The organism is Mesorhizobium amorphae CCNWGS0123, assembly GCF_001686985.1.
GTDB lineage: Bacteria > Pseudomonadota > Alphaproteobacteria > Rhizobiales > Rhizobiaceae > Mesorhizobium > Mesorhizobium amorphae.
Genome location: NZ_CP015318.1, coordinates 4,787,948 through 4,900,920 on the forward strand (window position 1 = coordinate 4,787,948; position 112,973 = coordinate 4,900,920).

The following is a 112,973-nucleotide window of genomic DNA, read 5'->3' on the forward strand; positions in this document are numbered from 1 at the left end:
CACCTCGCGCGGCGGCGCCGCATCCTCGATCGAAATGGCGTTGACGTTGAGGCCGGCCTTGTAGCCGTCCAGCGTCGTCTGGATGATCTCGCGCACCGATGCGGCAATGCCCTGGCGGTCGTCGCGGAAAATGTCCTGGGCCGGCCGGCGGCCGACGGCCTCGCGCATGGCGCTTTCGGCCACCTGGCGCAGCATGCCGTCCGGATCGGAGACGTCGAACAGATACGCCCTCGGGTCGGAGACCTGATAGGCCACCGAGAACTGCACGTTGACGATGTTCTGGTCACCCGTAAGCATCAGCCCGGACGTGTTGCCACTCGTCGCGCCGCCGCCGCCGATATCGACGAGTTGTTCGGCGATGTTGGCGGTCTCGACCGTTTCGACAGGCCACCAATGGAAATGCAGGCCGGGCTGGGAAAGCTCGGCCTTCGGCTTGCCGAAGCGCAGTTCGACCGCGACCTCATCCGGCTGCACTGTATAGACCGCCTTGAACGCCCACAGCACCACCAGTGCCGCTGCGATCAGCGCGAATACGGCCGGACTGGCGCCGCCGCCGCCCGGCAAGGCCCGCCGCAGCCTGTCCTGGCCGCGCCGGATGATGTCTTCCAGATCGGGAGGTGACCCCTGCGGGCCGCTCGGTCCCTTGGGTCCCTGCCCCCAGGGTCCCTGATTGCCGCCGCCACCCCATGGGCCGCCGCCGCCGCTTTTGTCGTTCCAGGGCATGAATGTCCTTTCGCTTGGAATTCCCTCGGCGCCAGCCTGATGGCGCAAAATCCAATGTTGTTCTTCTATAGGGACGCCAAGCCTCGCTTTCAACGCGATCTGCTGCCCGGCCATCCGTTTTGGGCGGTTCGCGACCCTTTGTCGTCTTCAATGCCTAGTCGCGGCGCCGTTCATAGACCGTATAGCGTGTCGCGTGGCTGTCTTTCTCGCCGGCCGGAATGTCGTCAGCACTGACAATGCGCCATGTCTCGGACACGATCGGCGGGAAATGCGCGTCGCCGTCGACTGAAGCCAGCACATGGGTCACATGCAGGCGGCCGGCCAGCGGCAACGCCTGGGCGTAGATCTCGCCGCCACCGACCACGCAGATCTCGTCGGCGCCGGCCATGCAGCGCCCGCGCAGGGTCGCCAGCTTGATCGCCTCGTCCAGCGAGTTGGCGATTTCGACGCCCTCGGCCCGCCAGGCCTTGTCGCGCGTCACCACGATGTTGAGACGGCCAGGCAACGGCCGGCCGATGCCTTCATAGGTCTTGCGGCCCATGATGATGGGCTTGCCCATCGTGTCGGCCTTGAAGCGCTTGAGATCGGTGGAAAGCCGCCACGGCAGCCCGCCGTCGCGGCCGATCACGCCGTTTTCGGCGATGGCAACGTAGATCGCGATGTCCATCAGCCGCCGTTCCCACTTGCGCCGCCATTGTCGTCCGACGGCTCCAGCAGCAATGTGTCGATGTCATGCTCAGGCATCGGGAAGGCGAAGGCCGGCGCGGCCGAAAGCGCCAGCGCTGCGGTCAGGATAGTGCGGAACATGGCCCCCCTTTGGCGACAATCCAGGGCATGACCCCGGATGCGCCTCACATCTAGCCGTTTCAATGTGGCGTTTCAAAGCCATTCGCGCAGTCGCGGACGCTTGTCCCACGCAGTCTGGACACCGGCGTCCCGATCGGGCAGGACGTCGCCATGCGCAAGCTTCTCGTCATCGGCATCGGCGCCGGCAACCCCGAACACATGACGGTCCAGGCCATCAACGGCCTGAACCGCGCCGAGGTGCTGTTCATTCCCGACAAGGGCGCGAAGAAGAACGATCTCGCCGAACTGCGCCGCCAGATCTGCGACCGCTTCGTCACCAATCCCAATTCGCGCCGGGTGGAGTTCGACGTGCCGGTGCGGGCCGAGCCGTCGCCCTCCTACCGCGCCACCGTCGATGACTGGCACGAAGCGATCGCCGCGATCTACGAGGGCCTGATCCGCGACGAGCTTGCCGAAGACGGCTGCGGCGCCTTCCTGATCTGGGGCGATCCCTCGCTCTACGACAGCGCGCTGCGCATCCTCGAACGCGTTCGCTTGCGGGGCAATGTCGAATTCGCACTCGAGGTCGTTCCCGGCATCACCGCCGTCCAGGCGCTGGCCGCCAGCCACAAAATGGCGCTGAACCGCATTGGCGACCCCGTCCTGATCACCACCGGCCGCCGCCTGACACAGGAAGGCATGCCGGAGAACGCCGGCAGCACGGTGGTCATGCTCGACGGCAAATGCGCCTTCAACACGCTTGATGACAAGAACCTGATCATCCACTGGGGTGCCTATCTCGGCACGCCCGACGAGATCGTCATGTCCGGCCGCCTCGGCGATGTCGGCAAGGAAATCGCCGAAGTCCGGGAAAAGGCACGAATGGACAAGGGCTGGATCATGGACACCTATTTGCTGCGCAAACCCGGCGAGCCGGAGGACAATTAGCGAGGGCCTCCCTTGCGCAGTTCGTGGTCGCGCGCGGGGTAACACGATCGGCGAGATGGGCCGACAACGCGCAAGAGCTAGAAAAAACAGCATTTTATACCAGTTTGATAATCATATCCTTGCCTCGCGGAATGCAGCTTTCCGGCAGATATCACACATATTGACGTTAAATTCACAGAATTGTATGGTCAGTTGTTCTGCTTCGAATCCCGCCGCTATCTGTCCGGCGGTCGCGATCGCAGCCGCGAATCCAGGCGAGGATAATTTCCATGATGTTCAGCGCCACCATCGTTCGGCATCAATTCGCAATGCCTGCCGGCAGGCGCTGACCGAGAAAAATCATGGCCAGCCTGCTTGGGATCGACAACGGCCTGACGGTTACGAAGGCGGTGGTCTTCGACGCCGACGGTTCGCAGCTGTCGGTGGCGCGGCGGCGCGTGCCGCAGTCGATGCCGCAACCGCGCTGGGTCGAGCGCGACATGGCAGGCCTCTGGCAAGCGACCACTGAAGCGGTCGGCGAAGCGATCGCGCTCAGCGGCAGGCCGGCGCGCGACATCAAGGCGGTGGCGGCAACTGCGCATGGCGACGGCCTCTATCTGCTCGACAAGGAGCGCCGGCCGCTCGGCCCCGGCATATTGTCGCTCGACAGCCGCGCCGGCGAAATCGTCGATGACTGGGCAAAAGGCCCGGTTTTCTCCGAGGCGCTTACCCTCACCGGCCAGGTCCCGCATGCCTCCGCCCCTTCGGCGCTGCTCGCCTGGCTGAAAAAGCACGCGCCGGAGCGTTTCGACCGCATCGGCCATATCGTCGGCTGCAAGGACTGGCTGCGCTTCTGCCTGACCGGCACTGTTGCCACCGACCTGACCGAGGCGAGCACCTCCTTCACTGATGTGCGCACGCAAAACTACGTGCCCGAGGCGATGCGCGTCTTCGGCCTGGACGAGCTGTTCGCGGCCTTGCCGCCGGCTCTGCATCCGGCCGACATCGCCGGCTACGTCACCGCCGAGGCGTCAGCACTGACCGGGCTCGCCGAAGGCACGCCGGTCGCCTGCGGCCTGCATGACGTCACGGCCTCGGCGCTCGGCATTGGCGGCCATGAGGACGGCGTGGTCAGCATCGTTGCCGGCACCTATTCGATCAACGAAGTGGTTTCCAGCGAACCGCGCGTCGACCAGCGCTGGTTCTGCCGCAACGCCATCGATCCCGGGCGTTGGAACAACATGTCGATCTCGCCGGCCTCGACGGCCAATTACGACTGGTTCCTCGACACGCTCTGCCGCGCCGAGCAGGAAGAAGCCAGACGGACCGGTGGCTCCATCCACGAAAGGCTGGCGGCGGAAATCGATGCGGCGCTGAACAAGCCGTCAACCCTGCTCTTCCACCCCTATCTGTTCGGCTCGCCCTACGGCAATGCCGCCAGCGCCAGCTTCGTTGGCCTGCGCGGCTGGCACGACCGCGGCGACATGCTGAAGGCGGTGCTGGAAGGCATCGTCTTCAACCACCGCACCCACGTGGAAGCCCTGCGCGACGGCTTTGCCGTCCGCGAGGTGCGGCTGACCGGCGGCGGCTCGCGCAATCCGGCCCTCGCGCAGATGTTCGCCGACGTGCTCAAGGTTCCGGTCAGCGTGACCTCGACCGATGAGGCGGCGGCCTTCGGCGCCGCACTTTGCGCCGGTGCGGCGGTCGGCCTGTTCGCCTCGCCGCAGGAGGGCGCTCGCGCGACCTGCACGGTGAGCCGGCAGTATCAGCCGGACCCGGGGCGCAGCGCCGTTTTCGACGAGCGGTATTCTCTTTATGGCCGCATCGCCGAGCAGCTCAGGCCGAAATGGGCGGAGATCGAAAGCCTTGCGGGGCAAAGCATGGGGGGCACGGAATGATCAAGGCCGACGAACGGCGCGAAGAGATCGCCGAATACGTCATCAAGCTCGGCCAGGTGCGTATCGACGATCTCGTCGAGCATTTCGGCGTGTCGCGCATGACGATCCACCGCCACATCGACCAACTGGCGCATCAGGGCGTGCTCAGAAAGCTGCATGGCGCGGTCACCGTGCAGCCGTCCGGCCTCTACGAGAGCGCCTTCCGCTACCGGGTGACGGTGGGCCGGGCCGAAAAGGACGCGCTTGCCCGCGCCGCGATGGACTATGTCGAACCCGGGCAGGCGGTGATCCTGGACGATTCCACCACGGCAAACGCCGTCGCGCCGCTGCTGCTCGAGGTCAAGCCGCTGACCGTCATCACCAACAGCGTCTCGACCGCGGCACTCCTGACCAATGTCGACGACATCGACTTCATCTGCCTCGGCGGCCAGTACCATCGCACCTACAACGCCTATATCGGCATCGTCTGCGAGAATGCGATTTCGCGGCTGCGCGCTAACCTTCTGATCTGCTCGGCGTCGGCGATCAGCGGCACCACGGCTTTCATCCAGGATCAGCATGTCGTGCGGGTCAAGCAGGCGATGATGGCCGCTGCGATCAAGCGCGTGCTGCTTGTCGACCATTCCAAGTTCGACAAGGTCGCCCTGCATGTGCTGGACGAGCTGACCAGCTTCGAGGCGGTGCTGGTCACCGACGGCATCAGCGACAAGCATGCGCAACAGCTTGAGCAGGCCGGCGTCAGACTGCGCATCGTCAAGACAAAGACGCCATGAAGCAGCCCGACGAAACCCGGGAGGACACGCTGGCCGGCAAGGCCGGCGATGTCGATGTCGTCATTCTCGGTGCCGGCATCAACGGCGCCGGCCTGTTCCGCGATCTCTGCGCTCAAGGGATAAATTGCTTTGTCGTCGACAAGGCGGATTTTGGCTCGGGCACCAGCGCCGCGCCCTCGCGCCTGATCCATGGCGGGCTGAAATATCTGGAGACCGGCGAGTTCGGGCTGGTGGCGCAGTCGACGCTGGAGCGCAACCTGCTGCTCAAGAACGCGCCGCACTATGTCAGCCCGCTGCCGACAGTCATCCCGATCTTTTCCTGGGGCAAGGGCATGTGGGCGGCGCTGCGCACGCTGCTCGGCTCGACCAGCGCGCCGCGCAGCCGAGGCGCCATCCTCATCAAGATCGGCCTGATGATCTACGATTTCTACGGCTCGCGGCACCGGGTGATGCCGCGCCACAGGCTGGTCGGGCGAAGCAAGGCGTTGCGCGACATGCCGGCCCTGACCGGATCGATCGTCGCCACCGGCACCTATTACGACGCCAAGATCAGCCACCCCGAACGGCTGGTGGTCGAGCTGGTCGCCGACGGGCTGGAGGCCAATGCCGGCTCCGGCGCGGCCAACTACACGTCGCTGATCTCCGCCTCGAACGGGGTGCTGACGTTCAAACGGGAAAATGGCGGCGCCTTTTCGCTGCGGCCGAAGCTGGTCGTCAATGCCGCCGGCCCATGGATCGACCATGTCAACGCCGCGCTCGGCGCGCCGTCGAAAATGATCGGCGGGACCAAGGGCTCGCACATCCTCCTGAAGCACGACGCGCTGGTGCGAAGCCTGGCCGGGCGCATGCTCTATTTCGAGGCCGACGACGGCCGCATCTGTCTCGTCTACGACTATCTCGGCAAGGCTCTTGTCGGTTCGACGGACCTTCCGGCAGACAACCCAGACACCGTCCGCTGCGAGCCCGAGGAAATCGACTATCTGCTCGAAAGCGTGCGCACCCTTTTACCGGGCATGAAGTTCGAACGCGACCAGATCGTCTATGCCTATAGCGGCATCAGGCCTCTGCCCTCATCCGACGCCTTGGTCCCCGGCCTGATCAGCCGGGATCATTCGGCGCCTGTCGCCGAGCCGGATCCCTCACGGCCCTTCCCGATCATCTCGCTGATCGGCGGCAAATGGACGACGTTTCGCGGCTTCGCCGAGGAAGTCGCCGACACCGTGCTCGATCGGCTCGGCAGCAAGCGCAAGGCGAGCACGCAATCGATGCCGATCGGTGGCGGCAAGGGTTTTCCGATGGACGCAGCCGCGCGCGCAACCTGGCTGGCTGATGCCGCATCGGCCAGCGGCATCGACGTGGCTCGCCTCGACCAGTTGCTGTCGCGCTACGGAGCCAGCGCTTCGCTGATTGCGCGCCACCGGAGCGCATCCGGCAATGAAGACCGCTTGCCGGATTCGAACGACTACAGCCTGTCCGAGATCGACTACATCGTCCGCAACGAATTCGTCGAACATCTCGCCGACATCGTCATGCGGCGCACGACCCTGGCAATCAGCGGCTCCCTGACGACAAGCGAGCTGCAGCAGATCGCCTCGGTTGCCGGCCAGGCGCTCGGCTGGAGTCCGCAGCGCATGGATGAGGAGATCGACGCCGTCGTCGCTCAGCTCAGCGGCAGCAATTTGATGCGACTGCAACCCGACCGCCACGCGCGAGGCGTGGGCGGCCGCGCCAAACAGGCCTGAGGTCGATATGGCCTCATCACGACCACAGAGCGCGCAGCATCACAACACTGGTGAGATATTATCACGCCTTATAAAAAATGAACAAAAACAAAATGTTAAATTGGATTGCAATCAAAGATTGCTCACGCATATGTTACAATATGAGGAAAGTATCACAGTCATTGACGGTAATTTAACATCACGGTATGGTCGATTGCGTATTGGGAGCGCAACGCGGGAGGTTTTTGATGTGCAAGCGGGCTGCCCGCACAGCGGCGCCTCGCGCCACCGCAACGAAATGCCATCCCTGATCGCCGCGACAGAACGGGTCGTCACATCATGAGTTCGCAGCCTGCCACCCCAACGATGAACCGGCGACCGGCCTCGAATGTTCGCTGGATTGCGCTTGCGGCCGGGGTGCTGGTCGTGCTCGCCGCGATGATCCTCGACACCAAGGTGGTCACGATCGGCTCGGACGAAGACACCCGCAAGGCCGCCTTTTCGCCGGAGGCGTTCGGCAAGGCTGAATTCCCGAACGTCCAAGCCGCCGTCGAGCAGCGCGCCGTCGATGCCCCCACGCTCGCTTCGGCCATCGCCAAGGACAAGGCGGCGGCGGAGAAGCAGTATGGCGTGCCTGCCAATGTCGGCACTGAATTCTCGGTCAAATTCTCAGGCGTCGTCGGCGAGGGAAAGTCCGGCATCTACACAGTCAAGATCGCCGACGTGCCCGACACCCTGATCGTTCGCGTCCAGACCGGGCCGGCGATCAACGGCACCGACCTGCGCGATGCCACCGGCGCCATCACATTCGGCCAGTTCGTCAACCAGATCGAGTATCAGAACGCGGGCTCGGCCCTGAACAACGAGATGAAGAAGCAGGTTCTGTCGACCATCGACAACACCAAGCTCAGCGGCAAGACGATCTCGGTCGTCGGCGTCTTCAAGCTGATCAATCCCAAGGGCTGGCTGGTCACGCCCGTGAAGCTGAGCGTCCAATGAATGCGGCGCCCGAATTCGAGCCTGCGGCCGGCGACACCGTGCTCGCGGCCCGCAACATCGTAAAGACCTATGGCGGCACGCATGCCCTGAAAGGGGTCAATTTCGACATCCATCGCGGTAAGGTAACGACACTGTTCGGCGAAAACGGCGCCGGCAAATCGACATTGATGAAGATCCTGTCCGGTGTGACCACGCCGACATCGGGAAGCATCGAACTCGACGGCCAGCCCGTCACCTTCTCCTCGTCTTCCGATGCCCGCGACCGCGGCATCTCGATCATCCATCAGGAGCTCAGCCTCGCCCCCAATCTGAGCGTGCGCGACAACATCTTCATGGGCCGGGAAATACCCGGCGCGACCGGCGTCGATTTCGCCGAGGAGGCCCGCCAGACACGACTGCTGATGGCAGACCTCGAGGAAGACATCGACCCGATGACGCTGGTACAGGACCTGCGCCTGGGGCAGCAACAGATCGTCGAGATCGCCCGCGCGCTCTCGGTCGACTCCCGCATCCTGATCATGGACGAGCCGACCTCGGCGCTGAGCGCGACCGAGGTGGAGGTGCTGTTCAAGGTGATCCGCGACCTGACGGCCCGTGGCGTCTCGATCGTCTACATCTCGCACCACCTCGAAGAGGCGCTGCAAATCACCGACCATGCCGTGGTGCTCAGGGACGGCGCGATCACCGCGACCGCCAATGCCAGGCACATCAATCTCGAATGGATCGTCCGCAACATGGTGGGCGAGAATTTCGACCTCGGCACGCCACCCACCGGCCATGCCTTCGGCGAGATTGCCTTGTCGGTCGACGAGGTCAGCGTCGCCGATGTCACGAGTTCGGAGCGCCTGGTCGTCGACAGGCTGTCGCTCGACGTCCGCAGCGGCGAGATCGTCTGCATCTACGGGCTGATGGGCGCCGGACGCACGGAACTGCTCGAATGCATTGCCGGGCGCCTGTCGGCCGCCGGCGGGCGCATCCTGCTTGAAGGCAAAGACATCTCCCGCCTCAGCATTGCCGAGCGCATCGCAAGGGGCCTCGTGCTGGTGCCCGAGGACCGCCAGCGCGATGGCCTTGTCCAGACGATGTCGGTCGGTGCGAACCTGTCGCTCGCCAGCATCGGCGCCTTCGTCAAGGGGATGTTCTTGTCCCGCTCGCAGGAGCGCTCTCTGGTCGATGGGTCCATCCGCGACGTGCGCGTCAAGACCGCGGGCGGCGGCGCGCCGATCGGATCGCTGTCCGGCGGCAACCAGCAGAAGGTCGTCATCGGCAAGATGCTGACCACCAGCCCAAAGGTCATGCTGCTGGACGAACCCAGCCGCGGCATCGACATCGGCGCCAAGGCGGAAGTGTTCCGGCTGCTCAGCGAGCGCGCGGCAAATGGTCTCGCCGTGGTGTTCTCGACCTCGGAAGTCACCGAGTGCCTGAGCATCGCGCACCGCATCATCGTCATGCGTCGCGGCAGGATCTCGGCCGAATTCGGCGCCGATGCCACGAAGGAGGAGATCATGGCCGCTTCCGGCGAAGCCGTGCTCTCCAACCACGAAGAACACAGGAGCCATTACCGTGACCGACGCTAGCCCCGATCGCAGCCGCTCCCATCCGAGGGCATCGGGCGACGGTTTCAGCTTGGCCAAGCTGCTGCTGGAGGGCCGCGCCTTCTTCGCGCTGATCGCCATCATCATCGTCTTCTCGCTGCTGTCTCCCTATTACTTCTCGGTCGCCAATTTCCTGACCATGGCCTCGCATGTCGCCATCTTCGGCATCCTGGCGGTCGGCATGCTGCTGGTCATCCTCAATGGCGGCATCGACCTCTCGGTCGGTTCCACGCTCGGCTTCTCCGGCGTGATCGCCGGTTTCCTCATGCAGGGCGTGCAGTTGACCGCGCTCGGCGTCATCCTCTACCCGCCGGTCTGGGTCGTCGCGGTGCTGGTCTGCGTGCTCGGCGCACTTGTCGGCCTGGTCAACGGCGTGCTCATCGCCTGGCTGAAGGTGCCGGCCTTCGTCGCCACGCTCGGCATGCTTTATGTGGTGCGCGGCGCGGCACTGCTGATGACCAACGGCCTCACCTACAACGACCTCGGCGGCAAGCCGGAACTCGGCAACACGGGCTTCGAGTGGCTGGGCTTCAACCGTCTGCTCGACATCCCCGTCGGCGTGCTTGTCATGGCGGTCATCGCCCTCATCGGCAGCATCATCCTCAACCGCACCGCTTTCGGCCGCTGGCTCTATGCCTCCGGCGGCAATGAGCGCGCCGCCGAACTCTCCGGCGTGCCGGTCAAGCGAGTGCAAGTCTCGGTCTACATGCTCTCCGGCATCTGCGCCTCGGTGGCGGGCCTCATCCTGTCGTCCGAACTGACCTCGGCCGGACCGACCGCCGGCACCTCATACGAGCTCACCGCCATTGCCGCTGTCGTCATCGGTGGCGCCGCGCTCACCGGCGGCCGCGGCAATATCCGCGGCACCCTGGTCGGCGCCTTCGTCATCGGCTTCCTGTCCGACGGCCTCGTCATCATCGGCGTCTCCGCCTACTGGCAGACAGTGTTCACCGGCGCGGTCATCGTGTTGGCGGTGCTGCTCAACGCCATCCAGTATCGCCGCCGCGTCAAGCTCCCGAGCTCGGCCGGCAGCCCCCCGACTTCTCCACAAAAGGACAAGGCCCAAACGGCCGATCCCGCTCTCGAGAAGACTGCCGGTTGACCGGCACGATTGCCAACCAAAGGAGGAACTCCATGTATCGCAGTGCCAGAATTCTGATGCTCTCGACGTTCGCCCTCGCCGCCCCGATCCTCGCCGGATCGGTAACCGCGGCATCGGCCGAAGGCCTCATCTCGATCATCGTCATCGATCCCGCCAACCCCTACTGGCTCACCGAAGGCAACGTCGCCAAGGCCGAAGCCGAGAAGCTGGGCTACACCGCGACCGTCGGCGCCTCGAAGGCCGACACCAATACCGAGAGCAAGCTGATCGACACCGCGATCACCAACAAATCCGTGGCGATCATCCTCGACCCCGCCGACGCCAGCGGCTCGATCGGCGCGGTGAAGAAGGCGATTGCCGCCAACATCCCGGTCTTCCTGGTCAATGCCGAGATCAACCAGGAGGGTCTGGCCAAGGCGCAGCTCGTCTCGAACAATGCACAGGGCGCGGCGCTCGGCGGCCAGCAATGGGTGACCGACATCGGCGAGAAGGGCAACTATGTCGAACTGCTCGGCGCCCCTTCCGACAACAACGCCGCCACGCGCTCGAACGGCTACGAGACCGTGATCAGCCAGTATCCCGATCTCAAGAAGGTCGGCTCGGAAGTCGCCAACTGGGACCGCACCCAGGGCCATGACAAGATGCAGAGCCTGCTACAGGCCCACCCCGACATCATCGGCGTGACCAGCGGCAATGACGAGATGGCGCTCGGCGCGATCGCAGCGCTGAAGGAAGCCGGAAAGCTGTCGAGCATCAAGGTCGGCGGCTTCGACGGCTCGCCGGACGCCGTCGCCGCCATCAAGGCGGGCGAACTCCAATACACGGTGCTGCAGCCGGTGGCCGTCTACTCGGCCAAGGCCGTGCAGCAGGCAGATTCGTTCATCAAGACCGGCAAGACCGGTGCCGCGACCGAAAAGCAGCTGTTCGACTGCCTGCTCATCACCAAGGACAATGTCGACAAATACACCGCTCCGTTCACCCTTTCGGAGTGATGTCGGACGAGGGGTGCCCTTCGGGTCACCCCTCACCTGCCCCTGCAGGCCATTCAGCCCGCGTCGATTTCCGCCTGCAGCGCCTCCATATGGGTCGCCGCAGCCGACGTCGCCGCCCGCTCTATCGCCCGGAAGCGGCTGACGACCGCCAGGCCCACCGCAGTCAGCTGGGCGCCGCCGCCCTTCCTGCCGCCGGTCTGCGCCGCCACCAGCGGCTTGCCGAACACCCGGTTCATATCCTCGACCAGATCCCAGGCATGCTTGTAGGACATCTCCATGCGGCGCGCCGCTGCCGAGATCGAGCCGAAGGCGGCGATCTGCTCCAGAAGTTCGATCTTGCCGGGCCCGACGCGCCCATCCGGATCGAGGTTTATGCGCAAACTCAACGACGGCATGTCCTGTTCTCCGCTGTCACGTACAGATTAGCCCTTCTGCAGCCACATCGCTATTCCAAAGCAACATAGCGGTATTGTGCTTTGGTCACCCATCGGCCTCGACCGGCAGCCCGGCGCCGGTGGTCGCGCTGTCGAAGCTCACCGTCTTGATCACGGCAAAGACCTTGCCGCCAAGCCTGAGCCGCAGCGTGTGTTTCGACTGCTCGGTGATGCGCGCCAGCACGATTGCGCCATTGCAGTCGATGGCGATTTCCACCGTGGGCCCCATGCCCGGCCTGACGGCCACAATCATTCCCGGCAATATGTTGAGCGCGCTGAGGCCAACCGGCGCCTCGGTGGCAATCATCACGTCGCGGGCACGAATGCGGATGCGGACCGGCGCCCCGACCGGCACCGCCAAACGCGGCACACGGATATCGCCCGCCAAGGAGCCAAGCACGCTCATGCCGAAGGCCTCGTCGTGGTGCAGCACCTTGGTGTCCAGCACCGCGCCGCCCTCGCCGCGCTCTTCGGCGGGCAAAAGGTCGAGCCGCTGCATGATCGCTCCGGTCGCTCCTGAGGCAACGACATGGCCTTGCGCCAGCACCACGACGTCGCTGGCCAGCCGCGCCACCTCAGCGACGGAATGGCTGACATAGACGATCGGGATCTTCGTCTCGTCGCGCAGCCGCTCGATATAGGGCAGGATCTCGGCCTTGCGGGCTTCATCCAGCGAAGCCAGCGGCTCATCCATCAACAGCAGTTTCGGGCTGGCAAGCAACGCCCGGCCGATCGCCACGCGTTGCTTCTCGCCGCCTGAAAGCTTTGCCGGCCGCCGGTCCAGCAGATGGCCGATGCCGAGCAACTCGACGACCGCATCGAAATCCGCATAGCGTTCCGCTGCCGGCGTGAACCAGCGGCCATAGCGAAGGTTGCCGGCGACGCTCATATGCGGGAAGAGCCGCGCATCCTGGAACACCATGCCGATGCGGCGTCTGTGCTTGGGCACGAAGAGACCGGCGTCGGTATCGACCAGCCCGCGTCCATCGACCGCGATCCGGCCCCTGTCGGGGCGGATCAGCCCGGCGATCAGGTTGATCAGCGTCGTCTTGCCCGAGCCCGAAGGCCCGAACAGTGCCGTCAGCCGCCCGGCGCTCTCAAAGCTGGCGTCGACCGCGAAATCGCCGAGCCGATGGCTGATGTCGACCAGGACCGTCATTCGATGTCCATCCGCCGGCCGATGCGCCGCGCCAGCACCTCCGAGGCGACAAGGGCGGCCATCGAGATGACGATCGAAATCAGCGTCAGCCGGAGCGCACCTTCATCGCCGCCCGGCACTTGCGTGAAGGTGTAGATCGCTGAGGGCAGCGTCTGCGTCTCGTTCGGGATGTTGGAGACGAAGGTGATCGTGGCGCCGAATTCGCCCATCGCCTTGGCAAAGGACAGGATGGCGCCGGCGATCAGCCCGGGCAGGATCAGCGGCAGCGTGATGGTGGTGAACACCCAGACCGGATTGGCGCCGAGCGTGCCGGCCGCCGCTTCCATCCTGCGATCGACCGCCTCGACGGACAGCCGGATCGCCCGCACCATCAGGGGAAATCCCATGATGCCGCAGGCCAGTGCTGCGCCCGTCCAGCGAAAGGAAAAGACAATGCCGAAATGCTCGGCCAGGAAGGCGCCGGCCGGACCGCGCCTGCCGAAGGTCAGCAGCAGCAGATAGCCGGTTACCACCGGCGGCAGGATCAGTGGCAGATGCACCAATCCGTTGAGCAAGGTCTTGCCCCAGAACTGGCCGCGCGCCAGCACCAGCGCGATCAATATGCCGGGCGGCAGGCTGGCGATCATCGCCACCGTCGCCACCTTGATCGACAGCCGGACCGCATTCCATTCGTCGGGAGTGAGGTCCAGCAGCCAGTTCATGCCTTGGTGTCGTGCCTAGTTGCTCGGCGCCAGGATAGTGAAACCCTGCGCGTTGAAAAGTTCGGCCGCCTTGGCGGACTCAAGGCATTTCAGGAAGGCCGGTGTGTCCTTGTCCTTCGAATCCGCGGTCTGGGCAACCGGATAGACGATCGGCGGGTGCGAATCCTCCGGGAAGGTGCCGATCACCTTGACGCCCTTTTCGGCATGCGCGTCGGTGGCATAGACGATGCCGAGCGGAGCTTCGCCGGTCGACACCAGCTTGAGTGCCGCGCGCACATTTTCGGCCTGCGCCACCTTGCCTTCGACCGCGGACCAGACGCCGAGCGATTCGAGTGCGGCCTTGCCGTATTTGCCGGCCGGCACCGCCTTGAAATCGCCCATGGCGAGCCTGCCGTCGCCGATCAGCCCGGCGAGATCAAAACCTTTTTCGATCCTGGTCTCGGCCTTGGAATCCTTCGGCGCCACCAGCACGATCTGGTTGCCGAGCAGCTTCACTTCGGTGTCAGGCTTGGTCAGCTTCTTGTCGGAGAGATATTTCATCCAGTCGAGGTCGGCCGAGATGAACACATCGGCCGGCGCGCCCCCCTCGATCTGCTTGGCCAGCGCCGAGCTTGCAGCGTAGGAGATGGTCGCCGCTTCGCCGACATCGGCCTCGCAGGCCTTGTTGACGGCATCGAGCGCGTCCTTGAGGCTGGCAGCGGCAAACACCACCACCTTGTCTTCGGCACGCGCGGTCGGCACTGCTGCCATCAAAATTGCCACCAGCCCGCCGATGACGATCGCCTTCAACCTGAAATCAAGCATGCAAAATTCTCCCAGGGTTTGAAAATCCGTTCGGCTGAAAGCCCGCAATCGATATATCCGGATGAATATAACAAAGAAAGGCCTTTCGCAGGCTGCTGCATTGTATGCCTGGGTTTTCTCGACCTGCGATGACCTTTGCCGGATAGAGCGAAGGAGCCTTCCATGAAGATCAGCGCCCGCAACACACTCAAGGGAACGATCATCGAGATCGTCAAGGGCGCCACCACTTCGCATGTCCGCATCGACATTGGCGGCGCCGTCGTCACCGCGTCGATCACCAACGAGGCGGTGGACGACCTCAAGCTCGAAAGGGGCAAGCAAGCCTATGCCGTGATCAAGGCATCGGATGTCATGGTCGGCATCGACTGATGGATCGTCCGCAAAGCACCAGGCAAAGCCTGGCGCTTCCGATCAGACCGCGATCGGCGCCTTGATCGACGCGTCGGCGAAGTAGTTCTCCAGCCGGAAGTCTTCGAAGCGGAAGGCGAAGAGGTCCTTGATCTCCGGATTGATCCACATCGTCGGCAGCGCCTTGGGCGTGCGCTGCAACTGTTCGCGCGCCTGCTCGAAATGGTTCGAATAGAGATGCGCGTCACCGAGCGTATGGACGAAATCGCCGGGTTTCAGCCCCGTCACCTGCGCCACCATCAGGGTCAGCAGCGCATAGGAGGCGATGTTGAAGGGAACGCCGAGGAAGATGTCGGCCGAACGCTGGTAGAGCTGGCAGGACAGCCTGCCCTCCGAAACGTAGAACTGGAAGAGGCAGTGGCAGGGCGGCAGCGCCATCGCCTCCACCTCGGCCGGGTTCCACGCCGAAACAATCAGCCTGCGCGAATTGGGATTCTTGCGTATCTCCTTCAGAAGGCCAGCAATCTGGTCGATCTCGCCGCCATGCCCGTCCGGCCAGGAGCGCCACTGCTTGCCGTAGACCGGGCCGAGATCGCCATTCTCGTCCGCCCATTCGTCCCAGATGGAGACGCCATTATCGTTGAGGTATTTGATGTTGGTATCGCCGGCCAGGAACCACAGAAGCTCATGGATGATCGACTTCAGATGCAGCTTCTTGGTGGTGGTGACCGGAAAGCCGCGCGACAGGTCGAAGCGCATCTGGTAGCCGAACACCCCGCGCGTACCTGTACCGGTGCGGTCGCCACGATCGACGCCGTTCTCCAGCACATGCTTCAACAGGTCGAGATACTGGCGCATCGGCTTGGCCTCGATTCGGGATTGCCGTGATCATATCCGAATCCGTCAACAGAAGCAGGCGCGAAAATCGCGCCCGCATCTACGTTTGCAGCGAAATCGTCAGAGAGCGCCGAGCTTGCCCAGGTCTTTCGCGACCAGATAGTAGAAGGTCACCCGGCTCTTGGTGTTGTCGGCGGCCATCGCCTTGCAGACCTTCTCGACCGAAGCGCTAGCCTTGCCGTCGTCGCTGACGCCGAGCTTCTTGGCAACCCAGTTCGCCTTGACGCGATCGAGTTCCTTGGGGTCGGTGCAGGACACCAGCGAAGAATCCTTGTTCCGGAGCGCGATACCCAGGTGCTTTACGATCTTGTCGACCGCATCGGCGCTGGCACCGGCGTCGTACTTCTTCACGTCTGCGAGATAGTCGGCCATGAAAAATTCCCCTCGTCGGCGCCACGGATCCGGTCGATGAGGGTTGTGGCGCGCTGACGCAACTTGTGCGCTAGGTAGCAACTCCTCACCGTTGCAAAGCTTCGGTTGAGCGCGCGAGCAAGTCAACCCTCGGCGGTTCATTTTGACATGAGGAGAAAGTCCGATGCGGCCTTTCATTTTCCACGATCGGCCCCTATATTCGTTTTGTCGGCTTGACCGACTATGGCGATAAATGGGCGATGAAATAAGCCGTTCGGACCCGGGGGCGGTACCCGGCGCCTCCACCAAAAACCGCTCTTTCAAAGGAGCGGCTTTTGCTGGGGGCGAAATAGGATCGACGAAGGTGTAAAGATCGTACTTTTGCCCGGCATTGTACCACCGTCATCGGGCTAAACTTATAGTTGCCAACGACAACTATGCGGAAGCTCGTCTCGCTGCTTAATGCAGTGCGAACGCTTCAAATCAAGCCCTAGAGGTTCGCACTTCTAGGCGGGGTTCGGAGGTACCTGGCAACAGAAACCTCCACTTCTCCCTTTCAATGCATGCATTAGCCAAAGCCTGACACGGGTCGGCGTTGCTCGCTTGCCGCTGGGTGAGACACGGTCGCGGCAGGCGCAAAAAAGGCCGGCAAAGACCCGGCCTCTTCGCTTCCATGGATGTCAGTTATTCCGCCGGCGCTTCCACAGCTTCGCGCGAACGGCCGAGCGTCACCTTGGCCAGGCTGAACGAAATCACCGCGCATAGCGTGATGCCTGCCACCATCGGCAGCGGCGTGCCGTCGAAGAACAGGCCGGCGACGCCCATGGCAAGCGCGCCGATGGCGAAGTGCAGCGTGCCCATCAGCGCCGAGGCCGTGCCGGCGATCTCGCCGTGCTCTTCCATCGCCAGCACCGACGTCGTCGGGATGACCAGGCCGAGGAAGCCGTAGCCGACGAACAGCAGCGCCGCCATCACGTCGAGCCGGTCGACACCCGTCGCCATGATGGCGAACAGCACCACCATTGTGGTTGCATAGCCGGTCACCGCGACACGCACGACGCGCCTAAGACCGAACCGCTCGGCCAGCATTCCGGTCAACTGCGACATGCCGATGAAGGCGACCGCGTTGATCGAGAAGAACACGCTGTAGACCGAAGGCGACAGCCCGTAATGGTCGATCAGGATGAAGGACGAGCTCGACAGATAGACGAAGAAGCTCGCAATGCCGAAGCCGGCGATCGCCACCAGGCCAAGGAAATTGCGGTCGCCCATCAGGAACCTGTAGCCGGACAGCGCCGTACCGAATGAGGAGCCGGCGCGTTCCTCCACCGGACGCGTCTCCTTGAGCGAGGTTGCGAGCAGGATCGTGGCGAGCGCTGCCGCACCGGTCACCGTCCAGAACACGGCGCGCCAGCCGAACGTCTCGATGATCTGGCTGCCGGTCAGCGGCGCCAGGATCGGCGACACCGAAAACACCAGCATAAGCAGGGACATCAGCTTGGCGGCTTCATTACCGGTGTGCAGGTCACGCACGATGGCGCGCGGCACGGCCATGCCGGCGCTGGCACCGAGCCCTTGCAGGAAGCGGAAGGCGATCAGCCACTCGATCGAAGGCGCCAGTGCCGAGCCGACGCCGCCAACCATGAACAGTGCCAGACCACCATAGAGCGGCAGCTTGCGCCCGACCATGTCGGAGATCGGCCCGACCAGAATCTGACCAAAACCCATCGACAGGAAGAAGATCAGCAGGCTCATCTGCACGGCCGAGGTACCGGCGTGCAGATCCTCGCCGATCGAAGGCAGCGCAGGAAGATACATGTCGATGGCGAACGGGCCGATGGCGGACAACAGGCCAAGCACGACCGCGATGCGGAGGAATTTGGGACTCATGATAAAGGCTTCTTTCTGGTTGCCGCCGGGAACCCGGCGTCTAACCCCAGGACGTTCCATCCCGTGACATTTCGACACCTCAGAGCGAATTCATTCGTCTCTAGAGCGAACTTGTTCGTCTCTCCGACGCGAAATGTCCTTATGTTATGTCCACAAAATTAGACAGTCTTGTCTAATTCGTCAATCACCGCTATATAGATTTTTATGAAGATCGGCGTTTCTCCTGACACTTTCCCGCCACGTAGCCACGAGGCGAAACGCAATTCGGTTGTCGAGGCTGCTGCCTCGGTCTTTTGCCGCGAGGGCTTTGCCGGCGCCAATATCGACCTGATCGCGGCCGAGGCCGGCGTGTCGCGCCAGACCGTCTACAACCACCATCGCGACAAGGAGAAACTCTTCGTCGCTGTCGTCCGTGACCTCACCGAGCGTTGCAATGCCGGCATATTCGCCACCATCGCCACCTTCCCCGACCAGCCCGTCAACCTCGAAGCCGATCTGATCGGCTTCGCGATGCGCATGAACCGCAACTGCATCTGCAACCGCGACGGCAGGTTCCTGCGCAAGCTGATCCAGACCGAGGGCGAGCGCTATCCCGAACTCTTTGCCGAATGGCGCGAACAGGGGCCGGGCCGAACCTGGTCGGCGCTTGCCGCCCGCTTCGCCCGTCTTGCCTATGCCGGTCACCTCGCGATCGAGGATCCCGACGTGGCGGCACGCCAGTTTCTCGCGCTGATCAACGCCGAGTTGCAGACATCCTTCATGCTCGGCGCAATACCTGAGGACGAAGAGGTGCTTCAGTCCGCCACCAATGGCGTACGCACCTTCCTCAGCGCCTTCGGCAGACAAAAGAGCGCGAGTCACACGGCCAGAAAAAGCGCTCTGGTCAGCGCCTGAGCCGTCAAATCGTCGCCAATAGCCTTCGCTTCGAGGCGCCTGCGATCTATATCCGGTTTACGCCGCGCTCAAGCTTGATTACAGCTAGGCGCACGATTCAACGGAACCCGACCGCCACATGGCCGACGACCACATCCGCTACGACATTCTGGCCCAGGAGGCGTTGCGCGGCGTCATGCGCAAGGTCCTGGCCGAAGTCGCGCGCACCGGCCTTCCCGGCAACCATCATTTCTTCATCACCTTCCTCACCGGCGCGCCGGGCGTGCGCGTGTCTTCGCGGCTGCGCGAGCGCTATCCCGAGCAGATGACCATCGTCATCCAGTTCCAGTACTGGGACCTGAAAGTGACCGACACCGGCTTCGAGGTCGGTCTGTCCTTCTCCGACGTGCCGGAAAAACTCGAGATCCCCTTCTCCGCCGTGCGCGGCTTTTACGATCCCTCCGTCAATTTCGAACTCGAATTCGACGTCAAGACGGATGGCGCGGCAGAGGACGAGCCGGCGGCACCGGCTCCCGAACCGCTCGCCGTTGTCGAGAAGAAGCCCGAGTCGAAGAAGAAGGCTGCAGCCGAGGCCGAGAAGAAGCCTGCCGCGGCCGATGCCGCCGGCAAGGGCGCCGACGTCGTATCCCTCGACGCCTTCCGCAAGAAGTGATCCGAAAGGCGGCGCGACATGGGCGACGTCGTCAATCTCCGCCAGGCCCGCAAGCAAAAGGCGCGGAGCGAGAAAGAACGGCTGGCCGAACAGAACCGGGTGCTGCACGGCCGGTCCAAGGCCGATCGGGACCGTGACCGGCTGACGTCCGACAAGGCCGAGAAATTCATCGCCGGCCATCGCCGCGAGAAGTCCGGCGACCCGGACGCCTAGCGCAAATGAGCCCGGTCGAAAAACGCTCGGTGACGATCCGCGGCCATCGCACCAGCTATTCGCTCGAAAAGCCTTTTTACGATGATCTCGTCGCCATCGCGGCGGCGCGCAAGCTGACGCTGGCTGCGCTGGTCGCCGAAATCGACGAAACCCGCCCCCGCGACGCCAACCTCTCCTCCGCGCTCAGGCTGCATGTGCTGGACTGGGCGAAGCATGGGATGAGCGGTTCGGCTTAGAGCGGTTCAACGAATGATCAAACCTGGAAATTGCTAGCCGCCGTCCAGCGACTTCAGCAGATTGTCGATCGTGAACGGATTGGCCTTGGGCTTCTGTGGCTCTGGGGCAGAACCGTCATTGACGCCGGGCAGTGAGCGGTCGACCTTTGACGCCTGCTCGGCGGCCTTGCGCTTGGCCTCGAGCCTGGCCTTTTCTTCCGACGCGATCCGCGTCGCCTCGTCCGCCTTCCGACGTTCCTGCTCAGCGGCCTGTGCCTTGGCCGCATCGTCGGCCGCCTGTTGCTCCGCCTTGGCCTTCGCTTCAGCATCGGCCTTGGCTTTCGCGTCCGCCTCGGCTTGGGCTTCGGCATCGGCCTTGGCTTTGGCATCCGCTTCGGCTTGCGCCTTGGCGTCAGCCTCCGCCTTGGCTTTTGCCTCGGCTTCGGCCTGGGCTTTTGCCTCGGCATCGGCTTTTGCCTTGGCCTCGGCCTGCAGCCGCGCCTCTTCCTCTTGCCGCCGCAATTCCTCGGCCGCCCTGTCGCGTTCGGTCTGCAGGGCGGCGTAGTAGCGCACCTCGCGCCGCAGCCGCTGCTTCTCCAGCAGCGCCGCCTGCATCGCTTCGACCCGCTGCTGCTCCTTCTCCAGCGCGCGCTGCGTCAGGAATTGCGCCAGCGGTTCGCTGTCGAACTGGCGCTTGGCAGCGCCGAGCGGGCCCTCGACGCTGAAGTTCACCGCCGGGTCGGAGCCGACCAGCGCCTCGTCGCCGGACCGATAGGTGATCGACCCTCTTGCGTCGACGGTGCTCGCGTTCAGGTCCGCAGAGATGTCGGCGGACAGCGTTGCCGCCGGGTTTTCGAGACTGATCGGCGGCGCCCGCAGAATGCCGCCGGCAAGCGTGAAGGCAATGTCGGTGTCACCCGCGGCGAAACTGCCGTCGGCGGCGATCTCAGGCGCGAAGCCGGCGGTCTTGGCCGCATCGATATCGCGCCCGATCGTATCGGCCTTGGCGATGAAGGCGCCGAAGGCATCCGGATTGACGCCGGCGATGGCGAGGCCCTTCAGCGCCGCCGTGCCCGAGCCGGACAGCTCCGCCACCATGGCATCGACCGATTTGCCGCTGGTCGACAGCGTCGTCGAGACATCGCCGCTGCCGCTCAAGCCGGCCCCCGGCAGCACGGCCGAGAGATCCCCGCCGGCAAGTTTCATCTGGCCGGAGAAAAGCCCGGTGCCGTCATTGTTCTTCAGTTCGAACAGGCCGGTCAGCGCGCCGCCGAAGAGCTTGGCCTTGAGGTCGGAAACGCGCATGCCCTCCTGGTCGAGCTTCAGCGACAGCGCTGCGTCATAGGCGGTGGCGAACCGGCCGGCGGCAAGTGCCGCGGTGGTAAGGTCGAGATCGGCGGTGAACGGCAGGTTGGGCTTCTGGCTGAACGGCGTCGTCGGCCAGGGACCTTTGCCGGCAAGGAAGGACTGGTCGCCGAACAGCGCCACCGCCATCGGGTCGAGGTCGAGTTCGTCGAGCGCCAGCGCCCCGGCCAGATGCGGCACACCGTCCTTCACCTCGACATTGACGTCGCCGGAAACCGCCGCTTCGTTGAGGGCGCCGCTGAACTCGTCCAGCACCAGCAGACCACTGCCATAGTCGGCCTGTGACGTGAGCGATGCCGACATGCCGGTGCCCATGCCGGGCAATCCGACGCCGGTCGTCATCAGCCACGGCTCGATGTCGGCGGCGTCGAGGCTGATCTTGCCCTTTGCGGTCGCCCCTTGCGGCGTCTCGGCAACCGTTCCCTCGAACGCCGCCCGGAAATCGTCGCCCGTAAGGGTGAAGCTCGTCGCAAGGCCACCGCCAAACGTGCCTTTCGCCGAGATTTCGGTGGTTGCCTGGCCAAGCATGCCAAGCGGCAGCGCCGGCAAACCATAAAGCGCGAGCAGTGCCGTGGCGTCGGCATTCCTGGCATTGAAGGTCAGCATCACCGGCGCATCGAGAAGCCTGTCGGCCGCCCCCTTGCCGGAAAGCGACGCCGAAAAGGCCGAGCCGCCGGCCTTGCCCTGTGCGCTCACTGCCAGCCCCGTCGTGCCGTCGCCATTGTCGGCGGCACTCGTCACCAGATCGATGCGGGCGTCCTGGAACAGCTCAGGATAGGCGGCTGCACGGGCCGCCAGGCCCTTCAGCACCTCGTTGCCAGGATAGTGCTGCGTGGCGACATCGACCAGCGGCTTCAGATCGACGGCGACCACCGAGGCGTCGAGCTTGCCGGTCGGGCTTGCCGGGAAATCCTTGATCCGGCCGGTGGCGCTGATCGAGGCGCCGGCCAGTCCGCCTACCGACAGTCTATCGATTTCAAGCAGGCCTTGGCGCAGCCTCAGCGCCGTGTCGACCGTGTCGGCGGTCAGGCCGCCGGCGCTGACCGGCCCGGCCTTGATCTGGAAATCGAGATCGCGGTCTGAAAAGCGGTTGGCGCCCTTGTCGCTGACGAAGATCGAGGCGAAGGCCGTCAGCCCGTCGACGTCCAGCTCGCCGCCCTGCAGCCGCATCAGCACCGACGGTCTGGCGTCGTCGGGCTGGCTGGAATCGATACGCCCGGAAAACTTCGCCTTGCCGAGGATCAGTTCGAGATCGCTGAATGCCTGGCGCTTCTCGCTGAGATCGACCTTGGCCTTGAAGCCGGCGGCGGGCAGCCGGCGGATCGCCTCGTCGACATCTTTCGACAGCCAGGCGGCGAAACCGGACGGCTGCGCCACGGCGAGCAGCAGCGAGCCGGTGAAGCCAAAGTGGTCCTGTACGCTGAGCATGCCGTTGGCTTCCAGCGTGGCGCGGCCGGGCAGCGTCGCGGCCAGCGACTTGACTGACCAGCCGCCATCGGTCGGCTCGGCCGACAGGTGCACGTCGCGCACCGTGGTGTCGCCAGCCACTACCGCCGGCAGCTTGACCTCCACGGTGCCTGGTATGGTTGGCTTCGGCATTTGCAGCAGCGCGCGCTCCAGCGCGTCGACCCGCTGCGACAGTGTCAGCCCGGCGCCCGCCGCACCCACGGCCTCGTCGAACTGCACCTGCGCGCCATTGGCTTCGATCGCGAAGCGCGGATCGATCCCGAGATCGACCGAAGCCTTGCCGTCGGCCGTATAGGGATTGTCGAGCGGCCCGGTCTCGAAGCGGAACTCATCGAAGGAAAGTCTGTGGTGATCAAGCGAGAATTTGCCGTTGAGCCGGAAGCCCGGATCCGGCTTGCCGGTCGAGGCCTTCACCGGCTCGCCATCGGTGCCGCGCAGCTCGGCCGAATTCTTGTCGGCGTCATTCTTGCCGGAGCCATTCTTGTCGGAGCCGTTTTTGTCGACGGCCGAGATCTTGAACTGACCCGAATACACCGCCGCACCCTTGACGATGCCGGCATTGCCATCGGCCTCGATGACCAGCGGATAGCCGTCCGGATCGGCCTTGAGCCGAAGCCGCATCTGCCCATTGCCCTCCGCCTTGCCGGTCGACGCGATGACCTCCGTGCGCAGGCCGTCGAAGCGCAGCGAGCCGTCCATCCGCCAAGGCCCGGCGAGCGACTTGGCCGAGATGGTCGAGTTGATCTCGGAAATCAGATGATCGCGCCCGCCGGCGGCATGGCGCAACGCGACCTCTCCCTCGGTCACCGTCAGCTTTTCGATTGAAATCTGGTTGATGTCGAAGGGCGAGGTCGGCCGCATCGCCCAGTCGACCGTGCCGTCGGCGGCGATATCGATCGTCGCCTTCGGCCGCACCAGCCGCATGTCGAAGATCAGCACCTCGCCGCTCAGGAACGGCGCCAGCTCCGCATCCATCGAAAATGTCTCGACGGTCATCGCCGGTTGGCCGCCGGGGCCGCCGGCAACCGCGACATTGGAAAAGGTCACAGAAGGAAACGGCAGCAGCCTCGCCGTGGCGTCACCTTGTACGGTGACCTTGCGGCCGAGAATGGCGCTCGCCTCGCGCTCGAAATCGGCACGGTAGCCTGTCCAGTCGACGAAATGCGGCACCACCAGCGCCGCGCACAGCACCAGCACGAAAAGGCCACCGAAGATCACGAACAGGCGTGCGAGCATCTGCTCCGATTGGGTTGATTGAAAATCAGCCGCACTCTACCCGCATCCGCGTGTCTATAAAGAGGCAATTCGGCAGCGTGCGACAGTCTCCATCAGCACGGTCAATACTGCCCCTGCGTGAAGGCTGGCAGAAAAACTCTGGGTGATGAATTCCAGTGTCGAGTCGTGGAACGTCAGGATGAAATGCCGATAGCCGGAAAACAGTCCCGGCGTGTGGGACGAATGAACCCGATTTGCCTTTTCCAGGGAGCCGATCTACGACGAGTTGAGAACCTCGAATGCGGAATAGGGCTGCAAGCCCAGCCCATAGAGACGGTGCCCGCTGATGGCTTCATCGTTCGGTGGGCCGAATTGAAGTGCCAGATAGGGATCGGCGGTCAGGATCGCGACGGACTGGTTGCCTGTGGTAGCCGAGACCGAGCGCGGATTCGTGCCATCGAACGACGAATCCGGCACGTTGGCGAGATAGGCAATGAGCAGCCTGCCTTCATCCGCGAAGATGTGAGGCAGCGGAGCACCGGCGGACGACGGCGGCACCTCGATCGGCAGCAGTGTCTCGGCCGTCGACATCTAGTGTTCGGTGCCCGGCAATATCTTGCCCGGGTTCATGATGTTAAGCGGATCGAGCGCCTGCTTGATCGTGCGCATGATGTCGACGCCGTGGCCAAGTTCGTGGCGCAGGAAGCCGATCTTGCCTTGCCCGATGCCGTGCTCGCCGGTGCAGGTGCCTTCCATGGCGATCGCCCGCATGTTGAGCCTGGCGACGAATTTTTCCGCCAGCGCGATCTCTTGCGGGTTGTCGACATCCATCAGCACCAGCACATGGAAATTGCCGTCGCCGGCATGGCCGACAATCGGCGCGACCAGCCCCATCTCGGCGATATCGGCCTCGGTCTCGGTGACGCATTCGGCAAAGCGCGAGATCGGCACGCAGACATCGGTCGACAGCCCCTTGGCACCGGGCCGCAGCGTCAGCGACGACCAGTAGGCATCGTGCCTGGCCTTCCAAAGTTTCGTCCGCTCCTCGGCGACGCTGGTCCACAGGAACGGCCCGCCGCCATTCTCCTCGGCGATCATGCCGAAGGTCTCGGCCTGCTCGGCGACGCCCGCGTCGCTGCCGTGGAATTCGACGAACAGGCACGGGCTCTCCGGATAGTCGAGCTTGGAGTAATTTTTCATCGCCCGCATCTGCAGCGCGTTGACCAGCTCGATGCGCGCCACCGGAATGCCCATCTGGATGGTGGCGATCACCGCATTGCAGGCCACCTCCAGGCTGGGAAATGGGCAGACGCCGCCGGAGATCGCCTGCGGGATGCCCTGCAGCTTCAGCGTCAGCGCCGTGATGATGCCAAGCGTGCCCTCCGAGCCGACCAAGAGCCGCGTCAGGTCGTAGCCCGCCGAGCTCTTCTTCGCCCGCTTGCCGGTCGTCACCGCTTCGCCATCGGCCATGACCGCCGTCAGCGACAGCACGTTCTCGCGCATCGTGCCGTAGCGCACGGCGTTGGTTCCGGACGCGCGTGTCGCCGCCATGCCGCCGAGCGAGGCATTGGCGCCGGGGTCGATCGGGAAGAACAGGCCGGTATCGCGCAGATGCCGGTTAAGGTCCTCGCGTGTCACGCCGGGCTCGACCGTGCAATCGAGGTCCTGCGGGTTGACCGAAAGGATGCGGTTCATCCGCGACGTGTCGATGGAAATGCCGCCGCCCGGCGCGTTGGTGTGTCCCTCGAGCGACGAGCCGACGCCGAAGGCGATCACCGGAACGCGGTGCGTGGCGCAGGCGCGCACGATCTCCTGCACTTCGGCCGTCGTCTCGACAAAGGCGACGCCATCGGGTGCCTGCGTCGGGATATAGGTGGTGGTGTGGGCATGCTGGGCGCGGATCGCCTCGCCGGTCTGGAAGCGCTCGCCGAGCGTCTGCTTGAGGATGCCGAGCACGGCGGCGATGCCCTCCTCGTTGCGCTTGACCGGATTGAGGTCGCTCAGAGCCATGAATTCCTCCGCGAATGGACCAGCGGCCACCCTTGTTGTGCAGCTATGGATGCGTAGTCTCACCTGCCACGCCCTGTCCAGCTATCCAGAAGGAAAACAAGATGCCAAACCCCGCCCCGTTCGTATCTCGGGCCATGGATATCGAGAAGGACTGGATCGACTACAACGGCCATCTCAACATGGCCTATTACAACGTGCTGTTCGACCGCTGCTCGGACGACGCCTTCGAGATGATGGGGATGGGGCCGAACTACGCCAAGGAGCGGCGGCTGACCATCTACACGGCCGAAGTCCACGTCTGCTACGTCCAGGAACTGCACCTGGAGCACAAGGTCGTGGTCTCCTTCCAGCTCATCGACCATGACGACAAGCGGCTCCGCGTCTACCAGGAGATCCGCCATGTCGACGGCTGGCTCGCCGCCACCTCCGAATCGCTGTCGCTGCATGTCGACATGTCCGGGCCGAAGGTGGCGCCTTTCCCGGCCGACGTGCTTGCAAAGGTGGAAGCGATGCGATCAGCCCATGCCGCGCTGCCGATGCCCGAACGCGCCGGCCGCTCGATCGGGATTCGCCGCAAGAGCGCTTGAAGCTGCCTGGCGCCCACGTTAACCTTACCGAGGTTTTAACGTGAACAAGCCAATTGAGTCGTTGAACGACTCAGTGAGGCGTTTGAAAACGTACGCATCGGGTTGCGGTACCGGCGGCGGGCAAGGCGGTTCGAGGAACGTGCATGAAAACCGACATCAAGGTCGAAGTGGACAGGCTGGCGGCCGATCCACGCATCACCGACTATGATTTCTGGCGCTCGCTCAAGAACGTCAACAACGAGATCTTTCATATCGCCAACAACAACGAGCCGATCCCCTTCGACATGATCCGCTGGCGCGCCATCCTGAAGCAGGCGCGCATGAAACGCGGTCATGTTTAGCTGCTGCAGGCGTTCATTTCATTCCCTGAAAATCAAGGTTGGCGCTTGAGCGCTCCCAAAGGCGAACGCGCCACCACCGGCGACGACTGGATGATCGCGGTGTTGGTCATCGCGTAGGGGATTATGCGGTCGATCACGCGTTCGAGCTCGGCCACCGAGCCGACATGGGCGAGCGCAATGAAGCAGTCCTCGCCGGTCACCCGGTCGCATTGCGCGATCTCGGGCAGGTCGTCGATGATGTCGGCAACGACAGCCAATTGTCCCGGTACCGGCCTGATTCGCAGCCAGGCGGACAGCTTCATGCCGAGGGCGGCCGGATTGATCCGGACCGTATAGGTCTCGATGACGCCGTTCTCCTGCAGCCGCTTGATGCGCTCGGCCACGCTCGGCGCCGACAGGCCGACGGCACGCGCCAGCTCCGCCGTGCTGGTGCGCGCATCCTTTTCCAGCAGGCGCAGGATCTTCAGGTCCGCAGCGTCGGGTTCGGGATTTTCGTTTCGAAGGCGTTTCAGGGAAAACTCCTTGCGTCCAGAAAGATAGTGATCAAGAAAGTCGATCATCATCCATATAAATCGAGAAATCCACCTGCGATACTGATCGCATGAAAGTTCGAACGCAAGCCCCGGCCACGCACCCTGCCCTCGCCGGCCCTGCCTTCGGCAGGATGGCGGCCTCCATGCCGCCGCATGTCTGGTTCGGCGTCAGCGCGGTGTTCCACTATCTGGGGCCGGCCTTTGCCGTGCTGCTTTTCCCGCATGTCGGCGTGCTCGGCATGGCGTGGCTGCGCATCGCGACCGCGGCCCTCGTCTTTGCGCCGCTGACCCGGCCGTGGTCGGTCTTCGCCCGCGCCGACCGGTCGGCACGGCTGCTGCTTCTGGCTTTCGGCGCCTGCCTGGCGGTGATGAACTGTTCGTTCTACCTGGCACTGGACCGCTTGCCGATTTCGCTGGTGGCGGCGATCGAATTCGTCGGCACCATCGGCGTAGCACTCGTCGGCCTGCGCAGCCCACGCAATGTCGCCGCGCTTGCCGTGGCCGTCATCGGCACTTTGCTTTTGATCGACGTCAAATGGTCGGATGATCCGGTCGGCCTGTTCTGGGCCTTCCTCAACGGCGCGCTGTTCGTCTGCTACATCGTGCTCGGCCACCGCATCGCCGCTTCGGGCGCCGGCGGCGGCATCGCCGCCCTTGGCGCGGCCATGGCGATCGCCTTCCTGATGGTGCTGCCCATCGGCCTCATCGACGCCCTGCCGGCCTTTTCGTCGCCGCCGCTGCTGCTCGCCGCCATCGGCGTCGGCGTCTGCTCGTCGGTCATCCCCTACATCTGCGACCAGCTCGCAATGTCGCGGCTGCCGCGCGCGAGCTTCGCGCTGATGATGTCGTTGCTGCCGGTCACCGCGACGCTGATCGGCGTCGTCGTGCTTCGCCAGATCCCCAGCCTCACCGACTGCCTCGGCATCACTCTTGTGGTCGCCGGCGTCGCCGTGCACAGACCGGCGCCAAAGTGATCCGCCGCGAGGCTACGCCAGTTTCTCCTTCAGGAAAGCTACCGTCCGTCCCCAGGCCAGATCCGCCGCCTTCTTGTCGTAGCGCGCCGCCGAGGTGTCGTTGTTGAAGGCATGATTGACGCCGTCATAGACATAGACCGTGTATTTGACATGGGCCGCATCGAGCGCCTTCTTGTAGGCATCGATACCGGCATCGATGCGCCCGTCCAGCCCCGCATAATGCAGCAGCAGCGCCGCCTTGATCTTCGGCACATCCTCGGCTTTCGGCTGCATGCCGTAATAGGCGACCCCGGCGCTGAGGTCCGGCGAATTGACAGCCAGCGTGTTCACCGTACCACCGCCCCAGCAGAAACCGACGGCGCCAACCTTGCCATTGCCGTCCTTGTCGCCCTTGAGGAACGCGACCGTTGCCACGGCATTGGCTCCTGTCTGCGCCGGATCGAGCTTCGTGAACATGTCGCGCGCCTTGTCCTCGTCGCCTGGCGTTCCGCCGAGCGGCGACAAAAAGTCCGGCGCCAGTGCCACGAACCCCTCCAGCGCCACGCGCCGCGCCACGTCCCTGATATGCGGATTGAGTCCCCTGTTCTCATGCACAACGATGACCGTGCCGAGCTTGCCGGTCTGGTCCGCCGGCTTGACCAGATAACCTTTCATCTCGCCGCCGCTGCCGGGATAGGTGATGTCCTGCCCCTTCACCCGCGGATCGTCATCGGCCACGATCGCCGCCTGGGCGGAATTTGCCGCCAGCAGCGGCACGATCGCGGCGGCCGCGGCGCCCGATCCGGCAAGCCTGGTCAACTGTTCCATGAAACGGCGGCGGTCGAGCGTCAGATGCGTGTATTCGTCATAGGCATCGATCATCGCCTGGGTGATGGCAGGCCTGGCGGTTCCGGGGCCGGTGGCTGATCTTGTCACGGCGTACTCCTCATTTTGGGATGACCTCGCTGCGCAAGATAGGGTCGGGGCCGGCATGGTCCAGTCCCGGATCAGTGAGGTGGTTGTCGCAGTAAACCGCAACGTCAGTTGGGTTGTCCTGAACCAAGGCCCGCAATTCTCCCGTTGCGTCTGCGAAAATCGGTTCCGACTTTCGCAGACGATGCTGTAGGGTGCAGGTGGGGGGAACAGCCGTAGTCTTGCGGCTATGCCGAGCTTGGGTGGGATATGCTGGCAAACAGGGTGGGGAAATGGCGCACGCTTGGGCTGATGGCCCATTTCGCGACCGAACCGCTGACGGCTGCACATAGCGCACATAGCGCCTTCGGCCCTTTCATCCGGATCGACTACCCGCATTCGACCGCGGCAAAGCCGCGCCGCATCTTCATGATCGCCGACGCCGGCCTCTACCGCACCATGCTGTCCGACACCGTGACCTGGCGCAACATCCAGATCAACGGGCGCGGCAAACGCGGACACGCTTCGAACCGGCTCTCCTATGGCATGACGCGGCTGCGCGGTGAACGTCACGAGCACTATCGCAAGCTGTTCGCGCCACCGCTCAAGCGCCCGGCAATCATGCCAATGAGCCCGGAAATGGCGCGCATCGCCGCCGATCAGGTCGCAACCTGGCCGGTCGGCACGCCGTTCGCGCTCACCGAAGCCGCCAAGACGATGGCCAAGCATCTGGCGATCGGCCTGCTGTTCGGCGACGACCACGAACGCGCCATGCCTATCGCCGAGATGATCGCACGCCAGATTCGGGCGAGCTGGATCGTTCCGGGTCCGGCCTTCTTCAGCTGGATCAGGGAAGCCGAGGCGCAGGAACGCGCCATCCTGGCCTGGGCTGAGGAAAAGCGCGGCGACAAGGATGCCCAAGACATCCTGTCCATCCTGGTCAACAACACCGACGAGGCGGGCCGACCGCCTTCCGTGGCGCTGATCGGCGGCATCGTCAGCTTCGTTTTCGGCGCCGCCTACGACACATGCCAGAACGCACTGGCCTGGACGCTGATCCTGCTCACCCAGCACCCCAACGCCATGGCAAGCCTGGTGGCCGAGATAGACGGCGCCCTCGGCGACAGGCCCGCGACGATGGACCGGATCGGGACCCTGCCATTGCTCGATGCAACGATAAAGGAGGCGATGCGGCTTTTCCCGCCGGTGCCGCTGATGATGCGCAAGGCGACCCGGGCAACGATGCTTGGCGGCGAATCGATCGCCATGAACGAAGGCGTGCTAATCAGCGCGCTCACCATCAACCGCGATGCTTCGCTCTATCCGGACCCCGACAGCTTTCATCCGGGGCGCTGGGCCTCGATCAAACCGTCGCCGTTCCAGTACCCCGTCTTCGGCGCCGGCGGCCATATGTGCCCTGGCATCACCTTCGGCCTGCAGATGATGAAGATCGCCCTGGCGACCATCCTGTCGAAGCGCTCGGTGACGCTATCGCCCGCCGCGCGGATCGCTTATCGCACCAGGATAACACTGGCGCCGACTGGCAACATTGACGTGATCATGCGAGAGCGCGGTGAGCCTGTCCGTACGGATCAGGCGCGCGGCCGCTTCCGCCAACTGGTCGCGCTTCCAGCGCTAACATAGGAACCGCCGATGACCGCGCAGCAAAACATGGTCCGCATCTATGACCGGGTCATGAAAAGCAGCAAGCAGCGCCGCTACTATGGCGGAAGCGGCTTCTACAATTTCGGCTATTGGGCGACCGGCGCGGCATCGCAGCGCGAGGCCAGCGAAGCGTTGGTCGACACGCTGCTGGCGCGGCTGCCAGGCAAGGGCGGCGCCATCCTGGACGTCGCCTGCGGGCTTGGCGCCTCGACCAGGCATTTGCTGCTCTCCTATCCGCCGCAGGCGGTCACCGCCATCAACATCTCGGCCGCTCAAGTCGCAACAGCTCGCCAAAATGCTCCCGGCGCGACGGTGCTGCAGATGGATGCAGTCAAGCTCGACTTTGCCGACGAAAGCTTCGACGCGGTGATCTGCGTCGAGGCGGCCTTCCACTTCGACACCCGCGCGGCCTTCCTCGCCGAGGCCCATCGCGTGCTCAAGCCCGGCGGTGCGCTTGTCCTGTCCGACATCCTGTTCCGAAGGTTGTTCGCGTCCGGAGTTTCCGACCGCCTCGGCGTGCCAAAAGCCAATCTCGTCGCCGACATTCCGTCCTACAAGGCGCAGTTCGGCGCCTTGGGTTTCACCGATATCGCCGTCGAGGACGCTACCGATCAGTGCCTCGGCGGCTTCCGCCGCAGCCTCGTCGCATGGCCAGGGTCGGAATACCGCAAAGGTGCGATGAGCTTCACCACCAGTCTTGCCAGCGCCGCTGTCTGCCGCCTCATCGCAGGTTATTTCGGTGCGGTCTCAAAGTCCTATCTGCTGGTTTCGGCACGAAAGCCTTGAGGCGCCGAACCAGGCTTCGGCGGCACGTCAAAAAAACGGCAGGTGCAAACCCTCCTTATCTCAGTCTGAAAATATCGATATTATCGATCATCCGAAGGTATCCTACACTTTCTGGAAACCATGCATCGAGACGCGCAAGCGCCGCCTAATGCAATTAACCACCTATTAGAAGTTGAAACTCAGGGTAGGGTTTGAATATCGGCAACCGCATTTTGGGGGCGGCTTGCCCTTCTCGCCTTTGTCAAAACCCCTGCTTGGACATGGCATGTCGGTCTTTCACGGACGGACGCCGGGCGGCGAATTGATCGGCAGAAGGCCCGGCCCTCCGTCAAGAAGAAGGCGTCACGATCATGATGCGCGTCATCTCCTGTGTGACAATGGAGCACAACCTCTGGCTGGTGCTTGTCGCCGCGCTGGTCTGCAGCGCCGGTTCCTGGGCGACGATCAGACTGTTCCTGCGCGCTCATGAGGCCACCGGCCTGCAGCAGATCGGCTGGCATTTCCTGACCGCGGTCAGCGCCGGGTCGTCGATCTGGTGCACACATTTCGTCGCCATGCTGGCTTACGACCCGGGCGCGCCCATCGCCTTCGATCCGGTGCTGACGATCGCCTCGCTGTTCCTTGCCATGGCTGGCACCGCTGCCGGCTTCATCGCCGCGACCGGCCATGCCCCCCGCATTGCTCCCATCGTCGGCGGCATCATCCTCGGCCTGGCGATCTCAGGCATGCACTATACCGGCATGGCCGCCTATCATGTCGACGGCATTGTCGAGTGGGACACGACCTATGTCGTCGTCTCGGTCGTGCTCTCGGTGTTGTTCTCGTGCCTGGCGATCAACGTCGCCCTGAACGACCGCATATCCGGGCACAAATACCTGGCTGCCGCCATTCTGGTCGCGGCCATCGTCAGCCTCCATTTCACCGCCATGGCGGCAATGCAGGTGACGCCGCTGGCACTGCACGGCGACTACACCAACCCCGCCGCCCTGCGGGCCATGGCGCTTGGTGTCGCCGTCGCCGGGCTTATCGTGATCGGCACCGGCCTCGCGAGCTACCTGATCGACGATCGCACGCGCTCGGAAGCCTTTCGCCGCTTGCACCATCTGGCGATGAACGACACGCTGACCGGCCTGCCAAACAGGGCGAACTTCAACGAGTATCTCGACCGCGAGATCGACCGCGCCAGGGAACTCGGCGGCAAGGTGGCAATTATCGGCATCGACCTCGACCGGTTCAAGGAAATCAACGATCTCTGGGGCCATGGCGCCGGCGATCTGGCCCTGAAAACCCTGGCTGGACGGATGAGCGCGCTGCTGCAGGACGGCGAATTCGTCGCCCGTCTCGGTGGCGACGAGTTTGCCGCCATCAAGCGCATGAAAGGACAGGCCGACCTCCTGGATTTCGTGTCGCGGCTGGAAGCGGCACTCTTTGCGCCGATCCGGATCGACGATTTCGAAGCCGCTGCCGGCGCCAGCCTCGGCGTCGCGATCTATCCCACCGACGCGCACAACCGCGAAACCCTCGTCAACAACGCCGATCTGGCGATGTACCGCGCCAAGGCGAATGTGACGCAGACCGTCTGTTTCTACGAGCAGGCCATGGACGAGGCCGTCCGCGCCAACCGCGCGCTTGCCAACGACCTGCGCGAAGCGGTGGAGAACGGCCAGCTCGACCTGCACTACCAGGTGCAGACCTCGGTCTCGACCGGCGACATCCGCGGCTATGAGGCGCTGCTGCGCTGGAAGCATCCGACGCGCGGCAACATTCCCCCGATCGAATTCATCCCGCTGGCCGAGGAAAACGGCCTGATCCTGCCGCTCGGCGAATGGGTGCTGCGCACCGCCTGCGCCAAGGCTGCCTCGTGGGAGCACCCCTACAAGGTCGCCGTCAACCTCTCCCCGGTGCAGTTCGCCCATGCCGACCTGCCGAAGCTCGTCCACGAGATCCTGCTCGAGACCGGCCTGCGCCCGAACCGGCTCGAGCTGGAAATCACCGAATCCACCATCATTGCCGACAAGAACCGCACCTTGACCATCTTGCGGCGCATCAAGGCGCTGGGCGTCACCATCGCCATCGACGATTTCGGCACCGGCTACTCTTCGCTGGAAACGCTGCGAGCCTTCCCGTTCGACAAGATCAAGCTCGATCGCTCGTTCATGTCCGAGGTCGAGACAAGCCCGCAGGCCAAGGCTATCATCCGCGCCGTGCTGGCGCTTGGCCAGAGCCTCCACATCCCGGTGCTGGCCGAAGGCGTCGAGACGCACAGCCAGCTGTCGATCCTGCGCGCCGAAGGCTGCAACGAGGCGCAAGGCTACCTGCTTGGCCGCCCGGCGCCGTTCGGCGAGATCTTCGCGCTGATGCATGGCCACAACGGCATCGCCGCAACCGCGCTTGCAGCGCCTGCGCAGGCTGTTGCGTAGACGATAGCACGCCAAGATTCAGGTCAGGCTGAGTCGAGAATGGCGGTTTCCGAGAACCGGAGCGGAGCGTACTTAAGTACGTGAGCACCGGAAGCGTAGGAAACCACCGTTCGCAGGCCGGCCTCACCTGAATCTATTTCGGCAGCGTGTAGGCCATCACATAGTCGCCTGGCTTGGTGCCGACCGAGCCGTGGCCGCCGGCAACGATGACCACGAACTGGCGCCCGTCGGCGACCGTATAGGTCATCGGCGTCGACTGGCCGCCGGCCGGCAGTCTGGCTTTCCAGAGCTGCCTGCCCGAAGTCAGATCATAGGCGCGCAGATAGTCGTCGACCGCCGCCCCAAGGAAGGCGACACCGCCGGCGGTGACCATCGGTCCGCCAATGCCGGGCACGCCGACCTTGAACGGCAGCGGCAGCGGCGTCATGTCGTAGACGGTACCGTTGCGGTGCTTGTAGGCGATCTTGCCGGTCCTGAGGTCGACGCCAGCCACATAACCCCAGGGCGGCGCCTGGCAGGGGATGCCGAGCGGCGACAGGAACGGTCCCATCACCACCGCATAGGGCGCGCCTTCGTTGCGGTTGAGCCCTTGCTCGCTGCCGCGCCCTTCATCCGGCGGCGGCACCTGGTCGCGCGGGATGAGCTGCGACTTGAACGCCAGATAGGTCGGCATGCCGAACATCACCTGCCTGACCGGATCGACGGCGACGCCACCCCAGTTGAAAGTACCGAAATTGCCGGGATAGATCAGCGAACCCTGCACGGACGGCGGCGTATAGCGGCCTTCATAGCGCAGGCCTTGCAATTCGATGCGGCACGCCAGCTGGTCGAACATCGTGATGCCCCACATGTCGGCGCCGGTCAGCGGCTTCGGATTGAAGGAGAGATCCGATTCCGGCTGCGTCGGCGAGGTGTGGTCGCCCTCGATCGCGCCGCCCGGCGCCGGCACTTCCTTGACCGGAACGATCGGCTCGCCGCTGCGCCGGTCGAGCACATAGAGGTCGCCCTGCTTGGTCGGCCCGACCAGCGCCGGCACGACGCCGCCAGCGGTGGTGATGTCGACCAGCGTTGGTTGCGCCGGCACGTCCATGTCCCACAGATCGTGGTGCACGGTCTGCCGCACCCAGCGCACTTTTCCGGTGTTGAGATCGAGCGCGGTGATCGAGGAGGAGAATTTCTCGACATTGGCGCTGCGGCCCATGCCGAGCTGGTCCGGCGTCTGGTTGCCGAGCGGCACATAGAGCAGGCCGAGCTTCTCGTCGGCGCTCGGTGTCGACCACATGTTGGGCGAGTTGTTGGTGTAGGTTTGGCCCGCCGGCAACGGCGTCGTCTGGTCGGGATTGCCGGAATCCCAGTTCCACAGCAAGGCGCCGCTGTCGACATCGAAGGCGCGGATGACGCCGGATGGCTCCTCGGTCGAGTAATTGTCGTTGACCGCACCGCCGACGATGATCTTGCCGCCCGATATCAGCGGCGCCGAGGTCGAGTAGTAATAGCCCGACTTCGGATAGGGCATCCCGGTCAGCAGGTTCAGCGTCCCGCCTTCGGCAAAGGACGGGCAGATCTCCCCGTTCGCGGCGTCGAGGGCGATCAGCCGCGCGTCGGAGGTCGGCAGATAGACGCGCGCCGCACACGGCTGCCCGGCGGCGATCTTGGCGTCGGCATAGTAGGACACGCCGCGGCAGGTCTGGTGCTGGCGGTCCTTGTCCAGCTTGATCTTGGGATCGTAGCGCCATTTCTCCTTGCCGGTCGCGGCATCGATGGCGATGGCGAAATTATGCGGCGTGCAGATATAGAGCGCATCGCCGATCTTCAGCGGCGTCACCTGATAGGTCGTCTCGCCGATGTCGTCGGGGCCCTTTATGTCGCCGGTGCGATAGGTCCAGGCCGGCTGCAGATTGGCGACGTTGTCGGTGGTGATCTGGTCGAGCGGCGAGTAGCGCTGGCCATATTGCGTGCGGCCGTAAAAGTGCCATTCGCCTGCAGGCACATTGCCGCCGAGATCGGCCGTCGGCGTCACCTTGTCGGCGCTGAGTTGACCGGCGATGTCCTTGGGATCGGCGGTCATCGAGTAACCGGCCACCGCAAGCGAGGCCAGCACCGCCAGGATGAGCGGCGCCCGCCCGTCGGGACCGGTGAGCCCCCGCCTCGCCCAAGGCGTCAAAAGCCACAGCGCCAGGAGCACGATGACGCCGCCGCGCGGCCCGAGCTCCCACCAGTCGAAGCCGATCTCCCAGACCGCCCAGCACAGCGTGCCGATGACGATCGCCGCGTAGAGCCACAACGCGATGGATTTGCGCCTGTAGAGCAGCCAGCCGGCGAGCAGGAAAGCGAGACCGGTAATGACGTAGTACCAGCTGCCGCCGAGCGACGCCAACCAGATGCCGCCGCCGCCGAGAATCAGACCGATGAGAGCAAGGACCACGGCGGTGAGGATGGTTGCCATAACGACACTCCTTCAGGCGCAGCAGGCGAGCGGCCGAAAACCGCCGTCTCGAAATGGAAACGCAGCCCGCTTTCGATTCTGTTTCATCTCGCCGCCGCAGTTTTCCGCCCGCTCGCGCGAGGTGTCAAATTAGCAGGACAGTATGTTTTGATACCGCGGGCATCGTTCCGGCATGTGCTTAGGCCCTGTTGCTGTTCACGTCGAAATGACCGGGATGCCGGTTGCCATTCTTCTGCCCGTTGTCGGGCGATGCTATGCTTTGCCTATGAAAGCCGATGCCGCCTCGTTGCTCGAACGGGCCCGCCACGCCTATGGACAGCGGGCATGGGCGGATGCATTCGAGCTGCTGCGGGCAACCGACGAGATCACGCCTCTCGTCGCTGAAGACCTCGAACGGCTGCTCTGGACGGCCGGCATGCTGGACCGCGATCAGGACATCTTCGCCGCCGGCGAGCGTCTCTTCAACATGCATATCGAAGCCGGCCGCGACGATCAGGCGGCATATTGGGCGTTCTTCCGTGGCTTCCGGCTTTTGACGTTGGGCGAGGAAGGCCACGCAACTGCCATTATCCAGCAGGCGCAGCGCCTGGCGGATGGCTATGGCCGCGAGTGCGCGGCGCATGGCTATCTGTTGTTGCTGTCGGCACAAAAGGAACTGATGACCGGCAACGACCCGGCGTCGGAGGCGCTGGCAAGACAGGCGCTGGCGATCGGCGAACGCTGCAGCGACATCGACCTGATCGCCTTCGCCAGATGCTATCTCGGCCGCGCGCTGGTGCGGCAGGGCCGGGTCGAGGAAGGCATCGCCTCGCTCGACGAAGCCATGCTGCCGGCTGCCGGCGGCAAGCTGTCACCCGTTGTCACCGGCCTCGTCTACTGCAACCTGATCGCCGCATGCCGGCAAGTCTATGCGTTCGATCGTTCGCGCGAATGGACCGAGGCGCTGTCGAACTGGTGCGGAGCCCAGCCGCAGCTGGTTCAGTTCAACGGCGTCTGTCTGCTGCACCGTGCCGAGATTATGGAGTTGAACGGCGCCTGGCAGGATTCGATTGCCGAGGCGCGGCGTGCCACGCGCCTGCTTGCCCATTCCAGCGGCAACGAAGCGGCAGCTGGCGCGGCCTACCAGGAGGCCGAAATCCATCGGCTGCGTGGCGAGTTCGCCGCCGCCGAGGATCTTTATCGCGCCGCCAGCCGGCTCGGGCTCGAGCCGCAGCCCGGCATGGCGCTGCTGCGCCTCATGCAGGGCCGGGCCGAGCAGGCAGCGGCAACCATTCGCCGCGTGCTTGCCACGACCAAGGCGCCGCTCGGCCGTGCCCGTCTGCTGCCGGCGCTGGTCGAGATCACGATGGCCGCGGGCGCTGCCGACGAAGCGCATGAAGCCTGCGAAGAGTTGGAGATGATCGCCGGCCGCTTCGCCACCGACATCCTGGCCGCAATGGCCGCGCAGGCGAAAGGCCAGATCGAGATGGCTGGAGGTGATGCCGCGGCGGCGCTTGGCCATTTCCGCGCCGCCCTGACGACCTGGCAGCGCGCCGGCGCTCCCTATCTTGAGGCGCGTCTGCGCGTGCTGGCCGGCCAAGCCTGCCGCATGCTTGGCGACGAGGACGGCGCCGAACTGGAATTCGAGGCCGCCAGCTCGATTTTCACCGCGCTGGGCGCGGCACCCGACCTCGCCCGTGTCGATCAGTTGATCCAGCCGGCTTCTACGCCCTCGCATGGCTTGACGCGGCGCGAGATCGAGGTCCTCGGCCTTGTCGCCACAGGCAAGACAAACAGGCTGATCGCCACAGACCTCGGCCTCAGCGAAAAGACCGTCGACCGACATCTCAGCAACATCTTCGACAAGCTGGCGGTCAACTCGCGCGCCGCCGCGACAGCCTACGCCTTCCAGAACGGCCTGCTCTGAAGTCCGAAGGATCGCGTGCACGACGATCCAAGAGATCGCGTGCGCGACGATCCGAGATCGCGCGTGGGGCATGGGGGAAAATCCCCATGCCGCTTCTTTTCCGTCGTGAGGTATCTCCCCGAAGCGCCGCCGCGTCGGATCGCTATTTTCGCTCCATGGCTGACGACAACCGCATGGAGCGATCATGAACCAGATTTCGACACCTCGCCCGACTTCAAGCCCCGTACTGAAACCGCACGGCCGCGTCGGCATCACCCAGACCAGGGCGCGCGCCGGTTCCTTGCTGGAACCGGGAGCAGCGTTCATGCAACTGGAGGCTGGCGCCCTGCAGGCAGCGGGCAGCCAAGTACCATCGGACGAAGAAAGGCGGCCCGCGCTCAGGGAAGAGCATGTCGACGTCGTCGTCATCGGCGCCGGCCAGAACGGCCTGTCCGTCGGCTACCATCTCGCCCGCAAGGGCGTGAAGTTCGTCATCCTGGAGGCACGCGAACGCGTTGGCGACATCTGGCGTTCGCGCTGGGATTCGCTGCGCCTGTTCACGCCGGCACGCTTTGACGCGCTGATCGGCATGCCCTTCCCCGCTGAACGCTATTCCTTCCCGACCAAGGACGACATGGCCGACTATCTGGAAGTCTATGCGAAAAAGTTTTCCCTGCCGGTGCGCACCGGCTTCAAGGTCGACGAGGTGACCCGTTCCGGCGACCGCTACATCGTCTCTGCCGGCCAGACCCGGTACGTCGCCGGGCATGTCGTGGCCGCGGCCTCGAGCTACCAGAAGCCGAAGATCCCGGATTTCGCGGCGTCGCTCGATCCGTCGATCCGGCAATTTCACTCGGGCGTCTACAAGAACCCTGGGCAGCTCAATCCGGGCAGCGTGCTGCTGGTTGGTGCCAGCAATTCCGGTGCGGAAATCGCCATGGATCTCGCGGCTACGCATCAAGTCTGGCTGGCCGGCCGGCATCCCGGCCACATCCCCGTCGCCTACAATGGCTATTTTGCCATGCGTCTAGTGCTGCCGGTCGTCCTCCGCATCGTTTTCCACCGCCTGCTCACGGTCGACACACCGATGGGCCGAAAGGCCAAGCCGCAGCAGCTGTCGCATGGCCTGCCGCTGATCCGGGTCAAGCCGCAAGATCTGGATGCCGCCGGCGTCCGCCGGGTCTCCCGCGTCGCCGGCGTCCGGGACGGCAAGCCGATGCTCGACGACGGCCAGCTTCTCGACGTTTCGAACGTCATCTGGTGCACCGGTTTCCGGGCCGGGCTGGATTGGATCAAGCTGCCGATCTTCGACGACAGCGGCCGGGTGAAGCAGTATCGCGGCGCGGTGGAGGGCGAACCCGGCCTCTATGTCTGCGGCCTGCATTTCCAGCACTCGACCTCGTCCACCATGATCCATGGCGCGGCTCGCGATGCCGGCTATGTGGCGGACAAGATCGGCGAACGGATGCGGGCGGCCGCCCGGTAAGGGCTGACGGACGGGCTTTTGAACGCATAGTCGGGCGCCGGGGCGGCAATATTCGCACGGCGCCCGGCAATTGCGCTGACAAATGAGAACAAAACGGAGACACTTCTGGCCTTTCGCTGCCGAATCACTACATTCGGGGCGATGTCCGGCTTTTCGGAAGACATGCCCTTTTTTGACGAACCGAATGCGCGGCCCGCGGCCCCGTCCGGCATCGCCGCGCGTGCCATGGCTGCCCGCAGCGGTCAGAACAGCGCGCCCGACTATCTGAAAGGGTTGAACCCCGAGCAGCGGCTGGCGGTGGAAACCACCGAAGGCCCGGTCCTGGTGCTGGCTGGCGCCGGCACCGGCAAGACGCGTGTGTTGACCACCCGCATCGCCCACATCCTCGCCACCGGCAAGGCGTTCCCCTCCCAGATCCTCGCCGTCACCTTCACCAACAAGGCCGCGCGCGAGATGAAGCAGCGCATCGGTTTCCTGATCGGCGAAGGCAATGTCGAGGGCATGCCCTGGCTCGGCACCTTCCACTCGATTGGCGTCAAGCTGCTGCGCCGCCATGCCGAACTTGCCGGACTCAAATCCGACTTCACCATCCTCGACACCGACGATGTCGTGCGCCTGATCAAGCAGATCATCCAGGCCGAAGGGCTGGACGACAAGCGCTGGCCGGCCAAGCAGTTCGCCCAGATGATCGACGGCTGGAAGAACAAGGGGCAAGGTCCGGCCGACATCCCTGAGGGCGACGCGCGCAGCTTCGCCAACGGCAAGGGCCGCGAGCTCTACAAGGCCTACCAGGATCGGCTGCAGACGCTGAACGCCTGCGACTTCGGCGACCTGCTCTGCCACCCGATCCGCATCTTCCGCGCCTATCCGGATGTGCTGAAGGAATACCACAGGCGCTTCAAATACATCCTCGTCGACGAATACCAGGACACCAACACCGCCCAATACATGTGGCTGCGGCTCTTGGCGCAGCGGCCGGAAGGCAAGCCAATCTCCCCCCATGTGGGGGAGATGTCCGGCAGGACAGAGGGGGGCGCGAAGGATCGCGGCGCTTCCAATGTTCGTGGCGGAGAGGCTGGCGGGACAGCGCCCCCCTCTGTCGGCTTCGCCGACATCTCCCCCACAAGGGGGGAGATTGGGCGCGCTTCGGCTGAAGCTCGCGCCACCGTCAATATTTGCTGCGTCGGCGACGATGACCAATCCATCTACGGCTGGCGCGGCGCCGAGGTCGACAACATCCTGCGCTTCGACAAGGATTTTCCCGGCGCCACCATCATCCGGCTGGAGCGCAACTACCGCTCGACCGCGCACATCCTCGGCGCCGCCTCACATCTCATCGCCCACAATGAGGGCCGCTTCGGCAAGACGCTGTTCACCGACCGCGACGAGCCCGAGGACGACAAGGTGCATGTCCATGCCGCCTGGGATTCCGAGGAAGAGGCGCGCGCCGTCGGCGAGACCATCGAGGCCTACCAGCGCCCCGACAAGCAAGGGAACCGGCATAATCTCAACGACATGGCGATCCTTGTCCGCGCCTCCTTCCAGATGCGCGAATTCGAGGACCGCTTCGTCACGCTCGGCCTCAATTACCGCGTCATCGGTGGCCCGCGCTTCTACGAACGCCTCGAAATCCGCGACGCCATGGCCTTCTTCCGCGTCGTCGCGCAAGGCGCCGACGACCTCGCCTTCGAGCGCATCGTCAACGTGCCGAAACGTGGCCTTGGCGAGGCCACCATCCGGCAGATCCACGACACGGCGCGGGCGCTTCGCATTCCGATGCTGGAGGCGGCCGCCAAGCTCGCCGAGAGCGACGAGCTGAAGCCAAAGCCACGCGCCGCCTTGCGCGAGGTCGCGGCCAATTTCGAACGCTGGCAGAAGGCGCTGGAAACCACGCCGCACACCGAACTCGCCGAGACCATCCTCGAGGAGAGCGGCTACACCGACATGTGGAAGAACGACCGCTCGGCGGAGGCGCCGGGGCGGCTGGAGAATTTGAAAGAACTGATCCGGTCCATGGAGGAATACGAGTCGCTGCGCTCCTTCCTCGAACATGTCGCGCTGGTCATGGACGCCGAGCAGAATGCCGAGCTCGATGCCGTCAACATCATGACGCTGCATTCGGCCAAGGGCCTCGAATTCGAGACCGTTTTTCTCCCCGGCTGGGAGGAAGGCCTGTTCCCGCATCAGCGCGCGCTGGATGAAGGCGGCCGCTCCGGCCTGGAGGAAGAGCGCCGGCTGGCTTATGTCGGGTTGACCCGCGCCAAGAAGAACCTGCATCTGTGGTTCGTCTCCAACCGCCGCATCCACGGTCTTTGGCAATCGACCATCCCGTCACGCTTCCTCGAGGAACTGCCGGAAGCCCATGTCGACGTCGCCGAAAGCGGCAACTCCTACGGCGGCTACGGCAACAACTATGGCGGCGGCTCATTCGCCTGGGGTCGTGGCGGCCGGCAAAATCCCTACGGCGCCTCGCGCTTCGACAATATTGCCGAGGAAAAATCCTTCTCCAACACCTATGCGACGCCCGGCTGGCAGCGCGCGCAGGCCAACCGCACCGAAGCCACCGACCGCAACTGGGGCTCGCGCTCCGGCCATCAGGTCGAGCGTATCGGCTATGGCGAAACCGACTCCGGCCACGGCGCCGGACGCACCTCGGTCAAGGGCCGCACGATCGACGGCGAGCTGGTCGCCAAATCCGTTGCCGACAAGCCGTCGGCCTTCAGCGTCGGCGACCGCGTCTTCCACCAGAAATTCGGCAATGGCAACATTTCGGCCATCGAAGGCAACAAGCTGACCATCGACTTCGACAAGGCCGGCCAGAAACGCGTGCTGGACGGGTTTGTCGCGGCGGTGTGAGCAGCCTGAAAATACCTGCGTTCACCGATACCGCGCCTGGTTCCATTTATGGCCAAGCAGCGACAGGATGATGATCAGGCCGTTGAAGAACTGCACGTAGAAGCCGCTCAATCCCGCCGCCACGACACCTGTCTGGATGAAAGACACGGTGACCGCCCCGATCGCGCCGCCGACCACGGTGCCGATGCCGCCCCAGGTCGGCGTGCCGCCGACGAACACGGAGGCCAGCACAGGCAGGAGATAGCCGTCACCGGCGGTCGGCCACCAGGTGAAGTTGATCATCACCGAGAAGGTCCCGGCGATCGCAGCCCCAATGCCGACGAAGACGAACACTTTCACCCGCACGCGCTTGACGTCGATGCCCATCTGCTGAGCGCTGTCAGGATTGTCACCGACCACCCTCACCTGCGCGCCGAAGCGGTGGCGGTTGTAGAGCATCGCCGACAGCACGACGAAGCCGATGGCCCAGAAGATCTGCACCGGAATGCCCCACACCTGGCTGGAGAAGATCGTGTAGGCCCGGCTGTCGGCAAGGCCGGTCAGCGCCATCGACTTGCCCTCGTTGATGATCTGGATCAGGCCGCGCAGCAGGAAATTCATGCCGAGCGTGGCGATCAGCGACGACAGCCCGCCATAGACGACCAGCGACCCGACCAGGAAGCCAAGCAGCGTGCCGGTGACGATTGCGGCGGCTATGCCGAGGAACGGATCGTAGCCGGCCTGCACCACCAACGCGAAGACCCAGGAAGCAAAACCCATCGTTGCCGGGAACGACAGGTCGATCTCGCCGCAGGTGACGACGAAGACCAGCGGCACCACCACGAACAGTGCCACCGGCAGCGTGGTCAGCACGGAACTGTAGAGATACCAGGTGGTGAAGACGGTCGGGTTGGCGATCATGAACACCGCCATCATGACGATGAACACGCCGAGCGTGCCGAGCGAAGCGCGGTTGTCGATGACGAAACCGCGCAGCCAGTGGTCGGATGGGTGTTTCCACTCTGTCCGGGCCGGTTCGCCGTGCGTGCCGCCGAGGGGGCTCTGCAGATCGGGTTCCATGGTCTTGCTCATCGCACTCGCTGCTCCGTTTCGCCGGCGTCATGCAGCCCCGCCAGTCCGCCTGGGTGTGCCACGTTTTCCATGAAGTTGATGAGATCCTCGGCCGACTTGACCTCGCTGCGGTCCGCAGTCAGTGCCACCTTGCCGCGATCGAGCACGACGAAACGGTCGGCGATGTCGAAGACATGGTGGATGTTGTGGCCGATGAACAGGATCGAGCGGCCGCTCGCCCGCACCTGGCGCACGAAATGAAACACCTTGGCGGTCTCGGTCAGCGACAGTGCCGTCGTCGGCTCGTCAAGGATGATCAGCTCCGCCTGCTTGTAGATGGCGCGCGCGATCGCCACGCCCTGGCGCTCGCCGCCCGAAAGCTGGCCGACGATCGAGTGTGGCGTGAACACTTTCGAGGTGAAGCCGATCTCGCGCATCAGCCGGGTCGCCTCCTCGATCTCCTTGCCGACCTTGAGCCAGCCCATGAAGCTGGTCAGTTCGCGGCCCATGAAGATGTTGCGCACGATGGTCTGCTGCACGGCCAGCGCCCGGTCCTGGAACACCGTCTCGATGCCGGCGTCGCGTGAGCGCGCGGCACTCCACCCGGTGACCGGCTTGCCGCGAACGAGGATCTCGCCGCTGGTCGGCTTGACCACGCCGGACAGGATCTTGATCAGCGTCGACTTGCCGGCGCCGTTGTCGCCGATGAGGCCGACCACCTCGCCACGGTCGACGCTGAGATTGACCCCGCCAAGCGCATAAACCTGGCCGTAGGATTTGCTGATGTCGCGCAGTTCGATGATGCGTTCGGCCATGGCGGTCCTCGCTTCGTTTTCAGGATGCCGACGGTGCTGCCGGCCGGTTTTCCGGCCGGCAGAGTTTCAAATGGTCAGCGCAGCGCCTGCTTGGCGAGCTCGGAGACGATCTCGTAATTCTGCGGCGTGACGAAGCCGGCTCCGGTGTCGACATTCATCGGCGCCAGGCCCAGCACCACCTGCTGGCAGAGGCTGAGGATCGGCAGGTAACCTTGCAGGAACGGCTGCTGGTCGGCTGTCAGCTGCACCCAGCCGCCCTTGAAGCCCTCGACGATCTGCGGGCTGGTATCGAAGCCGAAGTTGAAGATGTCGCCGGGCTTGCGCCCCGCCGCCTGCATATAGGTGGGAACGTTGCCGAGCATCTGTCCGCCCGGATAGCCGACCGCCTTGACGTCGGGGTGGTTAAGCAGTGCGGCGGTGATCACCGGGATGGCGAGATTGGGGTCGGACGCCCATTCGCCGCTCGGCGGCGACGACAGCTGGATGACCTCGACGCCGGCTTCCTTCAGCGCCGCCACCGTGCCGCGCTCGCGCGCACCGCGGTTCTCGTTCTCGAACGGACCGATCATGATCGCCTTGTCGCCGGCCTTGAGCCCGCCCAGCTTGAACGCCTCGGCGCCGAGCGCGCGGCCCTGCTGTTCCTGCTGCGCGCCGACATAGCCGCCGCCGAACGCCGCCACCACCTTCGGCACCGGTACGTTCTGGTACATCATCTTGATGCCGTCCTTGTGCGCCTGTTCGGCCAGCGGCATGATCGAGGCGTCGCCCGGATGGCCCATCATGGCGATGCCGTTGGGCTTCACGGCGACGGCTTCTCGCAATTGCTGCACCATCTTCTCTACGTCCCACTGGGAGAAGATGTAGTCGACCTTCGGCCCGAGATCGGCCGCCGCCTGCTTGGCGCCATTATAGACGATGGTGCCGAAGGCGTCGCCCTCGGCGCCGCCGACGAAGAAGCGGATATGGACGTCCTTGCACCATTGGGCGTCGAGCGCCTGCGCCGGCAGAGTGGAGATTGCGGCGCACAGTGCCGTGGCCGCCGCCACGACGCTCGAGCGCAGAAGTGTCGTTCTCATCGCGATGCTCATGCACGTTCCTCCCTTTTGGTCCCTCGCAAGCCGAGGGGTTTTCGACGATGGCTTCGGCTTGGCGCCGCAGTTCCTGGCCGGCCGGCTCCTCCCGCCGGGCAATCCTCACATCAGATTTGGCCTCACATCGGATTTGGCAGGTAGCTGACACCTCCCCTGCATTGCTGGAGGTATTCCAGCGCGCGGACTTGGCCCGTGATCTCCAGATCGCCGCGATAGACTGGGTCGTGCCAACCTTCGATGTCGATGGCGCCCTTGTATCCGGCCAGCCGCAATTCGCTGATCACCCGCGTCCAGTCGCTGTCGCCGAAGCCCGGCGTGCGCATTTGAACAAACGGAAGGCGGCCAAACACGCCATGTTCGCGGATCACGTCCCAGCGCACCGTCGCGTCCTTGCCGTGGACGTGGAAGATGCGCGGCGCCCATTTGCGGATCTGCGGCATCGGATCGATCAGATAGACGAGCTGGTGACAGGGCTCCCATTCGAGGCCGAGATTGTCGTCCGGCAATTCGTTGAACATCAGCTCCCAGGCATCCGGATTGTGGGCGATGTTCCAGTCGCCGGCGGCCCAGTTGCCGTCCATGGCGCAATTCTCGAAAGCGATGCGCACGCCCTTGTCGGCGGCGCGCTTGGCCAGCGGCCCCCACACTTCGCGGAAGCGTGGCAGGCTCTCGGGCAGCGGCTTGCCACGAATGCGCCCGGTGAAGCCGCTGACCGTGGAGGCGCCGAACAGATGCGCATGGTCGATGACCGTCTCCCATGCCTTCAGCACGCCGCGGTCGACTTCGCCGCTCTCCAACGGATTGCCGAACACGCCGATCGAAGACACGGTGACGTCGGCATCGCCGATCGCCTCGCGGATCTGGCCGGCCAGCCGTGGCAGATCCTTGCCGCCCAGCGTCTGCCAGAAAAAGGGCTGGATGCTCTCGAAGCCGAGTGGCAGGATCTCTCTGATGTAGGCCGCCGGGTCGTCGAGATTGGCCCGCACCATGGTGCCGATCCGGATGTCGAGAAGCGGGTTTGGCGTCATTGTGCTTCCTTTGAGATCGCCACGCGACGTCCGGTCTCGGCGCTTTCGATGGCGCCGAAGACCATGGCCACGCTCTTGATGTTGTCGTCACCGCGCGTTTCCGGCTGGGTGCCGGTCTCGATGGCGTGCATGAAATCCCGGATGATGCCGAGATGGCCGTCGACGCGGTCGGCGGGGTCGAGCGGCGGCACCTCGACCGGCTCGGTTTTGTCGAAAAGGCCGTCGCGGACCGGCAGCACAAGTTCCGCCGTCAGCGCGTCATGGCCGTCCCAGGCGAGGCTGCCGTGCTCGGCGACGATGCGCCAGCTGCCCTCCCAACTGGTGCGGAAACCGGCAGCGCACCAGGAGCCGGCATAGGTAAAGACCTTGCCGCCGCCGAGATCGAAGACGGCGCTGGCCGACGATCCCTGCCGGTACCAGGAACTGGCCGGCTCCCATTCCTGGCAATAGACGCTGGCCGGCTCGCCGCCGACCATATAGCGGGCGGCGTCGAAGGTGTGGATCGCCATATCGAGCAGCAGGACATGTGCCATCTCCTCGCGAAAACCGCCGAAATGCGGCGCGACGAAGAAGTCGGCATGGATGCTTGTCGCGGCACCAATGGCGCCGGAGTCCAGAAAGCGCCGGATGCGCCTGACATTGGCGACATAGCGGCGGTTCTGCACGACGGCATGAACACGCCCGGCGCGGCGTGCCGCTTCCACGATGGCGCGCGCATTCTCCGGGCTGTCGGCCAACGGCTTTTCCGTCAGCAGGTGGCAATTATGGGCAAAGGCGGAAAGCGCGACGTCGCGCCGGGCAGCAGGGACCACGATGTCGAACACCGCGTCGGGCCTGGTCTGGTCGAGCACCGCGTCGAGGCTGGTTCCAATGACGGCGCCGGTCAGCTCGTATTCGCGCGCCCTCGCCTTCGCCCGCTCGGCGTCAAGGTCGACAAGGCCGACAATGGCGAGCCCATCGATCTGTTTCACGGCATCGAGCCAATGCTTGCTCATCGCGCCACAGCCGACGAGGACGACATTGAACATCCAGCGCTCCTCCTCCCGTCCGGCCCCTCCAGACCGAAGTCACGGCACTCACGGCATCACCGTAAACGTTTTTCCGTAAACGTTTACGACAACACACCCGATAGCGTAGAATGTCAATTGGCCGCTCGTGAAAATCGTCATCAACCGCCTTGGCCTGAGCGGCGGCCAATGCTAGCGAAGGTCGGGGAGAAAGTCTTTTGGCGTCCAGCATCCACGACCTTGCACGTCACCTGAACATTTCGATCGGCACCGTGTCGCGGGCGCTGAACGGCCGCGCCGACGTCAACGCCGACACGCGCAAGCGCGTACTGGAAGCCGCCAGGGAGCTCAACTATTCGCCCAACCAGTCGGGCCGCAGCCTGCGCCAGGGCGCCACCCGTTCAATCGCCTTCATGCTGCAACCGCATCCCGGCGACCAGCAATATGGCGAGCCGTTCTTCATCCCGTTCCTGACCGGGCTGCAGGCGCGGCTCGCCGAGTATGACCTAGATCTGATGGTCGTCATGGGTGAGCCCGGCCAATATCAGCAGGAGAGGCTGCGCCGCGTGGTTGAGACGCGCCGGGCCGACGCGGTCGTGTTGGCCAATACACGGCGGGAAGACGATCGGATCGACTATCTCAGCAAGGCCGGCTTTCCCTTCGCCACGCTTGGCCGAAGTCAATCCGGCGGCGACACCTATCCTTCGCTCGATATCGATTTCGAGAGGGCGGGTGATGAAGCCGTCGACCGGTTGGTGGCGCGCGGCCACCGCCGCATCGCCGCCATCCGCCCGTCGCACGATCTCAATTTCGGCTATCTGTTCCTCGACGGCTACCGCAAGGCCTTGCGTCGCCACGGCATCGAGGTCGACCCCGGCCTGATCGCCGACGGCTTCATCAACGAGGCCGGCGGCTACCAGGTGACGCCGCGCGTGATGCTCTCCAACGACCGGCCGACAGCCATCATCTTCAACAATGACGCGATGGCGCTCGGCGGCTGCAAGGCGCTGGCCGAGATGGGCATCAGGCCCGGTCACGACATCGCGGTGATCGTCATCGTCGACACGCCGCTTTGCCGCTACTTTTCGCCGGCGCTGACCGCCTTCCGTCCGTCGCTGGAGCCCATGGGCCGGCGGCTGGCAGAGATGCTGCTCGCCTCGCTCCCCGCCTTCGCCGGTGAGGAAGGCCCGCACATCATGCACGAGGTCTGGCCGCTGGAGCTGATCGCGCGGGAGAGTGATTGAGCGGGAACGCCTCTTCCTTCTCCCCTTGTTGGAGAAGGTGGATCGGCGCGCAGCGCCGAGACGGATGAGGAGTGCCGGAAGAAACGCAGCGTGAAACATCGAGGGATAATCTTAAGCGCTTAGTTTCTTCAATGCGGCGATCCTGCCAACACCCCTCATCCGACCGAGCTTCGCTCGGCCACCTCCTCCCACAGGGGAGAAGGAAGAAGCCCCTGCCTGTCACGCAAGTATCATGTTCGCGTCCTAGACCGCTTGGCGGAAAGGCGCTGGCGGCAAAGTCGATGCGGCGCCGGCTCCGGGCTGCTTCGTCACAAGGGGAAATCCATGAAACATCTCAACCGAACCGTCGCGCTTGGCGCGGCACTTGCTCTGTTCACCGCCTTGACGCCGGCGCTCGCTGATGGCGTCGCCTATGTCAACAAGGGGCTGGTCGGCGTCGGCCGTATTCCGGCCAATCAGAAGGACAAGTTCGGCGAGACCTTCGGCTCCGGTTCCGGCATGGCGATCGACGTCAAGGGTTGGGCGCGTGACGGCGCCGGCTACAAGGGTTCGCTGTGGCTGCTGCCGGACCGCGGCTACAACGTCGTCGGCACCACCGACTACCGGGCGCGCCTCAACACCATTGCGATCGAGCTTTCCCCGGTAGCGCCGAGTGCCGCTCCCGCCGCCGGCCAGGAACAGTCTGGCGTCAAGGCGACGCTCGCCGACACCATGCTTTTGACCGACGACAAGGGCACTGATGCCACCGGCCTCGACCCGCTCAACGGCGTTCGTCCCGCCGCCGGCGACATGCCGATCCTGCCGCAGGCCGACAATGGCAAGCTGGCGCTCGACAACGAAGCGATCGTGCGCCTGCCCGACGGCTCCATGTTCATCTCCGACGAATATGGCCCGAACATCTACCGCTTCTCGGCCGATGGCCATCTGCTGTCGGCGACGCAGCCGCCGGCAGCACTCGTGCCGATGCGCCATGGGAAGCCGAACTTCGCCTCGGACAATCCAGGCCCTGGTGCCGCCGAGCCCGATCCGAAGGATCCCGAGACCGGCCGCCAGAACAACCAGGGCCTCGAAGGCATGGCGATGACGCCGGACGGCAAGTTCCTGATTGCCGTGCTGCAATCCGCACCCCGCCAGGATGGCGGCGATTCCGGTGCGACGCGCCAGAACACCAGGGCGCTGGTCTATGACGCCTCCGACCTCGCCCACCTCAAGCTGGCGCACGAATACATCGTGCCGCTGCCGGTGTTCAAGGACGCCAAGGACAAGACCAAGGTGGCGGCGCAGAGCGAGATCGTCGCGCTCTCGGACAAGACCTTCCTGATGCTGACCCGCGACAGCGGCAACGGCCAGGGATTGAAGGGCGATGAGTCGCTCTTGCGCAAGATCAATATCGTCGATCTCTCGGCAGCGACCGACATCGCCGGCGGCCCGTTCGACGCCGCCGACAAGCCGGTGGCGCCCAAGGGCGTGCTCGACCCGTCGGTGACGCCGGCCAAGCTGACGCCGTTCATCGACATCAACGACAAGGCCGAGCTTGGCCGCTTCGGCCTGCACAATGGCGCGCCGAACGACAAGAACGACCTCTCGGAGAAGTGGGAGGCGATGTCGCTGGTAAGCGTGCTCGATCCGAAGCTGCCCGACGACTATTTCCTGTTCGTCGCCAACGACAACGACTTCATGACCCAGGACGGCTTCCAGGTCGGCGCGGTCTACAAGGCCGAGGACGGCGCCGATGTCGACACCATGTTCCTGGTCTATCAGGTGACGCTGCCGAAGCTCGTCACGAACTAGCTCCAGACAAGAAGGCGGACGCGTCGAGCGCGTCCGCCTGCAGTCGCTTGTCGACGATCACCGATGCCATAAGGGCGCCTACTTCAAGATCTCGGCGTCCCTTGGCACGCCCGCATCGATAGGCTCGGCGGTCCTGTTCGACACGGCGGTCATCTTCCCGGCGGCCGACAGGTTCGGGCGCACATAGACCTGCGCGACGCCGTTGACCCGGCTGTAGAGGTCGATGATGTCCTGGTTCATGAAGCGCACACAGCCGGACGAAGCGTTCTTGCCAATCGAATCCCACTCCGGCGTGCCGTGCAGCCGGTACATCGTGTCCTTGCCGTCGCGGAACAGATACAGCGCCCGCGCGCCCAGCGGGCTCTGCGGGCCGGGCGGCATGCCGTCCTTGTATTTCGCCAGTTCCGGTCGGCGCTGGATCATTTCCGGCGGCGGCGTCCAGACCGGCCACTTCTTCCGCGCCTGAACCACGGCGCTGCCGGTCCATCCGAACCCGGCCTTGCCCAGGCTGACGCCATAGCGGATGGCCTCGCCGCCGCCGCGCACCAGATAGAGGAAATGCTCGGAGGTATCGACGACGATCGTACCGGCTTTTTCTCCGGTCGGATCGGACACGATCTGGCGTACGAACTTCGGATCGAGCTTGTCTACCGGGATTGCCGGCAGCTGATAGCCCTCGTCGACGCGTGCCGCATACATGCTTGCGGCAGCGCCGAAAGCCGACTCGCTTGGCGGCGGCGGCGCTGCCACTGGCGGCGGCGTCACGACGTCCGTCGTGGTGCATGCCGAAAGAGCCACGGAGGCCGCGCCCAGAGCGGACGCACCGAGAAACGCGCGCCGGTTCAGGCGCTCAAAAAACAGCGGACTATCGGACATGAACCCCCCGGCTTATCATAACATCTAGTAGGATGCGGCCCCACGCCACAAGGACCAGTATCCCATTCCGGGAGCTTTGAGAACATGATTAGATCGAGGCTCGCCAGAAGACCTTAGGCCAACCTTTTCCGGCGCCGCATCGACCTGTCCCGTTGAATCGGCAATCGTCGCGGACCGGCCCCTGATACGCCTTCGCCGAGTTGCCAGCCATGGACGAAAAAATACCCGCGCGCCGGCGCCCGGCCGATCTCACCAGCGGCCCGATCCCGCGCACGCTGCTCTTGTTCGCCCTGCCGGTTCTGGGCTCCAACGTGCTGCAATCGCTCAACGGTTCGATCAACGCCGTCTGGGTCGGCCGCTTCCTCGGCGAGGCAGCTCTTACCGCAACCTCCAATGCCAATCTGGTGCTGTTCCTGATCCTCGGCACGGTGTTCGGCATCGGCATGGCGGCCACCATCCTGGTCGCGCAATCGGTCGGTGCCCGCGACCTGGCCGAGGCGCGGCGCGTCGTCGGCACCAGCGCCACCTTCTTCTTCCTCATCTCGGTGTTGTTGGCGGTCTGCGGCTGGGTCTGGGTCGACGCCATCCTCAACACGTTGGGAACGCCGGCCGACGCCTTGCCGCTCGCCCGTTCCTACCTGCGCATCATCTTCGTCGCCGTGCCGATGATGAACCTCTTGTCCTTCGTCATGACGGTGCTGCGCGGCGCCGGCGATTCGCGCACGCCCTTCTCTTTCATGGCGCTGGCCGTCGTGCTCGACATCGTCCTGAACCCGCTGCTCATCCGCGGCATCGGCCCCTTCCCCGAACTCGGCATTGCCGGGTCGGCGACCGCAACGCTGATCGGCCAGACGGTGAGTGTGATCGCCATCCTCGTCGTGCTCTATGCGCGCAAGCATCCGCTGCGACTGGCCGGCGCCAATCTCGCTCTGCTGCGGCCGGATCCGACGCTGCTCAGGATCGTCGTTTTCAAGGGCGTGCCGATGGGTCTGCAGATGATCGTCATCTCGGCGGCGGCGCTGACGGTGATGGGCATCGTCAATTCCTACGGCTCGCAGGTCGCCGCCGCCTATGGCATCGCCGCGCAGCTCTGGACCTATATCCAGATGCCGGCCTTGGCTATCGGCGCCGCCGTCTCCTCAATGGCGGCCCAAAATGTCGGCGCCGGGCGCTGGGACCGCATCGGCCGTATCGCCGCCTCCGGCGTCGGCTTCAACCTCGTGCTAACCGGCGCGCTGGTCTACCTGCTGTTCCTTTTCGACCGCTCGATCCTCAGCCTGTTCCTCAGCACCGACAGCGCGGCAATCGACATCGCCGCCCACATCAACAATGTCGCGTCGTGGTCCTTCATCCTGTTCGGCGTCACCATCGTGCTGTTCGCCACGGTGCGCGCGACCGGTGCGGTGATGCCGCCGCTGATCATCCTTGTCATCTCGGTGCTGATCGTGCGCACCGGCTTTGCCTACTTCTTCCGCAGCGTGATCGGCGAGGAAGCGCTGTGGTGGAGCTTTCCGGCCGGCTCGATCACCTCGCTGGCGCTCGCCGCCGCCTACTACCGTTTCGGCGGCTGGCGAACCATGCACATGATCGAGAACAGGCCGGCTGCCGGCGAACCGCCGGACACCGGCCTCGGCGTGCCGCGCCAGCGCGCAAACATGGCACCGGAGACGCCGAACGGCTGATGCTCAGCGCGCGTATTTCGCGCCAAACCCGAGCGCCACCAGTGAGAAGATGGTGATCATACCGGCAAAGGCGAGGCTTGCCGTCGTGGCACCTGTCCAGCTCGACAGAAGCCCGATGCCGATGACCGGCAGCGCATTGCCGCAGAAGCAGCAGATGAAGAAGGCCGACACCACTTCGGCGCGGCGGTCGGCGGGCGCGATCTGGTTCACCACTTGCAGGCCGCCGCGATAGCCGAGCGCCGCCGCCACGCCGCAGCAAGCTGTCGCTGCAATCATGATGGGCATGGATGCGAAGAATTGCGCGGCGACGACCAAGGCGACCGTCGGGATCATCAGCACCAGCGCTGCCAGCATGGTGGCGCGGCTTGAAAACCGCGTCGTTGCCAGGATGGTTGCCGCAGCCACGATCGACAGTTCGAAAAACAGTGCGCCAGCCTCGGCATGGCTGGTCGCATGCAGCTGCTGTGCCAGGATGCTGGGCGCCAGAGCTGCATAGAAGCCAACCAGCGCCATGGCGCCGAAGCCGGTCACCGCGGGTGCCACGAAGCGCGCGCGGATGGCGCCGGGAACGGAGAGGCGTGGCTGCATGGAGACATCGGCAAGTCGTCCGTGACGCGCAACGGTCTCGCGCGTGCGCCAGATCAGCACAGTGACCACGGCGAGCACCCCCAGGTAGACGGCGAATGTCAGCCGCAGCGGCCAGGGCGCGTATTCGGCCAACAATCCCGACACCAGCGCGCCAAGGCCAAGGCCGACGAAATTGGTGCTTGTGGCGATCGTGGCGGCGCGTGATTTGTCGTCGCCGGCAATCAGTTCGGCAAGCCAGGCAGTGCCGGTTCCCGCGCCGATGCCTATGCCGAGGCCGCTCAGTATCCGGGCCACATCGAGCCAGGCGACATTCTCGGCGAGCAGAAACAACGATGCGCTGACCACCGCGATCGCCATCGATGCCAGCGCGGCAGGACGGCGGCCAATGACATCGGACAATCGTCCGAACATCAGCAGTGCTCCGAGATTGCCGACCACATAGACGGCGTAAACCAGCGTCAGCGTGATCTGCGAGAAACCAAAGGCCTGCTTGTAGATGACGTAAAGCGGCGTCAGCACCGTACTGCCGGCGAAGAGCACCGCGATCATGGCGGCGACGGCGGTCATCGCGGCAGTGCCGCCATTGTCTCTCGTCATGGTTTCAGCGTGGGTGGTCATTTCGACCTCTGCTTTGCTTTTGGGGGATACCCGCCTAATGCCCATTTAGGGACGGCCGTTCCCCTTGCCGAATGCTCTCCTGACAATCTTGGCAGCATGGCGGCGTCGCCATGCACGTGGCGGTGGCGGTATCTGGTTCGTGCCGGACAGGCGCTTCGAAAGGCTGGTCGAAAAAAGCAGCCGCTATCTGCGCATCGCCTTCAGCTTTTCGGCGACCGACGCGGCAAGGTCGGCATAGCGCTCTTCCAGCCGTTCGGCCGCCTTGATGATCGGGAAATCATGGCCGAATTTCTCCAGCGCCATGCGCAGTTTCTCAACGAACTCGGCCTGTTTTTCCAGCGCCGAAAACAGCGTCTTCACCTGCGCCTCGCTGATGTCGGGATTGGCAAGCATCTGCGGCACCTCGCGGCCCATCTGGTCGCCGGTGGCGGTCTGCTCCTTCAGGATCTCGATCCAGTCGGTCAATCGGCAAATCCTTCCTCTGTTCGCGCAACATGCGCAGCGCGTGCCAGTATGGTCAACCCGAAGACGTCGAACCGGACTTGCCTCGGGCGCATCGGACGCTAAGTTCGGCGCAACCCCGAACAAGGAAAAAATCATGACCAGCGATGCCGAAATCCAGACCGCTTTGCCCGCCCTCGCCTCCGGCAACGTCGCCGTCATCACCGGCAGCGCCAGTGGCATCGGCCTTGCCGCGGCCAAGCGGCTGGCAGCCATGGGCATGAAGATCGTGCTCGCCGACATCGGCGGCGCGCGCCTTGACGCGGCTGCCCGCGCGATCGCCACGATCGCCGGCGAGGATGGCGTGCTCGCCGTCGCCACCGACGTTGCCAAGGCGGACGAGGTCGACCGGCTGGCGCAAAAGGCGCACAGCGCCTTCGGCGGCGTGTCGCTGCTGATGAACAATGCAGGCGTCGGCGACAATCCGGGAAAACCCTGGGAAAACCGCGATGCCTGGAAGCGGCTGCTCGACATCAATTTCTGGGGCGTCGTCCACGGCGTCGAAACCTTCTCGCCGGCCATGCTGGCATCGGGTAAGCCTGGCTTGATCGTCAACACCGGCTCCAAGCAAGGCATCACCACGCCGCCCGGCAATCTCGCCTACAACGTCTCCAAGGCCGGCCTGAAGACGTTCACCGAGGGCCTTGCGCATGCCCTGCGCAACGAGCCGGGCGCCAGGCTCTCGGCCCATCTGCTCATCCCCGGCTTCACCTTTACCGGCCTGACCGAAGGCGCGGTGGAAAAACCGGCCGGCGCCTGGACCGGCGAGCAGGTCATCGATTTCATGCTGGCATCTCTCAAGCGGGGCGACTTCTACATCCTGTGTCCCGACAACGAGGTGGCGCGGCCGACGGATGAAAAGCGCATGGCCTGGGCGATTGGCGACATCATCGAAAACCGCCCTGCTCTGTCGCGCTGGCACCCGGACCACAAGGACGCCTTCGCCTCCTTCATGAACGACTGACGATCACGCGGCCTGGCTCTTGGCGCCGCGCTTCTGGGCCACCGCCTTCCTCGCCGCCATGTCGGCGATCTTTTTGTCATGCCGCTTTGCCGCCTGTTCGCATTTGGCGCGGATCTCCTCGACCTCGGTTTCGGTCAGATGCTCGATACCGATGAAGGTGTTGTGAGCCCGGCCGACCCGGATCAACTCATCGAGCTTGGCCTGGATCGCCGCGCCGTCGCGATTCTGGGTGTTCTGGATCAGGAACACCATCAGGAAGGTGACGATCGTGGTGCCGGTGTTGATGATCAGCTGCCAGGTGTCGGAAAAGCCGAAAATCGGCCCGGTCACCGCCCAGACGACGATGACCAGGCAGCAGGCGGCAAATGTCAGCGGCAGCCCGGCAAGATGCGCGACCGCGTTGGCGATCCGGGTAAAAAGCTTCTCGATCATCCAAGGACCTCGACGATTGAGCGACATGAGTTCGGCTGAAGGTAGAATTCATTGCGCAATCAGAAACCAACGGCAGCCGCTTCCGGTTCCCGGCCGGCGCGATTTCGCTGGCCACAATCGAATGCACGCACAAAGCGTGGCTCCGGGAAAAACCGCCTTATGGGTTTGTTGCCATAGTGCCGATGCAGGTCAAAAGCCTGTTCCTTCCGCCTTGCGGCGGTCTACTCCTGCCCCTTCCGCTGCGCCACCCCCGCATGGCGGAAGGGGTTATTTTCCCAGCATCAAGGCGCGTCGTTTTCCCAGCGGTCGAGGAAGGCTTCGATCGGCAAATCCTGCATGTCAGGCACGGCCCGGGCCAGCCTCTCCGGAGCCCAGTCCCACCACGCCAGGCTTTCGATGCGCGCCGCAATGTCGGCGGCGAAGCGCTGGCGCAGCGGTTTCGCCGGAACGCCGGCGACGATCGCATAGGCCGGCACATCGCGCGTCACCACCGCATTGGCGCCGACAATCGCGCCATTGCCGATCGTCACCCCCGGCATGATCACCGCGCCGTGGCCGATCCAGACATCGTGGCCGATGCTGACCGACTTTGCCTGCCGCCGCTCGCGGAAGCCCGCATCGACGCCCAGCCAGCGGAAATACTCGTTCGGCCGGTAGCTGACCTTGTGCTGCGTCAGCCGCTCGATCGGGTGCTCCAGCGCATTGATCCGGCTGTTGGCGGCGATCGAGCAGAACTTGCCGATCGTCGTGTAGATCGCCTCGGCATGGCGCTCGAAATAAGAGAAGTCGCCGACCGTTACTTCGCGCAGGATCACCCGTTCGCCGATCGAGGCATAGCGACCAAGCTTGCACGCCTTCAATTCCGCGGTCGGATGAATGCGCGGTTCCGGGTCTTTCAGGACAAGATTTTCGGCACGGTCCATGTGGCGGCTTTACCCCCGCGCAATTGCTGCCGCAAGGCGGAAGCAATTGTCGCGCCGCCAAACAGCCCAGAGTCTATTTCGGTTTGCCTTTGGTCCACACCACGTTCTGGCCGTAGAGCGGCACGGTGGTGACGGACATCTTCGCCGAACCATCCTGGACCTGGCGCGAATGCGACAGATAGATCAGCGTCTCGTTGGTCTTGTCGTAGATGCGGTTCACCACCTGCTTCTTCCAGATCAGGCTGATGCCTTGCTTGAAGACTTCCTCGCCGCCTTCGCTCATGTCGATGTCGCCGATGGTGATCGGGCCAGTCTGGCGGCAGGAAATCGAGGAATCCGACGGATCCTCGAACCAGTTGCCCTTCTGCAGGCGGTCGATCACACCGCGATCGAAATAGGAGACGTGGCAGGTGACGCCCTCCACTTTCGGATCCTTGATCGCCTCGACGATGATGTCGTTGCCGAGCCAGTCGACGCCGACCTTGCCCACTTCGTCTGCCGCCGCCACACCGGTGCCGAGGACAAGGCATGCGGCCAGGGCGCCGCCGATCAGTTTTCGCAAATGAGCCTCCTGCGGTTCGCGTTTTGCCGACCTCAGGTGGGACGGGCAGCGGGACTTTGCAAGCAGATCGTGTGTGCGCCGCCTGTCGGTTGCGGCAACGCGACATCTTTGCGTGCGCCACGCCAAACCGGTAAGAGTGTTCACCGAACAAGGGCTTTGCGCGCCCATCCGGCGCGTGCCATGACAATCACGACGGACACCCATTGATGATGCGTTCAATACTGGTCGGCATTCTCGTCCTGATGGCGGCGGGCATCGGCTGGCTCACCTTCGACTGGTATCGCGGCCATTATGGCGGCGAGCCGTTCGGCACGCCGTTCACATTGGTCGACCAAAAGGGCGCCCCGATCACCGAAGCAGCGTTCAGGGGGCGTCCCAGCGTCGTCTTCTTCGGCTTCACCCATTGCCCGGAAGTGTGTCCGACCACCCTCTTCGAACTGGCCGGCTGGCTGAAGACGATGGGCGACAGCGGCAAGAACCTGAATGCCTATTTCGTCACCGTCGACCCCGAGCGTGACACGCCCGCGGTGATGAACACCTATGTCGGCAATTTCTCGGACCGCATCGTCGGGATATCAGGCGATCCGGACAAGGTCCATGCCATGGCCAAGGGCTTCAGCATCTACTGGAAGAAGGTCGACACCGGCGACGGCGACTACACGATGGACCACACCGCCTCGGTGCTGCTGCTGAACGCCAGGGGCGAATTCTCCGGGACCATCGCCTATGGCGAAAGCGCCGACACCGCCATAGCCAAGCTGAAGCGGCTGGCCGCAGGCTGACACCGCTCATGACCCAGACGCGTCTCTACTTTATCGCCCGCAAGATCGAGGCCGAGTGCATCTTCGCGGCGCTCGAAGTCGCCTTCGAAGACGAGGGCCTGCCGATCGCCGTGATCGAGGTCGACGAGGATCGTGACATCCACGAAGTGTCGCTCTATGCCGACGGCGACGTCGATGTGGTCGAGGCAAGGCTGAAAGACACCCTTACCGGGCTCGCGCTGCCAAAACCGATCGAACGCGAAACGCTGCCCGATGTCGACTGGGTGACGCGCTCGCTGGAAGGGCTGAAGCCGGTGCGCGCCGGACGTTTCTTTGTCCATGGCGCGCATGACCGCGACAGCCGCCGCAGCGGCGACCTCGCCATCGAGATCGAGGCCGGCCTTGCCTTCGGCACCGGCCATCACGGCACCACATCCGGCTGCCTGGAAATGCTGGAACAGGTCGTGCGACGCGAGCAGCCACGCAACGCACTCGACCTCGGCACCGGCAGCGCCGTGCTGGCGATCGCGCTGGCAAAACTCGCGCATATTCCGGTGCTGGCGACCGATATCGACCCGGTCGCCGTCAAGGTCGCTGCCGGCAATGCCCGCCTCAACCACGTCAAGGCGCTGGTCGAAGCGGTGACGGCGCCGGGCTTCCACCACCCGATCTTTGCCGCGCGCGCGCCCTTCGATCTCATCGTCGCCAACATATTGGCGCGGCCGCTGATGCGGCTGGCGCCGGAAATGGCCAGGCATATATCGCTGGGCGGCTCGATCGTGCTCTCCGGCATTCTCGACCGCCAGCGCGACGCGGTGGTCTCGGCCTATGTCGGGCAGCAGTTCCGCCATGTCCGGACCTTGCACCGCGAAGGCTGGGTGACGATCCACCTCAAGCGGTAATCCGACCCCGATCCGACCCATCTGGCCCTGCTGAAATCGATTCCGGTTTCCGGGGCTATGCGCTACGGTCGCGGCGAGCATTCGACGGAGACGCCACCATGTTCCAGACCTTTGATTCCGCTGGCGATCCGGCTGTCGGCAAGCCGCGTGTGGCGCTGCTGCGCCAATGGCTGGCGGCCAACGGCCTCGACGGTTTCATTGTGCCTCGCGCCGACGAGCACCAAGGCGAATATGTCGCCGACCGCTCGGCGCGGCTGAAATGGCTGACTGGCTTCAGCGGTTCGGCCGGCGCCGCCGTCGTGCTCGCCGCCCGCGCCTTCATGTTCGTCGACGGGCGCTACACCCTACAGGTGCGCAGCGAGGTCGATCTCGACATTTTTGCGATCGAGAGCCTCGTCGACAACCCGCCGGCCACCTGGATCAAGGACAATCTCGGCAAGGGCGCCAGGCTCGGTTTCGACCCTTGGCTGCACACGCTGAGTGAGGTCAAGGCGCTGCAAACCTCGGCCGAGCAATCCGGCGCGGTACTTGTGCCGCTCGACAGGAACCCGATTGACGTCATCTGGAAGGACCAGCCCGAACCGCCGCGGGCGCCGGTCGAGATCCACCCGATCGGCTTTGCCGGCGAATTGGCCAAGGACAAGCTGGTACGACTGGCGGCTGCGATCGGCAAGGACGGCGCCACGCACGCCGTGCTGACCGACCCGTCCTCGATCGCCTGGGCCTTCAACATCCGCGGCGGCGACGTGCCGCACACGCCACTGGCACTCGGTTTTGCCGTGCTTGCCGCTGACGGCAAGCACCAGCTGTTCATGGACCAACGCAAATTCTCGCGCACCGTCGCGGCCTATCTGACGCAGCTTGCCGAATTGCACGAGCCCGGCGAGTTCGAGGCGGCCATCGCTGCCCTGGCCAAGGGTGGTGCAAAAATCGCGCTCGACCCGGTGTTGGCGGCGGAAAAGCTGAAAATGCTGGTCGAGGACAATGGCGGCACTGTCGTTGCCGCGCCCGACCCGGCCCGCATTCCGCGCGCCACCAAGAACCAGGCCGAGATCAATGGCAGCCGCGCCGCGCATCGTCGCGACGGCGCCGCCATCGCCAAGCTGCTGTGCTGGCTCGACCGGCAAAAACCGGGCTCGCTCGACGAGATCGCGGTCGTCACCAGGCTTGAGGAGACACGCCGGCAGACCGGCGAGGAGACGCAAATGCCGTTGCGCGACGTCTCCTTCGACACCATTTCGGGCGCCGGCCCGAACGGCGCCATCATGCATTACCGCGTGTCGCGCGCCACCAGCCGCAAACTCGCCGATGGCGAGCTGTTCCTGCTCGATTCCGGTGGGCAATATCAGGACGGCACCACCGACATCACCCGCACCGTGCCGATCGGCGCGCCGACAGAGGAGATGCGCGAGCGCTTCACCCTGGTGCTGAAAGGCATGATCGGCATTTCCATGCTGCGCTTTCCCGCTGGCACGCGCGGCTCCGAGATCGACGCTGTGGCGCGCATGGCGCTGTGGAAGCATGGCTGCGACTTCGCCCACGGCACCGGGCATGGCGTCGGCTCTTATCTCGCCGTGCATGAGGGCCCGCAACGCATCGCCCGCACCGGTACCGAGAAGCTGCTCGCCGGCATGATGCTCTCCAACGAGCCCGGCTACTACAAGGAAGGCGCCTACGGTATCCGCATCGAGAACCTCGTGCTGATCACTCCTGCCGAGCAGGTTGAGGGCGGCGACATCGCCGTGCACGATTTCGAGACGCTGACGCTGGCACCGATCGACAAGCGATTGATACGCACCGACCTCTTGACGCGCGACGAGCTGCACTGGCTCGACCAGTACCACGCACGCGTGCTGGCTGAAATCGGCCCGATGCTCGACGGCGAAACGCTGGCCTGGCTGGAGAAGGCGGCGGCACCGCTGCCGCACGACGCAAAGATCTGAGTTTCGGGAACTACCCGACGAACTGCCGCGCCAGGATCAGCACCGCCGTACCGGCCAAGAACATCGCCATCAGGCCGCCGCGCAGCGACGCCAGCGCGGTCACGACTAACGCGGCCCATTCGGCGGGCCCGGCGCTAAGTGCGGCCGGTGCGACCAGCGTCGTCAGCACTGCCGCCGGCACGGCGTTCAGGCCCGCCTCGACGCGCGGATGGATGTTTTCGAAACGCGAGATGACCAGATGCCCGCCGACGCGGGTGAGATAGGTAGCGATCGCGCCGGCGATGATGATCCACAAGGTGGTGCTCATGGCCGTTCCCCCACGCCGCTATGGTGCGGCGGCAGGATGACCGCCAACAGCATGCCGGCGACCGCGCCGATGGAAACGTGCCAAGGCGAACCCACCGTCTTGTAGGCGATGATCGAGGCAACGGCGCTGGCCATGACCACAGGCAGCCAGAGCGGCCGCTTGCGAAAACCAAGCACCAGGCCGAGGAAATAGATCGGCAGCAGGAAATCGATGCCCAGCGCATGCGTGTCGGGAATGAGCTTGCCGAACACCGCGCCGAGCGCGCTTTCGACCACCCAGAACACATAGACCGGCAGGCCAAGCCCCAGATACCAGACAAAGCCAACCGCCTTGCCGGACGCCGCCCTGGCCTCGGCCACGGCGTATTGCGGATCGGTCATGATGAAATAGCCAAGCGCCTGCTGGATCACAGGCCAATGCGAGATGCGTCTGCCAAGGCCGGCGGAATAGAGCACATGGCGGAAGTTCACCGCGAAGATCGACAGCACGATCAACCAGGGCGCGACATGCTGCCCGAACAGTTCGATACCGACCATCTGGCTGGCGCCGCCGAAGACCAGGGCGCTCATCAGGAAGGCCTCGAGCACGGAAAATCCGTTGTCGACGGCTATCGCCCCGAACAGCAAGGCAAACGGCGCCGACGCCACCACGACCGGCATCGAGAGCCGCACGCCGTCCCAGAAATCGCTTTTTGCGCTACCCTCGGAGATCGCTTCCACAGCCATCGGCCACTCCTGCCAGAGGGGTGGTATGTAGGGAGAGCCGGCTTTCTTGTCACACCAATTCGCTTGAGCCAAACGATAAGCGGAAATGATCGCCGGTGGTGTTATCCAGCCTTCCCCTGGATCGCCCTGCCCCAGTCGAGCAGCGGCCTGGCGCGAATGGTGAAATCGACGAGGTCGTCGACCAGGGCCGGCGTATGGATCGTCGCGGGATCGAAATTGTGCCGGACGGCGAAATGCCGGTTGCGGATCGCCTGGGCAAGGTCTGCGTCCGTGACATCCTCGAACCCACGCGGTGCGCGTTTCAGGCAGCCTTCGGTGTCGATCTCGAGACGGTTCTTCTTCAGTGCCGCCACCAAGGCGCGGAATACAGCCGGCTTGGCCGTAATGGCTTTGCGCATCGCCTGGAGCAGCTCCGGGCCGGGCTGCCACCAGGCAACGCCGGCAAAGCAGCGGTCGACCCCTATGTAAACGAAGAACACGCCCTGCTCCATCTTGGTGCCGTCGGGTGACAGGATGGCGGAAAGGTGCTGGTTGTAGGGCCGCTTGTCCTTGGAAAAGCGCACATCGCGGTTGATCCGGAACAGCGATTTCTTGCGGTCGCCGCGCAGGCCGAGGCCCGCCGCCAGGAAGCGTTCGGACAGCGTCTCGACGAGATCGCAGAACGGCTCGTGCAGGTCGCTTTCGTAGAGCGCCCGGTTCTCCTGGAACCATTCCCGGCTCTGGTGGAAATCCAGCGCCTTCAGGAATGGAATGGCCTTCTGCCCGAACCCCTTGAACGCGCCGGCCATCAGCCGCCCCTGCCGATCCGCTGCAGCCAGGTGTCTTCGTCGATCACCTCTATGCCGAGATCGGTGGCAACCTTCAGCTTGGAGCCGGCGCCCGGCCCCGCCACCACCAGGTCGGTCTTCGCGGAAACCGAGCCCGCGACCTTGGCTCCCAGACGTTCGGCCATCGCCTTGGCTTCGGAGCGCGTCACCTTTTCCAGCGTGCCGGTGAACACGATCGTCTTGCCGGCGACCTCGCTGCCGGCCGAGACATCCACGACGTACGGCTTCGGCTTGACCTGCTTGAGCAGCGCATCAAGCACATCGTCATTGCGTTCATTGCCGAAGAAATCGCGAAGCGCGCCGATCACCGTATCGCCAATGCCGTTGATCGATGGGAAGACGCTGTGCGGATCGGCCGCCGCCGCTGTCTCCTTGCCGATGCGGATCAGCTCCTCGATGGTCGAGAAGGTCCGGGCAAGCACGGCGGCCGTCGTATCGCCGATGTGGCGGATGCCCAGCGCGAAGATGAAACGGTCGAGTTCCGGTTCGCGGCGGGAGTCGATGGCTGCAAAAAGCTTGTCGAGACCTTCATAGTTGCGGTCCTCGACACTGCGCACGTTCTTGCGCGTCTTGCCCGATGCAGCCTCGCGCTGCCTGGCCTGCTCCTCACGCCGCTCGGCCAGCGCCTTGGTGACGGCGGGACGACGATCCTTGAGCGTGAAGATATCGGCGGCTGTTTTGATCAATCCCGCATTGAAGAAAGTGTCGATGTTCTCGGCGCCCAGCCCTTCTATGTCCAGGGCGCCGCGTGACACGAAGTGGCGCAATCCTTCCACCGCTTGCGCGGCGCAGATCAACTCGCCGGTGCAGCGCCGGCGGGAATCCTCCTTGCCGGTCTTCTCGTTGATCTCGCGCGTCGCGGGCGAGCCGCAGATCGGACAGCTATGCGGGAATTCGTACGGCGCGGCATCGGACGGACGCTTGTCGATGACGACACTCACGATCTGCGGAATGACGTCCCCCGCCCGCTGGATCACCACCGTGTCGCCGATGCGTATGTCGATGCCGTCGCGGATCGGCTGGCCGGTGCTGTCCAGACCCTTGATGTAGTCCTCATTGTGAAGCGTGACGTTCTCGACCACCACGCCGCCGACCGTGACGGGGGCAAGCCGTGCAACCGGCGCCAGCGTGCCGGTGCGGCCGACCTGGATGTCGATCTTCTGCACTGTCGTCATCGCCTGTTCGGCCGGAAACTTGTGAGCGACGGCCCAGCGCGGTTCGCCGGTGACGAAGCCCCATCTGCGCTGCAGCTCCAGCTGGTCAACCTTGTAGACGACGCCGTCTATGTCATAGCCGAGCGAGGAGCGCTGCTCCTCGATCAAATGGTAGTGCGCGACCAGTTCCTCTACCGATTTCGCCCGCACCATCAGCGGACTGATCTTGAAGCCCCAATCAGCGAACTTTTGCACCGATTCATACTGGGTCGGAGCGGGATCCTCCGACGTATAACCCCAGGCGTAGGCGAAGAATTTGAGGTTGCGGCTGGCGGTGACCGATGGATCCTTCTGGCGCAGCGACCCGGCCGCCGTGTTGCGCGGATTGACATAGTCCTGACCGCCGGCTGCAGCCGAGCGTTGCTTCAGCGCCTCGAATTCCGCGTAGGTCATGTAGACCTCGCCACGTATTTCGATCGTCTCAGGCCAGCCTGAGCCCTTCAGCGTCTTCGGGATGTCAGCGATCGTCTTGAGATTGGCGGTGATGTCCTCGCCGACGGCGCCGTCGCCGCGCGTTGCACCCTGCACGAACACGCCGCCTTCATAACGCAGCGAAGCCGACAGCCCGTCGATCTTCGGCTCAGCCGTGAAGGCGATGTCCAGATCCTTGTCGCGGTCGAAGAACCGACGGCCGCGTTCGATGAAGTCGGTGACGTCCTCGTCTGTGTACGCCTTGGCGAGGCTGAGCATCGGCACCGCATGGCGCACCTTGGCAAAGCCTTCCGCCGGCGGCGCGCCGACCCGACGCGACGGCGAATCCTCGCGGACCAGACCGGGGAACCGTTCCTCGATGGCAAGGTTGCGCCGCGCCAGCGCGTCATATTCCGCGTCCGAGATCGTCGGCGCATCCTCGGTATGGTAGCGCCGGTCGTGCTCGGCAATCTCTGCCGCCAGCCGCTCCAGCTCGCTGGCTGCCTCGCTTTCGCTGAGCGAATCGACAGGTTTTTCCGACATGCTTTTCTTCCCTGAACGTGGCGCGACACAATAGAACAGGATTCTCTCATGAGGGAGAGACCTGGCACGGGAAAATCATTCCTGAACAGCGGGATGGAGCCATATCCTGACTCTGTCCGAAAGACCGGGCTTTCAGCTCCGGATGGCGTGTGGCTAAGCCGCGGCCGTATTCTCGCGCAGCAGCCGTTCAGCCGCGGCGCGCGCCTCGTCGGTGATGGTGGCGCCGGCCAGCATGCGCGCGATCTCCTCCTGGCGCGCCGCCCGGTCCATCTCGGCGATGCCGGTGGCGACCTTGTCGGTGCCGCCGGATTTGGAGATCAGGAAATGCGTCGCCGCGCGCGCCGCCACCTGCGGCGCATGCGTCACCGAAAGCACTTGAACGCGCATCGACAGCCGCGCCAGCCGCTGGCCGATGGCGTCCGCCACCGCGCCGCCAACCCCGGTGTCGATCTCGTCGAAGACCAGCGTCGGTGCCGAGCCGCGGTCCGCCAGCGCCACTTTCAGTGCCAGCAGGAAACGCGAAAGCTCGCCGCCGGAAGCAACCTTCATCATCGGCCCCGGCCTCGTGCCGGGATTGGTGCGCACCCAGAACTCGACCTGGTCGATGCCCTCTTCCATCCGGCTTTCGGCGTCGCTGGTCATCGAAACGATGAACTCGGCCCGTTCGAGCTTCAGCGCCGGCAATTCGGCCATCACGGCTCTGGTGAGCCCTATCGCCGCGGCATGGCGAAGCGACGACAGCTGTGCGGCGGAAATATCGTAGGCCTCGCGCGCGGCGGCGGCCTGCTTCTCCAGTCCGTGCAGGCGCTCTTCACCAGCATCGAGATCGGCGAGGTCGGCGGCCATCGTGTCGCGCAGTTGCGCCAGATCGTCGACCGCCACGCTGTGCTTGCGCGAGGCGGCGCGCAGCGCAAACAGCCGCTCTTCCGCTTTCTCCAGCCGCTGCGGGTCATATTCGGTGGCGCGAAGTGCTGCCTCGACACCCGACTGCGCTGCGTCAAGCGACAGCATTGCCTCGTCGAGCGACTTGACCACATCGTCGAGCAGACCGGGCGCTTCCGTCACCTTGCGCTGCAGCCGCCGCAAAAGGCTGGCCAGTTGCGGCAAGGGCGAGGATGGCCCCGACAGCACGTCCTGCGCATCATGGATTTCCGAGGCGATCTTCTCCGCCCGCATCATCGTGGCGCGCAGCTCCGCCAACTGCGACTCTTCGCCGGGCTGGGGATCGAGCTTGGCCAGTTCCGCGACCGAGGCGCGCAGATAGTCTGCCTCTCTCGCCGCCGCCTCGACCTTGGCGCGGTGTTTGGCAAAGTCCTGCTCGCAGCTTCGCCAGTAGCGCCACGCCTCGCCTGTCGCGCGCGCGGCGCCTAGATGGCCGCCGAAACTGTCGAGCAAGTCGCGATGCGCGCCCGGATCGACCAGCGCCCGCTCGTCGTGCTGGCCGTGGATCTCGACCAGCGCATGGCCGATATCGCGCATCAGGGTGACGCTGGACGGTTGGTCGTTGACGAAGACGCGCGTACGGCCATCGGCCGTCTGCACCCGGCGCAGGATGATGTCGCCGTCGTCCTCGATGGCGTTTTCGGCGAGCAGCGCCCGGGCCGGATGATTGCGCGGCACGTCGAACACCGCGATGACTTGGCCCTGTGCCGCGCCGTGGCGGACCAGCGAAGCGTCGCCGCGGGCGCCGAGCGCCAGCGACAACGCGTCAAGCAGGATGGATTTTCCGGCGCCAGTTTCGCCCGTCAGCACGGAGAGGCCGGGCAAGAAGTCGATGTCCAGCTTCTCGATCAGAACGATATCGCGGATCGACAGCCTGGAAAGCATCAGGCGCCGGTGATCAGCTTCCCGGCCTTGGAGATCCACGACCCGGCATTCTCACGCGGCTGAAGCCCGTTGCTCTGCAGGAGCTTGTAGGAATCCTTGTACCACTGGCTGTCGGGATAGTTGGTGCCGAGCACTGCCGCCGCGGTCTGCGCTTCCGACGTCAGCCCCATCGCATAGTAGCTCTCGGTCAGGCGGGCCAACGCTTCCTCGACATGGCGGGTGTTGGAATAGTTCTCGACCACATTGCGGAACCGCTTGACGGCGGCGATGTATTCGCGGCGCTCGAGATAGTAGCGGCCGATCTGCATCTCCTTGCCGGCCAGCTGGTCGGTGGCGAAGCGGATCTTCTCCTTGGCGTCGTCGACATATTCGGACGTCGGCCAGCGCGTCACCAGATCCTGCATGGTCTGCACGGTCTGGCGTGCTTCCTTCTGGTCCTGGGTGACGTCCTTGATCTGCCGGTAGTAGCTCAGGCCGATGATGTACTGCGCGTAAGCCGCATCGTCGGTCGACGGATAAAGCGTCAGATAGCGCTTGGCCGAGCCGATCGCCTCGTCATAGTGGCCTGCGCGGTAATCGGCAAAGGCGCCCATCACCATCGATTTGCGGGCGAATTCCGAATAGGGATGCTGGCGGTCGACGGCGTCGAACTTCTTGCTCGCCTCGTCCAGACGGCCGGCGTTCAGATTGGCCAGGCCCTGATTGTACAGAACGTCGGCCGGTTCGGTCTGGTCGACATAGGTCGACAGGTCGACGTCTTTCTCGGACGACATGCAGGCCGACAGGAAGAGCGATGGGACAACCACCGAAAGCGCCAGGAAAACAGCCCTATGCGGCGCTTTCGATTGACCAACTCGCTTGAAGAACATGATTGGATTCCGCCCTTTCGGCGTCATTTCAGTCGTCATTTCGGGTCTGGGGCAGCAGCCATAAACCATAACCGCCTTGCCCGGCAACGCTATCTCCGGCCAATCGCACATTTTTGTGGCGGTTTGGCGGTAGGCCCGTGACCGTATGATTTCACCAACCCGTGATGCATCCATGCAACACAGCCCGGCGGCCAGCAAGCCAGAAAATCGTTAAGAATCAGATCATCCAGGGCGCATAGACGGGCGCGCTGACGGCGCTCATCTCAGCGCTCCGACCGCGTTCGCGGCGTGTCGTTTCGACGATCTCGAATGCCGAACGGTCGGACAAAAGCCGCCGCAACGCCGCCGCATTCATCCTGTGGCCGCCGCGATAGGAGCGGAAGCAGCCGATGAAGCGGGCGCCGGCCAGTGCCAGGTCGCCCATTGCGTCCAGCGTCTTGTGGCGCGCGAACTCATTGGGATAGCGCAAGCCGCCCATGTTGATGACGCGGTTGTCGTCGCCGATCACCAGCGAGTTTTCCAGCGACGAGCCGAGCGCGTAGCCGGCCGCCCACAGCCGTTCGACATCCTTCATGAAACCGAAGGTGCGGGCGCGCGCGATGTCGCGGCGGAAAATGTCGGCATTAATGTCGGACGCGAACAGCTGACGGCCGATCGCCGGGCTTTCGAAATCGATCTCGATCTCGAAGCGGGTGCCGTCATAGGGCCGGAATTCCGCCCAGGACGCGCCGTTCTCGATGCGAACCGGCTTGACCACCCTTATGTAGCGGCGCTTGACCGGCAGCGTCTCGACGCCGGCCTGGTCGAAGGCTTCCACGAACGCGATCGCGCTGCCGTCCAGGATCGGGACTTCGGGGCCGTCGATCTCGATGATGAGATTGTCGAGGCCAAGGCCGAAGACCGTGGCCATCAGGTGCTCGACGGTGCCGATGTGCTCGCCCGCCGGATCGCCCAGCATGGTGCAGAGGTCGGTCGCGCCGACTTCGGAGACAAGGGCGCGGAACTCGCGGCTCTCGCCGCCATTTGTAAGCTGGAAAAGGATGCCGGTGTCGGCGTCCGCGGGCAGGAATTGAACGGTAACGGGCTTGCCGCTGTGAACGCCGGTGCCAGTCAGCGTCGCACGCGATTTAAGTGTCGTCTGATAGTCTTGCAAGACAAACCCCATAAGCCCAAACTGCCATCGTCCGCTTCATCAGCCCTGAGGGCGCGCGGCTCTTGAAGTGATCGGCAGGCAGGGCCAACTCCCCGAATCCCGGCAAACCGAAGGTAATCCGGGCGAAGATAGTGGTCCGGGTGGGAGACTCCAAATCACGGTTTCTTTCCTGCTGTAACCGCGACCTGGAGCGAGACACCTCTCGTAACACTCTGTTTTACAACTTCTTTTTGCGTTAACAGGCAAACAATCGCTTGTCTGCCTGTTAACGATTGTTACGGACCGTTAACAGGTCAGTTGGCCTGGCGGCGCAGGAAAGCCGGAATCTCCAGCTGGTCGTCTTCCTGCACAGCCCGGCTCTGCGGCGTCAGCCGGCCCTGCTCGTCCAGCTGCCCGCGACGCGGCGCGTAGAGCTGCGGATCCTGGCTGGCAAGACGGCGCACTTCCGGTGCCGCCTGGCGCAGTTTGGGTTCGCGCGGCTGCGCCGGCTGCAACCGTGCAGGCTCTTCCTCACGACGCGTCAGCCCATTGGTCAGGCGCTTGAGCAGGCCCATCGGGCCGCCGCTCTCATGGTGGTCGGCCGGGCGGCTCTTGGCTTCCACTTCCGCCTTCACCACCGGCGGAAAATCCTCGACGCGCGGCATACGCTGCGGTGCGGCGGCGACCGGCTGCGGCATTTCCCGCAGCGGTGCGGGCTGCACGACCTGCTGCTGAACCACCGGCTGCGGCTGGGCAGGCGGCGCCTGGAAGATCTTGCTCTGCGGGCGGAACTCTTCCGCGTGGGCAGCCGGACGCGGCTGCGCCATGGCGGCCGCATTGGCCTCGGCAAGCTGGATGGCCTCGGCCACCGGATCCACCGCGCGCGGCTCGTAGGCCGCCTGCTGGACAGGTGCCGGACGGCTTTCCGCGATCGCGGCTGCCGGGCGGCTGACCGGCTTCTGCGGCGCGGCGCGGATCGAGATCGGTGCCGCGGCGATTTCAGCCGCGGACTTGTCGATGCCGGTTGCCACCACCGAGACGCGGATCACGCCTTCGAGCTCTTCGTCGAACGTGGCGCCCAGGATGATGTTGGCGTCCTGGTCGACCTCTTCGCGGATACGGGTCGCGGCCTCATCAACCTCGAACAGCGTCAGGTCGCGGCCGCCGGTGATCGAGATCAGCAGGCCCTTGGCGCCCTTCATCGAGGTCTCGTCGAGCAGCGGGTTGGCGATCGCTGCCTCGGCGGCGGCCATGGCGCGGCCCTCGCCCGAAGCTTCGCCCGTGCCCATCATTGCCTTGCCCATCTCGCGCATCACCGAACGGACGTCAGCGAAGTCGAGATTGATCAGGCCTTCCTTGACCATCAGGTCGGTGATGCAGGCGACGCCGGAGTAGAGCACCTGGTCGGCCATGGCGAAGGCATCGGCGAAGGTGGTCTTGTCATTGGCCAGCCGGAACAGGTTCTGGTTGGGGATGACGATCAGCGTATCGACGCATTTCTGCAGTTCCTCGATGCCCAGGTCGGCCGTCTTCATGCGGCGCTGGCCTTCGAAATGGAACGGCTTGGTGACGACGCCGACGGTGAGGATCCCCTTCTCACGCGCGGCCCGCGCCACCACCGGCGCAGCACCCGTGCCGGTGCCGCCGCCCATGCCGGCGGTGACGAAGCACATATGGGTGTTGGAGAGATGATCGATGATCTCGTCGATGCATTCCTCAGCCGCCGCGCGTCCGACTTCCGGCTGCGATCCGGCACCGAGCCCCTCGGTGACATGCGCACCGAGCTGGATCAGCCGCTCAGCCTTCGACATGGTCAGTGCCTGGGCGTCGGTGTTGGCCACCACGAATTCGACACCGCGCAAGCCGGCGGTGATCATGTTGTTGACGGCATTGCCGCCGCCGCCGCCGACACCGAACACGGTGATGCGTGGCTTCAGCTCGGTGATGTCCGGCTTTTGCAGATTGATCGTCATTGTCTCCGTCCTTTGCCTTTCCCGCCGCTTCGCCGCTGCGGCCGCCTATGGGGCTGTCCCCGTCAATTTTAGAAACTGTCTCTCAACCACTGACTCATGCGATGCAGTTTTCCACCCGTTCCGGTCATCCTGAGACCGGAAATTCCTTTCGCAGGATGGCTCTCGAAGTTCGCCATCTGCGGATAGATCAGCAGCCCGACCGGGGTCGAGAATGCCGGCCCCTTGGCCGCTTCCGGCAGGCCCGCCACGCCGAGCGGGCGGCCGATGCGCACATTGCGCCCGAGAATGCGGCGCGCCGCTTCCGGCAGGCCGGAAAGCTGGCTGGCGCCGCCGGTGAGCACGACACGCTTGCCGACGGCGTTGCCGTAGCCGGACTTGTTCAGCCGGTCGCGCAAAAGCTCGAGCGTTTCGTCGATGCGGGCGCGGATGATGCGCGTCATCATCGAGCGCGGCACCTGCAGCGGCATCTCGCCCTCTTCGCCGATCGGCTGGATCGAAACCAGGTCGCGGTCGTCGGCGCTGCCGGGCAGCGCCGAGCCATGCATCACCTTGAGCCGCTCGGCCGCGTCGAGCGAGGTCGACAGGCCCTTGGCCATATCCAGCGTCACATGGTTGCCGCCGATGGCGATGGCGTCGCCATGGACGAACTTGCCTTCCGAGAACACCGAGATCGTCGTCGTGCCGCCGCCCATGTCGATGCAGGCCGCGCCCATTTCGAGCTCGTCGTCGACCAGGGCGGCAAGCCCGCTGGCATAGGGCGTCGCCACCATGCGCTCGACCGACAGATGCGAGCGGTTGATGCAGAGCTCCAGATTGCGCAGCGGCGCCGCATCGCCGGTCAGCACATGCATGTCGACACCGAGCGATTCACCGACCATGCCGCGCGGATCGCGCACGCCGCGCTCGGAATCCAGCGAGAAGCCGACGGGAAGCGAATGGATCACCTCGCGTTCGGTCTTGAGCGCCTGCTTGGCGCCGGCGGCCAGCACCCGCTTGATGTCGGCCTCGTCGGCCTGATGGCCGCCAAGGTTGATGGTGGCCGAGTAGGCTTCGCTCTTCAGCCGGCCGGCCGTCATGTTGACGATCAGCGAATCCACCGTCAGCCCCGCCATGCGCTCGGCTGCGTCGACGGCGAGGCGGATGGCATGCTCGGCGCGGTCGAGATCGACGACGACGCCCGACTTCACGCCTTGCGATTTCTGGTGGCCGATGCCGATCACCTGGATGCGATGCGAGCGTCCGCGCAACAGCTTGCCGTCGTCGCGCGGCTTCAGCTTCGCCACCACGCAGCAAACCTTGCTCGAACCGACATCCAGCACCGTCAATGTGCCGGAGCGGCGCGAGGAGGCATCATTGTTGCCGCCGAGCCAGCTCATATCTTCGTCTCCGGCTTGTGCTTCGGCTTCTGCGGCTTTTCGTTCAGCGCCGCCTCGCGCTGCGTCGCCGCTTCCGGCGTCAACTGCACGACGAGACGGTCGGACAGGCGCATGTCGACGGCGGCGATGTCGCGCGTCAAAAGCCCGTTGTCGTGATCCATCCTGACCAGGTCGGCGATCGCCTGATCCTCGCCATCCTCCGGCAGCTTGATCGTGATGCCGTTCTCGAGCTTCAGGTCCCAGCGCCGTTCGCCAATGCGGATATAGCCTTTGACCCGCGCCGCCAGCTCCGGATATTTCTTGATCTTGGCCAGGAAATCCGGGGCCTTGGCCGGCGCGCCGGTGCCGATGATCAGCGGCAGCAAAGCCTGCTTGCCACCAGAGAACGGCGCGATCACCTCGCCGGACCGCTCGATCACCGAAAGTGTATTGCCCTGCTGCCAGAGCGCGAAAGGCTCACGTTCCTCGATGCGCACTTCCAGCGTATGCGGATAGACCTTGCGCACCGCGGCGACCTCGACCCAGGGCAGCGTCGCGATCCGCTCGCGCGCAGCTTCGGCGTCGAAGCCGATCAGCGAGGTCCAGCCGTCGAGCTGAAGCCGGTCCAGTATGTCGATCTCTGAGGTTTCGCGATTACCGACCACCTTGATCTGGTCGACGGCGAAGCCCGTGCGGGCAGTGATGCCCTGGACGATGCTGTCCGTGTAGCCGCCAAGATAGGCGCCATAGGCGCTGCTCGATCCGATGAGGACCGCCGACAGGATGGCGGCGCAGAAAGGCGGCGCAGTGAACTCACCCTCGCCCAGGCGCGCAAGCACGCGCACCGGCCGGCGAAGCAGCCGCGGCAGCACGAAATGGTCGAAAGACAGCGGCACGCCGAACAGCGTCGGCCCAGCCGCGCCCATCCCCTTGCCCTGGCCCCATTTCAACGCAGACACGAAGCGTCCTCCACCATCCAACTCAACAAATCGCCGAACGAATGTCCCGCATGCGCGGCGATTTCGGGCACCAGAGACGTCGGCGTCATGCCCGGCTGGGTGTTGACCTCGAGCCAGACAACCTCGCCGTTCTCGGAGTGACGGTCGTCGTAACGGAAGTCCGACCGGGAGACGCCCCGGCAACCGATAGCTTGGTGAGCCTTGAGCGCCAGTGTCTGTATTTTTTGGTAAATATTCGGTGAAATTTTAGCAGGGGTTTCGTGTTTTGATCCGCCCGCGACGTATTTTGAATCATAGTCGTAGAAGGAATGGCCGGTCGGGATGATCTCGCAGACACCGAGCGCCACGTCACCCATCACCGCGCAGGTCAGCTCGCGCCCATGCACGTACCGCTCGACCATGACGGTATCGCCGTATTTCCATTCCGACGAGCCGATGACCTGCGGCGGATGCGACTGCCCCTCATGCACGATGACCACGCCGAAGCTCGATCCTTCGTTGACCGGCTTGACCACATAGGGCGGCTTCATCGGATGCTTGCTCTGGATGGCGAAGCGGTTGGTCACCTTCGATTCCGCCACCGGAACGCCGACCGCCTTGACGACCTTCTTGGCCAGCTCCTTGTTCATGGCAAGCGCCGAGGCGAGCACGCCGGAATGGGTGTAGGGAATGGCCAGATATTCGAGGATGCCCTGGATGGTGCCATCCTCGCCGAATGGACCATGCAGCGCGTTGAAGACGACGTCAGGCTTGAGCTCGGCAAGCACGGCGCCGACATCGCGCGCAACATCGACGCGGGTGACCTGGCAGCCTTCCTTCTCAAGCGCATCGGCACACGCTTTCCCCGAGGACAGAGACACGGGCCGCTCCGACGAGAATCCACCCAGGAGGACGGCCACATGCTTGCTTTTCATTTTCCCGTCATCCCCTCTCACGGCGGGTCCGCAACCAATGTTTCCGCAACATTGAGTCCGAGTCTCCCGGCAGGTTGCCCCCCAGACGGAAAACGCGGGTGACGCGTCGAACGACTCAAATCAGGAAACGCTTTAGGGCAGAGAATCAGAGAGTTGATTCGCTGGCAAGTGCTTATGAATCCGACAGATTCACTTTCCGCGAAAACAGCTACGAAAACTGTGTTGTGAGTCTTTGGAGCAACGGTCGCGCGGGTATTTCGGGTCCATGAAGTTAATGCATCACATGAACTTCAGCGCACGCTAATACGCCTTAAAGCAGCTGCCCGAGAAATTCCTGCACGGCATGGCCCTGCCGGAAATCGCCGAGGCGCTTGATTTCCCATTGCAGCCGGATGCCTGAATGTTCAAGCACCCGTGCCCGCACCGTCTCGCCGAGATATTCGAGGTCGTAGCCGGTCGCGGTTCCCGTGTTGATCATGAAGTTGCAGTGCATCGGCGACATCTGCGCGCCGCCGATCATCAGCCCGCGGCAGCCGGCCTTGTCGATCTCCCTCCAGGCCGAAGTGCCCTCCGGATTCTTGAAGGTCGAGCCGCCGGTCTTCTCGCGGATCGGCTGCACCGTCTCGCGATGGTTCTGCACGGCATCCATCGCTGCCTTGATCTCAGCCTGGTCCTGCAAGGTTCCTTCGAAAGTCGCCGAAGTGAAGATCAGCCCTGAAGGCGCCGACGAATGGCGGTAGGCATAGCCCATATCGGCATTGCTCAGCGTATGGACATTGCCCTTGCGGTCGAGCGCCCGCACCTCGACGACGCGCTCGCGTGTCTCGACGCCATTGGCGCCTGCGTTCATCCTGAGCGCACCGCCTACGGCGCCCGGAATGCCGTGGTAGAAATGAAAGCCGCCAATGCCCGCCTCGTAGGCGACGGCGGCGACCCGCTTGTCCGGCGTCGCCGCACCCGCCTTGATAGAGGTTGGCCCGATGACTTCAGCCTCGCCGAAGCCTTTCGCCGAAAGACGGACGACGAAGCCGGCAATGCCGCCGTCGCGCACCAGGAGGTTCGAACCGACGCCGACCACCATCAGCGGTACGTCTTCGGGAACCGCCCGCAGGAATTCAGCGAGATCCTCCTCGTCGGCCGGCTGGAACAGGGCTTCAGCAAGCCCGCCGGCGCGGAACCAGGTGATCTTGTCCATTTCGGCATTGGGCGTGATGCGGCCGCGCAGGCCGGCAATCCGGTCGCCAAGCTTGTCGATCAACGCCTGGCCGCGCATCATGAGATTGTCCCGCCAAGTTCCTTGGGCAACGTATAGGCCCATTGCGTGATGTTGCCGGCGCCGAGGAAGACGACGAAGTCACCCGGCTTGGCCAGATCGCGGATGACAGGCGCAATCGCGGCAGGGCCCTCGATGTAGCGCGCGTCGCGATGGCCGCCGGCGCGAATGCGCGACACCAGTGCGTCCGACGTCACGCCGTCGATCGGCTCCTCGCCCGCCGCATAGACGGGCGCCACCATGACCGTATCGGCATCGTTGAAGCAGACCGAGAATTCGTTGAACAGATCGTGCAGCCGGGTGAAGCGATGTGGCTGCGCAATGGCGATGACGCGGCCAGCGGTGGCGCTGCGTGCGGCCTTCAGCACCGCGGTGATCTCGACCGGGTGGTGGCCGTAGTCGTCGAATATGTCGACGCCATTCCACGAGCCGGTATGGGTGAAGCGCCGCTTGACGCCGGCGAAGGACGACAGACCCTTCTTGATCGCCTCGGCCGACAGGCCGAGCTCATGCGCGACCGCGATCGCCGCCGTCGCGTTGGAAACATTGTGACGGCCGGGCATCGGCAGGCGCAGGCCCGATATCGTCATCTGGCCGCGGCCTTTGCGGTCGCGGATCACCACGTCGAACTCCGATATGGCGCCGGCCATGCGGTGGTTGGTGAAGCGAACGTCGGCCTGTGCGTTCTCGCCATAGGTGATGACACGCCGGTCCTCGATGCTGCCGACCAGCGCCTGCACTTCCGGATGGTCGGTGCACATCACGCCGAAGCCGTAGAACGGCACGTTCTCGACGAACTGGCGAAACGCCTCGCGCACCTTGTCGAAACTGCCATAGTGGTCGAGATGTTCGGGATCGATATTGGTGACGACGGCTATCTCGGCCGGCAGCTTCAGGAAGGTGCCGTCGCTCTCATCGGCCTCGACCACCATCCATTCGCCGTCACCCATGCGGGCGTTGGTGCCATAGGCGTTGATGATGCCGCCATTGATCACTGTCGGGTCGAGGCCTCCGGCTTCGAGCAGCGTCGCCACCATCGAGGTCGTCGTCGTCTTGCCGTGGGTGCCGCCGATCGCCACCGCCTGGCGGAAGCGCATCAGTTCGGCCAGCATCTCGGCCCGCCGCACGACAGGCAGCAGCTTCTCGCGCGCCGCCTTCAGCTCCGGGTTGGATTTCTTGATCGCGGTCGAAACGACCACCACTTCGGCGTCTCCGAGGTTTTCTTCCCTGTGGCCGACGAAGCACTCGATGCCCTTGTCGCGCAGCCGCTGCACATTGGCGCTGTCTGCCTGATCGGAGCCCTGCACCCTGTAGCCGAGATTGTGCAGCACCTCGGCGATGCCGCTCATGCCGATGCCGCCAATGCCGATGAAATGCACAAGGCCGATCGTCTGCGGCATCTTCATGCGTGCGTCTCCTTCCTGAAATCCGAAACGGTTTTCCTGGACGCAATAGCCTCTGTCAGATCGGCGAGCAACCGCGCCGCGTCCGGTTTTCCGGCCGATCTGGCGGCCGCGGCCATGGCCGTCAGCCTGTCGGGGTCGTCCATCAACCCGCCGATCAATGCCGCGATGCGCTCGGGCGAAAGCGTGGATTGAGCATGCACCTCGGCCCCGCCCGCTGCGGCGAGCGCCGCGGCATTGGCCGCCTGGTCGTGGTCGAGCGCGTGCGGATAGGGCACCAGCAACGCCGGCCTGCCGATGACGGCGATTTCCGAGACCGTGGAGGCCCCCGAGCGTGACATCACCAGATGTGCCGCCGCCATCCGCACCGCCATGTCGGTGAAGAAGGGCAAGACCTGTGCGTCGACGCCGAGAGCGGCGTAGGCCGACTTGACCCGCGCCACGTCCTCCGCGCGCGCTTGCTGGGTTATCGTCAGGCGTTTGCGCTGAGGCTCCGTCAGCAACGCGATGGCCGCCGGCACCGCATCGGAGAAGAACTGCGCGCCTTGGCTGCCGCCGAACACCAGCAGCCGGAACGGCTGGTCCTCTGTCGAGGCCGCGTAGGGCGTCTTTGCCGCCTCCAGCACTTGCGGCCTGACCGGGTTGCCAGTGGTCACCGTCTTGGCGCCCGCTGCACTTTCATCCTCGGGCAGGAAGCCGCCGGCGATGGCGTCGACACGGGCTGCCAGCGCCCGGTTGGCGCGGCCCATCACCGCGTTCTGCTCGTGGATCAGCGTCGGAACCTTGCGCCTGGTCGCCGCATAGAGCGGCGGCAGCGTCGGATAGCCGCCGAAGCCGACGACAACTTCCGGCTTGAACCGGGCGATGATGCCGGAAGCCTGGCGCACCCCGCGCCAGATCTTCCAGAAGGCGCCGAGAACCGCGACGGGATTCTTCGATCCCAGGGTCGCCGATTGGATCGGATGGACGGCGCCTGGAAAATGGCTGGAAAAGCGCTCGACACGGTGGTCGGTGGCCAGATGCACCGCCCAGCCGCGCTCGCTCAACTCATGCGCCAACGCCTCGGCCGGGAACAGATGTCCGCCCGTGCCGCCAGCCGCCAGAAGAATCACACCCCTCGACATCTCACTCCGCCGGCATGGCGCGCTGCGACAAGGCAAAGCCCATCTGCTTGCGCTTTTCCGGCCGCTTGCGTGTCAGCGCCAGCACCATGCCCATCGAGATGGCGATGGCGATCTGCGAGGAGCCGCCATAGGAGATGAACGGCAGCGTCATGCCCTTGGCCGGCATCAACTGCAGGTTGACGCACATGTTGATGACCGACTGCAGGCCGAACACCGTGACCAGCCCGCCGACGGCATAGCGCGTGAAATCGTCCTGTTCCTTCATCGCGGTGTTGAGGCCGCGCAGCACGATGAAGGCGAAGATCGACATGATGAAGAAGCACATGATCAGCCCGAACTCCTCGCCGGCGACCGAAAAGACGAAGTCGGCATGGCTGTCGGGAATGACCCGCTTGACCGTGCCCTCGCCCGGGCCGACGCCGAACCAGCCGCCATTGATCAGCGCCTCGCGCCCCATATCGACCTGGAACGTATCGCCCTCGCCGGTCAAAAATTTGTCGATGCGGGCGGCGACGTGCGGAAATACGGTATAGGCGGCGAACAGGCCGCTGGCGCCGGTAACGCCAAGCGCAATGATCCACAGCCATGGCAGGCCTGCCATGAAGAACATGACGCCCCAGGTGCCCGTCACCAGCATGGTCTGACCGAGATCCGGCTGGGCGACCAGCAGCGAGACGACCAGGATCAGCAGCAGCATGGCAAACAGATTGCCGGGAATATCGGGCTGGCGCTTGTGTTCGGCGAACAGCCAGGCACAGACGATGACGAAGGCCGGCTTCAGGAATTCCGACGGCTGGATCGACAGCCCGGCAAGCGATATCCAGCGCCGGGCTCCCTTCACCTCGACGCCGATGTAGAGCACCACCACCATCAGCACGAGCATGATGCACAGCATCGCCAGCGCCACGCGCCGGATCTGCCGCGATTCCAGGAAGGAGACTGCCAGCATCACGCCCAGCGCCGGCACGGTGAAGATGATTTGCCTGGTGGCGAAGTGGAAGCTGTCGAGGCCGATGCGTTCGGCCACCGCCGGGCTCGCCGCGAAGGACAGCACGATGCCCAGCCCCATCAGCGACAGGAATGCCGCCAGGAACCAGCGATCGATCGTCCACCACCAGGTCGCAACCGGACTTTTGTCGAGACGGCTTTGCATTATCGTGGCCCTCCGATGGGTTTCACACCATCTATACCGCTCGCAGCTTGCCTGAAGGCTTCGCCGCGCACTTCGAAATTCTTGAACTGGTCGAAACTGGCGCAGGCCGGCGACAAAAGCACCACCGCCTCACCGCCATCGTCCTTCGCGGCATCATTGGCCGCATGCGCGACCGCGGCCGCCAGCGTGCCCGAGATCTCATAGGGCACGGCCTCGCCGAGCGTCGCTGAGAAGCCCGGCGCCGCTTCGCCGATCAGATAGGCCTTGGCGATGCGCGGAAAGAAACCGCGCAGCGGCTCAATGCCGCCTTCCTTGGGCAGCCCGCCGGCAATCCAGTAGATGCGTGAAAAGCTCGACAGCGCCGGTGCGGCCGCGTCGGCATTGGTCGCCTTGGAATCGTTGATGAACAGCACATGGTCCTTGCGGCCGACCTGTTCCATGCGATGCGCCAGCCCGGGAAAGCTCTCCAGCCCGGCCTGGATCTCGCCCAACTCAAGCCCGACCTTCAGGCAGGCTGCGACCGCGGCAAGCGCATTCTGCGCATTATGCTGGCCGCGCAGCGAGCCGATGCCGTCGAGAAAGGCGACGCGACTATAGCGGCCATTCGCAGCTTCCATCAGATTGCCGCCGTCGGCGAAATAGCCGTCGGTCAGAGGCAAGCGCTTCGAAATGCGGATGACCTGCCTGCCCGCCCGTTCCAGCCGGTCGGCGATCTGGACGCACCAGGAATCGTCGACGCCGACGATCGCGGTCTCGCTGCCGGCCACCAGCCGCTCCTTGATCGAAGCGTAGTGCTGCATGGTGCCGTGCCGGTCGAGATGGTCGGGCGTCAAATTGAGCAGGATACCTGCGGTCGGATTGATCGAGGGCGCAAGGTCGATCTGGTAGGACGAGCATTCCACAACATAGTGGCGCCCGGCCTGAGGCGGATCGAGCGTCATGATGGCGCGGCCGATATTGCCGCCCATCTGCGTATCCCGTCCGGCCGATTTCAGGATATGCGCCGTCAGCGCCGTCGTCGTCGACTTGCCGTTGGTGCCGGTGATGGCAATGAAAGGTGCCTCGGGCGCACGAAAGATCCGCTCGCGGCAGAACAACTCGATGTCGCCGATCACCTCGACGCCTGAGCCGCGCGCGAGCTCCACGGTCCAGTGCGGCTTCGGATGCGTCAGCGGCACCCCGGGCGACAGCACGAAGGCCGAGAACCCGGCCCAGTCGGCGCCGCGCAGGTCGCCGGTCGCAATGCCGACTGCAGCCGCCTTGGCGACGCTGTCCGGATTGTCGTCCCATGCGAGGATGTCGGCCCCGCCGGCGATCAGTGCATGCGCGGTGGCGATCCCAGAGCCGCCGAGCCCGAAGAGCGAGACACGCTTGCCTGCGAAGGATGAGGCGGGGATCAAGCGGCGTCCTATCTGAGCTTGAGGGTCGACAGGCCGACCAGCGCCAGGATCACCGCGATGATCCAGAAGCGGATCACCACCTGGCTTTCGGTCCAGCCGAGCTTTTCGAAATGATGGTGGATCGGCGCCATCAGGAACACCCGCTTGCCGGTCATCTTGAAGTAACCGACCTGGATGATGACCGACAGGATCTCCACCACGAACAGACCGCCGACGATGACCAGGACGATCTCGTGCTTGGTCGCCACCGCGACGGTGCCGATCAGGCCGCCCATCGCCAGCGAGCCGGTGTCGCCCATGAAGATCGCCGCGGGCGGCGCGTTGAACCACAGGAAGCCGAGGCCGGCGCCAATGACCGCGCCAAGCACGACGGCCAGTTCGCCGGTGCCGGGGACGAAGTGGATCTGCAGATATTCGGCGAACACTGCATTGCCCGAGAGATAGGCGATGACGCCGAAGGAGGCCGCCGCGATCATGATCGGGACGATCGCCAGTCCGTCGAGACCGTCGGTCAGGTTCACCGCATTGCCGGCGCCGACGATGACGAAACAGGAGAACGGCACGAAGAACCAGCCGAGATTGACGATGAATTCCTTGGCGAAGGGGAAGGTCAGCGACGACGAGAACGGCGCCTGGCCGTTGTGCATGATCACCCAGGCGGCGATGCCGGCGATGACGAATTCGAGCGCCAGTCTTGCCTTGCCGGAAAAGCCCAGATGCGACTGCTTGGTCACCTTCAGATAGTCGTCGTAGAAGCCGATCGAGCCGAAGCCGAGCGTGACCAGCATCACCACCCAGACATAGATGCTGGAAAGGTTCGCCCACAAGAGCGACGAGCCTATGATGCCGCAAAGGATCATCAGCCCGCCCATGGTCGGCGTGCCGGCCTTCTTGAAATGCGTCTGCGGCCCGTCGGCGCGGATCGGCTGGCCCTTGCCCTGCCGAAGGCGCAGTGAATTGATGATCGTTGGCCCGAAGATGAAGACGATCAGCGCCGAGGTGATCAGCGCCCCGCCGGTGCGGAAGGTGATGTAGCGGAAGACGTTGAAGACCGAGATCTTGTCCGCGAAATCGACGAGCAGTGTGAACATGAAACTCCGTCCCCCGGGCCGGTCTTAGGTCTGTTCAATGGATGTGGCTTGCGCCGGAAATTTGCCGAGCAATGCCTCGACCAGCTTTGAAAAACCGATGCCTTTCGACGATTTGACCATCACCACGTCGCCAGGCTTCAACGCCGACAGCAGAAGCGGCTTCAACTCTTCGGCGCCGGCGCGATACTCCGTATCGATCTCGTCGGGCAAGATGTCCGCCAATGCCCGCATTTCAGGGCCGCCGAGAAAGACCGTGCGCGTTTCAGTGCCGACGATGAGATCGGCAAGGGCTGCGTGCAGCTTCTCCGAATGGTCGCCGAGTTCGAGCATGTCGCCGAGCACGGCGATGCGCCTGCCCTCGCCCGACACAGGCGTTGCGTTGAGCAGCGCCATAGCCGCCTGCATCGAGGCCGGATTGGCGTTGTAGCTCTCGTCGATCAGCGTGATCTGCCCTTTCGGATGGCGCAGCACATGGCGCTTGCCGCGGCCGCGCTCCGCCGAGAGGTTGGCCAGCGCCGAGGCCACCGTGCCGATATCGGCACCAACCAGTTGCGCCGCGCCCAGCACGGCCAGCGCATTCTGCACCATGTGGCGGCCGGGCGCGCCGACGCGGGCGGCGACGTCCTGCCCGCCGATCCTGGCAGTGATCATGGAATGGCCGGCATGCAGCTCGCATTTGACCAGCTTGAAGGTCGAGCGGGCATTTTCGCCGAAGCCGAAGACATGCTCGACACCGGCCGCTCTGGCGATCTTGTCCAGCAGTTTCCAGCGCCCGTCGTCGCGGTTGAGCAGGGCGGCACCGTCAGGTTCCAGCCCCTCGAATATCTCGGCCTTGGCCTTGGCGATTTCGTCGAGATTCTTGAAGAAGCCGAGATGCGCCGCCGCGATCAGCGTGACGATGGCGACATGCGGGCGGACCATCTTGACCAGCGGCCGGATTTCATCCGGATGGTTCATGCCGATCTCGAACACCGCGTAGTCGCAATCGGCGGGCATCCGCGCCAGCGTCAGCGGCACGCCCCAATGGTTGTTGAACGACTGCGCCGAGGCATGCACCTTGCCGACAGCAGACAGCACGTGGCGTAGCGCTTCCTTGGTGGTCGTCTTGCCGGCCGAGCCGGTCACCGCGATGATCCTGGCATTGGAGCGCGCGCGTGCCGCGACACCGAGCTTTTCCAGCGCGGCAAGCACGTCCTGGACCACGATCATCGGCGCCGTCAGCCGCCCCAGCGACGGCAGCTTGCCCTCGGCGACGACCAACACCCCGGCGCCGGCCTTGACGGCGGCTGTCGCGAAATCATGGCCATCCATCACCTCGCCCTTGATGGCGAAGAAGGCGTCACCCGGCTGCAGGCTGCGGCTGTCGATCGAAATGCCGGAAATACCCTCCGGCATCGGGCCGATCGGCCGCCCGCCCATGGCGTCGACCAGCGCTTCGGAGGTCCACAGGGCACTCATGCAGCCCGCTCCCCGAGCGCTGCACGAACTTCCTCGTGGTCGGAGAAATGCAATGTCTCAGCGCCGATGGTCTGGCCTTCCTCGTGGCCCTTGCCGGCCACGATCAGCGTATCGCCGGCGTGAAGCATGGCCACCGCCTCGTGGATCGCCTTGCGCCGGTCGCCGATCTCGATGGCGCCGGGCGCAGCGGCGAGGATCGCAGCGCGGATCGTTTCCGGCACTTCCGAACGCGGATTGTCATCGGTGACGATGACGACATCGGCGAGCCGCGTCGCAATCTCGCCCATGATCGGCCGCTTGCCTCGGTCGCGATCGCCGCCGCAGCCGAACACCACAATGACGCGGCCAGTGGTGAATGGCCGCACGGAAGCGAGCACGTTTTCCAGCGCGTCCGGCTTGTGCGCATAGTCGACATAGACAGGCGCACCATTGCCGGTGGTACCGACGAGGTCGAGTCGACCCGGTGCGCCTTTCAATTTTTCCAATGCAATCAGGGCCTTGGCGGCCGGGGTTCCAGTGGAAATGGCCAAACCCGCCGAAACCAGCGCGTTCGCGATCTGGAAATCGCCGGCCAGCGGCAGGTCGATTTCGTGCAGCACGCCGTCGGCCTCGACTTCGGCGCGCTGGCGATGGCGCTCATGCTCGACCCGCTTCAGCCTGAGGAAATCGCCGTGGCGACCGACCGTCAGCACGGTCAACCCTGCTGCCTTGGCCGCTTTGATCGTCGGCTCCGACCACGGGTCGTCGGCGAAGATGACCGCCGGCGCGCCCTTGGGCAGCAGCGTGTCGAACAGGCGCAATTTCGCCTGGTGGTACTCCTCGACGGTCGGGTGATAGTCCATGTGGTCGCGGCCGAGATTGGTGAAACCGCCGGCGGTGAGTTTCACACCATCCAGCCGCCGCTGGTCGAGGCCATGGCTGGAGGCTTCCATCGACGCGTGGGTGACGCCGGCATCGGCAAGTTCGCGCAAAAGCTGGTGCAGCGCCACCGGGTCGGGCGTGGTGAGCGAGCCATACTCGTTGCGGCCGGGCGCCACCACGCCGGTGGTGCCGATCGAAGCGGCGGCATGGCCGGCCTGCTCCCATATCTGCCGCGTGAAGGCGGCGACCGACGTCTTGCCGCTGGTGCCCGTCACCGCCACCATTGTCTCCGGCTGCCTGCCGAAGAAGCGGGCAGCACTCAGTGCCAGCGCCAGGCGCGGGTCGCCGACGGCAAGCACCGGGACCGACAACCCGGCAATGGCGCTGGATTTGCCCGCCACGATCACTGCTGCGCCGCGCTTCGCAGCATCCTCGGCATAGGTCACACCGTCCGCCTTGGTACCAGTGAGCGCGAAAAAGACGACGCCGGGTTTTACCTGGCGGGAATCCGAGGAAATCCCGGTCACCTCCAGGTCGAGGGAAGCTGTTCCCTCGACAGGCAGGATACCGGCTAGGTCTTTCAGCTGCATCGAAACCCGTTCATCGCAACAAAATAGCGCGCAGTTGCCGGCGCGCCCCAAGAATCACTGATAGGAAACCAGCGTTGCACCATTTTCATGGCTGAAATCTGGCTTCACGCCAAGCATTGAAGCCGCGCGCCGGATGATATTGCCCGCCATGACGCCCGCATTCGAGGCCGCCGTAGCGCCCATGCCGGGCTTTTCCGGCTTCGGTTCGTCGGCGATCGTCAGCACGATGTACTGCGGGTCGTCCATCGGGAAAGCAGCGACGAAGGCATTGAAATTCTTGTCCTTCGAGTAGCGGCCATTGACGACCTTTTCAGCCGTTCCGGTCTTGCCGCCGACGCGATAGCCCGGAACCCTGGCACTCTTGCCCGAGCCTTTCTCGGCGTTGAGCGCATAGAGATAGCGCATGCCCTCGACGGTCTTTTCGTTGACCACTTTCTTGGCCACCGCCATCGCTTCCTCCTGCGTGCGAGGCAGGAATGTCGGCTCGATAAGGTAGCCGCCATTCATCAGCGCGGCGCAGCCGACGGCGGTCTGCAGCGGTGTCGTCGACACACCGTGGCCGAAGGCGATGGTGATCGAATTGACCTGTTTCCACACCTTGGGCTCGGTCGGGCGCGCGACCTCGGGCAATTCCGTCTGCATCTTCTCGAGAATGCCCAGCCGATGCAGGAATTCGCGATGCCCTTCGATGCCCACCGCTTCGGCCTCCTTGGCCGAGCCGATATTGGAGGAATAAATGAACACCTCAGGCACCGACAGCACGCGGCCCTTGCCGTGGAAGTCGTGAATGGTCTGATGGCCGATCCTGATCGGGCGCGAGGCGTCGAACCGGCTCTCCAGGGTCACCTTGCCTGAATCCAGCGCCATGGCGGTGGTGAAGCTCTTGAACGTCGAACCCATTTCGTAGAGGCCCGCTGACATGCGATTCAAGCGGTCCTTGTCCTGGGCATTGTAGGGATTGTTGGGGTCGAAATCCGGCACCGACGCCATCGCCAGCACTTCGCCGGTCTTGACGTTGAGCACGACGGCGCCGGCGGCGATGGCGTGGAAGCGTTCCATGCCGGTGGCCACCTCGTCGCGCACGATGTGCTGGACGCGCAGGTCGATCGAGAGCTGCACCGGCTTGAGGTCCCTGGCCACTGCCAGGCCCGACGCCTGAAGGTCGGTCAGACCCTGCTCGTCGACATATTTCTCCATGCCGGAAATGCCCTGGTTGTCGATATTGGTGAGACCGACAATGTAGGACGAGGTCTCGCCGGCCGGATAGAAGCGGCGTTTTTCGGTACGGAAGCCAAAGCCGGGGATGCCGAGCTGCATGATGTCGGCCTGCTGCTTCGGTGTCAGCTGCCGCTGCAGCCAGACGAATCCGGCGCCGCTCTTCAGCTTGTGATAGGTCTGTTCGTAGTCGATCTCGGGAAGCACCGTCGACAGCTTCTCGATTGCCTCGTCGGCGTCGACGATGCGGCGTGGCTCGGCAAACAGCGAGGCAGTCTTGATGTCGGTCGCCAGCACCTCGCCGTTGCGATCGACGATATCGGGCCGCGACGCGGTCACCCGGCTCTGCGGCCCGCCCGACATGTCGGGATTCTGGAAGCCGAGATAGACCAGCCTGCCGGCGATGGCCGAATAGATGCCGAAGAACACCGCCATCGTCATCACGATGCGCGTCCTGGCCTTGCCGCCGGTCGCCTTGCGGGCGCCATCGACGACGATCGAGCCGTCTTCGCCGGGCCTGGCGCTGCGCTTCAGCAGGCTGCCGATCTTTGGAAGTTTGCCCATTGCTGGAAGTCTGGCGATCATTGGACGATGCCTCCGGTCACCACGGGATCCTTGCCGTCCGAGGGCCCTTTGCCGGAATTGTCGGCGATGCCGCCCAGCCGTTGCGACGACAGATCCTCTATGTTGAGCGGTTTTGCCGGAAGATCGTCGAGGCCGACGATCTGGCGCGCATTTACCGGCTCGAGTCCCAGCTGCGACTTGTAGATTTCGGCCAGCTTCTGCAGGCGCGACGGCTGAGTGAGCAGGCTCCAGTCCGCCTTCAGAAGGTCGATCGTGTCCTCCTCATAGTGGATCTGCGCCTGGATCTTCTGCACCGCCGCCAATTGTTCCTCGGCCTCGCGCTTGGTCTTGTAGGTCAGGGCGGCCGCCGAGACCATGACCGCGATAAGGACTATGTCGCTGGTACGAAACACGTGCTCACCTCTCTCCCGGCAGGTCGATGCCGGGAAGCTTTGGAAGGCCGAAAATCGAAAAGTCGCTGCTACGCGCCGGCGCCTCGGCGCGGGTTGCCGCGCGCAGCCTGGCCGAACGTGCTCGCGGGTTGGCCGCGATCTCGGCATCGCCCGCCGTCACGCCGCTGCCGGCCTTGCGAAAAGTCGCCATCCGCGCCTGCGCCTCGGGCAAGTGGCGCGAGCCGCTCGCCGCATCCGAGCGGTCGGCGATGAAGCGCTTGACGATGCGGTCCTCCAGCGAATGGAACGTCACCACCGCCAGCCGCCCACCGGGCTTAAGCGCACGCTCGGCCGCAAACAGCGCCTTGGCCAGTTCGCCAAGCTCGTCATTGACGAAGATGCGCAGCGCCTGGAAGACGCGCGTCGCCGGATGGATCTTGTCCTTCGGGGCGCGGCCAATATGCGTCTCGATGGCGTCGGCGAGGTCGAGCGTGCGCTCGAACGGCCGCTTTTCGCGGCGGCTCTCGATCATGCGGGCGATGCGGCCGGCATGACGCTCCTCGCCCAGAAAGCCGAAGATGCGCGCAAGATCACCGGCCTTGAAACTGTTGACGACGTCGGCCGCGCTCAAGCCAGCCTGCGCCATGCGCATGTCGAGCGGCCCATCGTTGCGGAACGAGAAGCCGCGTTCGGCCTGGTCGAGCTGCATGGAGGAGACACCGATGTCGAGCACAACGCCGTCGGCGCTTTCGACATGGTCGTCCAACGTCGAGAACGGCGCCTGCACCAGCCGCAGCCTGCCACCCGATTGCTGTTCGAGAACACGACCAGCCGCGATGGCATCGGGATCGCGGTCGATGGCCACGACCGAAGCACCGGTCGCAAGAATGGCTTTGGTGTAGCCGCCGGCGCCGAACGTGCCGTCGACGACTACGTCGCCGGCTTTGGGTGAAAGCGCCTCCAGCACTTCGGCGAGGAGGACCGGAATGTGACGGACTGGTCCGCCAACGGCGTGAAGATCATCGCCGTCGCCCACCATCATTCCGGTCGCTCCCCAGGCTTCGTCCCCAGCCGAAGCTGCAAAAGCCGGGCGCGCGCCTGCGCTCCATAGGCGGCAAGCCGCCCCGGCTCCCAGATCTGAAAGAAATTGCCGCGGCCGACAAAGGCTACTTCCGCCGAAATGCCGGTATGTTCGCGGATGAAATCGGTCATCGTGATGCGGCCGTCCTGGTCCAATTTCAGGAACGTCCCGTCGCCATGGCAGAAGAACGACATGTCGTCCGCCGTCTGCAGGAAGGGATCTTCCTGCGCGATGCGCTGCTCGTAGCGGTCGAGCAGATCGAGACCGCCGACATCCATCGCCGGGATATCCAGGCCGCGCAGTGCATAGAGGTCCGAATAGCCGCGTTTCTGCACGACCGAGCGGAAATGCGCCGGAACGGAAACCCGTCCCTTCGCATCGATCCTGTTCACCGCGCTTGACAGAAACCGGTCCATTACGCGCTACAGCCGCTTCCGCCGCCGCCCCCCTCTCCATCGTGTCGCCCGCACCGCCGCAGCGCGGTCCCTTCCGAAAATCAGCTCCATCCGCCCGGACAAAAACACGCAAACGTACAGCCACAGCGGCTGCCCGATTGGCGTACGCTTCACCCTGACGCGGAACGAAGGCTTTGGTATTGGAATGGGATATCATGGGGCACTATGGGCGTCAACGGGAACAGGCTTCACAAACGTGCGCGTAACAACCTGGGGACACTGCTATGACGGCACTCCGGTCTTTATCCTCTATTAAGCCTAACGAAGGGTTTAGAACCCCTTGGCCCAACCGGAGGGCGCTTGCTGCAAACCGTTGGCACGCATAGCGTCACCCGGTCTTCTTCCGTCGGCAACAAGGTGTGAGATCGATGTCCGAAACAGCCAGGTCACGCGCCGCGGCACTTGCCCATTTGCGCAACGGCGGGTTCGCTACGGGCGACCCGATCCCCTTGCCGCTGACCATGGCCGCCATCTTTCACACGCCAGGGGATGCGACCGGCCTCAACGAGTATGGCCGCTACAGCAATCCGACTTGGGATGCCGTCGAGCACGCTCTTGGCCATCTGGAAAACGCCCGATGCATCGGCTTCCCGTCCGGAATGGCCGTGATTTCGGCAATTTTTTTCGCGCTTTTGAAGTCCGGCGACCGCGTGCTTTTGCCGTCGGACGGCTATCACGCCACGCGAGCGCTGGCCGAGCGCTTCCTCAAACCATTCGGTGTTGCCTATGATTTGCGGCCGACATCGACCTTTCTCGACGGCGGCTTCGCCGGCTATCGCCTGGCTTTCGTTGAGACCCCTTCGAACCCGCAACTGGATATTTGCGATATCGCCGCTGTCGCCAAGGCCGCCCACGAAGCCGGCGCGATCCTCGTGGCCGACAACACGGCGATGACGCCTTTCGGCCAGCGCCCGCTCGACCTCGGCGCCGACATCGTCGTCTCCGCCGACACCAAGGCGACCAACGGCCATTCCGACGTGCTGTTCGGCCACGTCGCCAGCCGCAGCGACGACATCATCGCTGCCGTGACCGGTTGGCGAGAGATGTCGGGCGCCATCCCTGGACCGTTCGAGGCGTGGCTGGTGCATCGCGGCCTCGAAACGCTAGACGTGCGTTTCGACCGCATGTGTTCTTCGGCGGAGATCGTCGCGCAAAGGCTGAAGGATCATCACGCCGTACACGGGCTGCGTTTTCCTGGGCTGGAAGGCGATCCGTCGCACAATCTGGCCCGCGCCCAGATGGAACGCTTCGGCTTTCTCGTCTCGTTCGAACTGGCCTCGGAAGAGAAAGCCGAGGCATTCATCAACAACTGCCCGCTGATTGAGGCGGCGACCTCCTTCGGCGGTGTCCACACCTCCGCCGAACGGCGCGCCAAACGCGGAGACGCCGTTGCGCCGGGCTTCGTGCGCCTGTCGATTGGCTGCGAACCGGTGGAAGAACTCTGGCAGGCGATCGAGGCATCGCTGGACAGGATCAGCGGCTGACAAGTCCACTACGAGCCGACGTCATCGGCTCCGATGTTGAGCTTGCCATGCAATACGCGGACGATTTGGATCGCATCCTCACCGACCCGATACAACGTAAGGTAATCGCCAACGACGCGCTGGCGGATACCAGGTGCTATGTCGTCGCGTGGCGCCCCTGAGAAGGGATAGGTCGCCAGTTGCTGCCACCGCGCCTCGATGCGATCGAGCAACCGATCGGCTGCAGCCTCGCTGTCGCGTGCAATATGAAGCCAGATCGTGATCAGATCGTCTTCTGCCCGCGCATTCCGGACGATGGGCAGCAAGTTCGTGCTGCGTCGTTGGATTTCAACCGCCTGCGCGCTTCGGCTTTTATTTCATCCATCGACGCGAACCGTCCGGGTCCGCTGTCGATCCCTTCCTGCACCAGCTTGCGCAGTTCCTCGACCGTATGGCCGAGCAGGTCGCGCCGGTCCTTCCATTGCCTGAGCGCATCGCGGATCACTTCGCTCGCCGAGGCATATTCGCCGGCGGCGACCACATCATCGACCGCCGCTGCCAGTTCCGGCGACAGCGTGATGCTGCGTTTGTCGACATGGCCCATGGCATGCTCCCGTATTGCCGAGCAGGCATGGTACGATTTAATCGCACCACTTTCAACCAGACAACATCGACCCCATGCTGAATCGACAGCTGCGCCCGAAGGCGCAAGCTGCCGAAATCAAAAGGATTTCGTTGAAGACCGGCAGAAAATTGCCAGCCGGCCTGTAAGCCGGGTTCTGTATGGCCCTCGCCCCTTGCGGCGCGAGAACGTGGCGGCCATTCATCTTGGGCGCATGTTGCCATGCGCCTCACGCAACCTACCCGGACGGTGAGCCGGAAACAGCCCTCGAGGGTTTCCCCTCGCACCGTCCCTATTCGGTCTTGCTCCCGGTGGGGTTTACCGTGCCGCTCCTGTTGCCAGTCGCGCGGTGGGCTCTTACCCCACCCTTTCACCCTTGCCGCGGATCCCGGTGCCTTGCGGACACCGGATGCCGTGGCGGTTTGCTTTCTGTGGCACTTTCCCTGGGGTCGCCCCCGCCGGCCATTAACCGGCACCGTGTCTCCATGGAGCCCGGACTTTCCTCACCCGCAGCCTTTCGGCTTCGCGGGTGCGGCCGCCCGGCCAGCTGGCAGAGCGTATAAAGGGGTTCACGCCTGAAAACGCAAACGAAAAAAGCAGCTTATGCCTGGACGGTCACGCAGGTGTCCCAAGCGCGGCCATCTGCACCTTCACCTTGCTGCAATAGGCCGCCGACACCGGGTTCATGCGCTTGGCGGCGTGGCCGGCATTGTATTTCAGGATCGTACCGCAGGTCGTACCGCCGCCCAGGCCCCGAGCCATGGCCAGATACTTCATGCCATAACGGATATTGGTGTCGGGATTGAACAGCCCCTTGACCGAACCGGTATAGCCCATCATCCGCGCCGTCGCCGGCTTGATCTGCATCAGGCCGATCTCGCCGGCGCCGCCGACAATGTTCGGCCGGTAGTTGCTCTCGATCTTGATCACGGCCTTGGCCAGCGACACCGGCACGCCTTCGGCCGCCGCATAGCGGGCGATGATCGCCGAATACTGGCCGGCCTCGGCCGGCGCAACTGCCGACACCCCGACATTGTCCGGGCGGATCGATGCCGTCGTCGTCAGGTCGATGCTCTTCCTGTTGCGCTTCACATGCCGTTTGGCTGTGGGCTTTCGGGCCTTCACCGCAGCTACCTTTTCGACCTTCGCAGTGGCCGTCTTCTTGGCTTTTGCTGCCTGAGCCGCTTTCGGCGGGACAGTCTTGGCGGGTACGGCGGAGAATCCCTGATCTGCCCTCTGGCTCAGTGGTGCGCCATTGGCCGCACCGATGGCAAAAGTCATTACGCCGGCAGCAACAGCTGCCGTTAGAACGGTCAATTTCTGCATGGGGTCCTGTTCTGTTTGAACCGCGCGAAGAACTTCACGCAGCTACACCAATCAATATCGGTACATCCGGGAGGATAGAGGTCCGACAATTTGCACGGTTCGCCTTTGAAGGCCGAATTGGCGGCAAAGAAGGCGGTGCAAGTCACTTTGCGTGACAGATTGTAATTTATCGACTCAAAAAGGATTACTTCGACAGGATTGCCTTGGCGGAAGCCAGCAGCCTTTGCAGCGTGCGGATTGTCGAGCCGTCGGCCACGCCGTCAACCAGGCGCGGGCGGAAATGCCGTTGAAAGGCTTCCACCACGATCCCGGTCTGCCGGTCGAACACACCCGATATCTCCACCCCATAGCCATAGACCGCCAGCATCGACTGCAGCGCCTCGACATCCGGGCCTGTATCGCCTGCCTTGACCACAGCACCCCGCCTGACCGGCGCCGCAGGGACGAGGTGGCCGACACCGGCCGCGAACAGGGCATTCCAGGGGAATTTCTCACCCGGATCGATCTTGCGTCCGGGTGCCACGTCGGAATGGGCCAGCACCCTTTGCGCCGGAATAAAATGGCGTTGGACGATCCCCGCGCACAGGCCGATCACGGCATCGATCTGCCGCCTTGGAAAAGCGGGATAGCCGAGCGAATGGCCGGGATTGACGATCTCGATGCCGACCGAACAGGAGTTGATGTCGGTACGTCCGAACCACGAACTCTTACCGGCATGCCAGGCACGATCGCTTTCCCGCACCATCTGGACGACGCGGCCGTCCTCATGGACGAGATAGTGGGCGGAAACCTCGCTCGCCGGATCGCACAGCCATGCCTCGGCACCGGGACCCGTCGCCATGCCGGTATAGTGCAGCACGATCATGTCGGGCTTGAGCGTGTCGCGCCGCGGACCGAAATTCGGCGATACCCTGACCTCGGCGCTCGGCTCGTCGGGCAGGAAACCGCTCATACGTGCCGCAGGCCCCGCTCGATCATCTCATAGGCTGCGTTGATCGCCGCGACCCTGGTCGTGGCGATCTTGATGAATTCCTGCGGCAGTCCGCGTGCGATCAGCCGGTCGGGATGATTGTCGGAAACCAGCTTGCGGTAGCGTTTCCTGATCTCCTCGAACGGTTTTCCGCGCTCGATGCCGAGCACGACATAGGGATCGGCTGCACCGAGATCGACGTGCCGCGCCAGGATACTCTGGTAATGTGCCTCCTCGATCCGGAATATCTCGGCGATGCGATGCAGGAACAGGCCTTCACGTTCGTGGATCATCCCGTCCGCCTTGGCTATGTGGAACAGACCGTCGAGTATGTCTTCAAGCATCAGGCAGTTCGCATGGCCCGAACCGCACAATTGCGCCATGCGCGCGGCATAGATCTCGAACCCGGCGACGTCCCGCTTGGCCAGGTCGTAAAGGCGCGCCACGTGGCGCGTCTCTTTCGCCGGAACCTCGAATATTTCCTGGAAGGCGCGCACCTCGTTCTGGGTGACGATGCCGTCGGCTTTGGCCATCTTGGCCGACAACGCGATCATCGCCACCGAAAAAGCGACACGGCGCCGCAGATCCGGGTCGCCCGAGAAAACGGTCCGCACGGCCTCCACGACATCGGCGACGCCTGACGACGCTGAAGAGGAAACACGTGTGATGAAGTCGCCGAGGCGGTCCCAAATCGACATAAGGGCTTCTTAGTGCGAACCGCCCACCGCTATCAAGCGAAGACAGTGCCGCAGGCCCGATCGATTTGAGACGCCTGACGAAGCGCCCAACCCTTGACTATGCGACCGGACGCTACCGCGCTCGGTCGCATTTACTGTTGTTCTGCAGGAAAAGGCCGGCTTGATGCCGGCCTTTTCCGTTCATCTCATGCTACTGCGCGGGCGCAGCAGGTGCTGCCGGAGCCGGTTCGGCAGGCTTCGTAGCGTCAGGAGCTGCCGGGGCGGCAGGCTGCATCGGCTCTTCGGCTGCCGGCGGGTTTGTGCTCTGTGTGGTGGTGTTGTCTGTGCCGCTGTCGCTGCACGCTGCCACCCCGAGCAGGGCAAGCGCCGAAAGCGACGCAAGAATGAGCTTTTTCATCACATCTCTCCTTCAACAAACGCTCACGTTCCTGTGAGCGCTCGAAGAGAAAATGCATCAGCTGGCCATGAGTTTCGTAACGTTGCGTTTCCGCATGTAACATCTTCAGATAGCTTAGTGATTGCCGTCCGACGAATGGCGAACTAACAGATAAAACAAGAGAAATGCCGGGAGCTGTGATGACCGAGAAATGGGACTTCTGGATCGATCGCGGCGGCACTTTCACCGATGTCATCGGCCGTGACCCTCAAGGCGGGCTGCATCCCAGAAAACTCCTGTCGGAAAACCCCGAAGCCTATGCCGATGCAGCCATCCAGGGCATTCGCGACCTGCTCGGGCTGAGATCCGGTGCACCTGTACCGTCGGGGCTGGTCGGCGACATCAAGATGGGCACCACCGTCGCCACCAATGCGCTTCTGGAGCGCAAGGGCGACCGTGTTCTGCTGCTCATCACCAAGGGCTTTCGCGACGCGCTGAGGATCGCCTATCAGGCGCGGCCGGACATCTTCGCCAAGGAGATCATCCTGCCCGAACAGCTCTACGAGCGGGTCATCGAGATCGAAGAGCGCGTGCGTGCCGATGGCCGCGTCGAACGCCTGCTCGATATTGCTGCTTGCCGCCCGGCCATCGAGCAGGCGAAGGCCGATGGCATCGACGCGGTTGCCATCGTCTTCATGCATGCCTGGAAATATCCCGACCACGAGAAGGCGGTGGCAAAAGTCTGCCGCAAGCTCGGCTTCGGCCAGGTCTCCGTCAGCCACGAAGTCTCGCCGCTGATCAAGCTGGTCGGCCGCGGCGACACCACCGTCGTCGACGCCTATCTCTCGCCGATCCTGTCGAGGTATGTGCAAAGGGTGGCGGGAGAACTCGGCGCTGGCCCCCGCCTCATGTTCATGATGTCGTCCGGCGGCCTTACCGCCGCCGATATGTTCCAGGGCAAGGACGCGCTCCTGTCCGGTCCGGCCGGCGGCGTCGTCGGCATGGTCGAAACGGCGAAGCTTGCCGGCTTTGAAAAAGTCATCGGCTTCGACATGGGCGGCACCTCGACTGACGTCGCCCACTATGACGGCGAGTATGAGCGCGCCTTCGACACCGAAGTCGCCGGCGTGCGCATCCGCGCCCCGATGATGCGCATCCATACCGTTGCAGCCGGCGGCGGCTCGATCCTTCATTACGAGACCGGCCGCTTCCGCGCCGGGCCGGATTCGGCCGGCGCCAATCCCGGTCCCGCCGCCTACCGGCGCGGCGGCCCGCTCGCCGTCACCGACGCAAATGTCATGCTCGGCAAGCTGCAACCCGACTTCTTTCCTGCGATCTTCGGACCGGGCCAGGACCAGCCGCTCGATGTCGGGACCGTGCACAAGAAATTCGCGGCGCTCGCCGCCGAAATCGGCGATGGCCGCTCGCCGGAGGCCGTCGCCGAAGGCTTCGTCACCATTGCCGTCGAGAACATGGCCAACGCCATCAAGAAGATTTCCGTTCAACGCGGTTATGATGTCACCGAATATCTGTTGAACTGCTTCGGCGGTGCCGGCGGCCAGCACGCCTGCCTCGTCGCCGATGCGCTCGGCATGGAGGCGGTGCTGATGCATCCCTTCTCCGGACTGCTCTCGGCCTATGGCATCGGCCTGTCGTCGGTCTTTGCCTCTCGCCAGCAGGCGCTGCTGCAGCCCCTGGCGGAAGGATCCCTGCCGGCGATCGACGACCTCATCGCGACATTGCGAAAAGCCGTCATCGAAGAACTCGCCGCGCAAGGCATTGGTGAAGATGCCGTCTCCTCGAAGCCGGTGCTGCAGATCCGCTATGACGGCACCGACACGGCATTGCCGGTGAACTTCGAACACGGCTCGATTGCGCGAGCCAGAAGCGATTTCGAAGCGGCCCACAAGGGTCAGTTCGGTTTCGTCTACGAGGACAAGCCGATGATCGTGGAGTCCGTTGGCGTCGAAGGCACCGACACTGGCGGCGGCGGCCGCGATGAAGGTGAATCTGAAACCGAAGATCTTGTCGTAAGTCCTTCCGAGACTCGCAAAATCTTCGCCGAGGGCGAATGGCGCGACACCGGCGTCTTCCGCCGCGAAGCGTTCAAGCCGGGCAACAGGGTTTCCGGCCCGGCCTTGATCATCGAGCCCAACCAGACCATCGTCGTCGAGCCAGGCTGGCAGGCCGAAATCACCGCCAGGAACCATGTGCTGCTGCGCCGCATCGAGAAAAAGCGCCGCCAGGCGGCGCTCGGCACCGAAGCCGATCCGGTCATGCTGGAGGTCTTCAACAACCTGTTCATGTCGATCGCCGAGCAGATGGGCGTGACGCTGCAGAACACCGCCTATTCCGTCAACATCAAGGAACGGCTGGATTTCTCCTGCGCCGTGTTCGACCGCCATGGTGCGCTGGTCGCCAATGCGCCGCACATGCCGGTGCATCTGGGCTCTATGGACCGCTCGGTCGAGACCATCATCAGGCTGAACTCGGGCGACATCCACCCCGGCGACGTCTTCGCCCTCAACGCGCCCTACAATGGCGGCACGCATCTGCCCGACATCACGGTGGTGACGCCGGTGTTCGACGACGCGAAGAAGGAAATCCTGTTCTGGGCGGCCTCGCGCGGCCACCATGCCGACGTCGGCGGCACCGCTCCCGGCTCGATGACGCCGCTCGCTACGACGGTCGACGAGGAAGGCGTTCTGTTCGACAATTTCCGCATCGTCGATCGCGGAAAATTCCGCGAGACCGAATTGGAAACGCTGCTCACCGACCACCCCTACCCGGCCCGCAATCCGCACCAGAACATCGCCGACCTCAAGGCGCAGATCGCCGCCAATGAAAAGGGTGTGGCCGAATTGCGCAAGATGGTCGCGAATTTCGGCCTCGATGTCGTCGAGGCCTATATGGGTCACGTCCAGGACAATGCCGCCGAGAGCGTGCGCCGCGTGCTGGAGCGCCTGCCCGACAGTTCCGAATGCGAGTATCCGACCGACACCGGCCAGGTCATCAAGGTGAAGATCACGGTCGACCGGCAAAAGCGCGAGGCGACAGTCGATTTCACCGGCACCTCGCCGGTCATGAAGAACAATTTCAACGCACCCGAGCCGGTCGCCCGCGCCGCCGTTCTCTATGCCTTCCGCGTCATGGTCGAGGACATGATCCCGATGAATGCCGGGTGTCTGCGTCCCATCAACATCATTATCCCGGACGGCTGCATGCTCAGACCGTCCTATCCGGCCGCCGTCGTCGCCGGCAATGTCGAAACCTCGCAGCATGTTACCAACGCTCTGTTCGGCGCCATGGGCGCGATGGCCAATGCGCAAGGCACGATGAACAACCTCACCTTCGGCAACAAAAAGTATCAGTATTACGAAACGATCTGCTCGGGCTCGCCGGCTGGCCAGATGAATTCCGGCCGCGGTTTCGCCGGCACGTCGGGCGTCCACACCCATATGACCAACTCGCGCCTCACCGATCCGGAAGTGCTGGAACTGCGCTTTCCCGTCCTGCTCGAGGATTTCCACATCCGCGAGGGTTCCGGCGGCAAGGGCAAATGGGGTGCCGGTGACGGTACCAAGCGCACCATCCGCTTCCTCGAAAGGATGGAATGCGCAATCCTGTCCTCGCACCGCAACCGCCCGCCACAGGGCCTTGGCGGTGGCAGCGACGGCGAAGCCGGCTCGACCAAGGTCCGCCGCAACAGCGGTTCGGTCGAGGAGATGAAGGCCTGCGACCAGACCGTGCTCGACGCTGGCGAGGCTGTCATCCTAACGACACCGACGCCGGGCGGGTTCGGACGAGCCTAAGGGGGCTTCGAGAACTCGCTGCGGCGAGTCAGGTGGCGTGGCTTTTTAAGAACCGGAGCGGAGCGGACATTGAAGTCCGTGAGCACCGGAAGCGCAGAAAGCCGCGTCAGATGACCGCCGCAGTAGAATTGTCGATACCTCTGACTGTCACGGGCCTGTCATGACGCTGGGCTACCCGCTTGCGCCAACGCAAACGGGGAATCACCTTGCCATGACGGACGTTTCCGGAGATCTGGTTTTTCGCCGCGGCAAGGAAGTTGGAAAAGCCGTCTACCAGAACCGCCCGCTGTCGAAGGCCGGCCTTTCCGAGCGGCTTTTCGCTTTCCTCTTCTCCGGCCTCGTCTACCCCCAGATCTGGGAAGATCCCGATGTCGACATGGAGGCCATGCAGCTTGGCCACGGCCATCGCATTGTCACCATCGCGTCCGGCGGCTGCAACATCCTGGCTTACCTTACGCGCTCGCCGGAGCGGATCGATGCCGTCGATCTTAACGCCGCCCACATCGCGCTGAACCGCATGAAGCTCGAGGCTGTCCGGCATTTGCCGTCGCAGGGCGACCTGTTCCGCTTCTTCGGCGCCGCCGACACCCGTCACAATTCGGAAGCCTACGATCGGTTCGTCGCGCCGCATCTCGATCCGGTCAGCCGCCACTACTGGGAGCGCCGCAACTGGCGCGGACGCCGTCGCATTGCCGTCTTCGACCGCAATTTCTACCAGACCGGCCTGCTCGGCCTGTTCATCGCCATGGGTCACCGCGTCGGCAAATTCTTCGGCGTCGACCCTGCCGGCATCATGCAGGCCAGGAACATCAGCGAGCAGCGCCGCTTCTTCAACGAGGAGCTGGCGCCGGTGTTCGAAAAGCCGCTGCTGAAATGGGCGACATCGCGAAAAGCCTCGCTGTTCGGCCTGGGCATTCCGCCGGCGCAATACGATTCGCTGATCACCTCCGGTGACGGCACCATGGCGAGCGTCCTGAAAGCCCGGCTGGAGAAGCTCGCCTGCGACTTTCCGCTGAACACCAACTATTTCGCCTGGCAGGCCTTTGCCCGCCGCTATCCCGAGCCCGGCGAAGCCGCCCTTCCCGCCTATCTCGAAAAGCGCAACTACAAGACCATCCGTGACAATGTCGACCGCGTCGCCATCCATCATGCCAACCTGATCGAGTTCCTTGCCGGCAAGGATGCCGGCACGGTCGACCGCTTCGTGCTGCTCGATGCGCAGGACTGGATGACCGACGACCAGCTCAATGCGCTGTGGGCCGAGATCACCCGCACGGCATCGGCCGGCGCCCGCGTCATATTCCGCACCGCGGCCGAGCCCAGCCTGCTGCCTGGCCGCGTCTCGGTTTCGCTGCTCGACCAGTGGAGCTACGAGGATGAGGCCTCGCGCGAATTCTCGGCGCGCGACCGCTCGGCCATCTATGGTGGCTTCCACCTCTATGTGAAGCGGCCCGCATGAGCACGAGCGAGCTGCCGGCCAGCCATGCCGAACTGATGGACGGCGTCTATCGCTGGCAGCGCCATATCTACGACCTGACCCGAAAATACTACCTGCTCGGCCGCGACCAGATGATCGCCGGGCTGGACGTACCGCCCGGTGGCACCGTGCTCGAACTCGGCTGCGGCACCGGCCGCAACATTGTGCTTGCCGCCCGCCGCTATCCGGATGCGCGCTTCTTCGGCCTCGATATCTCGACCGAGATGCTGGAGACGGCGCGCGCATCCATCGCCCGCGAAGGCCTATCCGACCGCGTCGCACTGGCGCGTGGCGACGCTACCGATTTCGACGCCAACGGGCTGTTCGGCATCGAGAGTTTCGACCGCATCTTCGTGTCCTATTCGCTGTCGATGATCCCCGGTTGGGAGAAGACGGTTTCGGCAGCCCTGGCCGCCCTTGCGCCTGGCGGTTCGCTGCATGTTGTCGATTTCGGTCAGCAGGAAGGCCTGCCGGGCTGGTTCCGGACCTTGCTGCGCGGCTGGCTGAGGAAATTCCACGTCGCTCCGCGTGAATCCCTGCGCGACGTCCTGGAATCGGAGTCCGAACGAACCGGTTCAACCTTTCGTTTTCGCACGCTTTATCGCGGCTATGCATGGCTCGCCGTGATTCGGCAGCCAAAAGGCTAGTGAAGCGCCTTGACCAGCGCCCCCAGCATCGTCTGCGGCCGGTAGCCGAGCTTGGCCGGCGTCAGCCCGAGCCGCACCACCACCACCTGCTCTGACGGAATGATGGCGACCGTCTGCCCGTCATGCCCTTCCATCCAGTAGGTATCCTTGGGTAGGCCCGCCGCGACGCCGGCGCCGGGGTTTTCCTCATCGCCCGGTGCCTCGATCCACACCTGCCCCTTGCCATAGACTTTCGAGGCCGACGCAGGCTCCCGCATCCAGTCGACGAAACCGGCCGGCAGGATCTCATTGCCGTTCCAGACCCCGCCTTGCAGCAGGAACTGCCCGAAGCGTGCCCAATCATGCGCCGTGGCGTAGAGATAGGATGAGCCGACGAAAGTGCCCTGCTCGTCGGTTTCGAGCACGGCGCTGTGCATGCCGAGCGGCTCGAACAGCGCCGTCCGCGGCCAGGTCAGCGCCTTGTCCTTGTCGCCGATGGCGTCCTGCCAGAGGCGCGACAGCATCACAGCCGTGCCACTCGAATAGGAGAACACCTTGCCGACCTCGCCGGTGAGCGGCTTGGATTCGGCGAACCCCGCCATGTCGGGCTCGAGATAGAGCATGCGTGTGACGTCGGCGACGTCGCCATAGTCCTCGTTGAACTCCAGCCCGCTCGACATCGCCATCATGTCGGCAAGGCTGATGGCGGCGCGGCCGTCGGCCTTCCATGGCCCGAACAGCCCCTGATCGGTCACCGCCACCTTACCGTTCTTGACCAGCGTGCCGACGATCGCCGCGTTCACCGTCTTGGTCATCGACCAGCCGAGCAGCGGCGTCTTCTGCGAAAAGCCGTCGCCATAGCGCTCGCCGACAATGCGGCCGTTCTTGACCACCACCACCGCCCGCATGCCGGTGCCCGCCATGGCCGCGTCGTCGAGGATCTTGGCGATCTCCGGTGCCTGCGAGGCGTCGACCCGTTCGCCTTCCGGCCACAGCGCATCCTGCCTGGTGGCGGCGGGCTCGGCATAGGTCACCGTCTGCCTCGCCTTGCCGGTGTTGCCATCCGGAACCGAAGCACAGCCCAGCCCGTCGCGCGCGACGGCGACACTTCTACCGAACACACCGAACAAGCCTGCCGAAACCATCCCGCGTTCCTTGTCGACCGACACCTTCATCAGCCTGAGCAGCGGATGGCCCGGCGCCTGCACGTCGACGGCGAGCACTTCATTGGCGTCGCGCCCGGCAATGAAGATGTTCGAGCAGACGATCTTGGCCGAATAGCCCGAACCGACGCGGATCAATTCCGGCGGCGCGATATAGAGCCAGGCAAACAGCGCGGCTACCGCCAGCACGACCAGGCCAAGCAGCCATTTGACGATCTTGGCGACGATCCGCATCTTTTCCATCCCCCGGTGTTTTCGCGCTCGATTTATGTCATCGATTTGCCGACATTGCTTCGGCAAAATCTCTGTTGTTGTCGAGCGCCGTCAACCTGATATCAACCAAGTTCGGCGATCAGATGAGGAAGGCGTGCGATCCTGTGGGGTGATCGTCCGGCGGGGCCAGATCGAGGGGCACCAGCAGAAACGACCCATCAGCGGCCGGCTGAACCCGGCTCAGGAGTAGAGAGATGCGCCGACTCGCGGCTCTCATCATGCTGACGCTGTTGGGCGCCTGCTCGACCGTGGACGATCTCTCGCCGCTGTCGCCGTCCTCGTCCAGCAACCCGACAATCGCGGTGCGTGCACCGCGTTTCGAGGATTCCAAGCCGCATGAATGGGACAGCGGCGCCCCGTGGAACTATGCGGTCCACGGCACCGATGTCTCCAAATACCAGACATCGGTCGACTGGCCGGCGGCCAAGGCCAGCGGCATCTCCTTCGCCTTCATCAAGGCGACCGAGGGCGGCGACCGCTTCGACGAGTATTTCAACGAACACTGGAGCCGCACCAAAGCCGCTGGAGTTCCGCGAGCCGCCTATCATTTCTTCTATTTCTGCACGCCCGCCGCCACGCAGGCGCGCTGGTTCATCGCCAACGTACCTGTCGACCGCTCGGCCATGCCGCCGGTGCTGGACATGGAATGGAACCCGAAATCGCCGACCTGCAGGCTGCGCCCGAACGCAGCGACGGTGCGCTCGGAGATGACGACCTTCCTCGAAATCGTCGAGCGGCACTACGGCAAGAAGCCGATCATCTACACCTCGGTCGACTTCTTCGACGACAACGGCCTGTCGACCTTCCGCGGCTATCCCTACTGGCTGCGCTCGGTCGCCGGCCATCCACGTCAGAAATACGGCAGCCACCCTTTCACCTTCTGGCAGTACACCGGGACCGGTATCGTTCCCGGCATGACCGGCAAAGCCGACATCAACGTCTTCAACGGCTCCGAGGCCGCCTGGAACAAGTGGCTGCGGCAGAACACCCGTTGACACAGGTTCAACGGCTGCGAGGCCGCCCGGAACAAGCGGCTGCGGCAGAACACCCGTTGACACCGGGGCCCGCGCCTGCTTTTCGACACAGCCGGCGGCGAACATTTGCAATCGCCGATAATCCGGAGCGCCGCGCGTTCGAAATCGGCGCGCAAGTGACGCTCTGGCACCTGGTTTCGGAAGGAAGCTGATGCGGATGCGTTCCAAAGCCCTCGCGGCGCTCATCCTGTTCGCCACGGCGTTGCCGGCGGCAGCGCAGGAATGCGGCGGCGATTTCGAGGTATGGAAGCAGGGCGTGGCGACCGAAGCCAAGGCGGCCGGCGTCGGCACTCACGGCCTTGATGCGCTGGAATCTGCCGGCATCGACGACAAGGTGCTGGCGCGCGATCGTGCCCAGGGTGTGTTTTCCCAGACCTTCATCCAGTTTTCGAACCGCATGATCTCGGCCTATCGGCTGAAGCAAGGCGACGCCAACCTCAAGAAATACGCCGACGTGTTTGCCCGCGCCGACCAGCAGTTCGGCGTCCAGGCACCGGTCATCGCCGCCTTCTGGGCGCTGGAGACCGATTTCGGCGCAGTACAGGGCGACTTCCACACGCTGAGCGCGCTGGTCACGCTCGCGCATGATTGCCGCCGGCCGGAGCTTTTCCGGCCCCAGCTGGTGCCGTTGCTGACGCTGATCGACCGCGGGGTCGTGCCGGCCGACGTCACCGGCGCCTGGGCCGGCGAGATCGGCCAGACGCAGATCCTGCCTTCCGACTATCTCACGCGTGGCGTCGATGGCGACGGCGACGGCATCGTCGACCTGCGCGGCAGCGTGCCGGACGTGATCATGACCACGGCCAACAAGATCCTGTCGCGCGGCTGGAAACGCGACCAGCCCTGGATCGAGGAAGTGCGCGTGCCCGACGACATGCCGTGGGACCAGACCGGCCGCACCAACAAGCTGCCGCTATCGCAATGGGCTCAGTGGGGCGTCACCAACCCGAACGGCACACCGCTAATCGACAACGGCCTGAAGGCAGGGCTGGCCCTGCCTATGGGCCGCAAGGGGCCGGCCTTCCTCGCCTACGACAATTTCGACGTCTATCTCGAATGGAACCAGTCCTTCACCTATGCGCTGACCGCCGCAAACCTCGCGGCACGGCTGGCCGGGGCAAAGCAATTCGACCCGCGCACCCCTGAATCCGGTCTCAGCGGCGACCAGATGAAGGCGCTGCAGACCAAGCTCGAGGCCAGAGGCTATGACGTCGGCACGGTCGACGGCATCCTGGGCACGAACACCCGCGAAGCCATCCGCAAGGAACAGATGCGCCTCGGGCTTCCGGTCGACGGCTGGCCGACGCCGGATCTGCTGGCGAGGCTGTAGAAATTGGCGCGACGCATTGTAGGATCAGTGCATGAGCCACTACGATCCAAGGAACACCTACACGCCAAGCCTCACCCCGCCACAGCCGTGGGCTGGCATCGAGGCTTTCTACGTCTCGTTGACCAAAGATGCGTTCGACCAGCAACCCATGGTCGAACTCATTCGGCATATCCGGTCCGCCTACGCAGAAAACAGATTCCACGCATTCACCTCGATGCACACGCTGGTCGTCAGCGTCAACAATCCGATCGAATTCAATCGCGATAACCTGCGAATTGACTACCACTTCAGCGATGCAAATTGGGAATTCAACTACCTGTCAAACCCCTTCAAGCCGGCTGAATTCATCCGGCGCTATTCGGCGTCGCTCGGGATCGAGAAATTCGACAATTTTGTAAAGATGATCGGCTGGTAACAACTCTAGTTGCGACTAATCCGCCATCGTCTCCAGGCTGGCAAACCCTTCCGGCGCATCGCCTTCGTCGAACGGCGTCGTCACCTCGACGAAGGTGTCGGGGTAGAAGCCGTTGAAGCGGGTCCTCAGCGACAGCGAATAGGCGCCGATATGGCCGATCTCGATCCAGTCGCCGGTGTCGACCGTTTCCGGCAGCCAGAACGGTCTGGACAGGATGTCCACGGAATCGCAGGTCGCGCCGCACACCTTGAACGGCACGATGTTCTTTTCCTCGCCATTGCGCGAGCGGATCGCCGGGTCGGGAATGAAGCGCGCCGGCAGCGTGATCTTGCCGGTCCATGAATCCGACAGCGACGCCCAGATGCCGTCGTTGATGTAGAGCCGCTTGCCCTTGCGCAGCAGCACACGCACGATCAGCGACAGGCAGCGCGCCACGATCACCCGGCCGGGCTCCGCCACCAGCGGGATCTGGTCGAACTGATACTCCTTCAGGTCGCCCGACAGCCGCGACATGATTTGGCCGAGCGACGGCATCTCGATCTGTTTGCGGTTGGGATCGTGGCCGTATTCGGCCGGAAAACCGCCGCCGACATCGAGCCCGGCAATGTCGAAAGAGACGCGGTTGCGCACCCAGTCGGCCGAGGCCAGCGCCCGCTCGTAGGTGTCGGGGTCCTCGATCTGGCTGCCGACATGGAAGCAGAGGCCGACCTTGTAGCCGGTGCGGTTGAGCCGTTCGGCAAGTTCCACCGCATAGGCTGGCCCGGCACCGAATTTCTTCGACAGTTCGTAAGCCGCCGACCCCTTCGTCTGCATGCGCACGAACACAGTGATGGCGCCAGGGTCGATGTCGAGTGCCCGCACCACTCGTGTCAGCTTGGTGATCTCGTCTTCATGATCGAGCGAGATGACGCGGATGCCGTATTTCTCCAGCGCCAGCTTGATGTCCGACTGCGCCTTGATCGGATGCATATAGAGCATCTCGGCATCGGGCGAGACGGCGCGTACGGCGGCGAACTCGCCGGGCGAAGCGACATCGAAGGCGGTGACGCCGGCTTCGACCAGCGCCTTCAGCACGATCTGCTCGCCATTGGTCTTGACCGCATAGGCGGTCTTGCCGGGGAACATGCCCATGAACTGTCGGGCGTCGGTCTTCAAAACCTCCGGCCGGAAGCAATAGATCGGATCGTCCGGGCGAAGCGCCAGCGCTGCCTCGCGGGCATTTTCGAATCGCTGCATGGACGAATCCCCTGAACCTTGGCTGCGCACAATTAATCCAAGCTAGCGGCTAAAGAAAACAATTCTGTGTCTCGCACCTCTGGCGGCACGGCGCTACCGGGATTCCGACCGATACTACGCCATCGATAGGGTTTCGGGTGGCCCTTGCCGCGGGAGCGGATATGGCTTGATCACATGCCCGACTTGATCACATGCCCGACCTGATCACATGCGCGACAGGCTTGGCATTCGGCATACTGGAGGACATTCACATGGCGACAACTGCGACTGCCACGGCGCGCGGACCGATGGTGCTCAAGGACTGGGGGCAGCTTCTGCTGCTCGGCGCCATCTGGGGCGGCTCGTTCTTCTTTGCCCGCATCGCCGTGTCGGAATTGGCCCCACTGGTGCTGGTGCTGTTTCGCGTCGCCATTGCGGCTGCAGCACTCCAGCTTTATCTCGGCTGGCGCGGCCCCTCTTTCCGCCTCGCCTTCCCGCACGCCGGCCTCTTCTTCCTGCTGGCGCTTGCCAACAATGTCGTTCCCTTCTCGCTGATCTTCGCCGGCCAGACCGAGCTTGGCGCCGGCCTCGCCTCGGTCCTCAACTCGACGACGCCGTTCTGGACGCTGATCCTCGCCAACGCGCTGACATCAGACGAAAAGCTGTCCTGGAACAAGCTTGCAGGCATTGCGCTCGGCATCGCCGGCACGGCGGTGATGATCGGTCCGGGCCTGCTTGCCGGGCTCGGCGGTCCGGTCTGGGCGAAGTTCGCGCTGATCGGCGCCTCGTTGTCCTATGCCGTCGCGCTGATGATCGCCCGCCGCTTCAAGGGCGTGCCCTCGCCGATCGTCGCCACGGGGCAATTGACGGCCTCGACCGTCATCATGATTCCGGTCGTGCTCATCGCCTATGGTCCCGCCGGCCTGTTCTCCGCTTCGCCGCCGGTCTGGGCGGCAGTGCTGGCGCTGGCGCTGCTTTCCACCGCCTTCGCCTACATCCTCTATTTCAACCTCGTCGCCTCGGCCGGCGCCACCAACGCCTCGCTGGTCACCCTCATCGTACCGGTCAGCGCCTTGCTGCTAGGCTTCCTGTTCCTCGGCGAGCGGCTCGAACTGTTCGAAATGGGCGGCATGACGCTGATCGCCTTCGGGCTGGTGACGATAGATGGACGCCTGTTCGGCAGACGGTAGCGCTGTCATGCCCGCTTTCCGCCACGGGCTCGCCACAATTTATTCACAACCCTTGAGCCGGCTTTTGCCGAAGAGTTTCAATGCCTAACGGCGAAAGCCAGGTCGCAAAACCCACAATCATGTCGCAATGCAGCACGTTTTCCGCTTGCCTGTGGCACAAATGACCCTAGACTCTCGCCATAGCTCTTTAAGAGGAGGCTATGACATGGGACTGACGAGGCCAATCAACGCATTGATGATTTGTGCAGCGTTCGCATTCATCGGCGCCCTTATCATAGGTGTTCTTCCGTAACCGCCAGAGCGGAAGAAAACAGCAGCTGATAGTCAACCATTTTCGAGAGGCCGGGTTTTTACCCGGCCTCTTGCATTTCACGTAGCGACAAAATTCAGGCTGCGGCCGATCCCGCAGCTTCCGCCTCATGCGAGCGGATGCCGATCATGTGGCATATGGCAAACACCAGATCGGCCCGGTTCATGGTGTAGAAGTGGAAATCGCTGACGCCGCGTTCGACCAGGTCGAGCACCTGCTCGGCCGCCACGGCGGACGCCACCAGCGCATGCGTCTGCGGGTCGTTCTGCAGCCCGTCGAAGCGCTCGGCCAGCCATGCCGGCACCAGCGCGCCGCAACGCGCCGAGAAATTGGCGACCTGGGTGAAATTGTGCACCGGCAGAATGCCCGGCACGATCGGGATGTAGATGCCGGCCCGCCGCGCCCGCTCGACATAGCGCTCGTAGAGATCATTGTCGAAGAAGAACTGGGTGATCGCCCGCGTCGCGCCATTGTCTGCCTTGCGCTTCAGCATGTCGAAATCGGTGGCGAAGTCCGGGCTTTCCGGATGCTTTTCCGGATAGGCGGAGACCGAAATGTCGAAATCGCCGGCGCCCTTCAGCGCCCCGACCAGTTCGGCGCCATTGGCGTAGCCGTCGGGATGCGGCCTGTAGGCGGTGCCGACGCCTGCCGCCGGATCGCCGCGCAAGGCGACGAAGCGGGTGACGCCCATATCGGCGAATTCCCTGACAACGGCATCGACCTGATCGCGGGCCGCATCGACGCAGGTCATGTGCGCCGCCGGCGTCAGCGTCGTTTCGTTGAGGATGCGCTTGACCGTGCGCGCGGTGCGCTCACGGGTCGAGCCGCCGGCTCCGTAGGTCACCGAGACGAACTTCGGCTTGAGCGGTTCCAGCCGGGTGACGGTGTCCCACAGCCTGGCCTCCATCTCGTCGGTCTTCGGTGGGAAGAACTCGAACGAAACCCTGACCTTGTCGCCAATATCGGGACGGCGGGAAAAGCGGAACTGGTTCATCAGGCTATTTCCCCCATCGGGTACGCTTGGGTGGGTTGGCTGTCGTTGGACGGATCGGCGATCAGCATGCGGCGGTCGCGGCCGAGCCACAGCTTGACCGTGAGCCTGGCCTCGTTGGCGCCGCGCGGCTCGAACTCCTGGCTGTCCTCGAGCGCGAGCCCTGCCTCGGCGAACCACTCGGCGATCTGCCGGTCGGAAAAGCCGAGCCGGACATGCGCATGCCGGTCGCGCAGGAATTCCAGCGTGTGCGGCGCGAAATCGACAATCACCAGCCTCCCCGCCGGACGCAACAGCCTTGCCGCCTCGCGGATGGCGCGGGCCGGATCGTCGAGATAGTGCAGCACCTGATGGATGGTGACGAGGTCGAAGGCGTCGCGCTCGACCGGCGGCGCGAAGATATCGCCCTGCCGCACCTGCGCATTCGAAACGCCGGCCTTGTCGAGATTGGCGCGCGCCACGGTCAGCATCTCGCGCGACATGTCGATGCCGACGCCGCGCCGGTAAAGCGGCGAAAAGATTTCAAGCAGCCGCCCGGTGCCGGTACCAAGGTCGAGCATCGATTGGAAAGGCCGCTTGCCGACAAGCTTCAGCAGCGCCGCTTCCACGGCGCGATCCGGCACATGCAGCGAACGGATATGATCCCAGCTCGCGGCGTTTTCGGAGAAGTACTCGGCGGCGCGGTCCTGGCGCTTGCGTTTGACCGACGCCAGCCGCTCGAGGTCGCGCTCTACCTGCGGATCGGCGCCGCGGATACCTGAGATCAGCCTGATCACGAAATCACGGGCCGATTCCGTATCCGAGAGCCGGAAGAAGGCCCAGGAGCCCTCCTGGTAACGGCCGATCAGCCCGGCCTCCAAAAGCAGCTTGAGGTGGCGCGACACGCGCGGCTGCGACTGGCCGAGGATTTCGGTAAGATCGGAAACGGTAAGGTCGCCACGCGACAAGAGTGCCAGAATGCGGAGCCGGCTCGATTCGGCCGCCGCCTTCAGAGTATCCACCATTGTGTCGAGCGAGACATGCATGAGCGCTTCTCTTTTGAAAAAGATATAAACATATGTTTATGTCGAATTTGACAACCATGCAAGACCCATGTCGCTTCCGGACAAGAAAATGACGCATGCATGATCCACAGGCGGAAAGCGGTTTTCGGATGAACGAGGCGAAAACCATGTTCGAAACGCGCGCCGGCGAAAGGCTTCTGGAAACTGATCCGGCCGATATGCCGCCGGATGGCCACGTCGTCTTCATCGGCCGCATCGTTTCGCCATGGACGAGCCGGGAGACCTGCCCCAAGAACATGAGGGCCGCGCGGGAGGCAGGCGGCGGTGCCACGCTGCTGGTCGACCCGCCCTATCGCGACGGCTTGGCCGGCCTGGAACGCGCCAGCCACGTCATCATCCTGTCCTGGTTCCATCATGCGCCGCGGAATCTGATTGTTCAGAAACCCCGCCATGCGGCTGAACCGAAAGGCGTTTTCTCGCTGCGCTCGCCTGCTCGGCCGAACCCGGTCGGGTTGCATGTTGCGAAGCTCGTCGGGCTCGACATCGGCAGCGGCCGCATCGAGCTCGACGCCATCGACGTGCTCGACGGCACGCCGGTCATCGACCTGAAACCCTATTTCGCCTCCACCGACGCCTTTGCCGATGCGACCATTGCCGGGCGGGACGAACCATGAAAGCGCCGACCAACCGCCGTCGCGCCATCGCCAAGGCGCTGACCACGCTTTTGCCACTGGCGCCCTATGCCGATATCGAAAAAATCCGTGCCGACGCCGGCAGGGCGCACTTGCACAATCTGCCGCCGTCGATCTCCGTCTGGCTGGCGACCATCGCCCATATCCGTCACGTCCACACCGATTACGAAAAGCTGCTTGCCGAAGGCTATGACCGCGACTCGGCGCGTTTCTTCGTCATCGAACAGACCAACATCGTGCTGACCCGCTGGCGCGCCACGCGCCTGCTCGACTCCGATGAGGAGGAAGAGTAGCGCGAGAAACCGCTACTGCCGGGTCAGGACGGCGACGGCATTGTAGGGCTGGCCGTCTGCCTGCCCGACCCAGACCCAGGACAGGTTTCCCTTGAAAAACCTGACGGTGATCGTGCCGCCATCGACGCACTTGTCCTGGCCATAGGTGATGCTCTCCCGGTATTCCGCCGAGCTGTCGTCCCTGGAAATCTGGGTCAGGGATCCGCCGCAACTGAGCGACGGATAGTCGATCGACGCGCCGCTATCGTTGATGGTCATGGCAATCGACCAGTCGGCGCCGGCGGCTCCGGCCGGGCTTTGATGGCCATTGCCGACCCAGGTGCCGGTCAAGGACGGCGCATTGACCACGCAAGGGACGTTCTGAAAGATCGGCGTCAACTCGCTGCCGGTCTTCTCGCAGCGATATGTCTGGCCGCTTTGACATAGTTCCTCGCCCTCGCGCGTGCATTGGGCGAAGGCTTCGCTGCTGCCGACGAAAACAATCATCGCAAAGATGAGTGCTCCAAGCCCCGTATGCCTGTCCATCTCCCCTCCGGCCTGATAGTCCCGCCGGCAACCGTAAGGGAAAACCAACATTCCACCTAGAACAAAGAGCAGCGCATAGGTGGCTCTATGTAACGCGCTGAGCGACGCTAGCCTGACCATGGATCGAGCCTTGGACAAGGAGAGTTTGCGATGGGCCGAAACATTGCAACGGAGCAGACCATGCCTCTGCCGCCTCTTTCCGAGCGCCACGTAGACCCGCATTCCTATCCAGACGGCGTCGCCTTCTTCGATGGCCAATACCTGCCCATGTCCCAGGCAAAAATCTCGGTGCTGGATTGGGGCTTTCTGCATTCGGATGCCACCTACGACACGGTGCATGTCTGGGACGGCCGTTTTTTCCGGCTCGACCTGCATCTCGACCGCTTCTTCGGCGGCTTGCAAAAGCTGCGCATGGCGATCCCGCTCGACCGCGACGGCGTCGCCGAGATCCTGCACAATTGCGTGGCGCTGTCAGGCCACCGCGCCGCCTATGTCGAGATGCTGTGCACGCGCGGCGCTTCGCCGACCTTCAGCCGCGACCCGCGCCAGGCGATCAATCGCTTCATGGCCTTCGCCGTGCCTTTCGGATCGGTCGCCAATGCCGAGCAGTTGCGGCGTGGCCTCAATGTCGCGGTCAGCGACAAGGTCCGCATCCCGCCGGCCTCAATCGACCCGTCGATCAAGAACTACCACTGGCTCGACCTGGTGCGCGGCCTCTACGACGCCTATGACCGCGGCGCCGAGACGGCGCTCATCCTCGATTTCAACGGCAATGTCGCCGAAGGTCCGGGCTTCAACGTCTTTTGCGTGAAAGACGGCAAATTGTCGACGCCGGCCATTGGCGTCCTGCCAGGCATCACGCGGCGCACCGTCTTCGATCTCTGCTCCGAGGCGGGGCTGTCTGCAACAGCGGCCGACGTCAGCGTCGCAGCGCTGAAGGCAGCCGATGAAGTCTTCATCACCTCGACCGCCGGCGGCATCATGCCGGTGACGGTGATCGACGGCATTCCGGTCGCCGACGGCAAGGTCGGCGCCATCACCAGCCGGCTGATGGCGCTCTATTGGCAAAGGCACGAGGACCCAGCCTGGTCGAGCCCGGTGTCCTACACTTAGGCGCGGTAGATCCACTGCTCGGGCACGCGCACCGATATCTCCTCGCCGGCAACAATCGTGCCGGGCTTTTCGACCCAGGCGACGAGGCCGCGCAGCCGCTTCGCCGCTTTCGGAAAGGCCAGTGCGCCGGCCTCGTGGTCGGCCATCCCGGCATGTTCGGCGACTGAGCGCCCGGCGATGCGGCATGGTCCGTTCTGCGCATCGACCTTGATGGTGACGCCGCCCTTGAAGAACAAGAGCGTACCCGACGGCAGCATGGAAAGCTGCGGCACGCCCTCGATCACCAGATTGGCGCCGATCCATTCCGGCTTGACCTCATTGAGGCCCATCCGCTCGGCCACGATGGCGAGTTCGTCTGCCGCCACGATCGACAATTGCCGCTCGTTGCGCATCTCGGTGCCGCGCGGATACCAGGGCTCGCGCCCGCCGGAGCGCCGCGTGGCGCCGGCATGGAAATCACCGTCGATGCCGTCGAAGCCGAGCCGCAATTCCTCCACCGGCCGCGTTTCGAAGTGATCGAACGGCGCGACGTAGAGCGCCGCCACTTTCGCCGCGAGCTTTCGCGCCGGCAGGATTTCGACCGGATTTTCGGTCTCGGCAAAGAGATCCGCCATGGCTTCATTCCTTCTGCAAGACGAACCGCAGTTAGCCCGCGGCCATGGACCGGGTCCAGTCCAAAGCGCTGATGATCCGATCGAGCCGGTTGATGGGATGCTTCACCGATCACGATCTTCTTACCGCCGATCGCGCATCCTCTGGCCGGGCGCCGTATTGCCGCCGTGCTGCCTCGACTTGATACTGGCGTCAGGAGGAGACGCGTCATCATGCATCCCGCAGCCGCAATCGCCGCGCTCTGGCAGATCTGGGTCGTCTCCTGGCTCGCGGCCGCCCTCTGGGCCGATCCCGTGCAAAAACGCGCCGGCTTCCAGGCTGAATTTCGCTATCGCGCCCTGTGGATGGTCGGTGTGATCCTGCTGTTCGTTCCGGCGCACGGCCATGTCGGCCGGTTGCGGCTCTGGATGCCGAACCTCACCGAGGCCTGGATCTGCGTCGCCCTGATCGCAATTGGCCTCATCTTCTCCTGGTGGGCGCGTCTGCACCTTGGCCGGCTGTGGTCGGGTACCATCACCGCCAAAGCGGGACACCACGTGGTCGACACC

The 112,973-nt window shown here is 64.1% G+C and carries 102 protein-coding genes and 2 other RNA genes (1 of these 104 cut by a window edge); 41 read left to right on the plus strand and 63 right to left on the minus strand.

The window, feature by feature from the left end; all coding sequences use genetic code 11:
- From hflK to A6B35_RS35710, 3 genes are all read right to left on the minus strand, one after another.
- Positions 1 to 723, minus strand: the 5' portion of a protein-coding gene (gene hflK, locus A6B35_RS22665) for an FtsH protease activity modulator HflK (RefSeq protein ID WP_006204935.1). 396 nt of this gene lie to the left of the window's left edge; only the first 723 of its 1,119 coding nucleotides appear in the window; it begins with the start codon at positions 721 to 723; its stop codon lies beyond the left edge, outside the window.
- Positions 724 to 877: 154 nt separating this feature from the next.
- Positions 878 to 1,390: a dihydrofolate reductase gene (locus A6B35_RS22670; protein ID WP_006204934.1), complete on the minus strand. Its 513-nt coding sequence runs from the start codon at positions 1,388 to 1,390 to the stop codon at positions 878 to 880.
- Positions 1,390 to 1,530 (minus strand): hypothetical protein, encoded by a 141-nt coding sequence (locus A6B35_RS35710; protein ID WP_006204933.1) that lies wholly within the window; start codon positions 1,528 to 1,530, stop codon positions 1,390 to 1,392. Before A6B35_RS35710 ends, A6B35_RS22670 begins: the two co-directional genes overlap by 1 nt.
- A gap of 150 nt (positions 1,531 to 1,680) precedes the next feature.
- Here A6B35_RS35710 and cobF point away from each other — a divergent pair, with 150 nt between their 5' ends.
- From cobF to A6B35_RS22710, 8 genes are all read left to right on the plus strand, one after another.
- Complete coding sequence (gene cobF / locus A6B35_RS22675; RefSeq protein ID WP_006204932.1) at positions 1,681 to 2,457, plus strand: precorrin-6A synthase (deacetylating); 777 nt, start codon at positions 1,681 to 1,683, stop codon at positions 2,455 to 2,457.
- A 341-nt stretch (positions 2,458 to 2,798) separates the two neighbouring features.
- Complete coding sequence (locus A6B35_RS22680) at positions 2,799 to 4,334, plus strand: FGGY-family carbohydrate kinase (RefSeq protein WP_006204931.1); 1,536 nt, start codon at positions 2,799 to 2,801, stop codon at positions 4,332 to 4,334.
- Positions 4,331 to 5,107 carry a DeoR/GlpR family DNA-binding transcription regulator gene (locus A6B35_RS22685; RefSeq protein ID WP_006204930.1) on the plus strand — a complete coding sequence of 259 codons (777 nt, stop codon included), beginning with the start codon at positions 4,331 to 4,333 and terminating at the stop codon, positions 5,105 to 5,107. Before A6B35_RS22680 ends, A6B35_RS22685 begins: the two co-directional genes overlap by 4 nt.
- Positions 5,104 to 6,849 carry a glycerol-3-phosphate dehydrogenase/oxidase gene (locus A6B35_RS22690; RefSeq protein ID WP_006204929.1) on the plus strand — a complete coding sequence of 582 codons (1,746 nt, stop codon included), beginning with the start codon at positions 5,104 to 5,106 and terminating at the stop codon, positions 6,847 to 6,849. The genes A6B35_RS22685 and A6B35_RS22690 overlap by 4 nt, the downstream gene beginning before the upstream one ends.
- 318 nt (positions 6,850 to 7,167) lie before the next feature.
- Positions 7,168 to 7,827: a DUF2291 family protein gene (locus A6B35_RS22695; RefSeq protein WP_040583590.1), complete on the plus strand. Its 660-nt coding sequence runs from the start codon at positions 7,168 to 7,170 to the stop codon at positions 7,825 to 7,827.
- On the plus strand, positions 7,824 to 9,404 hold the full coding sequence (locus tag A6B35_RS22700) for a sugar ABC transporter ATP-binding protein (protein WP_006204927.1): 1,581 nt from the start codon (positions 7,824 to 7,826) through the stop codon (positions 9,402 to 9,404). Before A6B35_RS22695 ends, A6B35_RS22700 begins: the two co-directional genes overlap by 4 nt.
- Complete coding sequence (locus A6B35_RS22705; RefSeq protein ID WP_006204926.1) at positions 9,391 to 10,524, plus strand: ABC transporter permease; 1,134 nt, start codon at positions 9,391 to 9,393, stop codon at positions 10,522 to 10,524. The genes A6B35_RS22700 and A6B35_RS22705 overlap by 14 nt, the downstream gene beginning before the upstream one ends.
- A gap of 32 nt (positions 10,525 to 10,556) precedes the next feature.
- Positions 10,557 to 11,516: a D-ribose ABC transporter substrate-binding protein gene (locus A6B35_RS22710; protein WP_006204925.1), complete on the plus strand. Its 960-nt coding sequence runs from the start codon at positions 10,557 to 10,559 to the stop codon at positions 11,514 to 11,516.
- A gap of 53 nt (positions 11,517 to 11,569) precedes the next feature.
- On the opposite strand, the gene A6B35_RS22715 is transcribed toward A6B35_RS22710, so the two are convergent.
- The 4 genes from A6B35_RS22715 to modA form a co-directional block, all read right to left on the minus strand.
- A complete protein-coding gene (locus A6B35_RS22715) occupies positions 11,570 to 11,911 on the minus strand; it encodes a winged helix-turn-helix domain-containing protein (RefSeq protein WP_006204924.1) in 342 nt (113 codons plus the stop codon).
- Between the two features lie 85 nt (positions 11,912 to 11,996).
- Positions 11,997 to 13,109, minus strand: coding sequence for a molybdenum ABC transporter ATP-binding protein (gene modC / locus A6B35_RS22720; RefSeq protein WP_006204923.1), 1,113 nt, complete (start codon positions 13,107 to 13,109; stop codon positions 11,997 to 11,999).
- Positions 13,106 to 13,810: a molybdate ABC transporter permease subunit gene (gene modB / locus A6B35_RS22725; protein ID WP_006204922.1), complete on the minus strand. Its 705-nt coding sequence runs from the start codon at positions 13,808 to 13,810 to the stop codon at positions 13,106 to 13,108. Before modB ends, modC begins: the two co-directional genes overlap by 4 nt.
- Positions 13,811 to 13,825: 15 nt before the next feature.
- Complete coding sequence (gene modA / locus A6B35_RS22730; RefSeq protein WP_006204921.1) at positions 13,826 to 14,614, minus strand: molybdate ABC transporter substrate-binding protein; 789 nt, start codon at positions 14,612 to 14,614, stop codon at positions 13,826 to 13,828.
- A 162-nt stretch (positions 14,615 to 14,776) separates the two neighbouring features.
- Between modA and A6B35_RS22735 the strand changes: the two genes are divergently transcribed.
- Entirely contained in the window at positions 14,777 to 14,983 is a 207-nt protein-coding gene (locus tag A6B35_RS22735) for a TOBE domain-containing protein (RefSeq protein ID WP_006204920.1), read from the plus strand.
- Between the two features lie 42 nt (positions 14,984 to 15,025).
- Here the strand turns inward: A6B35_RS22735 and A6B35_RS22740 are convergent, their stop codons facing one another.
- A complete protein-coding gene (locus A6B35_RS22740) occupies positions 15,026 to 15,820 on the minus strand; it encodes a thymidylate synthase (protein WP_006204919.1) in 795 nt (264 codons plus the stop codon).
- A 99-nt stretch (positions 15,821 to 15,919) separates the two neighbouring features.
- Positions 15,920 to 16,231, minus strand: a complete 312-nt coding sequence (locus A6B35_RS22745) for a DUF2853 family protein (protein WP_006204918.1) — start codon at positions 16,229 to 16,231, stop codon at positions 15,920 to 15,922.
- 167 nt (positions 16,232 to 16,398) lie between these two features.
- Between A6B35_RS22745 and ssrA the strand changes: the two genes are divergently transcribed.
- Positions 16,399 to 16,758, plus strand: a transfer-messenger RNA (tmRNA) gene (gene ssrA / locus A6B35_RS22750).
- Between the two features lie 136 nt (positions 16,759 to 16,894).
- On the opposite strand, the gene A6B35_RS22755 is transcribed toward ssrA, so the two are convergent.
- The gene (locus tag A6B35_RS22755) at positions 16,895 to 18,100 is read right to left on the minus strand and encodes a multidrug effflux MFS transporter (protein WP_006204917.1); all 1,206 of its coding nucleotides are present in this window, start codon (positions 18,098 to 18,100) and stop codon (positions 16,895 to 16,897) included.
- 204 nt (positions 18,101 to 18,304) lie between these two features.
- Here A6B35_RS22755 and A6B35_RS22760 point away from each other — a divergent pair, with 204 nt between their 5' ends.
- From A6B35_RS22760 to A6B35_RS22775, 4 genes are all read left to right on the plus strand, one after another.
- Complete coding sequence (locus tag A6B35_RS22760; protein WP_006204916.1) at positions 18,305 to 18,994, plus strand: TetR/AcrR family transcriptional regulator; 690 nt, start codon at positions 18,305 to 18,307, stop codon at positions 18,992 to 18,994.
- Positions 18,995 to 19,112: 118 nt separating this feature from the next.
- Positions 19,113 to 19,646: an SspB family protein gene (locus A6B35_RS22765; protein ID WP_006204915.1), complete on the plus strand. Its 534-nt coding sequence runs from the start codon at positions 19,113 to 19,115 to the stop codon at positions 19,644 to 19,646.
- An 18-nt stretch (positions 19,647 to 19,664) separates the two neighbouring features.
- A complete protein-coding gene (locus A6B35_RS22770) occupies positions 19,665 to 19,859 on the plus strand; it encodes a DUF4169 family protein (RefSeq protein WP_006204914.1) in 195 nt (64 codons plus the stop codon).
- 5 nt (positions 19,860 to 19,864) lie between these two features.
- Positions 19,865 to 20,095 carry a ribbon-helix-helix domain-containing protein gene (locus tag A6B35_RS22775; RefSeq protein ID WP_006204913.1) on the plus strand — a complete coding sequence of 77 codons (231 nt, stop codon included), beginning with the start codon at positions 19,865 to 19,867 and terminating at the stop codon, positions 20,093 to 20,095.
- A gap of 33 nt (positions 20,096 to 20,128) precedes the next feature.
- Here A6B35_RS22775 and A6B35_RS22780 read toward each other — a convergent pair whose 3' ends face one another.
- From A6B35_RS22780 to A6B35_RS22790, 3 genes are all read right to left on the minus strand, one after another.
- Entirely contained in the window at positions 20,129 to 24,142 is a 4,014-nt protein-coding gene (locus A6B35_RS22780) for an AsmA family protein (protein WP_006204912.1), read from the minus strand.
- A gap of 255 nt (positions 24,143 to 24,397) precedes the next feature.
- Positions 24,398 to 24,712, minus strand: coding sequence for a hypothetical protein (locus A6B35_RS22785; protein ID WP_006204911.1), 315 nt, complete (start codon positions 24,710 to 24,712; stop codon positions 24,398 to 24,400).
- Positions 24,713 to 26,131 carry an FAD-binding oxidoreductase gene (locus A6B35_RS22790; RefSeq protein WP_006204910.1) on the minus strand — a complete coding sequence of 473 codons (1,419 nt, stop codon included), beginning with the start codon at positions 26,129 to 26,131 and terminating at the stop codon, positions 24,713 to 24,715.
- A 101-nt stretch (positions 26,132 to 26,232) separates the two neighbouring features.
- Here A6B35_RS22790 and A6B35_RS22795 point away from each other — a divergent pair, with 101 nt between their 5' ends.
- Positions 26,233 to 26,718, plus strand: a complete 486-nt coding sequence (locus A6B35_RS22795) for a thioesterase family protein (protein WP_040583588.1) — start codon at positions 26,233 to 26,235, stop codon at positions 26,716 to 26,718.
- Between the two features lie 143 nt (positions 26,719 to 26,861).
- On the plus strand, positions 26,862 to 27,059 hold the full coding sequence (locus A6B35_RS22800) for a hypothetical protein (RefSeq protein WP_006204908.1): 198 nt from the start codon (positions 26,862 to 26,864) through the stop codon (positions 27,057 to 27,059).
- Between the two features lie 32 nt (positions 27,060 to 27,091).
- Here the strand turns inward: A6B35_RS22800 and A6B35_RS22805 are convergent, their stop codons facing one another.
- Positions 27,092 to 27,622: an Lrp/AsnC family transcriptional regulator gene (locus tag A6B35_RS22805; protein ID WP_006204907.1), complete on the minus strand. Its 531-nt coding sequence runs from the start codon at positions 27,620 to 27,622 to the stop codon at positions 27,092 to 27,094.
- A gap of 38 nt (positions 27,623 to 27,660) precedes the next feature.
- Here A6B35_RS22805 and A6B35_RS22810 point away from each other — a divergent pair, with 38 nt between their 5' ends.
- Positions 27,661 to 28,566, plus strand: a complete 906-nt coding sequence (locus tag A6B35_RS22810) for an EamA family transporter (protein ID WP_040583586.1) — start codon at positions 27,661 to 27,663, stop codon at positions 28,564 to 28,566.
- A 12-nt stretch (positions 28,567 to 28,578) separates the two neighbouring features.
- On the opposite strand, the gene A6B35_RS22815 is transcribed toward A6B35_RS22810, so the two are convergent.
- Entirely contained in the window at positions 28,579 to 29,427 is an 849-nt protein-coding gene (locus tag A6B35_RS22815) for a dienelactone hydrolase family protein (protein ID WP_050900825.1), read from the minus strand.
- A 300-nt stretch (positions 29,428 to 29,727) separates the two neighbouring features.
- Between A6B35_RS22815 and A6B35_RS22825 the strand changes: the two genes are divergently transcribed.
- The 3 genes from A6B35_RS22825 (at position 29,728) to A6B35_RS22835 (ending at position 34,328) form a co-directional block, all read left to right on the plus strand.
- Positions 29,728 to 31,101: a cytochrome P450 gene (locus A6B35_RS22825; RefSeq protein ID WP_065518259.1), complete on the plus strand. Its 1,374-nt coding sequence runs from the start codon at positions 29,728 to 29,730 to the stop codon at positions 31,099 to 31,101.
- Between the two features lie 9 nt (positions 31,102 to 31,110).
- Positions 31,111 to 31,908 (plus strand): class I SAM-dependent methyltransferase, encoded by a 798-nt coding sequence (locus A6B35_RS22830; protein ID WP_006204903.1) that lies wholly within the window; start codon positions 31,111 to 31,113, stop codon positions 31,906 to 31,908.
- A 350-nt stretch (positions 31,909 to 32,258) separates the two neighbouring features.
- On the plus strand, positions 32,259 to 34,328 hold the full coding sequence (locus tag A6B35_RS22835) for a putative bifunctional diguanylate cyclase/phosphodiesterase (RefSeq protein WP_006204902.1): 2,070 nt from the start codon (positions 32,259 to 32,261) through the stop codon (positions 34,326 to 34,328).
- A gap of 133 nt (positions 34,329 to 34,461) precedes the next feature.
- Here the strand turns inward: A6B35_RS22835 and A6B35_RS22840 are convergent, their stop codons facing one another.
- Positions 34,462 to 36,774, minus strand: a complete 2,313-nt coding sequence (locus A6B35_RS22840; protein WP_006204901.1) for a glucose/quinate/shikimate family membrane-bound PQQ-dependent dehydrogenase — start codon at positions 36,772 to 36,774, stop codon at positions 34,462 to 34,464.
- A gap of 265 nt (positions 36,775 to 37,039) precedes the next feature.
- Between A6B35_RS22840 and A6B35_RS22845 the strand changes: the two genes are divergently transcribed.
- From A6B35_RS22845 to A6B35_RS22855, 3 genes are all read left to right on the plus strand, one after another.
- Positions 37,040 to 38,680, plus strand: a complete 1,641-nt coding sequence (locus tag A6B35_RS22845; RefSeq protein WP_006204900.1) for a helix-turn-helix transcriptional regulator — start codon at positions 37,040 to 37,042, stop codon at positions 38,678 to 38,680.
- Positions 38,681 to 38,864: 184 nt separating this feature from the next.
- Positions 38,865 to 40,145: a flavin-containing monooxygenase gene (locus A6B35_RS22850; protein ID WP_244426038.1), complete on the plus strand. Its 1,281-nt coding sequence runs from the start codon at positions 38,865 to 38,867 to the stop codon at positions 40,143 to 40,145.
- A gap of 141 nt (positions 40,146 to 40,286) precedes the next feature.
- Positions 40,287 to 43,001 (plus strand): ATP-dependent helicase, encoded by a 2,715-nt coding sequence (locus A6B35_RS22855; protein WP_065518260.1) that lies wholly within the window; start codon positions 40,287 to 40,289, stop codon positions 42,999 to 43,001.
- Between the two features lie 21 nt (positions 43,002 to 43,022).
- On the opposite strand, the gene A6B35_RS22860 is transcribed toward A6B35_RS22855, so the two are convergent.
- The 5 genes from A6B35_RS22860 to A6B35_RS22880 form a co-directional block, all read right to left on the minus strand.
- Complete coding sequence (locus A6B35_RS22860) at positions 43,023 to 44,072, minus strand: ABC transporter permease (RefSeq protein WP_006204896.1); 1,050 nt, start codon at positions 44,070 to 44,072, stop codon at positions 43,023 to 43,025.
- Positions 44,069 to 44,866: an ATP-binding cassette domain-containing protein gene (locus A6B35_RS22865; RefSeq protein WP_006204895.1), complete on the minus strand. Its 798-nt coding sequence runs from the start codon at positions 44,864 to 44,866 to the stop codon at positions 44,069 to 44,071. The genes A6B35_RS22860 and A6B35_RS22865 overlap by 4 nt, the downstream gene beginning before the upstream one ends.
- A 74-nt stretch (positions 44,867 to 44,940) precedes the next feature.
- Complete coding sequence (locus A6B35_RS22870; RefSeq protein WP_006204894.1) at positions 44,941 to 45,954, minus strand: substrate-binding domain-containing protein; 1,014 nt, start codon at positions 45,952 to 45,954, stop codon at positions 44,941 to 44,943.
- A 122-nt stretch (positions 45,955 to 46,076) separates the two neighbouring features.
- Positions 46,077 to 46,985 carry a sugar phosphate isomerase/epimerase family protein gene (locus A6B35_RS22875; protein WP_006204893.1) on the minus strand — a complete coding sequence of 303 codons (909 nt, stop codon included), beginning with the start codon at positions 46,983 to 46,985 and terminating at the stop codon, positions 46,077 to 46,079.
- Positions 46,982 to 48,013: a Gfo/Idh/MocA family protein gene (locus A6B35_RS22880; protein WP_006204892.1), complete on the minus strand. Its 1,032-nt coding sequence runs from the start codon at positions 48,011 to 48,013 to the stop codon at positions 46,982 to 46,984. The genes A6B35_RS22875 and A6B35_RS22880 overlap by 4 nt, the downstream gene beginning before the upstream one ends.
- Before the next feature lie 197 nt (positions 48,014 to 48,210).
- On the opposite strand from A6B35_RS22880, the gene A6B35_RS22885 reads away from it, so the two are divergent.
- Together A6B35_RS22885 and A6B35_RS22890 are read left to right on the plus strand one after the other, a co-directional pair.
- On the plus strand, positions 48,211 to 49,236 hold the full coding sequence (locus tag A6B35_RS22885) for a LacI family DNA-binding transcriptional regulator (protein WP_006204891.1): 1,026 nt from the start codon (positions 48,211 to 48,213) through the stop codon (positions 49,234 to 49,236).
- A gap of 324 nt (positions 49,237 to 49,560) precedes the next feature.
- Positions 49,561 to 51,027, plus strand: coding sequence for an esterase-like activity of phytase family protein (locus tag A6B35_RS22890; RefSeq protein ID WP_006204890.1), 1,467 nt, complete (start codon positions 49,561 to 49,563; stop codon positions 51,025 to 51,027).
- Between the two features lie 78 nt (positions 51,028 to 51,105).
- Here A6B35_RS22890 and A6B35_RS22895 read toward each other — a convergent pair whose 3' ends face one another.
- Entirely contained in the window at positions 51,106 to 51,903 is a 798-nt protein-coding gene (locus tag A6B35_RS22895; RefSeq protein ID WP_006204889.1) for a L,D-transpeptidase, read from the minus strand.
- Between the two features lie 209 nt (positions 51,904 to 52,112).
- Here A6B35_RS22895 and A6B35_RS22900 point away from each other — a divergent pair, with 209 nt between their 5' ends.
- Positions 52,113 to 53,585: an MATE family efflux transporter gene (locus tag A6B35_RS22900; protein ID WP_006204888.1), complete on the plus strand. Its 1,473-nt coding sequence runs from the start codon at positions 52,113 to 52,115 to the stop codon at positions 53,583 to 53,585.
- A gap of 3 nt (positions 53,586 to 53,588) precedes the next feature.
- On the opposite strand, the gene A6B35_RS22905 is transcribed toward A6B35_RS22900, so the two are convergent.
- Both A6B35_RS22905 and A6B35_RS22910 read right to left on the minus strand, forming a co-directional pair.
- Entirely contained in the window at positions 53,589 to 54,791 is a 1,203-nt protein-coding gene (locus A6B35_RS22905) for an MFS transporter (RefSeq protein WP_006204887.1), read from the minus strand.
- Positions 54,792 to 54,974: 183 nt separating this feature from the next.
- Positions 54,975 to 55,256, minus strand: coding sequence for a hypothetical protein (locus A6B35_RS22910; protein ID WP_006204886.1), 282 nt, complete (start codon positions 55,254 to 55,256; stop codon positions 54,975 to 54,977).
- A 133-nt stretch (positions 55,257 to 55,389) separates the two neighbouring features.
- On the opposite strand from A6B35_RS22910, the gene A6B35_RS22915 reads away from it, so the two are divergent.
- Positions 55,390 to 56,256, plus strand: coding sequence for an SDR family NAD(P)-dependent oxidoreductase (locus A6B35_RS22915; RefSeq protein WP_006204885.1), 867 nt, complete (start codon positions 55,390 to 55,392; stop codon positions 56,254 to 56,256).
- 3 nt (positions 56,257 to 56,259) lie between these two features.
- On the opposite strand, the gene A6B35_RS22920 is transcribed toward A6B35_RS22915, so the two are convergent.
- From A6B35_RS22920 to A6B35_RS22930, 3 genes are all read right to left on the minus strand, one after another.
- On the minus strand, positions 56,260 to 56,688 hold the full coding sequence (locus A6B35_RS22920; RefSeq protein ID WP_006204884.1) for a low affinity iron permease family protein: 429 nt from the start codon (positions 56,686 to 56,688) through the stop codon (positions 56,260 to 56,262).
- 281 nt (positions 56,689 to 56,969) lie between these two features.
- Positions 56,970 to 57,611, minus strand: coding sequence for a DapH/DapD/GlmU-related protein (locus A6B35_RS22925; RefSeq protein WP_006204883.1), 642 nt, complete (start codon positions 57,609 to 57,611; stop codon positions 56,970 to 56,972).
- Between the two features lie 73 nt (positions 57,612 to 57,684).
- Positions 57,685 to 58,173 carry a CreA family protein gene (locus A6B35_RS22930; protein WP_006204882.1) on the minus strand — a complete coding sequence of 163 codons (489 nt, stop codon included), beginning with the start codon at positions 58,171 to 58,173 and terminating at the stop codon, positions 57,685 to 57,687.
- Between the two features lie 206 nt (positions 58,174 to 58,379).
- Between A6B35_RS22930 and A6B35_RS22935 the strand changes: the two genes are divergently transcribed.
- The 3 genes from A6B35_RS22935 to A6B35_RS22945 all read left to right on the plus strand — a co-directional run bounded on the left by A6B35_RS22935 (position 58,380) and on the right by A6B35_RS22945 (position 61,779).
- Positions 58,380 to 58,955: an SCO family protein gene (locus A6B35_RS22935; protein WP_006204881.1), complete on the plus strand. Its 576-nt coding sequence runs from the start codon at positions 58,380 to 58,382 to the stop codon at positions 58,953 to 58,955.
- Between the two features lie 8 nt (positions 58,956 to 58,963).
- Positions 58,964 to 59,836 (plus strand): 50S ribosomal protein L11 methyltransferase, encoded by an 873-nt coding sequence (locus A6B35_RS22940; RefSeq protein ID WP_006204880.1) that lies wholly within the window; start codon positions 58,964 to 58,966, stop codon positions 59,834 to 59,836.
- Between the two features lie 98 nt (positions 59,837 to 59,934).
- Positions 59,935 to 61,779 (plus strand): aminopeptidase P family protein, encoded by a 1,845-nt coding sequence (locus A6B35_RS22945; protein ID WP_006204879.1) that lies wholly within the window; start codon positions 59,935 to 59,937, stop codon positions 61,777 to 61,779.
- Positions 61,780 to 61,789: 10 nt separating this feature from the next.
- Here the strand turns inward: A6B35_RS22945 and A6B35_RS22950 are convergent, their stop codons facing one another.
- From A6B35_RS22950 to mraZ, 23 genes are all read right to left on the minus strand, one after another.
- Positions 61,790 to 62,086, minus strand: a complete 297-nt coding sequence (locus A6B35_RS22950) for an AzlD family protein (protein ID WP_006204878.1) — start codon at positions 62,084 to 62,086, stop codon at positions 61,790 to 61,792.
- On the minus strand, positions 62,083 to 62,811 hold the full coding sequence (locus A6B35_RS22955) for an AzlC family ABC transporter permease (RefSeq protein WP_006204877.1): 729 nt from the start codon (positions 62,809 to 62,811) through the stop codon (positions 62,083 to 62,085). The genes A6B35_RS22950 and A6B35_RS22955 overlap by 4 nt, the downstream gene beginning before the upstream one ends.
- 101 nt (positions 62,812 to 62,912) lie before the next feature.
- The gene (locus A6B35_RS22960) at positions 62,913 to 63,599 is read right to left on the minus strand and encodes a DUF2461 domain-containing protein (protein ID WP_006204876.1); all 687 of its coding nucleotides are present in this window, start codon (positions 63,597 to 63,599) and stop codon (positions 62,913 to 62,915) included.
- Entirely contained in the window at positions 63,599 to 65,806 is a 2,208-nt protein-coding gene (gene ligA / locus A6B35_RS22965) for an NAD-dependent DNA ligase LigA (protein WP_006204875.1), read from the minus strand. Before ligA ends, A6B35_RS22960 begins: the two co-directional genes overlap by 1 nt.
- Before the next feature lie 153 nt (positions 65,807 to 65,959).
- Positions 65,960 to 67,633: a DNA repair protein RecN gene (gene recN / locus A6B35_RS22970; RefSeq protein WP_006204874.1), complete on the minus strand. Its 1,674-nt coding sequence runs from the start codon at positions 67,631 to 67,633 to the stop codon at positions 65,960 to 65,962.
- A complete protein-coding gene (locus A6B35_RS22975; protein WP_006204873.1) occupies positions 67,633 to 68,502 on the minus strand; it encodes an outer membrane protein assembly factor BamD in 870 nt (289 codons plus the stop codon). The genes recN and A6B35_RS22975 overlap by 1 nt, the downstream gene beginning before the upstream one ends.
- A gap of 217 nt (positions 68,503 to 68,719) precedes the next feature.
- Positions 68,720 to 69,667, minus strand: coding sequence for a UDP-3-O-acyl-N-acetylglucosamine deacetylase (gene lpxC, locus A6B35_RS22980; protein ID WP_006204872.1), 948 nt, complete (start codon positions 69,665 to 69,667; stop codon positions 68,720 to 68,722).
- 281 nt (positions 69,668 to 69,948) lie between these two features.
- Positions 69,949 to 71,607: a cell division protein FtsZ gene (ftsZ, locus tag A6B35_RS22985; RefSeq protein WP_006204871.1), complete on the minus strand. Its 1,659-nt coding sequence runs from the start codon at positions 71,605 to 71,607 to the stop codon at positions 69,949 to 69,951.
- A gap of 68 nt (positions 71,608 to 71,675) precedes the next feature.
- The gene (gene ftsA, locus A6B35_RS22990) at positions 71,676 to 72,983 is read right to left on the minus strand and encodes a cell division protein FtsA (RefSeq protein ID WP_006204870.1); all 1,308 of its coding nucleotides are present in this window, start codon (positions 72,981 to 72,983) and stop codon (positions 71,676 to 71,678) included.
- Positions 72,980 to 73,921, minus strand: coding sequence for a cell division protein FtsQ/DivIB (locus A6B35_RS22995; protein WP_040583583.1), 942 nt, complete (start codon positions 73,919 to 73,921; stop codon positions 72,980 to 72,982). Before A6B35_RS22995 ends, ftsA begins: the two co-directional genes overlap by 4 nt.
- Complete coding sequence (locus A6B35_RS23000; RefSeq protein ID WP_006204868.1) at positions 73,909 to 74,835, minus strand: D-alanine--D-alanine ligase; 927 nt, start codon at positions 74,833 to 74,835, stop codon at positions 73,909 to 73,911. The genes A6B35_RS22995 and A6B35_RS23000 overlap by 13 nt, the downstream gene beginning before the upstream one ends.
- A gap of 310 nt (positions 74,836 to 75,145) precedes the next feature.
- Positions 75,146 to 76,111, minus strand: coding sequence for a UDP-N-acetylmuramate dehydrogenase (gene murB, locus A6B35_RS23005; RefSeq protein WP_040583581.1), 966 nt, complete (start codon positions 76,109 to 76,111; stop codon positions 75,146 to 75,148).
- The gene (gene murC, locus A6B35_RS23010) at positions 76,108 to 77,514 is read right to left on the minus strand and encodes a UDP-N-acetylmuramate--L-alanine ligase (protein WP_006204866.1); all 1,407 of its coding nucleotides are present in this window, start codon (positions 77,512 to 77,514) and stop codon (positions 76,108 to 76,110) included. Before murC ends, murB begins: the two co-directional genes overlap by 4 nt.
- Entirely contained in the window at positions 77,511 to 78,635 is a 1,125-nt protein-coding gene (gene murG, locus A6B35_RS23015; protein ID WP_006204865.1) for an undecaprenyldiphospho-muramoylpentapeptide beta-N-acetylglucosaminyltransferase, read from the minus strand. Before murG ends, murC begins: the two co-directional genes overlap by 4 nt.
- 1 nt (position 78,636) lies before the next feature.
- Entirely contained in the window at positions 78,637 to 79,788 is a 1,152-nt protein-coding gene (gene ftsW, locus A6B35_RS23020; RefSeq protein ID WP_006204864.1) for a putative lipid II flippase FtsW, read from the minus strand.
- Positions 79,788 to 81,188 carry a UDP-N-acetylmuramoyl-L-alanine--D-glutamate ligase gene (gene murD, locus A6B35_RS23025; RefSeq protein ID WP_006204863.1) on the minus strand — a complete coding sequence of 467 codons (1,401 nt, stop codon included), beginning with the start codon at positions 81,186 to 81,188 and terminating at the stop codon, positions 79,788 to 79,790. Before murD ends, ftsW begins: the two co-directional genes overlap by 1 nt.
- 8 nt (positions 81,189 to 81,196) lie before the next feature.
- The gene (mraY, locus tag A6B35_RS23030) at positions 81,197 to 82,279 is read right to left on the minus strand and encodes a phospho-N-acetylmuramoyl-pentapeptide-transferase (RefSeq protein WP_006204862.1); all 1,083 of its coding nucleotides are present in this window, start codon (positions 82,277 to 82,279) and stop codon (positions 81,197 to 81,199) included.
- A 24-nt stretch (positions 82,280 to 82,303) separates the two neighbouring features.
- The gene (locus tag A6B35_RS23035) at positions 82,304 to 83,737 is read right to left on the minus strand and encodes a UDP-N-acetylmuramoylalanyl-D-glutamyl-2,6-diaminopimelate--D-alanyl-D-alanine ligase (protein ID WP_065518261.1); all 1,434 of its coding nucleotides are present in this window, start codon (positions 83,735 to 83,737) and stop codon (positions 82,304 to 82,306) included.
- Positions 83,734 to 85,188, minus strand: coding sequence for a UDP-N-acetylmuramoyl-L-alanyl-D-glutamate--2,6-diaminopimelate ligase (locus A6B35_RS23040; protein ID WP_006204208.1), 1,455 nt, complete (start codon positions 85,186 to 85,188; stop codon positions 83,734 to 83,736). The genes A6B35_RS23035 and A6B35_RS23040 overlap by 4 nt, the downstream gene beginning before the upstream one ends.
- Before the next feature lie 54 nt (positions 85,189 to 85,242).
- Positions 85,243 to 86,988, minus strand: a complete 1,746-nt coding sequence (locus A6B35_RS23045) for a peptidoglycan D,D-transpeptidase FtsI family protein (protein WP_006204207.1) — start codon at positions 86,986 to 86,988, stop codon at positions 85,243 to 85,245.
- A complete protein-coding gene (gene ftsL / locus A6B35_RS23050; protein ID WP_006204206.1) occupies positions 86,985 to 87,380 on the minus strand; it encodes a cell division protein FtsL in 396 nt (131 codons plus the stop codon). The genes A6B35_RS23045 and ftsL overlap by 4 nt, the downstream gene beginning before the upstream one ends.
- Before the next feature lie 4 nt (positions 87,381 to 87,384).
- A complete protein-coding gene (gene rsmH, locus A6B35_RS23055) occupies positions 87,385 to 88,401 on the minus strand; it encodes a 16S rRNA (cytosine(1402)-N(4))-methyltransferase RsmH (protein WP_006204205.1) in 1,017 nt (338 codons plus the stop codon).
- Complete coding sequence (mraZ, locus tag A6B35_RS23060) at positions 88,398 to 88,856, minus strand: division/cell wall cluster transcriptional repressor MraZ (RefSeq protein ID WP_006204204.1); 459 nt, start codon at positions 88,854 to 88,856, stop codon at positions 88,398 to 88,400. Before mraZ ends, rsmH begins: the two co-directional genes overlap by 4 nt.
- A gap of 407 nt (positions 88,857 to 89,263) precedes the next feature.
- Between mraZ and A6B35_RS23065 the strand changes: the two genes are divergently transcribed.
- Positions 89,264 to 90,379 carry a cystathionine gamma-lyase gene (locus tag A6B35_RS23065; protein WP_006204203.1) on the plus strand — a complete coding sequence of 372 codons (1,116 nt, stop codon included), beginning with the start codon at positions 89,264 to 89,266 and terminating at the stop codon, positions 90,377 to 90,379.
- A gap of 8 nt (positions 90,380 to 90,387) precedes the next feature.
- On the opposite strand, the gene A6B35_RS23070 is transcribed toward A6B35_RS23065, so the two are convergent.
- The 7 genes from A6B35_RS23070 to A6B35_RS34645 all read right to left on the minus strand — a co-directional run bounded on the left by A6B35_RS23070 (position 90,388) and on the right by A6B35_RS34645 (position 94,371).
- Entirely contained in the window at positions 90,388 to 90,684 is a 297-nt protein-coding gene (locus tag A6B35_RS23070) for a type II toxin-antitoxin system RelE/ParE family toxin (protein ID WP_006204202.1), read from the minus strand.
- Positions 90,642 to 90,962 carry a type II toxin-antitoxin system ParD family antitoxin gene (locus A6B35_RS23075; RefSeq protein WP_006204201.1) on the minus strand — a complete coding sequence of 107 codons (321 nt, stop codon included), beginning with the start codon at positions 90,960 to 90,962 and terminating at the stop codon, positions 90,642 to 90,644. Before A6B35_RS23075 ends, A6B35_RS23070 begins: the two co-directional genes overlap by 43 nt.
- A 148-nt stretch (positions 90,963 to 91,110) precedes the next feature.
- Positions 91,111 to 91,531: RNase P RNA component class A (gene rnpB, locus A6B35_RS23080), an RNA gene on the minus strand.
- Positions 91,532 to 91,595: 64 nt separating this feature from the next.
- Positions 91,596 to 92,306, minus strand: a complete 711-nt coding sequence (locus tag A6B35_RS23085; RefSeq protein WP_040583363.1) for a lytic transglycosylase domain-containing protein — start codon at positions 92,304 to 92,306, stop codon at positions 91,596 to 91,598.
- A 184-nt stretch (positions 92,307 to 92,490) separates the two neighbouring features.
- Positions 92,491 to 93,258, minus strand: a complete 768-nt coding sequence (locus A6B35_RS23090) for an N-acetylmuramoyl-L-alanine amidase (RefSeq protein ID WP_006204198.1) — start codon at positions 93,256 to 93,258, stop codon at positions 92,491 to 92,493.
- Entirely contained in the window at positions 93,255 to 93,974 is a 720-nt protein-coding gene (locus A6B35_RS23095; RefSeq protein ID WP_006204197.1) for a J domain-containing protein, read from the minus strand. The genes A6B35_RS23090 and A6B35_RS23095 overlap by 4 nt, the downstream gene beginning before the upstream one ends.
- A 190-nt stretch (positions 93,975 to 94,164) precedes the next feature.
- Positions 94,165 to 94,371, minus strand: coding sequence for a hypothetical protein (locus A6B35_RS34645; protein WP_006204196.1), 207 nt, complete (start codon positions 94,369 to 94,371; stop codon positions 94,165 to 94,167).
- Positions 94,372 to 94,550: 179 nt separating this feature from the next.
- Between A6B35_RS34645 and A6B35_RS23100 the strand changes: the two genes are divergently transcribed.
- The 3 genes from A6B35_RS23100 (at position 94,551) to A6B35_RS23110 (ending at position 100,286) form a co-directional block, all read left to right on the plus strand.
- A complete protein-coding gene (locus tag A6B35_RS23100) occupies positions 94,551 to 98,162 on the plus strand; it encodes a hydantoinase B/oxoprolinase family protein (protein WP_006204195.1) in 3,612 nt (1,203 codons plus the stop codon).
- A 160-nt stretch (positions 98,163 to 98,322) separates the two neighbouring features.
- Positions 98,323 to 99,621, plus strand: a complete 1,299-nt coding sequence (locus A6B35_RS23105) for a BtaA family protein (RefSeq protein WP_040583362.1) — start codon at positions 98,323 to 98,325, stop codon at positions 99,619 to 99,621.
- Entirely contained in the window at positions 99,618 to 100,286 is a 669-nt protein-coding gene (locus A6B35_RS23110) for a class I SAM-dependent methyltransferase (protein ID WP_006204193.1), read from the plus strand. The genes A6B35_RS23105 and A6B35_RS23110 overlap by 4 nt, the downstream gene beginning before the upstream one ends.
- On the opposite strand, the gene A6B35_RS23115 is transcribed toward A6B35_RS23110, so the two are convergent.
- On the minus strand, positions 100,283 to 101,662 hold the full coding sequence (locus A6B35_RS23115; RefSeq protein WP_040583368.1) for a serine hydrolase domain-containing protein: 1,380 nt from the start codon (positions 101,660 to 101,662) through the stop codon (positions 100,283 to 100,285). The two genes, A6B35_RS23110 and A6B35_RS23115, sit on opposite strands and share 4 nt — an antisense overlap.
- 233 nt (positions 101,663 to 101,895) lie before the next feature.
- Between A6B35_RS23115 and A6B35_RS23120 the strand changes: the two genes are divergently transcribed.
- The 3 genes from A6B35_RS23120 to A6B35_RS23130 all read left to right on the plus strand — a co-directional run bounded on the left by A6B35_RS23120 (position 101,896) and on the right by A6B35_RS23130 (position 104,480).
- Positions 101,896 to 102,696: a glycoside hydrolase family 25 protein gene (locus tag A6B35_RS23120; RefSeq protein WP_006204191.1), complete on the plus strand. Its 801-nt coding sequence runs from the start codon at positions 101,896 to 101,898 to the stop codon at positions 102,694 to 102,696.
- Between the two features lie 190 nt (positions 102,697 to 102,886).
- A complete protein-coding gene (locus tag A6B35_RS23125) occupies positions 102,887 to 104,065 on the plus strand; it encodes a lytic murein transglycosylase (RefSeq protein ID WP_006204190.1) in 1,179 nt (392 codons plus the stop codon).
- A gap of 31 nt (positions 104,066 to 104,096) precedes the next feature.
- Complete coding sequence (locus A6B35_RS23130) at positions 104,097 to 104,480, plus strand: hypothetical protein (RefSeq protein WP_006204189.1); 384 nt, start codon at positions 104,097 to 104,099, stop codon at positions 104,478 to 104,480.
- A gap of 15 nt (positions 104,481 to 104,495) precedes the next feature.
- Here A6B35_RS23130 and A6B35_RS23135 read toward each other — a convergent pair whose 3' ends face one another.
- Positions 104,496 to 105,716: an alanine racemase gene (locus A6B35_RS23135; protein WP_006204188.1), complete on the minus strand. Its 1,221-nt coding sequence runs from the start codon at positions 105,714 to 105,716 to the stop codon at positions 104,496 to 104,498.
- Between the two features lie 251 nt (positions 105,717 to 105,967).
- Between A6B35_RS23135 and A6B35_RS23140 the strand changes: the two genes are divergently transcribed.
- On the plus strand, positions 105,968 to 106,885 hold the full coding sequence (locus tag A6B35_RS23140; protein ID WP_006204187.1) for a DMT family transporter: 918 nt from the start codon (positions 105,968 to 105,970) through the stop codon (positions 106,883 to 106,885).
- A gap of 386 nt (positions 106,886 to 107,271) precedes the next feature.
- Here A6B35_RS23140 and metF read toward each other — a convergent pair whose 3' ends face one another.
- Both metF and A6B35_RS23150 read right to left on the minus strand, forming a co-directional pair.
- Complete coding sequence (metF, locus tag A6B35_RS23145; protein ID WP_006204186.1) at positions 107,272 to 108,189, minus strand: methylenetetrahydrofolate reductase [NAD(P)H]; 918 nt, start codon at positions 108,187 to 108,189, stop codon at positions 107,272 to 107,274.
- Positions 108,189 to 109,211, minus strand: a complete 1,023-nt coding sequence (locus A6B35_RS23150; RefSeq protein ID WP_006204185.1) for an ArsR/SmtB family transcription factor — start codon at positions 109,209 to 109,211, stop codon at positions 108,189 to 108,191. Before A6B35_RS23150 ends, metF begins: the two co-directional genes overlap by 1 nt.
- A 146-nt stretch (positions 109,212 to 109,357) precedes the next feature.
- Here A6B35_RS23150 and tsaA point away from each other — a divergent pair, with 146 nt between their 5' ends.
- Positions 109,358 to 109,864, plus strand: a complete 507-nt coding sequence (gene tsaA / locus A6B35_RS23155; RefSeq protein WP_050900796.1) for a tRNA (N6-threonylcarbamoyladenosine(37)-N6)-methyltransferase TrmO — start codon at positions 109,358 to 109,360, stop codon at positions 109,862 to 109,864.
- Positions 109,861 to 110,175 (plus strand): DUF2293 domain-containing protein, encoded by a 315-nt coding sequence (locus A6B35_RS23160; protein WP_006204183.1) that lies wholly within the window; start codon positions 109,861 to 109,863, stop codon positions 110,173 to 110,175. Before tsaA ends, A6B35_RS23160 begins: the two co-directional genes overlap by 4 nt.
- A gap of 12 nt (positions 110,176 to 110,187) precedes the next feature.
- Here the strand turns inward: A6B35_RS23160 and A6B35_RS23165 are convergent, their stop codons facing one another.
- Positions 110,188 to 110,700 (minus strand): hypothetical protein, encoded by a 513-nt coding sequence (locus tag A6B35_RS23165; RefSeq protein WP_040583358.1) that lies wholly within the window; start codon positions 110,698 to 110,700, stop codon positions 110,188 to 110,190.
- Between the two features lie 180 nt (positions 110,701 to 110,880).
- Here A6B35_RS23165 and A6B35_RS23170 point away from each other — a divergent pair, with 180 nt between their 5' ends.
- On the plus strand, positions 110,881 to 111,813 hold the full coding sequence (locus A6B35_RS23170; protein WP_244425989.1) for a D-amino acid aminotransferase: 933 nt from the start codon (positions 110,881 to 110,883) through the stop codon (positions 111,811 to 111,813).
- On the opposite strand, the gene A6B35_RS23175 is transcribed toward A6B35_RS23170, so the two are convergent.
- Entirely contained in the window at positions 111,810 to 112,427 is a 618-nt protein-coding gene (locus A6B35_RS23175; protein WP_006204180.1) for an MOSC domain-containing protein, read from the minus strand. The two genes, A6B35_RS23170 and A6B35_RS23175, sit on opposite strands and share 4 nt — an antisense overlap.
- Positions 112,428 to 112,973: the final 546 nt, after the last annotated feature.

What these genes read in the sequence shown, in the direction of transcription:
- A6B35_RS22670 (WP_006204934.1), bottom strand. Translation starts at nt 1,390, where the DNA reads ATGGACATCGCGATCTACGTTGCCATCGCCGAAAACGGCGTGATCGGC.
- A6B35_RS35710 (WP_006204933.1), bottom strand. Translation starts at nt 1,530, where the DNA reads ATGTTCCGCACTATCCTGACCGCAGCGCTGGCGCTTTCGGCCGCGCCG.
- cobF (WP_006204932.1), top strand. Translation starts at nt 1,681, where the DNA reads ATGCGCAAGCTTCTCGTCATCGGCATCGGCGCCGGCAACCCCGAACAC.
- A6B35_RS22680 (WP_006204931.1), top strand. Translation starts at nt 2,799, where the DNA reads ATGGCCAGCCTGCTTGGGATCGACAACGGCCTGACGGTTACGAAGGCG.
- A6B35_RS22685 (WP_006204930.1), top strand. Translation starts at nt 4,331, where the DNA reads ATGATCAAGGCCGACGAACGGCGCGAAGAGATCGCCGAATACGTCATC.
- A6B35_RS22690 (WP_006204929.1), top strand. Translation starts at nt 5,104, where the DNA reads ATGAAGCAGCCCGACGAAACCCGGGAGGACACGCTGGCCGGCAAGGCC.
- A6B35_RS22695 (WP_040583590.1), top strand. Translation starts at nt 7,168, where the DNA reads ATGAGTTCGCAGCCTGCCACCCCAACGATGAACCGGCGACCGGCCTCG.
- A6B35_RS22700 (WP_006204927.1), top strand. Translation starts at nt 7,824, where the DNA reads ATGAATGCGGCGCCCGAATTCGAGCCTGCGGCCGGCGACACCGTGCTC.
- A6B35_RS22710 (WP_006204925.1), top strand. Translation starts at nt 10,557, where the DNA reads ATGTATCGCAGTGCCAGAATTCTGATGCTCTCGACGTTCGCCCTCGCC.
- A6B35_RS22715 (WP_006204924.1), bottom strand. Translation starts at nt 11,911, where the DNA reads ATGCCGTCGTTGAGTTTGCGCATAAACCTCGATCCGGATGGGCGCGTC.
- modC (WP_006204923.1), bottom strand. Translation starts at nt 13,109, where the DNA reads ATGACGGTCCTGGTCGACATCAGCCATCGGCTCGGCGATTTCGCGGTC.
- modB (WP_006204922.1), bottom strand. Translation starts at nt 13,810, where the DNA reads ATGAACTGGCTGCTGGACCTCACTCCCGACGAATGGAATGCGGTCCGG.
- modA (WP_006204921.1), bottom strand. Translation starts at nt 14,614, where the DNA reads ATGCTTGATTTCAGGTTGAAGGCGATCGTCATCGGCGGGCTGGTGGCA.
- A6B35_RS22735 (WP_006204920.1), top strand. Translation starts at nt 14,777, where the DNA reads ATGAAGATCAGCGCCCGCAACACACTCAAGGGAACGATCATCGAGATC.
- A6B35_RS22740 (WP_006204919.1), bottom strand. Translation starts at nt 15,820, where the DNA reads ATGCGCCAGTATCTCGACCTGTTGAAGCATGTGCTGGAGAACGGCGTC.
- A6B35_RS22745 (WP_006204918.1), bottom strand. Translation starts at nt 16,231, where the DNA reads ATGGCCGACTATCTCGCAGACGTGAAGAAGTACGACGCCGGTGCCAGC.
- A6B35_RS22755 (WP_006204917.1), bottom strand. Translation starts at nt 18,100, where the DNA reads ATGAGTCCCAAATTCCTCCGCATCGCGGTCGTGCTTGGCCTGTTGTCC.
- A6B35_RS22760 (WP_006204916.1), top strand. Translation starts at nt 18,305, where the DNA reads ATGAAGATCGGCGTTTCTCCTGACACTTTCCCGCCACGTAGCCACGAG.
- A6B35_RS22765 (WP_006204915.1), top strand. Translation starts at nt 19,113, where the DNA reads ATGGCCGACGACCACATCCGCTACGACATTCTGGCCCAGGAGGCGTTG.
- A6B35_RS22770 (WP_006204914.1), top strand. Translation starts at nt 19,665, where the DNA reads ATGGGCGACGTCGTCAATCTCCGCCAGGCCCGCAAGCAAAAGGCGCGG.
- A6B35_RS22775 (WP_006204913.1), top strand. Translation starts at nt 19,865, where the DNA reads ATGAGCCCGGTCGAAAAACGCTCGGTGACGATCCGCGGCCATCGCACC.
- A6B35_RS22780 (WP_006204912.1), bottom strand. Translation starts at nt 24,142, where the DNA reads ATGCTCGCACGCCTGTTCGTGATCTTCGGTGGCCTTTTCGTGCTGGTG.
- A6B35_RS22785 (WP_006204911.1), bottom strand. Translation starts at nt 24,712, where the DNA reads ATGTCGACGGCCGAGACACTGCTGCCGATCGAGGTGCCGCCGTCGTCC.
- A6B35_RS22790 (WP_006204910.1), bottom strand. Translation starts at nt 26,131, where the DNA reads ATGGCTCTGAGCGACCTCAATCCGGTCAAGCGCAACGAGGAGGGCATC.
- A6B35_RS22795 (WP_040583588.1), top strand. Translation starts at nt 26,233, where the DNA reads ATGCCAAACCCCGCCCCGTTCGTATCTCGGGCCATGGATATCGAGAAG.
- A6B35_RS22800 (WP_006204908.1), top strand. Translation starts at nt 26,862, where the DNA reads ATGAAAACCGACATCAAGGTCGAAGTGGACAGGCTGGCGGCCGATCCA.
- A6B35_RS22805 (WP_006204907.1), bottom strand. Translation starts at nt 27,622, where the DNA reads ATGATGATCGACTTTCTTGATCACTATCTTTCTGGACGCAAGGAGTTT.
- A6B35_RS22810 (WP_040583586.1), top strand. Translation starts at nt 27,661, where the DNA reads ATGAAAGTTCGAACGCAAGCCCCGGCCACGCACCCTGCCCTCGCCGGC.
- A6B35_RS22815 (WP_050900825.1), bottom strand. Translation starts at nt 29,427, where the DNA reads ATGATCGATGCCTATGACGAATACACGCATCTGACGCTCGACCGCCGC.
- A6B35_RS22825 (WP_065518259.1), top strand. Translation starts at nt 29,728, where the DNA reads ATGCTGGCAAACAGGGTGGGGAAATGGCGCACGCTTGGGCTGATGGCC.
- A6B35_RS22830 (WP_006204903.1), top strand. Translation starts at nt 31,111, where the DNA reads ATGACCGCGCAGCAAAACATGGTCCGCATCTATGACCGGGTCATGAAA.
- A6B35_RS22835 (WP_006204902.1), top strand. Translation starts at nt 32,259, where the DNA reads ATGATGCGCGTCATCTCCTGTGTGACAATGGAGCACAACCTCTGGCTG.
- A6B35_RS22840 (WP_006204901.1), bottom strand. Translation starts at nt 36,774, where the DNA reads ATGGCAACCATCCTCACCGCCGTGGTCCTTGCTCTCATCGGTCTGATT.
- A6B35_RS22845 (WP_006204900.1), top strand. Translation starts at nt 37,040, where the DNA reads ATGAAAGCCGATGCCGCCTCGTTGCTCGAACGGGCCCGCCACGCCTAT.
- A6B35_RS22850 (WP_244426038.1), top strand. Translation starts at nt 38,865, where the DNA reads ATGAACCAGATTTCGACACCTCGCCCGACTTCAAGCCCCGTACTGAAA.
- A6B35_RS22855 (WP_065518260.1), top strand. Translation starts at nt 40,287, where the DNA reads ATGTCCGGCTTTTCGGAAGACATGCCCTTTTTTGACGAACCGAATGCG.
- A6B35_RS22860 (WP_006204896.1), bottom strand. Translation starts at nt 44,072, where the DNA reads ATGAGCAAGACCATGGAACCCGATCTGCAGAGCCCCCTCGGCGGCACG.
- A6B35_RS22865 (WP_006204895.1), bottom strand. Translation starts at nt 44,866, where the DNA reads ATGGCCGAACGCATCATCGAACTGCGCGACATCAGCAAATCCTACGGC.
- A6B35_RS22870 (WP_006204894.1), bottom strand. Translation starts at nt 45,954, where the DNA reads ATGAGCATCGCGATGAGAACGACACTTCTGCGCTCGAGCGTCGTGGCG.
- A6B35_RS22875 (WP_006204893.1), bottom strand. Translation starts at nt 46,985, where the DNA reads ATGACGCCAAACCCGCTTCTCGACATCCGGATCGGCACCATGGTGCGG.
- A6B35_RS22880 (WP_006204892.1), bottom strand. Translation starts at nt 48,013, where the DNA reads ATGTTCAATGTCGTCCTCGTCGGCTGTGGCGCGATGAGCAAGCATTGG.
- A6B35_RS22890 (WP_006204890.1), top strand. Translation starts at nt 49,561, where the DNA reads ATGAAACATCTCAACCGAACCGTCGCGCTTGGCGCGGCACTTGCTCTG.
- A6B35_RS22895 (WP_006204889.1), bottom strand. Translation starts at nt 51,903, where the DNA reads ATGTCCGATAGTCCGCTGTTTTTTGAGCGCCTGAACCGGCGCGCGTTT.
- A6B35_RS22900 (WP_006204888.1), top strand. Translation starts at nt 52,113, where the DNA reads ATGGACGAAAAAATACCCGCGCGCCGGCGCCCGGCCGATCTCACCAGC.
- A6B35_RS22905 (WP_006204887.1), bottom strand. Translation starts at nt 54,791, where the DNA reads ATGACCACCCACGCTGAAACCATGACGAGAGACAATGGCGGCACTGCC.
- A6B35_RS22915 (WP_006204885.1), top strand. Translation starts at nt 55,390, where the DNA reads ATGACCAGCGATGCCGAAATCCAGACCGCTTTGCCCGCCCTCGCCTCC.
- A6B35_RS22920 (WP_006204884.1), bottom strand. Translation starts at nt 56,688, where the DNA reads ATGATCGAGAAGCTTTTTACCCGGATCGCCAACGCGGTCGCGCATCTT.
- A6B35_RS22925 (WP_006204883.1), bottom strand. Translation starts at nt 57,611, where the DNA reads ATGGACCGTGCCGAAAATCTTGTCCTGAAAGACCCGGAACCGCGCATT.
- A6B35_RS22935 (WP_006204881.1), top strand. Translation starts at nt 58,380, where the DNA reads ATGATGCGTTCAATACTGGTCGGCATTCTCGTCCTGATGGCGGCGGGC.
- A6B35_RS22940 (WP_006204880.1), top strand. Translation starts at nt 58,964, where the DNA reads ATGACCCAGACGCGTCTCTACTTTATCGCCCGCAAGATCGAGGCCGAG.
- A6B35_RS22945 (WP_006204879.1), top strand. Translation starts at nt 59,935, where the DNA reads ATGTTCCAGACCTTTGATTCCGCTGGCGATCCGGCTGTCGGCAAGCCG.
- A6B35_RS22950 (WP_006204878.1), bottom strand. Translation starts at nt 62,086, where the DNA reads ATGAGCACCACCTTGTGGATCATCATCGCCGGCGCGATCGCTACCTAT.
- A6B35_RS22955 (WP_006204877.1), bottom strand. Translation starts at nt 62,811, where the DNA reads ATGGCTGTGGAAGCGATCTCCGAGGGTAGCGCAAAAAGCGATTTCTGG.
- A6B35_RS22960 (WP_006204876.1), bottom strand. Translation starts at nt 63,599, where the DNA reads ATGGCCGGCGCGTTCAAGGGGTTCGGGCAGAAGGCCATTCCATTCCTG.
- ligA (WP_006204875.1), bottom strand. Translation starts at nt 65,806, where the DNA reads ATGTCGGAAAAACCTGTCGATTCGCTCAGCGAAAGCGAGGCAGCCAGC.
- recN (WP_006204874.1), bottom strand. Translation starts at nt 67,633, where the DNA reads ATGCTTTCCAGGCTGTCGATCCGCGATATCGTTCTGATCGAGAAGCTG.
- A6B35_RS22975 (WP_006204873.1), bottom strand. Translation starts at nt 68,502, where the DNA reads ATGTTCTTCAAGCGAGTTGGTCAATCGAAAGCGCCGCATAGGGCTGTT.
- lpxC (WP_006204872.1), bottom strand. Translation starts at nt 69,667, where the DNA reads ATGGGGTTTGTCTTGCAAGACTATCAGACGACACTTAAATCGCGTGCG.
- ftsZ (WP_006204871.1), bottom strand. Translation starts at nt 71,607, where the DNA reads ATGACGATCAATCTGCAAAAGCCGGACATCACCGAGCTGAAGCCACGC.
- ftsA (WP_006204870.1), bottom strand. Translation starts at nt 72,983, where the DNA reads ATGAGCTGGCTCGGCGGCAACAATGATGCCTCCTCGCGCCGCTCCGGC.
- A6B35_RS23000 (WP_006204868.1), bottom strand. Translation starts at nt 74,835, where the DNA reads ATGAAAAGCAAGCATGTGGCCGTCCTCCTGGGTGGATTCTCGTCGGAG.
- murB (WP_040583581.1), bottom strand. Translation starts at nt 76,111, where the DNA reads ATGATGCGCGGCCAGGCGTTGATCGACAAGCTTGGCGACCGGATTGCC.
- murC (WP_006204866.1), bottom strand. Translation starts at nt 77,514, where the DNA reads ATGAAGATGCCGCAGACGATCGGCCTTGTGCATTTCATCGGCATTGGC.
- murG (WP_006204865.1), bottom strand. Translation starts at nt 78,635, where the DNA reads ATGTCGAGGGGTGTGATTCTTCTGGCGGCTGGCGGCACGGGCGGACAT.
- ftsW (WP_006204864.1), bottom strand. Translation starts at nt 79,788, where the DNA reads ATGCAAAGCCGTCTCGACAAAAGTCCGGTTGCGACCTGGTGGTGGACG.
- mraY (WP_006204862.1), bottom strand. Translation starts at nt 82,279, where the DNA reads ATGTTCACACTGCTCGTCGATTTCGCGGACAAGATCTCGGTCTTCAAC.
- A6B35_RS23035 (WP_065518261.1), bottom strand. Translation starts at nt 83,737, where the DNA reads ATGAGTGCCCTGTGGACCTCCGAAGCGCTGGTCGACGCCATGGGCGGG.
- A6B35_RS23040 (WP_006204208.1), bottom strand. Translation starts at nt 85,188, where the DNA reads ATGCAGCTGAAAGACCTAGCCGGTATCCTGCCTGTCGAGGGAACAGCT.
- A6B35_RS23045 (WP_006204207.1), bottom strand. Translation starts at nt 86,988, where the DNA reads ATGATCGCCAGACTTCCAGCAATGGGCAAACTTCCAAAGATCGGCAGC.
- rsmH (WP_006204205.1), bottom strand. Translation starts at nt 88,401, where the DNA reads ATGATGGTGGGCGACGGCGATGATCTTCACGCCGTTGGCGGACCAGTC.
- mraZ (WP_006204204.1), bottom strand. Translation starts at nt 88,856, where the DNA reads ATGGACCGGTTTCTGTCAAGCGCGGTGAACAGGATCGATGCGAAGGGA.
- A6B35_RS23065 (WP_006204203.1), top strand. Translation starts at nt 89,264, where the DNA reads ATGTCCGAAACAGCCAGGTCACGCGCCGCGGCACTTGCCCATTTGCGC.
- A6B35_RS23075 (WP_006204201.1), bottom strand. Translation starts at nt 90,962, where the DNA reads ATGGGCCATGTCGACAAACGCAGCATCACGCTGTCGCCGGAACTGGCA.
- A6B35_RS23085 (WP_040583363.1), bottom strand. Translation starts at nt 92,306, where the DNA reads ATGCAGAAATTGACCGTTCTAACGGCAGCTGTTGCTGCCGGCGTAATG.
- A6B35_RS23090 (WP_006204198.1), bottom strand. Translation starts at nt 93,258, where the DNA reads ATGAGCGGTTTCCTGCCCGACGAGCCGAGCGCCGAGGTCAGGGTATCG.
- A6B35_RS23095 (WP_006204197.1), bottom strand. Translation starts at nt 93,974, where the DNA reads ATGTCGATTTGGGACCGCCTCGGCGACTTCATCACACGTGTTTCCTCT.
- A6B35_RS34645 (WP_006204196.1), bottom strand. Translation starts at nt 94,371, where the DNA reads ATGAAAAAGCTCATTCTTGCGTCGCTTTCGGCGCTTGCCCTGCTCGGG.
- A6B35_RS23100 (WP_006204195.1), top strand. Translation starts at nt 94,551, where the DNA reads ATGACCGAGAAATGGGACTTCTGGATCGATCGCGGCGGCACTTTCACC.
- A6B35_RS23105 (WP_040583362.1), top strand. Translation starts at nt 98,323, where the DNA reads ATGACGCTGGGCTACCCGCTTGCGCCAACGCAAACGGGGAATCACCTT.
- A6B35_RS23110 (WP_006204193.1), top strand. Translation starts at nt 99,618, where the DNA reads ATGAGCACGAGCGAGCTGCCGGCCAGCCATGCCGAACTGATGGACGGC.
- A6B35_RS23115 (WP_040583368.1), bottom strand. Translation starts at nt 101,662, where the DNA reads ATGCGGATCGTCGCCAAGATCGTCAAATGGCTGCTTGGCCTGGTCGTG.
- A6B35_RS23120 (WP_006204191.1), top strand. Translation starts at nt 101,896, where the DNA reads ATGCGCCGACTCGCGGCTCTCATCATGCTGACGCTGTTGGGCGCCTGC.
- A6B35_RS23125 (WP_006204190.1), top strand. Translation starts at nt 102,887, where the DNA reads ATGCGGATGCGTTCCAAAGCCCTCGCGGCGCTCATCCTGTTCGCCACG.
- A6B35_RS23130 (WP_006204189.1), top strand. Translation starts at nt 104,097, where the DNA reads ATGAGCCACTACGATCCAAGGAACACCTACACGCCAAGCCTCACCCCG.
- A6B35_RS23135 (WP_006204188.1), bottom strand. Translation starts at nt 105,716, where the DNA reads ATGCAGCGATTCGAAAATGCCCGCGAGGCAGCGCTGGCGCTTCGCCCG.
- A6B35_RS23140 (WP_006204187.1), top strand. Translation starts at nt 105,968, where the DNA reads ATGGCGACAACTGCGACTGCCACGGCGCGCGGACCGATGGTGCTCAAG.
- metF (WP_006204186.1), bottom strand. Translation starts at nt 108,189, where the DNA reads ATGAACCAGTTCCGCTTTTCCCGCCGTCCCGATATTGGCGACAAGGTC.
- A6B35_RS23150 (WP_006204185.1), bottom strand. Translation starts at nt 109,211, where the DNA reads ATGCATGTCTCGCTCGACACAATGGTGGATACTCTGAAGGCGGCGGCC.
- tsaA (WP_050900796.1), top strand. Translation starts at nt 109,358, where the DNA reads ATGTTCGAAACGCGCGCCGGCGAAAGGCTTCTGGAAACTGATCCGGCC.
- A6B35_RS23160 (WP_006204183.1), top strand. Translation starts at nt 109,861, where the DNA reads ATGAAAGCGCCGACCAACCGCCGTCGCGCCATCGCCAAGGCGCTGACC.
- A6B35_RS23165 (WP_040583358.1), bottom strand. Translation starts at nt 110,700, where the DNA reads ATGGACAGGCATACGGGGCTTGGAGCACTCATCTTTGCGATGATTGTT.
- A6B35_RS23170 (WP_244425989.1), top strand. Translation starts at nt 110,881, where the DNA reads ATGCCTCTGCCGCCTCTTTCCGAGCGCCACGTAGACCCGCATTCCTAT.
- A6B35_RS23175 (WP_006204180.1), bottom strand. Translation starts at nt 112,427, where the DNA reads ATGGCGGATCTCTTTGCCGAGACCGAAAATCCGGTCGAAATCCTGCCG.